General features: G+C 70.9%; 109 protein-coding genes, 2 tRNA genes and 1 other RNA gene (2 of these 112 only partly in view). 62 read left to right on the top strand and 50 right to left on the bottom strand.

Features of this window, described 5'->3' with window-relative positions; translation table 11 throughout:
- From ACQPXB_RS47275 to ACQPXB_RS47255, 5 genes are all read right to left on the bottom strand, one after another.
- Positions 1-1,667 carry the 5' portion of an FtsK/SpoIIIE domain-containing protein gene (locus ACQPXB_RS47275; protein ID WP_366584074.1) on the bottom strand. The gene continues 1,075 nt to the left of window position 1, outside the view, so 1,667 of the gene's 2,742 nt are visible here — the first part of the coding sequence; its start codon is at positions 1,665-1,667; its stop codon lies off the left edge, out of view.
- Positions 1,668-1,693: 26 nt separating this feature from the next.
- Positions 1,694-1,942: a hypothetical protein gene (locus ACQPXB_RS47270; protein ID WP_285971769.1), complete on the bottom strand. Its 249-nt coding sequence runs from the start codon at positions 1,940-1,942 to the stop codon at positions 1,694-1,696.
- Between the two features lie 4 nt (positions 1,943-1,946).
- Positions 1,947-2,207: a hypothetical protein gene (locus tag ACQPXB_RS47265; protein WP_220244957.1), complete on the bottom strand. Its 261-nt coding sequence runs from the start codon at positions 2,205-2,207 to the stop codon at positions 1,947-1,949.
- Between the two features lie 818 nt (positions 2,208-3,025).
- Positions 3,026-3,110 (bottom strand) — tRNA-Ser (locus ACQPXB_RS47260).
- A gap of 57 nt (positions 3,111-3,167) precedes the next feature.
- Positions 3,168-3,917, bottom strand: coding sequence for a PP2C family protein-serine/threonine phosphatase (locus ACQPXB_RS47255; protein WP_366584073.1), 750 nt, complete (start codon positions 3,915-3,917; stop codon positions 3,168-3,170).
- 77 nt (positions 3,918-3,994) lie between these two features.
- On the opposite strand from ACQPXB_RS47255, the gene ACQPXB_RS47250 reads away from it, so the two are divergent.
- A complete protein-coding gene (locus ACQPXB_RS47250; RefSeq protein WP_432848569.1) occupies positions 3,995-5,737 on the top strand; it encodes an N-6 DNA methylase in 1,743 nt (580 codons plus the stop codon).
- 9 nt (positions 5,738-5,746) lie between these two features.
- Positions 5,747-6,631 (top strand): serine/threonine-protein kinase, encoded by an 885-nt coding sequence (locus ACQPXB_RS47245; RefSeq protein WP_432848567.1) that lies wholly within the window; start codon positions 5,747-5,749, stop codon positions 6,629-6,631.
- A gap of 48 nt (positions 6,632-6,679) precedes the next feature.
- Here ACQPXB_RS47245 and ACQPXB_RS47240 read toward each other — a convergent pair whose 3' ends face one another.
- Positions 6,680-7,186, bottom strand: a complete 507-nt coding sequence (locus ACQPXB_RS47240) for a hypothetical protein (protein WP_366584070.1) — start codon at positions 7,184-7,186, stop codon at positions 6,680-6,682.
- A 212-nt stretch (positions 7,187-7,398) separates the two neighbouring features.
- Here ACQPXB_RS47240 and ACQPXB_RS47235 point away from each other — a divergent pair, with 212 nt between their 5' ends.
- From ACQPXB_RS47235 to ACQPXB_RS47225, 3 genes are all read left to right on the top strand, one after another.
- The gene (locus ACQPXB_RS47235; RefSeq protein WP_366584069.1) at positions 7,399-8,070 is read left to right on the top strand and encodes a L,D-transpeptidase; all 672 of its coding nucleotides are present in this window, start codon (positions 7,399-7,401) and stop codon (positions 8,068-8,070) included.
- 304 nt (positions 8,071-8,374) lie between these two features.
- Positions 8,375-11,359, top strand: a complete 2,985-nt coding sequence (locus ACQPXB_RS47230) for a PQQ-dependent sugar dehydrogenase (RefSeq protein ID WP_432848564.1) — start codon at positions 8,375-8,377, stop codon at positions 11,357-11,359.
- A 156-nt stretch (positions 11,360-11,515) separates the two neighbouring features.
- A complete protein-coding gene (locus ACQPXB_RS47225) occupies positions 11,516-11,947 on the top strand; it encodes a cupin domain-containing protein (protein WP_366584067.1) in 432 nt (143 codons plus the stop codon).
- 57 nt (positions 11,948-12,004) lie between these two features.
- Here the strand turns inward: ACQPXB_RS47225 and ACQPXB_RS47220 are convergent, their stop codons facing one another.
- From ACQPXB_RS47220 to ACQPXB_RS47210, 3 genes are all read right to left on the bottom strand, one after another.
- Positions 12,005-13,525, bottom strand: coding sequence for a 3-hydroxyacyl-CoA dehydrogenase (locus tag ACQPXB_RS47220; RefSeq protein WP_386944582.1), 1,521 nt, complete (start codon positions 13,523-13,525; stop codon positions 12,005-12,007).
- 77 nt (positions 13,526-13,602) lie between these two features.
- Complete coding sequence (locus ACQPXB_RS47215) at positions 13,603-14,601, bottom strand: IS481 family transposase (protein ID WP_432848563.1); 999 nt, start codon at positions 14,599-14,601, stop codon at positions 13,603-13,605.
- Positions 14,602-14,727: 126 nt separating this feature from the next.
- Entirely contained in the window at positions 14,728-15,405 is a 678-nt protein-coding gene (locus ACQPXB_RS47210) for a TetR/AcrR family transcriptional regulator (protein ID WP_366584065.1), read from the bottom strand.
- Between the two features lie 127 nt (positions 15,406-15,532).
- Between ACQPXB_RS47210 and ACQPXB_RS47205 the strand changes: the two genes are divergently transcribed.
- Positions 15,533-15,982 carry a nitroreductase family deazaflavin-dependent oxidoreductase gene (locus ACQPXB_RS47205; RefSeq protein ID WP_432848561.1) on the top strand — a complete coding sequence of 150 codons (450 nt, stop codon included), beginning with the start codon at positions 15,533-15,535 and terminating at the stop codon, positions 15,980-15,982.
- Between the two features lies 1 nt (position 15,983).
- Here the strand turns inward: ACQPXB_RS47205 and ACQPXB_RS47200 are convergent, their stop codons facing one another.
- The 4 genes from ACQPXB_RS47200 to ACQPXB_RS47185 form a co-directional block, all read right to left on the bottom strand.
- Entirely contained in the window at positions 15,984-16,178 is a 195-nt protein-coding gene (locus ACQPXB_RS47200; RefSeq protein ID WP_432848560.1) for a hypothetical protein, read from the bottom strand.
- Positions 16,179-16,189: 11 nt separating this feature from the next.
- The gene (locus ACQPXB_RS47195; RefSeq protein WP_432848558.1) at positions 16,190-16,852 is read right to left on the bottom strand and encodes a response regulator; all 663 of its coding nucleotides are present in this window, start codon (positions 16,850-16,852) and stop codon (positions 16,190-16,192) included.
- 64 nt (positions 16,853-16,916) lie between these two features.
- Positions 16,917-18,068: a sensor histidine kinase gene (locus ACQPXB_RS47190; protein WP_432848556.1), complete on the bottom strand. Its 1,152-nt coding sequence runs from the start codon at positions 18,066-18,068 to the stop codon at positions 16,917-16,919.
- A 928-nt stretch (positions 18,069-18,996) separates the two neighbouring features.
- Complete coding sequence (locus tag ACQPXB_RS47185) at positions 18,997-19,614, bottom strand: hypothetical protein (protein ID WP_432848554.1); 618 nt, start codon at positions 19,612-19,614, stop codon at positions 18,997-18,999.
- A 175-nt stretch (positions 19,615-19,789) separates the two neighbouring features.
- Between ACQPXB_RS47185 and ACQPXB_RS47180 the strand changes: the two genes are divergently transcribed.
- From ACQPXB_RS47180 to ACQPXB_RS47170, 3 genes are all read left to right on the top strand, one after another.
- On the top strand, positions 19,790-20,539 hold the full coding sequence (locus ACQPXB_RS47180) for a response regulator transcription factor (protein ID WP_285971785.1): 750 nt from the start codon (positions 19,790-19,792) through the stop codon (positions 20,537-20,539).
- The gene (locus ACQPXB_RS47175) at positions 20,517-22,031 is read left to right on the top strand and encodes a sensor histidine kinase (RefSeq protein ID WP_386944595.1); all 1,515 of its coding nucleotides are present in this window, start codon (positions 20,517-20,519) and stop codon (positions 22,029-22,031) included. The genes ACQPXB_RS47180 and ACQPXB_RS47175 overlap by 23 nt, the downstream gene beginning before the upstream one ends.
- A gap of 66 nt (positions 22,032-22,097) precedes the next feature.
- The gene (locus tag ACQPXB_RS47170) at positions 22,098-24,011 is read left to right on the top strand and encodes an ArnT family glycosyltransferase (RefSeq protein WP_432848552.1); all 1,914 of its coding nucleotides are present in this window, start codon (positions 22,098-22,100) and stop codon (positions 24,009-24,011) included.
- Here ACQPXB_RS47170 and ACQPXB_RS47165 read toward each other — a convergent pair.
- A complete protein-coding gene (locus tag ACQPXB_RS47165) occupies positions 23,998-24,921 on the bottom strand; it encodes a serine/threonine dehydratase (protein ID WP_432848550.1) in 924 nt (307 codons plus the stop codon). The two genes, ACQPXB_RS47170 and ACQPXB_RS47165, sit on opposite strands and share 14 nt — an antisense overlap.
- A 236-nt stretch (positions 24,922-25,157) precedes the next feature.
- On the opposite strand from ACQPXB_RS47165, the gene ACQPXB_RS47160 reads away from it, so the two are divergent.
- The 3 genes from ACQPXB_RS47160 to ffs all read left to right on the top strand — a co-directional run bounded on the left by ACQPXB_RS47160 (position 25,158) and on the right by ffs (position 28,198).
- Positions 25,158-27,650, top strand: coding sequence for a sensor histidine kinase (locus ACQPXB_RS47160; protein ID WP_432848548.1), 2,493 nt, complete (start codon positions 25,158-25,160; stop codon positions 27,648-27,650).
- Complete coding sequence (locus ACQPXB_RS47155; RefSeq protein WP_364051435.1) at positions 27,647-28,075, top strand: roadblock/LC7 domain-containing protein; 429 nt, start codon at positions 27,647-27,649, stop codon at positions 28,073-28,075. The genes ACQPXB_RS47160 and ACQPXB_RS47155 overlap by 4 nt, the downstream gene beginning before the upstream one ends.
- Before the next feature lie 28 nt (positions 28,076-28,103).
- Positions 28,104-28,198: signal recognition particle sRNA small type (gene ffs, locus ACQPXB_RS47150), an RNA gene on the top strand.
- Between the two features lie 26 nt (positions 28,199-28,224).
- On the opposite strand, the gene ACQPXB_RS47145 is transcribed toward ffs, so the two are convergent.
- Positions 28,225-29,091 (bottom strand): spermidine synthase, encoded by an 867-nt coding sequence (locus ACQPXB_RS47145; RefSeq protein WP_432848546.1) that lies wholly within the window; start codon positions 29,089-29,091, stop codon positions 28,225-28,227.
- A 124-nt stretch (positions 29,092-29,215) separates the two neighbouring features.
- Between ACQPXB_RS47145 and ACQPXB_RS47140 the strand changes: the two genes are divergently transcribed.
- Entirely contained in the window at positions 29,216-30,808 is a 1,593-nt protein-coding gene (locus ACQPXB_RS47140) for an ALF repeat-containing protein (RefSeq protein WP_432848544.1), read from the top strand.
- Between the two features lie 45 nt (positions 30,809-30,853).
- Positions 30,854-32,986, top strand: coding sequence for a DNA polymerase III subunit gamma and tau (locus ACQPXB_RS47135; RefSeq protein ID WP_432848542.1), 2,133 nt, complete (start codon positions 30,854-30,856; stop codon positions 32,984-32,986).
- A gap of 14 nt (positions 32,987-33,000) precedes the next feature.
- Here the strand turns inward: ACQPXB_RS47135 and ACQPXB_RS47130 are convergent, their stop codons facing one another.
- The gene (locus tag ACQPXB_RS47130; protein ID WP_432857143.1) at positions 33,001-33,858 is read right to left on the bottom strand and encodes an N-acetylmuramoyl-L-alanine amidase; all 858 of its coding nucleotides are present in this window, start codon (positions 33,856-33,858) and stop codon (positions 33,001-33,003) included.
- A gap of 96 nt (positions 33,859-33,954) precedes the next feature.
- On the opposite strand from ACQPXB_RS47130, the gene ACQPXB_RS47125 reads away from it, so the two are divergent.
- Together ACQPXB_RS47125 and recR are read left to right on the top strand one after the other, a co-directional pair.
- Entirely contained in the window at positions 33,955-34,314 is a 360-nt protein-coding gene (locus tag ACQPXB_RS47125) for a YbaB/EbfC family nucleoid-associated protein (protein ID WP_366584052.1), read from the top strand.
- Between the two features lie 3 nt (positions 34,315-34,317).
- Entirely contained in the window at positions 34,318-34,914 is a 597-nt protein-coding gene (recR, locus tag ACQPXB_RS47120; RefSeq protein ID WP_360601243.1) for a recombination mediator RecR, read from the top strand.
- Positions 34,915-34,984: 70 nt separating this feature from the next.
- Here recR and ACQPXB_RS47115 read toward each other — a convergent pair whose 3' ends face one another.
- Complete coding sequence (locus tag ACQPXB_RS47115; RefSeq protein ID WP_366584051.1) at positions 34,985-36,082, bottom strand: UDP-N-acetylglucosamine 2-epimerase; 1,098 nt, start codon at positions 36,080-36,082, stop codon at positions 34,985-34,987.
- Between the two features lie 83 nt (positions 36,083-36,165).
- On the opposite strand from ACQPXB_RS47115, the gene ACQPXB_RS47110 reads away from it, so the two are divergent.
- The 11 genes from ACQPXB_RS47110 (at position 36,166) to ACQPXB_RS47060 (ending at position 48,360) form a co-directional block, all read left to right on the top strand.
- Positions 36,166-37,188: a glycosyltransferase family 2 protein gene (locus ACQPXB_RS47110; RefSeq protein WP_432848537.1), complete on the top strand. Its 1,023-nt coding sequence runs from the start codon at positions 36,166-36,168 to the stop codon at positions 37,186-37,188.
- The gene (locus ACQPXB_RS47105) at positions 37,185-38,492 is read left to right on the top strand and encodes a hypothetical protein (protein WP_432848535.1); all 1,308 of its coding nucleotides are present in this window, start codon (positions 37,185-37,187) and stop codon (positions 38,490-38,492) included. The genes ACQPXB_RS47110 and ACQPXB_RS47105 overlap by 4 nt, the downstream gene beginning before the upstream one ends.
- Before the next feature lie 73 nt (positions 38,493-38,565).
- Positions 38,566-40,530, top strand: coding sequence for a DUF6541 family protein (locus ACQPXB_RS47100; protein ID WP_432848533.1), 1,965 nt, complete (start codon positions 38,566-38,568; stop codon positions 40,528-40,530).
- A gap of 60 nt (positions 40,531-40,590) precedes the next feature.
- Entirely contained in the window at positions 40,591-41,295 is a 705-nt protein-coding gene (locus tag ACQPXB_RS47095; RefSeq protein WP_386944858.1) for a glycosyltransferase family 2 protein, read from the top strand.
- A 9-nt stretch (positions 41,296-41,304) separates the two neighbouring features.
- Entirely contained in the window at positions 41,305-41,742 is a 438-nt protein-coding gene (locus ACQPXB_RS47090) for a DUF2304 domain-containing protein (protein ID WP_366584046.1), read from the top strand.
- Positions 41,743-41,786: 44 nt separating this feature from the next.
- Positions 41,787-42,266: a uridine kinase family protein gene (locus ACQPXB_RS47085; RefSeq protein WP_432848531.1), complete on the top strand. Its 480-nt coding sequence runs from the start codon at positions 41,787-41,789 to the stop codon at positions 42,264-42,266.
- A 281-nt stretch (positions 42,267-42,547) separates the two neighbouring features.
- The gene (locus ACQPXB_RS47080) at positions 42,548-44,218 is read left to right on the top strand and encodes an ABC transporter substrate-binding protein (protein ID WP_366584044.1); all 1,671 of its coding nucleotides are present in this window, start codon (positions 42,548-42,550) and stop codon (positions 44,216-44,218) included.
- Between the two features lie 91 nt (positions 44,219-44,309).
- Entirely contained in the window at positions 44,310-45,311 is a 1,002-nt protein-coding gene (locus ACQPXB_RS47075; protein ID WP_366584043.1) for an ABC transporter permease, read from the top strand.
- A complete protein-coding gene (locus tag ACQPXB_RS47070) occupies positions 45,308-46,243 on the top strand; it encodes an ABC transporter permease (protein ID WP_366584042.1) in 936 nt (311 codons plus the stop codon). Before ACQPXB_RS47075 ends, ACQPXB_RS47070 begins: the two co-directional genes overlap by 4 nt.
- A 3-nt stretch (positions 46,244-46,246) precedes the next feature.
- Positions 46,247-47,242, top strand: a complete 996-nt coding sequence (locus tag ACQPXB_RS47065) for an ABC transporter ATP-binding protein (protein ID WP_432848528.1) — start codon at positions 46,247-46,249, stop codon at positions 47,240-47,242.
- Positions 47,239-48,360, top strand: a complete 1,122-nt coding sequence (locus ACQPXB_RS47060; RefSeq protein ID WP_366584040.1) for an ABC transporter ATP-binding protein — start codon at positions 47,239-47,241, stop codon at positions 48,358-48,360. The genes ACQPXB_RS47065 and ACQPXB_RS47060 overlap by 4 nt, the downstream gene beginning before the upstream one ends.
- A gap of 51 nt (positions 48,361-48,411) precedes the next feature.
- On the opposite strand, the gene ACQPXB_RS47055 is transcribed toward ACQPXB_RS47060, so the two are convergent.
- Complete coding sequence (locus ACQPXB_RS47055; RefSeq protein ID WP_432848526.1) at positions 48,412-48,834, bottom strand: YybH family protein; 423 nt, start codon at positions 48,832-48,834, stop codon at positions 48,412-48,414.
- A gap of 98 nt (positions 48,835-48,932) precedes the next feature.
- Between ACQPXB_RS47055 and ACQPXB_RS47050 the strand changes: the two genes are divergently transcribed.
- The 3 genes from ACQPXB_RS47050 to ACQPXB_RS47040 all read left to right on the top strand — a co-directional run bounded on the left by ACQPXB_RS47050 (position 48,933) and on the right by ACQPXB_RS47040 (position 51,264).
- Positions 48,933-49,322: a YciI family protein gene (locus ACQPXB_RS47050; RefSeq protein ID WP_432848524.1), complete on the top strand. Its 390-nt coding sequence runs from the start codon at positions 48,933-48,935 to the stop codon at positions 49,320-49,322.
- Positions 49,319-50,515: an RNA polymerase sigma factor gene (locus ACQPXB_RS47045; protein ID WP_386944614.1), complete on the top strand. Its 1,197-nt coding sequence runs from the start codon at positions 49,319-49,321 to the stop codon at positions 50,513-50,515. Before ACQPXB_RS47050 ends, ACQPXB_RS47045 begins: the two co-directional genes overlap by 4 nt.
- Before the next feature lie 107 nt (positions 50,516-50,622).
- Complete coding sequence (locus ACQPXB_RS47040) at positions 50,623-51,264, top strand: DedA family protein (RefSeq protein WP_366584036.1); 642 nt, start codon at positions 50,623-50,625, stop codon at positions 51,262-51,264.
- On the opposite strand, the gene ACQPXB_RS47035 is transcribed toward ACQPXB_RS47040, so the two are convergent.
- A complete protein-coding gene (locus ACQPXB_RS47035) occupies positions 51,261-51,833 on the bottom strand; it encodes a TetR/AcrR family transcriptional regulator (RefSeq protein ID WP_432848522.1) in 573 nt (190 codons plus the stop codon). The genes ACQPXB_RS47040 and ACQPXB_RS47035 overlap by 4 nt on opposite strands.
- 90 nt (positions 51,834-51,923) lie before the next feature.
- Here ACQPXB_RS47035 and ACQPXB_RS47030 point away from each other — a divergent pair, with 90 nt between their 5' ends.
- Complete coding sequence (locus tag ACQPXB_RS47030; protein ID WP_432848520.1) at positions 51,924-53,072, top strand: YbfB/YjiJ family MFS transporter; 1,149 nt, start codon at positions 51,924-51,926, stop codon at positions 53,070-53,072.
- Here the strand turns inward: ACQPXB_RS47030 and ACQPXB_RS47025 are convergent.
- A complete protein-coding gene (locus ACQPXB_RS47025) occupies positions 53,055-53,963 on the bottom strand; it encodes an EamA family transporter (RefSeq protein WP_432848518.1) in 909 nt (302 codons plus the stop codon). The genes ACQPXB_RS47030 and ACQPXB_RS47025 overlap by 18 nt on opposite strands.
- A gap of 86 nt (positions 53,964-54,049) precedes the next feature.
- Between ACQPXB_RS47025 and ACQPXB_RS47020 the strand changes: the two genes are divergently transcribed.
- A complete protein-coding gene (locus tag ACQPXB_RS47020; RefSeq protein WP_432857139.1) occupies positions 54,050-54,955 on the top strand; it encodes a LysR family transcriptional regulator in 906 nt (301 codons plus the stop codon).
- Between the two features lie 29 nt (positions 54,956-54,984).
- On the opposite strand, the gene ACQPXB_RS47015 is transcribed toward ACQPXB_RS47020, so the two are convergent.
- The gene (locus ACQPXB_RS47015) at positions 54,985-55,533 is read right to left on the bottom strand and encodes a DedA family protein (RefSeq protein WP_285971814.1); all 549 of its coding nucleotides are present in this window, start codon (positions 55,531-55,533) and stop codon (positions 54,985-54,987) included.
- 129 nt (positions 55,534-55,662) lie between these two features.
- Between ACQPXB_RS47015 and ACQPXB_RS47010 the strand changes: the two genes are divergently transcribed.
- Positions 55,663-56,562: an SDR family oxidoreductase gene (locus ACQPXB_RS47010; RefSeq protein WP_432848517.1), complete on the top strand. Its 900-nt coding sequence runs from the start codon at positions 55,663-55,665 to the stop codon at positions 56,560-56,562.
- Here the strand turns inward: ACQPXB_RS47010 and ACQPXB_RS47005 are convergent.
- A complete protein-coding gene (locus ACQPXB_RS47005; protein ID WP_432848515.1) occupies positions 56,553-57,524 on the bottom strand; it encodes a helix-turn-helix transcriptional regulator in 972 nt (323 codons plus the stop codon). The genes ACQPXB_RS47010 and ACQPXB_RS47005 overlap by 10 nt on opposite strands.
- 7 nt (positions 57,525-57,531) lie before the next feature.
- Positions 57,532-59,319: a 2-isopropylmalate synthase gene (leuA, locus tag ACQPXB_RS47000; protein WP_366584029.1), complete on the bottom strand. Its 1,788-nt coding sequence runs from the start codon at positions 59,317-59,319 to the stop codon at positions 57,532-57,534.
- Positions 59,320-59,563: 244 nt separating this feature from the next.
- Between leuA and ACQPXB_RS46995 the strand changes: the two genes are divergently transcribed.
- Positions 59,564-59,944, top strand: a complete 381-nt coding sequence (locus ACQPXB_RS46995; RefSeq protein WP_366584028.1) for a hypothetical protein — start codon at positions 59,564-59,566, stop codon at positions 59,942-59,944.
- Positions 59,945-59,996: 52 nt separating this feature from the next.
- Here the strand turns inward: ACQPXB_RS46995 and ACQPXB_RS46990 are convergent, their stop codons facing one another.
- Both ACQPXB_RS46990 and ACQPXB_RS46985 read right to left on the bottom strand, forming a co-directional pair.
- Positions 59,997-60,674, bottom strand: a complete 678-nt coding sequence (locus tag ACQPXB_RS46990) for a hypothetical protein (RefSeq protein WP_432848513.1) — start codon at positions 60,672-60,674, stop codon at positions 59,997-59,999.
- A 117-nt stretch (positions 60,675-60,791) separates the two neighbouring features.
- Positions 60,792-61,388 (bottom strand): nitroreductase family protein, encoded by a 597-nt coding sequence (locus ACQPXB_RS46985; protein WP_432848511.1) that lies wholly within the window; start codon positions 61,386-61,388, stop codon positions 60,792-60,794.
- A 234-nt stretch (positions 61,389-61,622) separates the two neighbouring features.
- Here ACQPXB_RS46985 and ACQPXB_RS46980 point away from each other — a divergent pair, with 234 nt between their 5' ends.
- Positions 61,623-62,888 carry an aspartate kinase gene (locus tag ACQPXB_RS46980; protein ID WP_366584025.1) on the top strand — a complete coding sequence of 422 codons (1,266 nt, stop codon included), beginning with the start codon at positions 61,623-61,625 and terminating at the stop codon, positions 62,886-62,888.
- Positions 62,888-63,928: an aspartate-semialdehyde dehydrogenase gene (locus ACQPXB_RS46975; RefSeq protein WP_366584024.1), complete on the top strand. Its 1,041-nt coding sequence runs from the start codon at positions 62,888-62,890 to the stop codon at positions 63,926-63,928. The genes ACQPXB_RS46980 and ACQPXB_RS46975 overlap by 1 nt, the downstream gene beginning before the upstream one ends.
- 51 nt (positions 63,929-63,979) lie before the next feature.
- On the opposite strand, the gene ACQPXB_RS46970 is transcribed toward ACQPXB_RS46975, so the two are convergent.
- The 4 genes from ACQPXB_RS46970 to ACQPXB_RS46955 form a co-directional block, all read right to left on the bottom strand.
- Positions 63,980-65,203 carry a hypothetical protein gene (locus ACQPXB_RS46970; RefSeq protein WP_432848509.1) on the bottom strand — a complete coding sequence of 408 codons (1,224 nt, stop codon included), beginning with the start codon at positions 65,201-65,203 and terminating at the stop codon, positions 63,980-63,982.
- 57 nt (positions 65,204-65,260) lie between these two features.
- Positions 65,261-66,397, bottom strand: coding sequence for a DUF4034 domain-containing protein (locus ACQPXB_RS46965; RefSeq protein ID WP_432848507.1), 1,137 nt, complete (start codon positions 66,395-66,397; stop codon positions 65,261-65,263).
- Between the two features lie 16 nt (positions 66,398-66,413).
- Positions 66,414-67,880: a M48 family metallopeptidase gene (locus tag ACQPXB_RS46960; protein ID WP_432848505.1), complete on the bottom strand. Its 1,467-nt coding sequence runs from the start codon at positions 67,878-67,880 to the stop codon at positions 66,414-66,416.
- A 189-nt stretch (positions 67,881-68,069) separates the two neighbouring features.
- On the bottom strand, positions 68,070-69,533 hold the full coding sequence (locus tag ACQPXB_RS46955) for a M48 family metalloprotease (protein ID WP_432848503.1): 1,464 nt from the start codon (positions 69,531-69,533) through the stop codon (positions 68,070-68,072).
- 174 nt (positions 69,534-69,707) lie between these two features.
- Here ACQPXB_RS46955 and ACQPXB_RS46950 point away from each other — a divergent pair, with 174 nt between their 5' ends.
- Both ACQPXB_RS46950 and ACQPXB_RS46945 read left to right on the top strand, forming a co-directional pair.
- Positions 69,708-70,898 carry an RtcB family protein gene (locus ACQPXB_RS46950; RefSeq protein WP_366584019.1) on the top strand — a complete coding sequence of 397 codons (1,191 nt, stop codon included), beginning with the start codon at positions 69,708-69,710 and terminating at the stop codon, positions 70,896-70,898.
- Between the two features lie 50 nt (positions 70,899-70,948).
- Entirely contained in the window at positions 70,949-71,326 is a 378-nt protein-coding gene (locus ACQPXB_RS46945) for a hypothetical protein (RefSeq protein WP_432848501.1), read from the top strand.
- 82 nt (positions 71,327-71,408) lie between these two features.
- Here the strand turns inward: ACQPXB_RS46945 and ACQPXB_RS46940 are convergent, their stop codons facing one another.
- Positions 71,409-72,566, bottom strand: a complete 1,158-nt coding sequence (locus ACQPXB_RS46940) for an MFS transporter (RefSeq protein ID WP_366584095.1) — start codon at positions 72,564-72,566, stop codon at positions 71,409-71,411.
- 154 nt (positions 72,567-72,720) lie between these two features.
- Between ACQPXB_RS46940 and ACQPXB_RS46935 the strand changes: the two genes are divergently transcribed.
- Together ACQPXB_RS46935 and ACQPXB_RS46930 are read left to right on the top strand one after the other, a co-directional pair.
- A complete protein-coding gene (locus ACQPXB_RS46935) occupies positions 72,721-73,314 on the top strand; it encodes a TetR family transcriptional regulator (RefSeq protein WP_386944632.1) in 594 nt (197 codons plus the stop codon).
- Between the two features lie 491 nt (positions 73,315-73,805).
- Complete coding sequence (locus ACQPXB_RS46930; RefSeq protein ID WP_366584016.1) at positions 73,806-74,330, top strand: hypothetical protein; 525 nt, start codon at positions 73,806-73,808, stop codon at positions 74,328-74,330.
- A gap of 582 nt (positions 74,331-74,912) precedes the next feature.
- Here the strand turns inward: ACQPXB_RS46930 and ACQPXB_RS46925 are convergent.
- On the bottom strand, positions 74,913-75,974 hold the full coding sequence (locus ACQPXB_RS46925) for an alpha/beta hydrolase (RefSeq protein ID WP_432848499.1): 1,062 nt from the start codon (positions 75,972-75,974) through the stop codon (positions 74,913-74,915).
- Positions 75,975-76,113: 139 nt separating this feature from the next.
- On the opposite strand from ACQPXB_RS46925, the gene ACQPXB_RS46920 reads away from it, so the two are divergent.
- From ACQPXB_RS46920 to ACQPXB_RS46910, 3 genes are all read left to right on the top strand, one after another.
- Positions 76,114-76,656 carry an NADPH-dependent FMN reductase gene (locus ACQPXB_RS46920; RefSeq protein WP_432857136.1) on the top strand — a complete coding sequence of 181 codons (543 nt, stop codon included), beginning with the start codon at positions 76,114-76,116 and terminating at the stop codon, positions 76,654-76,656.
- Positions 76,657-76,788: 132 nt separating this feature from the next.
- Positions 76,789-77,211, top strand: coding sequence for an organic hydroperoxide resistance protein (locus ACQPXB_RS46915; protein WP_366584013.1), 423 nt, complete (start codon positions 76,789-76,791; stop codon positions 77,209-77,211).
- 49 nt (positions 77,212-77,260) lie between these two features.
- On the top strand, positions 77,261-77,737 hold the full coding sequence (locus tag ACQPXB_RS46910) for a Dps family protein (protein ID WP_366584012.1): 477 nt from the start codon (positions 77,261-77,263) through the stop codon (positions 77,735-77,737).
- A 214-nt stretch (positions 77,738-77,951) separates the two neighbouring features.
- Here the strand turns inward: ACQPXB_RS46910 and ACQPXB_RS46905 are convergent, their stop codons facing one another.
- Positions 77,952-78,212, bottom strand: coding sequence for a hypothetical protein (locus ACQPXB_RS46905; protein WP_432848497.1), 261 nt, complete (start codon positions 78,210-78,212; stop codon positions 77,952-77,954).
- A 91-nt stretch (positions 78,213-78,303) separates the two neighbouring features.
- Here ACQPXB_RS46905 and ACQPXB_RS46900 point away from each other — a divergent pair, with 91 nt between their 5' ends.
- From ACQPXB_RS46900 to ACQPXB_RS46890, 3 genes are all read left to right on the top strand, one after another.
- Complete coding sequence (locus tag ACQPXB_RS46900) at positions 78,304-79,785, top strand: hypothetical protein (protein ID WP_432848495.1); 1,482 nt, start codon at positions 78,304-78,306, stop codon at positions 79,783-79,785.
- A 63-nt stretch (positions 79,786-79,848) separates the two neighbouring features.
- Positions 79,849-81,240, top strand: a complete 1,392-nt coding sequence (locus ACQPXB_RS46895; protein WP_366584009.1) for a glutamate decarboxylase — start codon at positions 79,849-79,851, stop codon at positions 81,238-81,240.
- A gap of 56 nt (positions 81,241-81,296) precedes the next feature.
- Positions 81,297-81,968, top strand: coding sequence for a hypothetical protein (locus tag ACQPXB_RS46890; RefSeq protein ID WP_432857133.1), 672 nt, complete (start codon positions 81,297-81,299; stop codon positions 81,966-81,968).
- A gap of 14 nt (positions 81,969-81,982) precedes the next feature.
- Here ACQPXB_RS46890 and ACQPXB_RS46885 read toward each other — a convergent pair whose 3' ends face one another.
- The gene (locus ACQPXB_RS46885; protein ID WP_432848493.1) at positions 81,983-83,050 is read right to left on the bottom strand and encodes an NADH:flavin oxidoreductase/NADH oxidase; all 1,068 of its coding nucleotides are present in this window, start codon (positions 83,048-83,050) and stop codon (positions 81,983-81,985) included.
- 73 nt (positions 83,051-83,123) lie between these two features.
- Between ACQPXB_RS46885 and ACQPXB_RS46880 the strand changes: the two genes are divergently transcribed.
- Entirely contained in the window at positions 83,124-83,750 is a 627-nt protein-coding gene (locus tag ACQPXB_RS46880; RefSeq protein WP_366584007.1) for a TIGR03085 family metal-binding protein, read from the top strand.
- A gap of 15 nt (positions 83,751-83,765) precedes the next feature.
- On the opposite strand, the gene ACQPXB_RS46875 is transcribed toward ACQPXB_RS46880, so the two are convergent.
- The 3 genes from ACQPXB_RS46875 to ACQPXB_RS46865 all read right to left on the bottom strand — a co-directional run bounded on the left by ACQPXB_RS46875 (position 83,766) and on the right by ACQPXB_RS46865 (position 87,495).
- Entirely contained in the window at positions 83,766-84,395 is a 630-nt protein-coding gene (locus tag ACQPXB_RS46875) for a histidine phosphatase family protein (RefSeq protein ID WP_432848491.1), read from the bottom strand.
- 662 nt (positions 84,396-85,057) lie between these two features.
- A complete protein-coding gene (locus tag ACQPXB_RS46870; RefSeq protein WP_432848490.1) occupies positions 85,058-85,570 on the bottom strand; it encodes a hypothetical protein in 513 nt (170 codons plus the stop codon).
- Positions 85,571-85,656: 86 nt separating this feature from the next.
- Positions 85,657-87,495, bottom strand: coding sequence for a prolyl oligopeptidase family serine peptidase (locus ACQPXB_RS46865; RefSeq protein ID WP_432848488.1), 1,839 nt, complete (start codon positions 87,493-87,495; stop codon positions 85,657-85,659).
- 40 nt (positions 87,496-87,535) lie between these two features.
- On the opposite strand from ACQPXB_RS46865, the gene ACQPXB_RS46860 reads away from it, so the two are divergent.
- Positions 87,536-88,222, top strand: coding sequence for a methyltransferase domain-containing protein (locus ACQPXB_RS46860; protein ID WP_432848486.1), 687 nt, complete (start codon positions 87,536-87,538; stop codon positions 88,220-88,222).
- A gap of 129 nt (positions 88,223-88,351) precedes the next feature.
- On the opposite strand, the gene ACQPXB_RS46855 is transcribed toward ACQPXB_RS46860, so the two are convergent.
- Together ACQPXB_RS46855 and ACQPXB_RS46850 are read right to left on the bottom strand one after the other, a co-directional pair.
- A tRNA-Pro gene (locus ACQPXB_RS46855) sits at positions 88,352-88,425 on the bottom strand.
- Between the two features lie 29 nt (positions 88,426-88,454).
- A complete protein-coding gene (locus ACQPXB_RS46850; protein ID WP_432857130.1) occupies positions 88,455-89,381 on the bottom strand; it encodes a metallophosphoesterase in 927 nt (308 codons plus the stop codon).
- A gap of 225 nt (positions 89,382-89,606) precedes the next feature.
- On the opposite strand from ACQPXB_RS46850, the gene ACQPXB_RS46845 reads away from it, so the two are divergent.
- Entirely contained in the window at positions 89,607-91,727 is a 2,121-nt protein-coding gene (locus ACQPXB_RS46845) for a protein kinase domain-containing protein (protein WP_432848484.1), read from the top strand.
- A 27-nt stretch (positions 91,728-91,754) separates the two neighbouring features.
- On the opposite strand, the gene ACQPXB_RS46840 is transcribed toward ACQPXB_RS46845, so the two are convergent.
- The 3 genes from ACQPXB_RS46840 to ACQPXB_RS46830 all read right to left on the bottom strand — a co-directional run bounded on the left by ACQPXB_RS46840 (position 91,755) and on the right by ACQPXB_RS46830 (position 94,974).
- Positions 91,755-91,940, bottom strand: coding sequence for a hypothetical protein (locus ACQPXB_RS46840; RefSeq protein ID WP_432848482.1), 186 nt, complete (start codon positions 91,938-91,940; stop codon positions 91,755-91,757).
- Between the two features lie 481 nt (positions 91,941-92,421).
- The gene (locus tag ACQPXB_RS46835; RefSeq protein WP_366583998.1) at positions 92,422-92,658 is read right to left on the bottom strand and encodes a hypothetical protein; all 237 of its coding nucleotides are present in this window, start codon (positions 92,656-92,658) and stop codon (positions 92,422-92,424) included.
- Positions 92,659-92,826: 168 nt separating this feature from the next.
- Entirely contained in the window at positions 92,827-94,974 is a 2,148-nt protein-coding gene (locus ACQPXB_RS46830; RefSeq protein ID WP_432848480.1) for a transglycosylase domain-containing protein, read from the bottom strand.
- Between the two features lie 341 nt (positions 94,975-95,315).
- On the opposite strand from ACQPXB_RS46830, the gene ACQPXB_RS46825 reads away from it, so the two are divergent.
- The gene (locus tag ACQPXB_RS46825; RefSeq protein ID WP_364051249.1) at positions 95,316-95,612 is read left to right on the top strand and encodes a WhiB family transcriptional regulator; all 297 of its coding nucleotides are present in this window, start codon (positions 95,316-95,318) and stop codon (positions 95,610-95,612) included.
- 27 nt (positions 95,613-95,639) lie between these two features.
- Here ACQPXB_RS46825 and ACQPXB_RS46820 read toward each other — a convergent pair whose 3' ends face one another.
- From ACQPXB_RS46820 to ACQPXB_RS46810, 3 genes are read right to left on the bottom strand one after another with little or no spacing between them, the layout of a single operon-like run.
- Positions 95,640-96,770, bottom strand: coding sequence for an ArsA family ATPase (locus tag ACQPXB_RS46820; RefSeq protein ID WP_386944665.1), 1,131 nt, complete (start codon positions 96,768-96,770; stop codon positions 95,640-95,642).
- Positions 96,770-97,774 (bottom strand): ArsA-related P-loop ATPase, encoded by a 1,005-nt coding sequence (locus tag ACQPXB_RS46815; protein WP_366583996.1) that lies wholly within the window; start codon positions 97,772-97,774, stop codon positions 96,770-96,772. Before ACQPXB_RS46815 ends, ACQPXB_RS46820 begins: the two co-directional genes overlap by 1 nt.
- A 22-nt stretch (positions 97,775-97,796) precedes the next feature.
- The gene (locus tag ACQPXB_RS46810; protein WP_432848477.1) at positions 97,797-98,045 is read right to left on the bottom strand and encodes a hypothetical protein; all 249 of its coding nucleotides are present in this window, start codon (positions 98,043-98,045) and stop codon (positions 97,797-97,799) included.
- Between the two features lie 162 nt (positions 98,046-98,207).
- Between ACQPXB_RS46810 and ACQPXB_RS46805 the strand changes: the two genes are divergently transcribed.
- The 7 genes from ACQPXB_RS46805 (at position 98,208) to ACQPXB_RS46775 (ending at position 102,606) form a co-directional block, all read left to right on the top strand.
- The gene (locus ACQPXB_RS46805; protein ID WP_006238837.1) at positions 98,208-98,369 is read left to right on the top strand and encodes a DUF4177 domain-containing protein; all 162 of its coding nucleotides are present in this window, start codon (positions 98,208-98,210) and stop codon (positions 98,367-98,369) included.
- Positions 98,370-98,380: 11 nt separating this feature from the next.
- A complete protein-coding gene (locus ACQPXB_RS46800; RefSeq protein ID WP_220244881.1) occupies positions 98,381-98,836 on the top strand; it encodes a RidA family protein in 456 nt (151 codons plus the stop codon).
- A complete protein-coding gene (locus ACQPXB_RS46795) occupies positions 98,836-99,465 on the top strand; it encodes a hypothetical protein (protein ID WP_432848474.1) in 630 nt (209 codons plus the stop codon). Before ACQPXB_RS46800 ends, ACQPXB_RS46795 begins: the two co-directional genes overlap by 1 nt.
- A gap of 37 nt (positions 99,466-99,502) precedes the next feature.
- Positions 99,503-100,639 (top strand): hypothetical protein, encoded by a 1,137-nt coding sequence (locus ACQPXB_RS46790; RefSeq protein ID WP_366583994.1) that lies wholly within the window; start codon positions 99,503-99,505, stop codon positions 100,637-100,639.
- A 114-nt stretch (positions 100,640-100,753) separates the two neighbouring features.
- Positions 100,754-101,578 (top strand): NUDIX hydrolase, encoded by an 825-nt coding sequence (locus ACQPXB_RS46785; RefSeq protein ID WP_386944671.1) that lies wholly within the window; start codon positions 100,754-100,756, stop codon positions 101,576-101,578.
- A 3-nt stretch (positions 101,579-101,581) separates the two neighbouring features.
- Positions 101,582-102,355: an MBL fold metallo-hydrolase gene (locus tag ACQPXB_RS46780; protein ID WP_432848472.1), complete on the top strand. Its 774-nt coding sequence runs from the start codon at positions 101,582-101,584 to the stop codon at positions 102,353-102,355.
- Positions 102,352-102,606 (top strand): glutaredoxin family protein, encoded by a 255-nt coding sequence (locus ACQPXB_RS46775; protein WP_366583991.1) that lies wholly within the window; start codon positions 102,352-102,354, stop codon positions 102,604-102,606. Before ACQPXB_RS46780 ends, ACQPXB_RS46775 begins: the two co-directional genes overlap by 4 nt.
- Before the next feature lie 51 nt (positions 102,607-102,657).
- On the opposite strand, the gene ACQPXB_RS46770 is transcribed toward ACQPXB_RS46775, so the two are convergent.
- Together ACQPXB_RS46770 and ACQPXB_RS46765 are read right to left on the bottom strand one after the other, a co-directional pair.
- A complete protein-coding gene (locus tag ACQPXB_RS46770) occupies positions 102,658-103,743 on the bottom strand; it encodes a carboxylesterase family protein (RefSeq protein WP_432848469.1) in 1,086 nt (361 codons plus the stop codon).
- A gap of 121 nt (positions 103,744-103,864) precedes the next feature.
- The gene (locus ACQPXB_RS46765; protein WP_432848467.1) at positions 103,865-104,716 is read right to left on the bottom strand and encodes a VOC family protein; all 852 of its coding nucleotides are present in this window, start codon (positions 104,714-104,716) and stop codon (positions 103,865-103,867) included.
- A gap of 101 nt (positions 104,717-104,817) precedes the next feature.
- Between ACQPXB_RS46765 and ACQPXB_RS46760 the strand changes: the two genes are divergently transcribed.
- Positions 104,818-105,789 (top strand): Lrp/AsnC family transcriptional regulator, encoded by a 972-nt coding sequence (locus ACQPXB_RS46760; protein ID WP_432848465.1) that lies wholly within the window; start codon positions 104,818-104,820, stop codon positions 105,787-105,789.
- 108 nt (positions 105,790-105,897) lie between these two features.
- On the opposite strand, the gene ACQPXB_RS46755 is transcribed toward ACQPXB_RS46760, so the two are convergent.
- The 4 genes from ACQPXB_RS46755 to ACQPXB_RS46740 form a co-directional block, all read right to left on the bottom strand.
- On the bottom strand, positions 105,898-106,965 hold the full coding sequence (locus ACQPXB_RS46755) for a DNA polymerase III subunit beta (protein ID WP_432848463.1): 1,068 nt from the start codon (positions 106,963-106,965) through the stop codon (positions 105,898-105,900).
- A 64-nt stretch (positions 106,966-107,029) separates the two neighbouring features.
- Positions 107,030-108,292: an MFS transporter gene (locus ACQPXB_RS46750; protein ID WP_432848461.1), complete on the bottom strand. Its 1,263-nt coding sequence runs from the start codon at positions 108,290-108,292 to the stop codon at positions 107,030-107,032.
- A 558-nt stretch (positions 108,293-108,850) separates the two neighbouring features.
- A complete protein-coding gene (locus ACQPXB_RS46745; protein ID WP_204092840.1) occupies positions 108,851-109,525 on the bottom strand; it encodes a Crp/Fnr family transcriptional regulator in 675 nt (224 codons plus the stop codon).
- Between the two features lie 159 nt (positions 109,526-109,684).
- On the bottom strand, positions 109,685-109,936 hold the full coding sequence (locus tag ACQPXB_RS46740; RefSeq protein ID WP_204092841.1) for a hypothetical protein: 252 nt from the start codon (positions 109,934-109,936) through the stop codon (positions 109,685-109,687).
- A gap of 226 nt (positions 109,937-110,162) precedes the next feature.
- Here ACQPXB_RS46740 and nth point away from each other — a divergent pair, with 226 nt between their 5' ends.
- The 4 genes in view from nth to ACQPXB_RS46720 are tightly spaced (at most 4 nt apart) and all read left to right on the top strand, a layout consistent with a single transcriptional unit that may run on beyond the window.
- Positions 110,163-110,846: an endonuclease III gene (gene nth / locus ACQPXB_RS46735; protein ID WP_366583987.1), complete on the top strand. Its 684-nt coding sequence runs from the start codon at positions 110,163-110,165 to the stop codon at positions 110,844-110,846.
- Entirely contained in the window at positions 110,843-111,442 is a 600-nt protein-coding gene (locus tag ACQPXB_RS46730) for a TlpA family protein disulfide reductase (RefSeq protein WP_366583986.1), read from the top strand. Before nth ends, ACQPXB_RS46730 begins: the two co-directional genes overlap by 4 nt.
- A complete protein-coding gene (locus ACQPXB_RS46725) occupies positions 111,439-112,143 on the top strand; it encodes an NUDIX hydrolase (protein ID WP_366583985.1) in 705 nt (234 codons plus the stop codon). Before ACQPXB_RS46730 ends, ACQPXB_RS46725 begins: the two co-directional genes overlap by 4 nt.
- Positions 112,144-112,147: 4 nt before the next feature.
- Positions 112,148-112,382 carry the 5' portion of a MarP family serine protease gene (locus tag ACQPXB_RS46720; RefSeq protein ID WP_366583984.1) on the top strand. It continues 950 nt past the right edge of the window, so the window shows 235 of its 1,185 coding nt (coding positions 1-235); it begins with the start codon at positions 112,148-112,150; its stop codon lies beyond the right edge, outside the window.

The following is a 112,382-nucleotide window of genomic DNA, read 5'->3' as shown; positions in this document are numbered from 1 at the left end:
TGCGAACGCCCGCGCCGCGCGATGTCCTCCAGCAGCTGCGTGGCCGTGGCCGTGACCTGGTCGCGCCCGGCGAACAGGTACTGGAACTCGTCGATCACGGCGACGATCCGCGGCCAGTGCCCGCCCGGGTCCTGCTCGCGCAGGTCGGCCAGGTTCGTGACCTCGTGTTCCTTGGCGGCGGCCGAACGCCGGCGCAGCTCGTCGGCGAGGAACCGCAGCAGCGCCAGGCCGAACTCGCGGTCGGTGTTCACGTTGACACCCACGAGCTTCGCGTGCGGCAGCCAGCTCGCGTCCTTGCGGCCGGGCGCCAGGCCCGCGAACGACACACCTTCCTTGAAGTCCAGGAGGTACAGCGCCAGCTCGTCCGGTGTGTAGCGCGCGGCGAGGCTGCCCAGCAGCGCGTACAGGAAGTTCGTCTTACCGGACCCGCTCGGCCCGCCGATCAGCGCGTGCGGGCTGGCGTCGCCGATCACGACCTCGACGGCCTCGCCCTCGTAGAACCCGACGGGCGCGCGCAGCTCCCGCGCCGAGCTCTCCTGACCGAACTCCGTGGGCAGCAGGTCGGCGAACGACCGCGGCCCACCCTGCTTGGCGATCAACGCTTCCGCGATCCGCCCGGCCGCGCGGATGACCTGCCCGGACGGCAGCGGCGGGTCGAGGTCGACGACGAGGTCGGTGCCCGTCATGCTGCTTATCGCACGCCGTTCGTCGAGCAGGCTCAGCGATTCGACCGACGCGCTCACGGCCGTGGGCACGTCGATCAGGATCAGGCAGATCCCCGCGGCGAGCGCGCCGCTGGCCACGCGCTTGAGGTCGCGCGCGAGCTCGGGTTCCAGCGTTTCGCCGTTGCCGTAGAGCACCGCGATCCGGTACGGCTCCACGCGCTGGTTGCCGGCGCGGCGCAGCTCCCGCAACGACGTGTGCCCGGCCTGCATGCCGGTGGCGTGGATGCGGCGGATGTGGCCGGCGAGCTCGTCGAGGAGGTCTTCCAGCCGCGTCGGGTCGTACAGCGACAGCGCGCTGGTGCGGCTGATCGGGTACAGGTCGGGCAGGATCGCGGTGAGCTGCCCGATGTCCCACAGGTGGATCTTCACGGCGCCGGGCTCGAACGTCGAGAGCACCCGCATCAGCAGGTTCTGCACGATCCCGTCGATCACCGGCCGCGTTTTGGGCGCCGAGGTGATCTGCAGGTGCGACTCGTCGAGCAGGGGCACGGCGACGTCGAACGTCCGCGAGATGTCGCGGCCGGCCGCCGTCGCCGAGCCCACGCGCCACAGCCCCGGCGCGATGATGCCGGGGTTGGTCCCGACCCGGCCGAGCCATTCGCTCGGCGGCCGCCCCGCGGGGCCCGGGGCGTTGGCCGCCACCAGGTCCCGCAGGGCGCCCGGGCCCGAGCTCCAGTCGGTGTAGAACGCGTTGCGCACGCCGCCGAGCGAAGCGAACACCTCGTGCGCGGCCGGGTGCCGCGCCCATTCGGTCTGCTGCTCGGCATCGGCGTGGTTCATGCCGACCCGCACGATTTCCTGTTCAAGAGCGAGCCGCGCCACGTCGGCCTCCGCGGCCTCGCGGGCGCCGGCGGCGGCACCGAGCACGAGCCCGATCTGGTGCCGGACCCGGTCCAGCGCCGTCTGAACGCGGTTGCGCTGCTCGGCGGATTTACTGGCCATCGGTGCTGCTCATAGCGCGGTCGTCCCTACAGACGTGACTGATATCCGCTCACCAGGTCGTCGGCGGCGGCTAGGCGGGTGAGGAGGTGGTCGAGTCCCTCGTCGGCCTGGTCCAGTTGCGTCGGCAGCCAAGGATCGGCTTTCGCCTGTGCGTCGACGAGCGCTCTGCGGGCGTCCCCGAGCAGGGACTTGGCCCGCTCGGCGTGGGCGCGCCCGTCGGTGAGGCCCGTCATCGCGGCGGTGAGCAACTGGTGGATCTCGGCGAGTCCCGACATGCGGTTACAACCGGGCCGAGTAGGAGTCGGCCGACGAAATACTGGCCTGGATGGTGCTTTGCATCCCGGTGATTCCGTTCAGCGCTTCGGCCAGCAGACCGTGGGCCTGGTTGACCTCGTGCTGACTGCTGCCCTGCGTCGCCTGGGAAAGCGACAACTGGGCTTCTTCGAGAGATTGCGCTGCCTGCTGCAGGGCGGCGATGCTCGCGGACGCCTTCTCGTTCGCGAGCGCGATGCCAGCGCGGATCTCTTCCACTCCGGGCATGGGGGCGGACTCCTCGGTGCGTCGGGGCTGGAACGACCACGTACAAACTTAGCGTGATCAGGTGTCTTCGGTAAGTGAGGAACTGGGGGAGAATCGACAAGGCCCCGGACGTGGGTGACGTCCGGGGCCTCGCGGGCAGCGGTCGGTAACGGGACCCCCGAACCGTGTTCCAGCCATGGTGACCTGCGGTTTTCGAGGCTCGCGCGCGAGTGGCCGCGCCCAGGTCAGGCCGGTATTCGTGACACCGATGAACCTCTCCGAACTTCTACGATCGAGTCTGCGGAGGAGACTAGCGCGTGGGTTCGGGGTGGGTTCCGGAGGTCCTCGGCTAGCCCCGTGGCCTGCACGGGTGTCGATCAGCAACGCTTCGGCAACGGCCCAACGGGCCGTAGGCCGACCAGCCGAGCGCGGCGCGAACCGGCGAAATCGGGGATGTGGAAGGAAATTCGGGTTTTCGGACGGGCGTGCCGCGGCGGGCCCGGGGTGACGCGATGGTGGACCGGTTCGGCACCTTCGACCCGGCCGCGTCGCTCCGGGCGCTCGACGCGCAGCGCGCGGCGCGCCGGCGCGGCCTGAGCCGGACCGCGGTGGCCGCGCACTTCTGGACCTCGACGCCGACCTCGACCATAGCCGCCCCGGCGACCACCTGTTCGCGGCAACCATCCGGATCGTCCGGTGGACGGGCGATCCGTCGTCGCAGTTCCTGCGTCTTGCGCGTGGTGAGTCTCGGGATGGCAATTGAGACGGGAATTGAGACTGCAACGACAAAACGCCGAGCTGCTCGTGAAAGCTGCCCGGCGTTTCGCCTGCTATTGCGGCGGAGGATACAGGATTCGAACCTGCGAGGGCGTGAACCCAACACGCTTTCCAAGCGTGCGCCTTAGGCCGCTCGGCCAATCCTCCGTGGAGAAGGGTACCGGATGGGGTGGTGCGGTCCCGCAGGTGGGCCGGGGGTGGGGATCAGGCCGGGACGACGTCGGCGACGACGATGGTGATGTTGTCGGGGCCGCCGCCGTCGTTGGCGAGGGTGATGAGGGCGGGGACGGCTTCGTCGGGGGTGCCGGCGGCCAGGGTTTCGGCGATGGCGGGTTCGCCGGCGCCGGCGGTGAGGCCGTCGGAGCAGAGCAGGAGGCGGTCGCCGGCCAGCGGGGTGAACTCCCAGACGTCGGGGTCGCCCGAGCCGGTGCTCTGGAGGGCCTTCATGAGCAGCGAGCGGCGCGGGTGGTCGATGGCGTCGGCCTGGGAGATGCGGCCGTCTTCGACCAGGGCCTGCACGAGGGTGTGGTCACGGGTGATGCGGTGCAGCTCGCCGTCGCGCAGGAGGTAGCCGCGGGAGTCGCCGATGTGGGCGGCGGCGAAGCGGACGCCGTCGAAGAGCAGGCTGGTGAGCGTGGTGCCCATGCCGTGGGTGGCGGGGTCCTGCTCGGCGACCTCGGCGAGGCGTTCGCCGATGCGCCGGACGCCGTCCGCGAGGGTGCTCTGGAGGTCGATCGAGGTGAGGTCGAGCGAGCGCAGCTCGGAGTCCAGGCTCGCGAGCACGCCGACCGCGGTGGCACTGGCCACTTCCCCGTGGGGCTGACCACCGATACCGTCGGCCACGGCGAGCAGGCGTCCGCTGGCGTAGACGGAGTCCTCGTTGATCGAGCGTCGTCGCCCGGTGTCGGAGCCCGCGGCGTAGCGCAGGGTGAACCGGGTCTGGTTGGTGGCCATGCCACCATGTAACCATTGGTTGACTGAGTTAACAAGCAAAACGATGGAAACTCCAGTCATCAGCTATCGTGCTGGCCATGGACGACACCGCGACGGTCACCGCCGCCGACATCGCCCGGCTCGCGGGGGTGCGCCGCGCCGCGGTGAGCAACTGGCGGCGGCGCCACGACGACTTCCCGCGCCCGGTGGGCGGCACCGCGTCCAGCCCGCTGTTCTCGCTGCCCGAGGTGCAGGCGTGGCTGGCCGGCCGCGGCCGGCCCGTGGAGCTCGCGCCGATCGACCTGGCGTGGCAACGGCTGCGCGCCCTCGGAGACGACCTGGAGCTGGGCACCCGCGTCGCCGACGCCGGTGAGTACCTCGCCCACGCCACCGAACGTCCGACGGACGACCCCGAGCTGCTCACCCTCCTCGCCCAGGCGGCCACGGTGAACGGGGCGACCTGGACCTTCGAGCAGCTCTGCGAACGCTACTTCGAAGCCCACGCGCGACGCGTCTCCCCGACGACGCCCGCGTACGCGAGCCTGATGGTCCGCCTCACCGGCGCGAAAGGGACCACCGTGCTCGACCCGGCGTGCGGCTTCGGCTCCCTGCTCCTCGTCGCCGAGGCCGCCCGCGCCCAGGGCCAGGACAGCGACCTCACCACTGCCCGCATCGCCGCCCTGCGCCTGCGTCTCCACGGCGCCGACACCGAGATCCACGCCGGAGACTCCCTGCGTGAAGACGCCTTCACCGGTCAGCAGGCCGACGTCGTCCTCTGCGACCCGCCGTTCAACGAACGCGCCTGGGGCCACGAAGAGCTGGTCGGCGACCCGCGCTGGGAGTACGGCCTGCCGCCGCGCGGCGAGTCGGAGCTGGCGTGGGTGCAGCACTGCCTGGCGCGCGTGAAGCCCGGCGGCACCGTCGCCGTCCTGATGCCCGGCGCCGCGGCCGGCAGGCGCAGCGGCAAACGCATCCGCGCCAACCTCCTGCGCGCGGGCGCGCTGCGCGCCGTGCTCACCCTCGCCCCGGGCACCGACCTCTGGCTGCTCACCAGACCCGAGCCCGGCACCCGCGCGCCCGCCACCGCGCTGATCGCCGAGACGACCGTCGACGACGCCGAAGCCCTCTGGCACGACCACCTCGACAACGGCACCGGCGAACGCATCATCGACCTCCTCGACGACGACGTCGACCTCACGCCCGCCCAGCGGCGCACCGCCCGGGAAGACCTCGGCGAGGCTTTCCTCGCCGCACAACGGCTTTTCAGCCGCGTCGGCCTCGATCTCCCGCCCCTGCAGCCGACGGGCGAGGAACCGGCGCACACCACCGTCGGCGAGCTGGTGAAGGCCGGCGCGCTGGAGATCCACCACGCGCCCACGCGGACGGGCGACGGCGACGAACCCGTGCTGACCCCCGACGACGTCCTGGCCGGCCGCGCCCCCACCGGCTACGCGGCCCCCGACGGCGCGGCCGTGATCGCGCACGAAGGCGACGTGATCGCGTCCGTCACCGGCGCCGTCAAGGTCCACAGTGGACCGCCCGTGCGACTCGGCCCCGCGCTTTCCCTCTACCGCGTCGATCCGGACCGCCTGGACGCCGAGTTCCTCGCCGGCTGCCTGCGCGCCGCCGATTTCCCCGTGCACAGCGCCTCGACCCGCATCGACGCGCGGCGGCTCAAAGTGCCGCGCTACCCGCTCGCCGAGCAACGCTCGTACGGCGCCGCCTTCCGTGCCCTCGCCGAGTTCGACCGGGCGCTGCGGGAGACGGCGGAAATCGGCCGTGACCTGGTCCGGCTAGGCTTTGCGGCGCTCGCCGAAGGACGGCTGCGGCCCGGCGCCTGAAGGGAAACCATGCTCATCGCCGATCGCTACGAGGTCGACGAGCTGCCGCTGGGCCGGGGCGGGATGGGCGCGGTGCACCGCGGGCACGACCGGCGGCTCGACCGGCGCGTCGCCATCAAGCTGCTGCGCCTGCCCGGCCGCGACGAAGAGCTCGAAGAACGCTTCGCCCGCGAAGCCCGCATCCTCGCGACGCTCGACCACGCCGGCGTACCCACGCTGTACGACTTCGGCACGCACGACGACCGGTTGTTCCAGGTCATGCAGTTCGTCGACGGCGTCACCGTCGCCGATCTCCTCGCCGAGCACGGTCCGCTGCCGGTCCCCTGGGCGGCGGCCATCGCGGCCCAGACCGCCGCCGTGCTCGCGGCGGCCCACGCCCGGTCCGTCTGCCACCGCGACCTCAAGCCCGCCAACCTCATGCTCTGCCCCGACGGCAGCGTGAAGGTGATGGACTTCGGCCTCGCCGTGCTGCGTGAAGCCGACGTCGCCCGCTTCACGCGGGCCGGCCAGCTGCTGGGTACGCCGTCGTACATGGCGCCGGAGCAGATCCAGCGCGGCCTCGCGGAGCCGCGGAGCGACCTGTACGCGCTGGGCTGCGCGTTGCACGAGATGCTCACCGGCCGTCAGCTCTTCACCGGCCCCACCGCGTACGCCGTGTTCGAGAAGCAGGTGAAGGACGCGCCCGCCGCCGTGCCGGGGGTCCCCGCCGCGCTCAACGCCCTGCTCGCCGCGACCCTCGCCAAGGATCCGGCAGACCGTCCTTCCGGCGCCGACGCGCTGTACGCGCGGCTGGGCCCGTTCGTCCGTGATCTGCCGCCGTTGCCGGGGTTCCTGCACGCGGTGCCGAGCCCCGCGCGGATGTACGCGCGCGTGGTGGCGCAGGTCCGGGGATGACGAAGTCCTCCCGACCGGGTGCGGTCGGGAGGACTTCGCGGTGGATCGTCAGGCGCGCACCGCCGGCCGGCTCTGCTCGGCCAGCGGGAGGCCGCGCTGCTGGATGCGGTAGTAGGTCAGCGCGTTCTGGACCCCGATGCTCAGGCCCAGCGTCAGCAGGATCGACGCCGAGGTCAGGCCGCTGCCGAAGCCCAGGTAGCCGCCGAGGAAACCGAAGCCGACGCGGGCGCCGATGGTCGCGAGCCACAGCACCAGCGTCAGCGCCGAGCCCTTCTGGAACGTCGTGGTGCCGCGCGCCGTGAGCGTGGTGCTCGCGCTGCGGGCGAGGCCGAGCACGATCAGCACCGCGATGTCCGCGCCGAGCAGCACCAGCTCGCCGGTGCTCGCCTTCGGCAGCGCCTGGGCCGTGGTGAACACGCCGATCGCGGTGAGCACGAGCGGCATCGTGACCAGCGACTTCCGGCTCAGCAGCGTGCCGCGCAGCTGCTTGTAGACGACTCGGTAGAGGACGAGGGCCGCGATGGCGAAGTAGGCGAGGAGGGTCAGCGGGTTCATCGGGGGCTCCTTGGTCGGTGGTGACACCCAGATTCGTCCTTTCGACCTGCCGTTTCGTCGGCTCACGGGCGGGTTCCGGGTGGATCCTCGCGTCCACCCGGGGGTGGAGCCGCGCCGAAATCGTGACCTTCGGGCCGCAACCACCACCGGGGGACGGTCGTCTATCCCCGTGACAAGTTCGACCTGATCGAGTTCCCTGGGGGTACCGGATCGTGAAGAGGCTTCTGGTGGGGATCGCGGCCGTGGCCAGCGCGTTCGTGCTCGCCGCGTGTTCCGGCGGTGGTGCGTCGCCCGCCAACGTGACCGGTGGTGGCGCGGTGGAGGCGGGTGCCGGCGGCGGTGCGCCGACGACCTCGGCGACGACCTCCGCGGCGACGTCGAGCAGCGCGCCCGCGACCACGAGCAGCGCCCCGGCCACCACCAGCTCGCCGGCCACGAGCACGTCGAAGCCCAAGCCGACAACCACCAAGCCGAAGCCCACCACGACCAAGCCGAAGCCGCCGGTGACCGCGGCCGCCGACGTGCCGTGCGCCAAGGCCGCCGCCGCGTCGGGCACGGCCGCGTGTGTGGACATCTCGGCGCACAAGGCGTGGCTGCTGCAGGACGGCAAGGTGATCTACGGCCCCGTCTCGATGCTGCCGGGCCGCAAGGGCAACGCCACGCCGACGGGCTCGTTCCACGTGCTGTCGAAGGAGAAGATGCACTACAGCCGCGAGTTCGACAACGCACCCATGCCGAACTCCGTGTTCTTCTACCCCGGCGACGCCTTCCACACCGGCAGCCTGAAGACGTACTCGCACGGCTGCGTGCACCTCTCGGCGACGTCGTCGCTGAAGTTCTTCAACACCCTCCACGTCGGCGACGTCGTGCAGGTCGTGCCCTGACGCCCTGACGGGTGGGTGAAACGCGAAGTGGGGGCGCCGGTCGGAACCGGCGCCCCCACTTCTTTTTCGTCCTTACGCAGGTTGATCTCGTGCCCCCGGTGCCCGGGATCGCGCCGAGGGAGAGCTTGTCGTAGCGGTTGATGAGCCCTCGCATCAACCATCCGGGGTGGGCTCAGGTGTTCGAATGTGCACAGCGTTCGCAGGTCCGGGTGACATCCGCCGGTGCTTAACGAAATTCACCCGGATGCGGTAACAACGTCCTCTTCGTGAGCGATAACCGATCACTCACGAAGGGGCACACCGCATGGCCTGGAACAAACTCCGCTCGCTGCTGACGGCCGCCGTGCTGGCCGTGGCGCTGGTCCCGATCACCGCGTCCGCCGCGGCGGCCGATGACGCGGCGCCGACGTTGCCCGCCGGCTTCGTGCTGCGGGACACGCCCACCGGGCTCTCGCCCTACGACTTCACCGACTTCGCGTGGCTGCCCGACGACAGCGTGCTGGCGCTGGGCAAGAGCGGTGCCGTCAACTGGGTCCCGGCCAACGGCTCGGGCGACCCCGTGCGGATCGCGAACTTCCCGGTCGAGACACAGGGCGACATGGGGCTCACGAGCGTCGCGCTCGCCCCGGACTACACGACCTCGCACCAGATCTACCTCAACCGCGCCGTGAGCACGGGCGGCGGCCAGTACGTGCTGCGCGCCGCGCGCTTCACCGTGACCCTCGACGGTTCGGGCCACCCCTCCGGCCTCGCCGACGAGAAGGTGATCTTCGAGCTGCCCGGAAGCCAGTACTACATCCACGGCCTCGACACCGTGATCCCCGCGCCCGACGGCACGCTGTGGTACTCGGTGGGCGACAACGGTGACGCGGGCAAGACCAACGAGGTCGCTTTCGTGGCGCTCGACCTCGACTCGCCCCACGGCAAGATCCTGCACATCACGCCGGACGGCAAGGGCGTGCCGAGCAATCCGTTCTACGACCCTTCGGCCCCGGACTCCACGCGCAGCAAGGTGTTCGCGAGCGGCTTCCGCAACCCGTTCCGCTTCACGCTCGATCCGAAGAGCGGCCTGCCGGTGGTGGGCGACGTCGGCTGGTACCTGTGGGAAGAGATCGACGTGGTGCAGCCCGGCGCGAACCTCGCGTGGCCGTGCTGGGAAGGCAACCACCCGACGCCCGGCTACAGCACCGACGCGCGCTGCGCCCACGTCGTGAACACCCCGCCGCTGTGGGAACACCAGCACGGCGACGGGCCGGCGAACGGCAACAGCGTCACCGGTGGCGTTGTCTACAGTGGAACGACCTACCCGGCCGCGTACCAGGGCGCGTACTTCTTCGGTGACTACGCGGGCCAGAAGATGTGGACGCTCAAGTACAACGCACAGGGCGCCCTCACTCAGGCTCCGGTGAACCCGCCGCCGTTCGCGAACATCGGCGGCGTCACGCGGATCTCCTCGGCGCCCAACGGCGACATCGTGTTCGCCGACCTCAACGGCAGCCGCCTGCGCCGCCTGAGCTACTCGACGAACAACGCGGCGCCGGTCGCGGTGGCGACATCGTCGACTGACCCCGGCACGCGCACGGTTTCCTTCGACGCCAGCGGTTCGTACGACTTCGACGGCGACGCGCTCACCTACACCTGGGACTTCGGCGACGGCACCACGGCGACGGGCGTGACGGCGAGTCACCAGTACGGCACCGGCGCGTCGTTCACGGCCACCCTCACCGCCCAGGACCCCTTGGGCGCCAAGGGGACCACGACTGTCGCGGTGGCTCCGGGCAACCACTCGCCCGACCTCGAACTGTCCACTCCGGACAAGACCTTCGCCGTCGGCGAGCCGGTTTCGCTGACCGCCACAGCCACCGACGAAGAGGACGGCACGCTGCCCGTCACGTGGACGTCGCTGATCCGGCACTGCCCCGACCTCGGCGCGTGCCACGTGCACCCCGACGACGGCGCGACCGGCCCGTCGCTGTCCGTGCCGTTCACCGACCACACCGACTCGCGCATGGAGTTCACCGCGACGGTCACCGACAGCGCCGGTGTGAAGGCGAGCAAGACCTACGTCGCCCTGCCGCGCCAGCACCGGCTCACGCTCGTGAGCACGCAGCCGGCCGCGTTGAGCATCCCCAGCGAGGGCGGCGTGAGCAGCGCGATGGTCACCGAGGGCGCGACGTTCGACGTGACGGCGTCGACGCTGGGCAGCGACGGCGCGTCGAAGTTCACCGGCTGGCAGGACGGGCCGGCCACCGCGTCGTGGTCGATCACCGTCGGCGCGAGCGACACGACGCTGACCGCGAACTACGCCACCGCGATCGACCAGCGCTACGCCGCCGAACCCGCGCTGCGCACGCTCGCCGGCGCGGCGAGCGGTCCCGAGGTGGTCGACGGCCCGGTGCACTACCGCCCGTACGCCAACGCGCGCCTGTATTGGACCGCGGCGACCGGCGTGCGCGAGATCGGCGGCCAGATCCTCGCCGAGTACCTCGCGATCGGCGGGCACCAGGCCTACGGGCCGCCGGTGACCGACGAGACGCCGACTCCGGACGGCGTCGGCCGCTACAACCACCTGCAGGGCACGCCGGGCACGCAGGCGGCGTCGATCTACTGGACGCCGTCGACGGGCGCGCATTCGATCCAGGGCCAGATCCGGGCGAAGTGGGCGGCGCTGGGCTGGGAAAAGACCATGGGCTACCCGATCAACGACGAGGCCGGCACCCCCGACGGCGTCGGCCGGTACAACCACTTCAGCGGCGGCGGCTCGATCTACTACACCGTGGCCACGGGCGCGCACCAGATCGGCGGGGCGATCAAGCAGAAGTGGGCCGCGTACGGCTGGGAACGCGGCCTCGGCTACCCGACCACCGACGAATCGGTGACCCCGGATGGCGTCGGCCGGTACAACCACTTCACCGGCGGCGCTTCGATCTACTGGACACCATCGACCGGTGCGCACGAGATCGGCGGGGCGATCAAGCAGAAGTGGGCGGCGTACGGCTGGGAACGCGGCCTCGGCTACCCGACCACGGACGAAACCGCCACGCCAAACGGGGCCGCGCGCTACAACCACTTCAGCGGCAACGCGTCGATCTACTGGAGCCCGGCGACGGGCGCGCACAACGTGAAGGGCGAGATCCGCAAGCGCTGGGCCGCGCTCGGGTGGGAGAAGTCTTACCTGGGGCTGCCGACGTCGGACGAGTACCGCTACGGCGCCAACGGGTTCCGCAGCGACTTCCAGGGCGGCTACATCGTGTGGACGCCGGCGGGGGCGGTCGACCATCGCTGGTGAGTGGCCAGGGTCACCCACGTCGGCTCCGGCGTGGGCGATCTGTCCATTGTGGGCGTTCCCGGCGGGTGAGAAGTGCCCGCGTGGACGGCAAGTCAGGAACTTTCAGACAACCGTTTGTGGGGTAACTTCACGGAAGATCATCGAGAAAGGTCTTCCATGCGCAAGCTCGCCACGGTCGCCGTCGCCGGCGTTGCCACTCTCGCCACCCTGCTCGTGCCGTCCGTCGCGTCGGCCACGCCCGGTCGTGGCGTCAGCGCGACCCTGATCTCCCAGTGGACGGCCGGCAACACCGACTTCGTCCTGCGCGAGATCACCCTCGCCCCGGGCGGCTCCACCGGCTGGCACACCCACGAGGGCAACCTCTACGGCTGGGTCCGCTCCGGCACGCTCACCCACTACGAATCCGACTGCGCCGTCGACGGCGTCTACCACCAGGGCGCCCCCATCATGGAACCGGCAGGCGCCGACCACGTCCACATCGGCCGCAACGAGGGCACCACGCCGATGGTCCTCGACGTCCTCTACGTCCTGCCCCACGGCGCGCCGCTGTCGGACGACGCGCCGAACCCGGGCTGCAGCTTCGACTGACGCTTTCGGAGCCGGGGGCGCCGCGGTCGGGGCGGCACCCCCGCGGTTCCGGTGGCGTCAGAGCAGATCGGCGGGCCGCGTGCCCTTCGCGGTGAGCGGCAGGCCGAGCGCGACGCGTTCCACGAGCCAGCTGCTCGGCCGGTAGCGCGGGTCCCCTGTGGACTGGTGCAGGCCCGTGAGGACGCGCAGCACCTTGTCCGCGCCGACGAGGTCGCCCCATTCCAGGGGGCCGCGCGGGTAGCCGAGGCCGAGTCGGACGGCGGTGTCGATGTCGGCCGGCTCGGCGAGGTTCTGGGCGGCGATGTAGCACGCCGTGTTGACGATCGAGGCCAGCAGGCGCTGCGCGACGGGCGCGGGGCCGTCCTGCACGATGGTCACCGGGCGGCCCGTGGCGGCCAGCGCGCCCCACGCGGCGCGGCCCGCGGCGGGGTCGAGTCCCGGGTGGACGGACAGGGTGAGGCGGCCTTCGTAGCCGCCCAGGGCGTCGACGCCGCAGACGCGCGAGGCGGGCAGGCCGGCGCGCGCGGCGGCGTCCAAAGTGGACTCACCGCGCAGTGACACCAGCAGCACGGCGTCGGGGTACGCGTCGGCGACGACCTGCACGCCGGCGGCGGTGAGCAGGCGGCCGAGGCGTTCCTCGGCGGTGAACACGGGCTTGTCGGGGGCCGGCGGCGCGGCCGGTTCGGGCGCGACCTCCTGCTTGCCGTCGACGTAGCGGTAGAAGCCCTCGCCGTTCTTGCGCCCGAACAGCCCCGCCGCCACTCGCGGGCGCGTCAGCCACGACGGGCGCAGCCGCGGCTCGGAGTGGAAGCCGCTCCAGATGCTTTCGAGCACGGCGTGGGAGACGTCGAGACCGGTGAGGTCGAGCAGCTCGAACGGTCCGAGCTTGAGCCCCAGCACGTCTCGCGCGATGCGGTCGACGTCCGCCGGCTCGGCGACCGACTCGGACAGGATCTGCAGCGCCTCGGTGTTCAGGCCGCGCCCGGCGTGGTTGACTAGGAAGCCCGGCGCGTCCTTCGCGAGCACGGGTTCGTGGCCCCAGCGGCGCACCAGTTTCAGCGCCTCTTCGGGCAGCCATTCGACCGTGCGGACGCCGGGGACGACCTCGACCAGCCGCATCAGCGGCACGGGGTTGAAGAAGTGCAGGCCGACCACACGCGTCGGGTCGGTCAGGCCCGCGGCGATCTCCGTGACCGACAGCGAGCTCGTGTTGGTTGCGAAAACCGTGTCGGGCCGGCAGACCTGCTCGAGCTTGCCGAACAGCACGCGCTTGGCCTCGAGGTCCTCGCGCACGGCCTCGATCACGAGGTCCACGTCCTGGGCCGGCGCGGACGGCGCGTCCACCATCACCAGGCGCTCCTTGGCGGCGCGTCCCTCGGCCTCGGACAGGCGACCCTTCGCGACCAGCTTGTCGAGCATGCCGTGCACGTAGTCGAGCGCGGAGCGCACCGCGTCGAGGTCGAGGTCGGCCAGCTCGACCGTGACCCCGCCGGTCGCGGCGAGCTGGGCGATGCCGCGCCCCATCACGCCGGTCCCGACCACCCGGACCCTGCTGACCCGCTCGGCCCATCCCGCCACGTCGAACCACCTTCCCCGCGAAGTCGTCACGCGCGAACGTACCGTCTCTCCGCCGTCGGCGAACCGTCCCGAGAGGGCTAGTTGTGATGTCCAGGGAGGTTGGTCAGCCGGGTGATCGGTGGGTGGCCTCCGATGGCGCTGTGGGGTCGGTGGTGATTGTAGAAGTGGAGCCAGGCTGGTAGGGCGGCTCGACGGTCGGCTTCTGACTTGTAGAAGTGGGCGTAGGCCCAGCCGTCGGCCAGGGTGCGGTGGAATCTTTCGATCTTCCCGTTGGTTTGCGGGCGGTAGGGCCGTGTCCGCTTGTGGGTGAGGCCAAGAGCGGTGCAGGTGTCGCGCCACGCGAACGAGCGGTAGGCCGAGCCGTTGTCGGAGAGCACTCGCTCGGTGGTGACGCCGCGGTCGGCGAACCAGGTAACGGCCCGGTGCAGGACGCTGATGGCGGTCGCGGCGGTCTCGTCCGCGCAGATCTCGGCGTAGGCGACCCGGGAATGGTCGTCGATGACGGTGTGCAGGTAGGCGGTGCCGAGTTTGGGTCCGTGGTGCCTGTCGCGTTCTCCGGTGCGGTAAGCGGTCTGCGTGCGGTTGCGCTTGCCCTGCCGTTTGCCGACGTAACGCCAGCCGCCGCCGTCGGGAATGTTGCCGAACTTGGTCACGTCGACGTGGATCAGTGAGCCGGGGCGGTCGTGCTCATAGCGACGCAACGGTTCTCCGGTGACCCGGTCGATGCGGGCAAGCCGGTTGATCCGGCACCGGGTCAGAACCGCATGCACGGTGGAAGCGGGCATACCCAGCCGGCCACCGATCTGCACGGGCCCCAACCGCTGCCGCCACCGCAACCCTACGATCCGGCGCACGAGCTGCTCAGGTGTTGCAGCCGGGCTGCGGTGTGGCCGGGAGCTGCGGTCGGCCATACCCGCCTGACCCTCGGCGCGATACCGCGCGGCCCACTTGCCGGCCGTGCGCGGCGCGACCATGAACATTCTCGCCGCAGTAGTCGCGGTCCAGCCCTCTTCGACAATCAACCGAGCAAGACGCAACCGGGCCCGCGGGGTCAACGCAGCATTAGGGTGGGACACGAAGGCCTCCCGTTGGTGAAGCGGTTCCTCAACAGCTCCACTTCACAACCGGAGGCCTTCGCCTGTCTGCACGACAGGCCGACCTCACCTCAACCGAGAACAACGTCCCCGGACATCACAGCTAGTTCACAGCCCCACGAAGTCGGCCATCTGTCCGGTCAGGTGCTCGAAGTAGGCGTCGGACGGGTCGACGCTGCCCACGTACTGCCCGAACAGCTCGAAGCTGATCGCGCCGAACAGCTGCGTCCACGCGCCGATCAGCCGCGTCACGACCTCGGCCGGCGCGTTCGCACCCAGGGCCCGGGCCAGCCCCTCGGCCTGTCCGCGCAGCTCGGCGGACATCGGGGCCGTGACGGCCGGCTCGTGCGGATCGGCCTCCAGCAGCACCTTCGCCATCGCCTGCGCCACGCGCGCGGCGGGCACGATCGTGTCCTGCGGCGCCTGGTAGCCGGGGATCGGCGAGCCGTAGATCAGCGCGTACTCGTGCGGGTGCGCCTTGGCCCACGCGCGGGTGGCCTGCCAGACGGCGTGCCAGCGCTCGCGCGGGTCGCCGGTGCCCGGGTCGGCCTTCTCCGCGGCCTCGCCGACGGCGTCATAGGCGTCGATGATCAGCTCGGTGAGCAGGCGGTCGCGGCTGGGGAAGTAGCGGTAGAGCGCCGAGGACACCATGCCCAGCTCGCGCGCGACCGCGCGCAGCGACAACCCGTGCGCGCCGACCTCGGCCAGCTGGCGGCGGGCTTCGTCCTTGATCTCCTGCGTCAGCTCGGCGCGGGCACGTTCGCGGGCGGTCCTGGTGGCGGTCATGGGGACCAGTGTGCCACTTCGAGAGCGTTGCACAAAATGGAGAGCACTGCTCTTGACTCTGAGCGCGGCGTGGTGTTCACTGATCTCAACGGAGAGCAGTGCTCTCGAAGAACCTGGAGGTCCTGAGATGAACACCGAGAAGCGCTACATCAAGCCCGCCAAGGCCACCAACTCGTTCAACAACTTCGTGCAGTGGCTGACCAAGCGGGGCGTGAGCGTGGTCGGCAGCCGCGTGCTGATGGTCCGCGGCCGCAAGACCGGCGAGATCCGCGAGGTGCCGGTGAACCTGCTGCCGTTCGAGGGCGGCCGCTACCTGGTCGCGCCGCGCGGCGAGACGCAGTGGGTGCGCAACCTGCGCGTGGCCGGCAAGGGGCAGCTGCGCGTCGGCAAGCGCGTGGAGGGTTTCACCTACCGCGAGCTGGCCGACGACGAGAAGCCCGTGCTGCTGCGCGCGTACCTCAAGCGCTGGAAGTTCGAGGTCGGCGTGTTCTTCGACGGCGTGGACGCCAAGGCGCCGGAGGAGAAGCTGCGCGAGATCGCGGCGGGCTACCCCATTTTCGAGCTGATGCCCGCCTGAGCTACTTCTTCGTGGACCGCCGAGCTGTGGCGGCGACGGCCACGACCCCGACGAGGATCGCGACCAGCCCGATCAGGAACCACAGCTTCTGACCGGTCATGAAACTGCCGGTGATGACGCCGGCGCCCTGCAGGACCCAGACGGCCCCCACCAGCACCAGCACCGCGCCGATGGCCAGCGTGATCCAGCGTTTCACGGGGGTTCCTCCTAGGTGGCCTCTTTCGCGACCAGGTCGTTGCGGTAGGCGTAGACGACGGCGTGCACGCGGTCGCGCAGGCCGAGCTTCGCGAGCACGCGCGAGACGTGCGTCTTTACAGTCTCCTCGCCGACGTGAAGCTGGCGTGCGATCTCCGCGTTGCTGCGCGCGTCGGCTATGAGAAGCAGCACCTCGCGCTCACGGGACGTGAGCCGCGCCAGCTCTGGCGGCTCGGTGGCGCGGGGCTCGAGGCTGGTGGCGAAGCTGGCCACGAGCCGGCGCGTGACCGACGGGTCGATCAACGCGTCACCCCGCGCCGCGACGCGCATGGCTGCCACGAGCTCTTCGGGGGCCAGGCTCTTGAGCAGGAAGCCGCTGGCGCCGGCGCGCAGGGCGCGGTAGACGTACTCGTCGGCGTCGTAGGTGGTCAGGACCAGTACGCGGGTGTCGTTGCCGGGGGTCGCGAGGATGGCCTCGGTCGCGGCGAGGCCGTCGAGGCGGGGCATGCGGACGTCGAGGACCGCGACGTCCGGCTTGAGGCGCCGGGTTTCCGCCACGGCTTCGCGCCCGTCGGCCGCTTCGCCGACGCACTCGAAGTCGGGCTGCGTGTCGAGGAGGGCGCGCATGCCGGAGCGGAACATGGCGTGGTCGTCGGCGAGCAGCACGCGGATCATGCGACCTCCTGTTTCTTGCGGGGCGATTGGCCGGCGGCGTGGCCGGGCCGGCGCGGTGGTGTGCTCACGCCACCTCCAGCGGGAAGCCGGCCTTGACCTGCCAGGTGTTGTCCTTTTGGCCGTACGTGACTTCGCCGCCGAAGAGCGTCACGCGCTGGCGGATCCCGGCGAGGCCGCGGTGGGCTCCGTCGCGCTGCGGGACGGGGCGGCCGGCCTCGTTGGTGACGGTCAGAACGATCTCCGTGCGCCGGTGGTCCAGCTCCAGCTCCACGGGTCCGGTGCCGTGGCGCAACGCGTTCGTGAGGGCTTCCTGCGCGATGCGGTAGAGGGCGACGTCGAGCGAGCCGGGGACTTCGCGGACGTCGCCGTGCACCGTGAGACGCACGGGCAGGCCCGCGGCGCGGACGGTGTCGAGCAGCTCGTCGAGGTTGTCCAGCCCGGGCTGGGCGGCTTCGTCGCCGCGCGCGTGCAGCAGATCCAGCAGGCGGCGCAGATCGGCCATCGCGGAGCGGCTCGCCGACTCGACCGCTCCGAGGGACTTGTGGACCTGGCTTTCCCCCTTGGGCAGCCCGAGCCGCGCGGCGCCGGCGTGCACGCCGATCGCGCTGACGTGGTGGGAGATCACGTCGTGCAGATCGCGCGCGATGGTCTCGCGCTCTTCGAGAACGGCCCGCCGCACTGCTTCGGCTTCGTGCCTTCGGCGCTCTTCGGCTTCCCGCTCGAGGTCGGCAATGTAGGCGCCCCGGGCCGTCGTGTACCGGCCGACGAGCCACGGCAGCACCGCCGACACGGCCATGCTGATCGCGACGAGCGCCGGGTTCGCGCCCCGGCCCCCGCCCAGCAGCTCGCCCGCCCCGACCCCCGCCAGCATCGCGACGAGCGCCACCACCGCCGGCCCCACCCGCAACCACGCCCCGGCCCGATACCCGGCGACGAGGATGCCCGCGTTGTTGCCGACTACGAAGCCGGTGCAGGTGCAGAGCAACAGCGGGGCCGCGACGAAGAGTGCGGCGTGTCCGGCCGCCACCCAGCCCGAATACCGGGCCGCCCCGGCCAGGGCTGCGTCCACGATGACCGCTCCGGCGAGCACCACCCAGCCCCGCCACCCGGCCTCGGGCAGCGGCCCGCGCAGGGTGAACAGGGCGACGTCGCACACCAGACAGACGAGCGCCACCAGCAGCGACTGACGCGCCAGCGACCCGTTGATGTCCCGCACCCGGCCAACCTACGCACCGACGGCGGCGTTTTGGTGCGCTTTGGGAAGGGGGCGCACGTTTGGTTGAGCGGGGCGGCGGTGAGCCGTTTCGGTGTGGGCCGGGGTTGGCCGCGCGAGGGGACCGATGGGTTCGGGTGGGTCGCGCGAGGGGACCGATGGGTTCGGGTGGGCTGCGCGAGGGGACCGATGGGTTCGGGTGGGCTGCGCGAGGGGACCGATGGGTTCGGGTGGGCTGCGCGAGGGGACCGGGCCGGACCTCGCGAGTGGACCGATGGTGCCTAGTTTGCTGCGCGAGTGGACCGGTCGTGCCGAGCTGGTTTCGTGAGAGGGCCGGTCGGGCTCGGAGGCTGGTGGGGCGTCACCTCGCGAGTGGACTGGTCGTGCCGTCGCAGTGGCGCGAGGGGACCGGTCGTGCCAATTCGCGCAGGCGAGTGGGCTGGCCGGGTCGGGTCGGCGACACGGCTGGACCGGTCGTCGTGTGCTGGCGCGTCGCGATGGGACGGCTCGTGCCGAGCCGTTCCTGCGATGGGACCGATCGTGCCGAGCCGGCTCCTGCGATGGGACCGATCGTGCTGCGCGGTGGTGCGACTGAACCTGTGATGCCGGGTTTGCCGCACGAGGTGTCATGGTGTGGTCGTCGCGCGAGTGAACCTTTCGCGCTGTGCGTCGCGAAGGGACCCGTCGCCCGGGGCGCGGTGATACGAGGGGTCCAGTCGCGCACAACTTCTGCGGAAGAGGACCCGTGGGTGGGGTTGTTCGCGTTGGAGTCGGAGGCGCGAGTGGACCGGTCGTGCGCGGTCGGCGGGGCGAACGGGCAAGAGGGGCGAAGCCCAGCACCGCGAGTGGACCGGTCGTGCCCGAAACGACGACGCCGGCGTCACCGCCCAATGGTGGTCGGGGCGGCAGCGCCGGCGTCGGGGGAGCCCGGTCAGTTGCCGTAGCGGCGGCGGCCCTGGCCGGGCTGGCCGGTGCCGCCGGGGGTGCGTTGGGTGGCGGTGGCGGACTGCAGGGAGGTGGCGGTGGCGGTGGTGCCGTTGAGTTTGGCGATGACGGTGACGTTGTCGCCGGTCTTGGGGGTCGTCGCGGATTTCTGGGTGGACGAGTCGAGGACGTAGGTCTGTTTGTAGCCGTCCTTGCTGGTCAGGGTGACGGAGGTCGCGCTGATCTCGGTGATGGCGCCGGTCTGGAGGCGTTCGGTGACGTAGCCGCCGTTGGGGTCGGTGACGACGAAGTCGCCGTGGAGGGCGTCGCGGAGGGCGGCGCCGCCGCCGCCGAAGCCGCCGAAACCACCGCGGCCGGCGAAACCGCCAGGGCCGCCCTGACCGCCAGGGCCGCCGAAGCCGCCGGGGCCGCCGGGGCCCTGCTGCGCCGAGGCGTCATTGGAGCTGGTCCCCGCCCAGATCGCGAGGCCGCCGCCCACGGCGATGACCACCGCGACGCCCGCGGCGATCGCCGTTTTGCGGCCCGACCACGACTTCTTCGGGGCCGCCGGTGGCTCGCCGCCAGGGGCGCCCCACGTGGCGCCCTGTGCTGGATCGGTCGTCATGGTGTTTTCCTCCGGGTCTTGACTGTCGAACCGAGAGTCGCGGCCGCCGCTGTGCGGGAGCTGTGTCCGGAGTGGGTTGAGGCTGTGCAAGAAGGCCACGAACGGCTGACCACCGCACAGGAAACGCACAGTCGCCGCACAGCTCGGCCTGAACACCGGCCCCGAGGATGGCACCATGAGCAGTATGAACGCGACGTCGCCCGGCCGGGGCAAGGACGAGTTGCGCCGCGCCGACGGCAGCCCGGTGCGGGTGCTGGTGGTGGACGACGAGTCGACGCTGGCCGAGCTCGTCGCCATGGCGCTGCGCATGGAGGGCTGGGAGGTGCGCAGCGCGGGCGACGGCACGGAAGCCGTCCGCGTGGCGCGCGACTTCCGGCCCGACGCCGTGGTGCTCGACGTGATGCTGCCCGACTTCGACGGCCTCGAGGTGCTGCGCCGCATGCGCGCCGAGGCGCCGTTCCTGCCGGTGCTGTTCCTCACCGCGAAGGACGCCGTCGAAGACCGCATCGCCGGACTCACCGCGGGCGGCGACGACTACGTCACCAAACCCTTCAGCCTCGAAGAAGTCGCGCTCCGTCTGCGCGCCCTCCTCCGGCGTGCCAACGGGGTGACGGGCGCCAGCGGTTCGCAGCTCGTGGTCGGCGACCTGACCCTCGACGAGGACAGCCGCGAGGTCCACCGCGGCGGCGACCTCGTGCCGCTCACCGCCACGGAGTTCGAGCTGCTGCGCTACCTCATGCGCAACCCCAAGCGCGTGCTGAGCAAGGCGCAGATCCTCGACCGCGTGTGGAGCTACGACTTCGGCGGCCAGGCCAACATCGTCGAGCTCTACATCTCCTACCTGCGCAAGAAGATCGACGCCGACCGCGAGCCCATGATCCACACGATGCGCGGCGCGGGGTATGTCCTCAAGCCCGCCGGCTGAGGTGCCCGCGCGCCGGCCGTGGTCGCTGCGGCGCCGGCTGATCGTGCAGCTGGCGGCGCTGCTGGCGCTCGTCTGCCTGGTCGTCGGCGTGGTCACGGAGTTCGCGCTGCAGGACTTCCTCGTCGGCCAGGTCGACAAGCGCCTCGCCGCGGCGACCGACCGCGGCTTCCGCAGCGGCGACCGGCCACCGTGGATCTACGGCGACAAACCGCCCCCCGACCCGCTGCGCGTGCTCGGCCAGGGCGACGGCACGCTCGCCGTCCAGGTCCACAACGGAGCCGTGCGCGCGGCCGTGCTCAACTTCGGCTCCGCGACGCCGTCGAAGGTCAAGCCGCCGCTGCAGTCGGTCTCCACCGCGCAGCAGAAGCTCCTGCTCGGCCTCCCGCCCGACGGCCACCGCCGCACCATCGACCTCGGCGGCGACCTCGGCGACTACCGGGTGATCGCGTCGTTCTCCCCGTCCGGCGACTTCTCCGTGGTCGGCCTGCCGCTCTCGGACGTCACGGACACGTTGTGGCGCTTGGGATTCATCTTCGGCGGGGTCGCGCTCGGCGGCATCATCGTGGCCGGCGTCGCGGGCGCGGTGACGATCCGGCGCACCATGGCGCCGCTCGACCGGCTGGCCGCCACCGCGTCGCGCGTGTCGGAACTGCAGCTCGACCGCGGCGAGGTGGCGCTGTCGGAGCGGGTGCCCGAAGTGGACACCGACCCGCGCACCGAGGTCGGCAAGGTCGGCTTCGCGCTCAACCGCATGCTCGGCCACATCGCCAACGCGCTGAAAGCCCGCCAGGCCAGCGAAAGCCGCGTGCGCCAGTTCGTCGCCGACGCGAGCCACGAGCTGCGCACGCCGCTGGCCGCCATCCGCGGCTACGCGGAGCTCACGCGGCGCAGCAAAGAGCAGGTGCCGCCCGACGTCGCGTTCGCCATGAACCGCGTCGAGTCCGAGTCGGCACGCATGACGACGCTGGTGGAGGACCTGCTGCTGCTCGCCCGGCTCGACTCCGGCCGCCCCGTCGTGCCCGAGCCGGTGGACCTCTCACGCCTGGTGGCCGACGCCGTCGCCGACTCCCACGTGGCAGGCCCCGACCACAAGTGGCGGCTCGAGGCTCCCGGCGAGCCGATCAGCGTGCTCGGCGACGCCGGCCAGCTGCACCAGGTCGTGCTCAATCTCCTGGGCAACGCCCGTACCCACACCCCGCCCGGCACCACCGTGACCACGGCGCTGTCCACACAGGACGGCTGGGTGCGGCTCTCGGTGCTCGACGACGGCCCCGGCATCCCGCCGGAAATCCTGCCGGACGTGTTCGAACGCTTCGCCCGCGGCGACAACTCGCGCTCCCGCGCGGCCGGCAGCACGGGCCTCGGTCTGGCCATCGTCGCCGCCGTCGTGGCCGCGCACAGCGGCCGCGTCTCGGTGTTCAGCGAGCCCGGACGAACCGAGTTCGTCGCCATGTTCCCGGAATACCGTGACCCGGCTATCACCCGGTCGTGAATGTCTCACAGGACGCGCACAGGAAGCGCACAAGGAGCCCACAAACCGCGTCGTGAGCATGGCCGCATGACGAGTGCCCTCACCGCGCCCGGACCGACCACAGTGGACCCGACACCCGCGGCCCCGCCGACGGAGCGGCCCAGATGGGTACGGCCGGCGGTCGCGGTGCTCCTGATCGCGACGGCTGCGCTGTATGTCACCGATGTCGCGATTTCGGGCTGGGGCAACGACTTCTACGCCATGGCCGTGCAGGCCGGCACCGAGAGCTGGAAGGCGTGGTTCTTCGGCTCGCTCGATCCGGGCAACGTGGTCACGGTCGACAAACCGCCGTTCTCGCTGTGGGTCATGGGGCTCTCCGGCCGGATCTTCGGCTTCTCCAGCTGGAGCATGCTGGTGCCCGACGCGCTGGCGGGCGTCGCGTCCGTCGGCCTGCTCTACCTCGCGGTGCGGCGCCTCTCCGGGCCGGGCGCCGGATTGCTCGCGGGCTCCGCGCTCGCGTTGACGCCGGTGGCGGCCCTGATGTTCCGTTTCAACAACCCCGACGCGTTCCTCGTGCTGCTCCTGGTCGCCGCAGGCTACTGCGTGGTGCGCGCGCTGGAGCACGCGAGCACGAAGTGGCTGCTGCTCGCGGGCGTCGCGATCGGGTTCGGGTTCCTCGACAAGATGCTGCAGGCCTTCCTGGTGCTGCCGGCGTTCGTGCTCGCCTACGCGGTGGCGGCGCCGACGTCGCTCGGCCGGCGCGTGTGGCAGCTGCTCGCCGCGGCCGGTGCGGTGCTCGTGTCGGCGGGGTGGTGGGTGCTGGCCGTCGCGCTGTGGCCCGCGGCTGACCGCCCGTACATCAGCGGTTCCACGAACAACAGCGTGCAGGAGCTGGCCTTCGGCTACAACGGGCTGGGCCGGATCTTCGGCCAGGGCCACGGCGGGGGCGGTGGCGCCCGGCCCGAGCTGCCCGCCGGCTTCGAGCTGCCGGACCGGGCCGCCGCCGGCGGCGGTGGCGGTTTCCGCGGCTTCGGCGGCGGAACGGGCCTCACGCGGCTGTTCACCGAGCAGTTCGGCGGCGAGGCGTCTTGGCTGCTGCCCGCCGCATTGATCGGGCTCGTCGCCGGGCTGTGGTTCACCCGCCGCGCCCCGCGCACCGACCGCACGCGCGCCGCGCTGCTGCTGTGGGGCGGCTGGATGGTCGTCTCGGTTGTGGTCTTCAGCTACATGAGCGGGATCATCCACCCGTACTACACGGTCGCGCTCGCGCCCGGCATCGCGGCGACGATCGCCATCGCGGCCCGCGAGCTGTGGCGCGGCCGCGCGCACTTCGCCCCGCGCGCGGTGCTCGCCCTGATGCTCGCGGCCACGGCCGTGTGGGCCTTCATCCTGCTCGCCCGCACGCCGGAGTGGCAGCCGTGGCTGCGCTACACCGTGCTGGTGCTGGGCGCGCTCGGCACGGCGGCCGTGCTCTTCGGCGCCGGCTCGCTCCGACGTGCGGCCCCGGCGGTCGCCGTGCTCGGGCTCGTGGCGGCGCTGCTCGGCACGGCGTCCTTCACCGTCGTCACGGCCGCGACCGCGCACACCGGCGGCCAGCCGTCGTCGGGGCCGGCGAACCAGCGTGGCGGGGGATTCCGCGGCGGCTTCGGCGGGACGACCGCGTCCACAGTGGATCTTGATCGACTTCTCCAGGCGACCACCACGAAGTGGGCTGCCGCGCAGACCGGCGCCATGCAGTCGGCCGGCCTCGCGCTCAGCAGCGGCAAGCCCGTGATGGCCATCGGCGGCTTCAGCGGCAGCGACCCGGCGCCGACGCTCGCGCAGTTCCAGCAGTACGTCGGCGCCGGCGAGGTGCACTACTTCGTGGCCGGCCGAGCCGGCGGTCGCGGCGGCTTCGGCGGCAGCCGCGGCACGGCCGGGCAGATCACCACCTGGGTCGAGCAGAACTTCCCCGCGACGACCGTCGACGGCACGACCGTCTACGACCTCACACGAAAGTAACGCTCGTGTTCGCTCCACAGAGGACGAAACAGGGCCGCGCGGCGGGCACGCGACCGGCGAGCCACGCCGCGAGCGGGACCGCCGCGGCCGGCTCCACGGCCAGGCGGAAATCGGCCCAGAGCCGGTCGCGCGCGGAGAGCAGCTCGGCGTCGCTGACCAGCACGGACGTGACGTTCGGGGCGTTCAGGATCCGGAAGGGCACTTCGCCCACGCGGGTCGCGCCGAGTGCAGACGCGGCCACGGAGTCGAGCGTGACGTCCACCGGCTGACCGGCTTCGAGCGCGGCGTGCAGCGCCTGGCAGCGCTCCGGCTCGACCGCGAACACGCGCCGCCGGTCGGCCGCCAGCGCCGTGCCCGCGGCGAGCCCGCCCCCGCCGACGGCGACCACCACGGCGTCGACGTCCGGGTCGTCCGCGACGATCTCGGCGGTCACGGTGCCCTGGCCGGCGACCACGTCGGGGTCGTCGTAGGCCGGCAGGTAACGCGTGCCGGGTTCGTCGCCGACGGCCAGCGCGGCGGCCGCCGCCTCCGCGTACGTGGCGCCGTGGCGGATCAGCTTCGCGCCGGCGGCCTCGATCCCGGCGGCCTTCGCGGGCGGCACGGACTCGGGCACGTACACGACGGCAGGCAGGCCGAGCGCCTGCGCGGCCGTCGCGACACCGAGGCCGTGGTTGCCGCCCGAAGCCGTGACGACACGGCGTGGAGCGGGGCCCGCGAGCAGTGCGTTGACGGCGCCGCGCAGCTTGAACGAACCACTGCGCTGCAGGTGCTCCAGCTTGAACACCACGGGCCGACCGTCGATTTCGGTCCGTAGCTGCGGCGTCCTCCGAACGTGTGGCCGGATGCGGTTCGCGGCTGCGGCCACGTCGGCGGGCGTCGGTGTACGCGGTGGTGTGCTCATACCGTCCATCTTTGTCGTGGGACACGCGGTCTTGAAGCGTTGTCGGGATCTTGTGCCAGTCGCTAAGCTCTCGCGCGGAAGAGCCAGGGGCCGGCCACCCTTGTCCGTTACGGTACGGGTCTCACTGTGCGTGTCGGGTTCTCTGTATGGGTCCCCCTTCGTGGTGTCATCCGTTCGGTCTTGCTCCTTTGTGTACAGATGTCCGCCCGCGGTGCCGTGAGCGGAGGAACGGGAAGGTGACGCTGATGCGCCACGGCAGGACCCGGCCCCGGTGGGCCGGTGCGCGGGTGCTGTCGAGACTCGGCATCCGCGGCAAGCTCAACCTGTTGCTCCTGCCGCCGCTGGCCGCCGTGCTGCTGGTCTCCGTGCCCTTCGTGGTCAAGCAGACCGGCAGCGTCGCCTCGGCCGACGACACCGTCCGCGCCGCGTGGAACACCCAGGAGCTCAGCGGGCTCGTCTGGCAGGTGCAGCGCGAGGGCGTGCTCGCCGCCGCGTTCGTGGCCGCGCCCTCGACGCCCGACTCCGACCTCGTGCACCAGCAGCAGACCGTCGACGCGACCGTCGGCCAGCTCCGCACCACGCTCGGCGCCGGGGCGCCGGCCGAGCTGAAGACGGCGCTGACGCGCGTCGCCTCCCTCGGTGACGAGCGGCAGAACACCTTGCACCGCAGCATTTCCGCCGAACGCATCGCCCGCACGTACGACACCGTGGTGAGCGCCCTGATCGACGGGCTGCAGCTCGTGCCGCGCACGGCCGCCGACGCCGAGGGCGCTCGTCAGCTCTCCGCGCTCGAAGCGCTCCTGCGCGCCGACGAAGAGGAGTCGCTGCGCGTCACCGCGCTGGTCGTGGCGGCCCAGTCGCAGTCGGCCGGACAGTCCCTCCTGGACGAAGCGACCCAGCGGGCGCAGGTGCACGCCGACCGCTTCACGCAGCTCGCCGGCCACGACCAGGCCGCGATCCTGGCGGACGTCGACTCCGGCGAGGCCGCCCACCGCGTCGACCAGCTCGCCACGCAGCTGCCCGAGCCGGACGCTGCGCCCGAGCCCTACGTCCACGACGTCGTGGCGGCCGGTCAGCAGCAGGCCGCCGAACGCCGCACCGCGCAGGACCGCGTGACGGCCGAGATCAACGCCGCGGCCGGCGACCGCGCGGCCGCCGCGACGCGGCTGGCCTGGCTGGTCGGCGGCGGCGCGGCCGTCCTCTTCGGACTCGTCGCGTTCCTCGCGATCGCCGTGAGCCGCTCGATCGCCGAGCCGCTGCGCCGCCTCACGTCGGCCGCCACCTCTGTCGCCGACCTGGCCGACGCCGAGCTCGTCCGCGTCGGCGACACCGAGACCGACGACGACCAGACACCCCGCCTGGCGACCATCGACGTCGCCTCCGACGACGAGCTGGGCGAGCTCGCCACCGCGTTCAACCGGGTCCAGACCACCGCCGCCGCCCTGGTCGAGCGGCAGACGCTGACGCGGCGCAACACGAGCCTGATGTTCGCGAACGTCGCGAAGCGCACGCAGAACCTCGTCGGCCGCCAGCTCGCGCTCGTCGACGAGCTCGAACGCCACGAGCAGGATTCGCGCGCGCTCGCGGGGCTGTTCCGGCTCGACCACCTGTCCGCGCGCCTGCGCCGCACCGCCGACAACCTCCTCGTCATCTCCGGCACCCACGACGAGAACCCGATCGCCGGCCCGATCCAGCTGTCCACCGCCGTGCGCGCGGCGCTGGCCGAGATCGAGGACTTCCCCCGCGTGCGGCTGGGGGAGCTGCCCGACGTGCAGCTGACGTCCTCGCTCGGCGCCGACCTCGTCCGGCTTTTCGCGGAGCTGCTGGAGAACGCGACGTCGTTCTCCGCACCGACCACGAGCGTCGAGGTCGAGACGGAGTTCCTGGAGTCCGGCGACCTCGTCGTCGCGATCGTCGACCACGGCATCGGCATGGCCGCGGAAACACTGGCGCAGGAGAACCGCCGCCTGCTGGAACGCGAACGCCTCGAGCTCGCGCCGACGAGCGTGCTCGGCCTGTTCGTGGCCGGCCGGCTCGCGCGGCGGCATTCGCTGGGAGTCGAACTCACCTCCACTCCGGACACGGGCGGGGTCACCGCGCGCGTCACCGTGCCGGCCGCGCAGTTCGACCGCATGGACGCGCCGGTCGAGGACAAGCCGGTGGAATCGGCGCCGGCGGCCGAAGCCGCGGGCCTGTTCGACGCGGGCCGCGCGCCCGAACCCCTGCCGGCGCCCGCGATCGCGGTCCTGGAAACGGCGTCGCTCGGCTTCACGTGGTTCCGCGACCCGGAACCCGAGCCCGAGCCGGAACCCGGACCCGAGTGGCCCGACGCCGAACCCGACGAGCCGCCCGCGTCCGGCTTCATCCTCGACGGCGACGACCTCGCCACCTCGCTGTCCGCCGACCCGCCGGTGCCGGCCCAGCAGACGGTGGAGACCGCCGTCGCCCGCGCGAAGGAGCTGGCGGCGAAGCTGGAACGCACGAAGTCCGCCGTGCACGGCCTCACCACGCAGCGGTTCGCGCCGCTGGACCAGGAGCTGACCCGCCGCGTCCCCGGCGCTCAGCTGGCCCCGGGCCTCAAGGCGCAGCAGACCATCCGCACCCCGCTGCGCGCCGTCCGCCGCGGTTTGCGTGATCCGGCCGCGGAACGGGCAGTCTTCGATTCGTACTCCGACGGCGTGGCCAAGGCAGACGCGTCGCGAGCCACCGCCACCGCCAACGCAGGAGGAGAGACATGACGATCCCGGAAGTCAGCGCCGAAGCCCAGAACTTCAACTGGCTGGTCAACCGCTTCGCGCTCCACACCGCCGGCGCGATCGCCGCCCTCGCGGTGTCGTCCGACGGCCTGCTCATCGCCATGTCCCAGGAGCTCGAACGCGCCAACGCCGACCGTCTCGCCGCCATCTCGTCCGCGATGCTGGGCCTCGCCCAGGGCGTCGCCGACAGCCACCCGCTGGGCTCGCCGGACAAGGTGATCGTCGAGCTCGAGCGCGGCTACCTGCTGGTCTGCACCATCAGCGTCGGTTGCTCGCTCGGCGTGCTGGCCAACAAACAGGCCAGCCTGGGCACCATCGCGTACGAGATGGCGATGTTCGCCAACCGTGCCACCGAGGTCCTGACGCCGGCGCTCATCGAGGAGCTCAAACAAGCGGTCGGCAGCTAGGCGCGGGGTCGCCTCCGCTACACTGGACAACGGACCCCGCGCGGCGTCCACCCTGTGAACCTCCCCAGGGCCGGAAGGCAGCAAGGATAAGCAGGCTCTGACGGGTGCGCGGGGTCCCCTTTGTTTCCGGGGCTGTTTTCGGGGCCGGTTCAGAACAGCCCGAGCACGTCCTCCGGCGGCACCGGCGACGCGACCGGCTCGGCGTCTCGCACCGGCAGCGCCTTCCCGCGAAGCTTCCCCAGCTCGTCGCCGGACACGCAGCGCGCCGGGTACGCCGACGAAGCCGCCCTGCGCGTCAGGACGTCCACCGGCAGCTCGGCGCGCGAAGCCGCCACCACGACGTTGCCGAACCGCCGCCCGCGCAGCACCCCGGGCTCGGCCAGCAGCACGACGTGCGGGAACGCCTCGCCGACCGTCGCCAGGAACCGGCGCACGAACGCCAGCCCGGGCCCGTCGGTGATGTTCGCCAGCATCACGCCGCCGCCGCGCAGCACGCGCGCCACGTCGGTCACGAACTCCACCGTCGCCAGGCCGCCCGCGAACGACGCCCGCTCGAACGCGTCCACCACCACGAGGTCCGCCGACGCGTCGTAGCGGGACGCCACGCCCTCGCGCCCGCCCTCGATCCGCACCTTCAACCGCGGCACGCTGCGCAGGTCGAGCTGCTCGCGCACCAGCTCGATCAACGGCCCGTCGGCGTCGAACACCAGCTGGCGCGACCCCGCCCGCGTCGCCGCCACGTAGCGGGCGAGGGTGCACCCGGCGCCGCCCACGTGCAGCGCGTCGAGCGGCCCTTCGGGCAGGCAGTCGACGACATCGCCGAGCCGCCGCACGTAGTCGAACTCCAGGTTCGTCGGATCGTCGAGGTCGACGTACGACTGCGCCACCCCGTCGACCGAGATGAGCCACGCGCCTGCCCGATCGGCGTCGGCGAGCAGCTCGGCCGTGCCGAACCGCACCGGGTACTTCCCCGGCCGCGGCCCACCCTTGTCACGGCTGCGGGCAGAACGGCTCACGGGGTTCCTCTCTTCGGACGAGTCTGTCCGAGCGTACTTGTGGCGGTTTCGGGTGAACCTGAAACGCCTTCGTGTCCCCGGCGATAAGGGTTCGGAAGATCCTTTACCGATGTGGGGGAAACCGTTGAACGGGACAAGACTGCTCGTCGCCGGCGCTGTGCTGGCGCTCGGGCTGGGGATCGCCACGCCGGCGAGCGCCGACGTGCTGAGCGACCGCGCGCAGGCCGTGGCGCTGTACGAGACCGGCGGCCCGACGATGACGAGCGAGGCCCGCAAGGCCCTGCTCGGCACCGCCGACGAGTTGCGTGAGTTCCTCGCCACCGGCCGGCAGAACGCGCAGGACAACGACGAGCGCCTGCTCGTCGACCAGGCGATGGCCGCGGGTGGGCCGATCGTGAAGCGGGACGCGCAGAAGGCGCTCGACGGCACGCCCGACGACATCCGGGCGTTCCTGGCCACCGGGCTGCAGGTTTCGCGTGAGATCGACGAGGACCTGCTGGTCAACCAGGCCATGTCCGCGGGCGGCCCCGGCGTGAAGCGGGCGGCGCAGATCGCGCTCGACGGCACCCCGGCCGACCGGCACGAGTTCCTGCAGACCGGCCTCGCCCAGGCCCAGGCCGACGACGACCGCGTGCGCGCCACGCAGGTCATGTCCGCCGGCGGGCCCGAGGTCCACGCGGCCGGCCAGCAGGCCCTGAACGGCACGATCGAGGACGTCCGCTACTACCTGTCCCTGTGGAGCGGGGTCGCCGCGGCGGGCGACACCGAGATCGCGGCCGTGACGCACCAGCGCGACCTCGCGCGCAAGGCCGCGGACTTCCATTTCAAGGCCCAGGCGCAGGCGGCGGCCGACTCGGCGGCGAAGCTCGCGAGCGACGCCCGCAAGGCGAACGCCGACCGGCTGGCCAAGCAGCTCGCCGCGGGACAGGCGGCCGGGCAGAAGGCGGCCGCTGACGCCGCGAAGGCCGAGGCCGACGCCCAAGCGAAGGCCGACGAAGCGGCGCAGCTCGCGGCAGAGAAGGACCGGCAGCTCGCCGAGGCCGTCGCGCCGGGCACCGACCCGGCGCTCGCGCTGACCGACGGCCGCTCGGCTGCGCTGTACCTGCTGCGCAACGCCGGCACCGCCGTCCGCACCGCGGCCCGCGCGGCGCTGAGCGGCACGGACGAGAACCTCACCGCGTTCGTCCGCACCGGCCTCGACACCGCGCAGGAGGCCGACGACCGCGCGGCCGTCACGGCGATCGCCAACGGCGACGGGAAGCCCGCGCTGAAGCAGGCCGCGGCCGACGCGCTGGCCGGCACCTGGGCTCAGGTCAAGGAGTTCCTGCGCACCAAGAACTACCCGGGCAAGGACGTGGACGAACGCGTGGCCGTGGACCAGATCATGGCCGCCGGTGGTCCCGCGACGAAGGCACGGGCGCAGGAAGCGCTCGACGGCACGCCGGCGGACATCACCGCGTTCCTCGAGAAGGGGCAGTACCAGGCGAAGGAGATCGACGCCCGCATCTTCGTCGGCCGGGCCATGTCCGCCCCCGGGGCCGACGAGGTCAACGCGGTCGCGCAGGGTGCGCTCGACGGCCCGGACTCGGCGCTCGAGGCGTTCTTCGCCAATGAGGTGCCGCGCGCCCAGCAGCGTGACGCCACGACCGCCGCACACGTCGCCGCGGTGAACGCGCTGGTCGCGGACGCGGCGAAGGCGGCCGCCTCGGTGCGCTGACCTGGCCAGGCGAAGGTTGTCGGTCGGTGCCGGTACTCTCGCGGAGTGGCTCTCGCGCTGTACCGCAAGTACCGTCCGGCGACCTTCGCCGAGGTCGTCGGCCAGGAGCATGTGACCGAACCGCTGCGGACCGCTCTCGCGGCGGGCCGCATCAACCACGCGTACCTCTTCTCCGGGCCGCGCGGCTGCGGGAAGACGTCGAGCGCGCGCATCATGGCGCGCTCGCTCAACTGCGTCGAAGGACCGACGCCGGACCCGTGCGGCAAGTGCAACTCGTGCCGCGCGCTGGCGCCCGAGGGCCCCGGCAGCGTCGACGTCACGGAGCTCGACGCGGCCAGCCACGGTGGTGTCGACGACGCCCGCGAGCTGCGCGACAAGGCCTTCTACGCGCCCGCCGAGTCGCGCTACCGCGTGTTCATCATCGACGAGGCGCACATGGTCACCACGCAGGGCTTCAACGCCCTGCTGAAGATCGTGGAAGAGCCGCCCGAGCACCTGATCTTCATCTTCGCGACGACCGAGCCGGACAAGGTGCTCACCACCATCCGCTCGCGCACGCACCACTACCCGTTCCGCCTGATCCCGCCGAGTTCGATGCGCGCGCTGCTGGAGCGCAACGTCGCGGCCGAGGGCGCGCAGGTCGAGCCCGCCGTGTACCCGCTGGTGATCCGCGCGGGCGGCGGCTCGGCGCGTGACACGCAGTCGGTGCTCGACCAGCTGCTGGCCGGTGCGGGGCCCGAGGGCGTCACGTACTCGCGCGCGGTGTCGCTGCTGGGCGTCACCGACGTCGCGCTGATCGACGACATGGTCGACGCGCTGTCGGCCGAAGACGCGGCCACGGTGTTCAGCACGGTCGAGAAGCTCGCCGACGCCGGCCACGACCCGCGCCGCTTCGCGACCGACCTGCTCGACCGCCTGCGTGACCTCGTGCTGATGCGCTCGGTGCCCGAGGCCGGCGAGCGCGGTCTGGTGTCCGCGCCCGCCGAGGAGCTGGGCCGGATGAGCGCGCAGTCCGAACGCATCGGTCTCGGCACGCTGTCGCGCTACGCCGACATCGTCCACAATGGACTTCTCGAGATGCGCGGCGCAACTTCGCCGCGGCTCGTGCTCGAACTGCTGTGCGCGCGGATGCTGCTGCCTTCGGTCACGGAGTCGGAAAAGGCTTTGCTGGCAAGGATCGAGCGGCTCGAACGCCGTGCCGTCGTCGCCGGTGGTGGCGGTGAGGCGGGGGTCGAGCCGCAGCTGCGGTCGGCTCCCGCGCCGGAGCGGGAGTTCCAGCGCCCTTCGCAGCGCCCGGCTTCCGCGGCGCCTGCTGCTCCGGCCGCCGAGCCGCCGGTGCGGGCTCAAGCGCCCGCGGCGGCACCGTCGCGGCCTGCGGCTCAGCCGCCGGCTCCGGCGCGTCCGGCGGAAGAGCCTGTCGCATCCGCGGCCCCGGCCCCGTCCGACGACGGCTGGGGCACCCCGCGGACGCCGGGCGGCACCGCGGCGCCCGCGCCCGCCGCCGCCCCCGAACCGGCTCCCGAACCGTCGGCCCCCGCCGCCGCGTCCGAAGGCGGCCTCGACGCCGCCGCGATCCGCAACGTCTGGCCGCAGCTGCTGGCCGCGCTGCGCAAGCTGGCCGGCGGCCGCAGCCTCGAAGCGATGCTCACGCAGGCGACTGTCGTCGACGTCGAGGGCACGAGCGTCACCCTCACGCACAAGTCCGAGCCCCTCGCCCGGCGCCTGTCCGACCAGGACAACGCGCGCAAGATCGCCGGCGCGCTGTCTGACGTGCTGGGTGGCGAGTGGCAGGTTCGCTGCGTCCACGGCGCCGCCGCGGCCGCCGCTCCGTCCCGCGCCGCCGCGCCCCAGCGTCAGCAGGCCGCGCCCGCGCCGGAGCGCTCGTTCACGCGCCCATCAGCCGCTCCGTCCGCCCCCGCCGCCGCGGCCCCCGCGCCGCAGCAGCAACAGGCCGCACCCGAGCCCCCGCGCGCCCCGGAACCGCCGGCGCGCCCGAAGGTCACCACCGCCGAGCCGGACATCCCGCTCCCGCCCGAACCCTCGGACGAGGACGACGACATCTACTCGGAGGACTCGAGCCCCGTCCCGCCGCCGCCTCCGCCGGCTCCGGACGAGGACCCGGACGAGATCGCCCGCAAGCTCATCTCCGACCACCTGGGCGCGCGTCCGCTCGACTAGCGCCACCCCGCGCGTCACGCGAGATAGGCCTCGATCGCTTCGGCGATGGCGGCCGCGTACTTCGCGCGCCCGGCAGCCGACGACATCAGCGCCGCCTCCGCGGCGTTGCGCATGTTGCCGCACTCCACCAGCACCGTCGGGCGGGTCGAGAGGTTCAGCCCGCCGAGGTCGGAGCGCGCGGACAGGCCCGCGCTGCCGATGTAGGTGGACGTGGTGAACCCGTCGGCGCGCAGCCCGTCGCGCAGGGCGCGGGCCAGCCGCGTCGACGGGGCGCCCTGGGCCGCGTTCAGCGGCGGCGACGAGTACGCGACGTGGAACCCGTGCGCGCCGGCGGAGGTGGAGCCGTCGGCGTGGATGGAGACGACCGCGTCGGCCTCGGCTTCGTTGCCGATTTCCGCCCGGCGGTCGACGCACGGGCCCACGCCGGTGTCGTTCGTGCGGGTGTAGACGACCTTGATCCCCTTGGCCGCCAACGCGTTCCCGACTTCCTGCGCCACCGCGAAGTTGAACGCGTGCTCGGAGTACCCCGCGTTGGTGGCCGTGCCGGTCGTGTTGCACGGCTTCATCTCGCCGCGTCCGGCCGGGACGCTGCGGTTGATGTCCTTCGGGTGCGACGCGTTGCCGCCGTTGTGCCCGGGGTCGAGCACCACGACCTTGCCCGTCACCGCGGGCCCGGCGGACTTGGCCGAGGACGTCGACGGCACCGGTGGGGGCGAAGTCGCCGAGGAGGAAGCCGCCGAAGACGTCGTGGTCACGGGCGCCGACGTACTCGGCGCCGGAGCCGCGGCCGGCGTCCCGCCGCCACCGGAACACGCCGTGAGCAGCACCAGGCCGGCCAGCAGCGGGAGAGGGTTCACGCGCACGGCGACCACCGTGCCACAGGCGTGCGCGTGGCGCCTGGGCAGGCAGCGCGGCGACGCGGCTACGCTGGGGAGGAACACCCAGTGGCGGAAGGATCGAGAGCGATCATGGTGCAACCCGGCGGCGGCTTCGACCTGTCGCAGATCATGCAGCAGGCGCAGCAGATGCAGCAGAAGCTGGTCGAGGCGCAGGAGGAGCTCGCGAACACCGAGGTCACGGGCACCGCGGGCGGCGGCCTGGTCACCGCGACGGTGTCCGGCGACAGCCAGCTCAAGAACCTCGTGATCGACCCCAAGGTGGTCGACCCGGACGACGTCGAGACCCTGGCCGACCTCGTGGTCGCCGCGGTGCGCGACGCGTCGGCGAACGCGCAAAAGCTCACCGAGCAGAAGCTCGGCCCCCTGGCCGGCGGCCTCGGCGGTGGCGGTGGGATGCCGGACCTCGGCGCCCTCGGGTTCGGCGGCTGACCCTTGTACGAGGGTGTGGTCCAGGACCTGATCGACGAGCTCGGGCGGCTGCCCGGGGTCGGGCCGAAGAGCGCCCAGCGCATCGCTTTCCACCTCCTGGCAACGGATCCCGCCGACATCGGGCGGCTGCAGGACGTGCTCGGCAAGGTCAAGGAAGGCGTGCAGTTCTGCGAGATCTGCGGCAACGTCTCCGAGCAGCAGACCTGCCGCATCTGCCGGGACGAGCGCCGCGACCTCACGGTGATCTGCGTGGTCGAGGAGCCGAAAGACGTCCTGGCCGTGGAGCGCACGCGCGAGTTCAAGGGCCGCTACCACGTCCTGGGCGGGGCGCTCGACCCGTTGTCGGGCATCGGGCCGGAGCAGCTGCGCATGCGTGAGCTGCTCAAGCGCATCGGTGAGGCGGACGTCAAGGAGATCATCATCGCGACGGACCCGAACACCGAGGGCGAGGCCACGGCCACCTACCTGGTCCGCATGCTGCGCGACTTCCCCGGCCTGTCCGTCACGCGGCTGGCCTCGGGCCTGCCCATGGGCGGCGACCTGGAGTTCGCCGACGAGCTGACCCTCGGCCGCGCGCTGTCCGGCCGGCGAGCGCTGTAGCCGACAAACGCTGTAGCGACACAAACGGCCCCCTCACCGCGGTGAGGGGGCCGTTTCGCGTTGCCGTGGTTCAGCAGTAGCCGAGCTGCGCCAGCGTGTCGACGATGATGTCGGACGGGTGGTATTTGTCCATCCAGGACTCACCGCGGCGGTTCTGGTACGTGTCCAGGAAGTTCTGCAGCTTGTCACCGCGCATTTCGGTGAGCACGACCGTTTCGCCGAGGTGCTGGGGCGTTTCGGTGCGCTCGCGGTGGACCGCGCAGGGGAGGCCGAGGTAGTAGCACTCGGCGGACAGGCCGCCGGAGTCCGTGACGACGTACTCGGCCTTCGCGACCAGCGGCAGGAACTTCAGGTACCGCATCTTGGGCTGCGCGATGAACTTGTCGTCGAACAGGTTGTCCAGGCCCAGCGACCGGATCTTCTCCCGCTCCGGCGCGCCCGCCATGTACAGGATCGGCATCTTGCGGCTCTGCTCGCGCAGGATCTCCAGCGCCTCGCGGTACTTGTCCGCGCGCGAGACGAGCTCGAAGCGGTGCAGCGTGGCGAGGCCGAACTTCTCCGGCAGGTTCGGCACGTCCAGCGGTTGGTTGATCGCCAGGCGCATCGCGTCGATCGCGGTGTTCGCCTCGGTGTCGACGACGACGCCGCGCGCGTGGCGCAGGTTGTTGACCTCACGCGAAGTGGGCGCGAAGTGAATGTCGACGATCTTCGCGGCGATCTTGCGGTTCAGCTCCTCGGGCAGCGGCGACAGGATGCTGCCCGACCGCGCGCCCGCCTCGACGTGCCCGACGCGCGACTTCAGGATGCGCTTGCCGATCAGCGACCCGTACGGCGTGGTGAACGTGTCTCCGTGCACCAGCACCAGCGGCGGCCGCCCGTCCTCGACGAGCGCGGCGCGCAACTCGGCCCGCCGGCCCCACGCGGTGCGCAGCACCTGCGCCGCCCAGCCCGGCACCTGCGCCGGCGACTCCAGGTTGTGGGCCTTGTCCCGCGGCATGAGCCAGACGTCGGGCTCCGGCAGCTTCAGGTCGGACAGCGCGTCCGCGACCTCGTCCACGTGCTGCGCGGTGAACCAGATCTTCGGCCGCACCCCGCGCTCCGCGATCCCGTGGTAGACCGGTGCGATCTTGATCAGTTCCGCGGTGGTGCCGAGAATAAAGGAAATCACCGGAAGGCCCGTTTCTGGTCGGTATGCGGTGTCCGAAGGATACTGGGCACGTCCGGCCCCGGGGCACAGGGTAGCCTCGCCCCGTGAGTGCGAACCCGCTCCTCCCCTCGCTCAGCGTCGTGATTCCGGTCTACAACGAGCAGGACTGGATCGAACGCAGCGTCGGCGCACTGGTCGCGGCCGCGGAGGCCGCGGGCTGGCCGGCGGAGATCGTCGTGGTCGACGACGGCAGCACCGACGGAACGCCCGAGAAGCTGGCCGCACTCCAGCGGCGCCACGGCATCACCGTGCTGGCCCAGCCCAACAGCGGGCGCTTCGAGGCCCGTCGCGCGGGGCTCGCCAAGGCCTCCGGGCAGCAGGTCGTGCTGGTCGACAGCCGGGTGATCGTCGACGAGACCGCACTCGTGTTCCTGCGCGACCAGCTCGTGGCGCATCCCGAGCGCACGGTGTGGAACGGCCATATCAACGTCGACTCCGAGCGCAATCCCTACGCCGGCTTCCTCGCCGGCATGGTGAAGATTCCGTGGCGGCGCTACTGCGCGAATCCGCGACTGATGTCGTTCGGGATCGACGAATTCGACGTGTTCCCCAAGGGCACGGGATTCTTTTCCGCGCCGCGCGAAGTTCTGGAGAACGCGAGCGCCGCATTCGAATCGTTGTTCGACGATTCCCGCTTCGCGAGCGACGACACCGGCGTGCTGCGCTGGATCGCCGAGCGCCACCGCATCTTCCTCGCGCCGGACTTCTCCGCGACCTACCACGGGCGCGACTCCTTCAAGAAGTTCACGGCGCAGTCGTACTTCCGCGGCACCACGTTCGTGGACTCCTACCTCGCCTCGCCCGGCCCCGCGCGCAACGGCCTCTTCGCCGCTTTCGCCGTCGGCCTCGTCGGTGTCGGGTTGGCCGCGCGCCGCCCGAAGACGGCCGTGGCGCTCGCCGCCGCCGGTTCGGTTGCCGCGGGCGCCGCCGTGACGCGCTTCGGCGCCACGAAGTCCGAAGCACGCGCAGTCGCCCTGCTCGCACCGGTGTTCGGCGCCGGGTTCGGTGCCGGCGCCATCCGTGGTCTGGTCATGGCCCTGCGCTCCCGCCGCCGGTCCGCCCGATGAGCACACCGAGCACACCGGTGACCGACGAGGGACAGCGCGAGCTGGCCAAGGAAACCGGCAAGTCGGCGGGCAAGATCGGCGTCTCCCTGCTGGTCGCCATCGCCCTGGGCTACGTCTTCTCCTTCCTCACCCCGCGCCTGCTGGGTCCGGTCGACAACGCGGTGTTCGCCTCGTTCTGGGGCATCCTCATGGGACTCGGCAGCGCGCTTTCACCGCTGGAGCAGGAACTTTCCCGTCAGTCCGCGGTTGCGTCGATGGACGGCGGACGGGTCGGCAAGCCGGCGCTGCGCGCGCTCGCCGTCGGCGCCGCGGCGATCGCGGTGGTGGCCGCGGTGACGATCGCCGTTCCGGTGCTCAACCAGCGGCTGTACTCCGGGCACCTCGAGCTCGGGGTGATCGCGCTGTGCGGCGGCATCGCCTTCGCCTGCCAGTTCGCCATGCGCGGCCTGCTGGTCGGGCACAACCGCATCCGGCCCTATTCCTGGCTGGTCGTCGCCGAAGCGGCCGTGCGCGCGGTGCTGCTGGGTCTCGTCGTCATCGCGGGGCTTACCGGTGTGGTGTCGTTCGCGATCGCGGCGGCGGTCGGGTCGTTCGCCTGGCTGCTGTTCGTGCGTTCGGCGCGCGGGATGATCGACACCAGTGTGGAAGGCGACGGCTGGCGGCCGATCACCTCTCGCATCCTCTTGCTGCTGCTCAGCGCGGGTCTCACGGCCAGCGTGATCACGGGTTACCCGGCGCTGGTCAACGTGCTCGCGCCCGGCGGCGACGCCACCCGGGTGGGCGTGCTGTTCGCAACGCTGCAGGTTTCGCGGGTCCCGCTGCTGCTGCTCTCGCCGTTGCAGGCGCTCGCGGTGCCGACGGTCGTGCGGCTCTCCGGCTCTGCCGACGGCATGCACCGCCTGCGGCGGCTGCTGGTGCTGGGCACGCTCGGCACGCTCGTGCTCGGCGTCGTCGGCGCCCTGGTCGGCCTGGTGATCGGGCCCTGGGTGGTGCAGCTGCTCTTCGGCTCGAACTACGCGCTGGCCCAGGGCTGGTGGGTCGCCGGCATGGTGTGGGGTGCCGTGCTGCTCACCGCAATGCAGTTGATGACCGCGGTCCTCGTCGCCAGGACGCAGGCGAACAAGGTGCTCGTCACCTGGGCCGTGGTCGCCGTTTCGACGGCGTTGGTGCTGTTGTTGCTGCCGGGTGACACGATCCTGCGGGCCGTGGTCGGGCTGGCCGTCGGGCCGACCGTGGGTCTCGTGGTCGCGGCGGCGTTCGTTTTGCGACGGCCGGGCAACGTGCAGGGCACCCCGGGCGTCTGAGTACTGTGCAGGCGAGCTCAGGCCGGCGACGAAGTCGGTGTGAAGAGCCGGTAAGGGTTGGACAGCGAATCCGATGAACGTAGTACTGATCTTGCTCGCCTTCTGGGTGCCTGGGCTGGTGTTCGGCACCGCCATCGGGCTGCGCGGGTGGACGCTCGCCGCGGCGGGGCCGCTGCTGACGTTCGGCATCGTCGCGCTCGGTGTCCCGGTGCTGGGTGACCTCGGCATCCGCTGGAACCTGCTCGACGTGGCACTGTGGACGGTGGTGCTGGCCCTCGTCGGCTTCGCGATCGGCTTCGGCGTCCGCCGCTTCGCCGCGCGCCGCCACCCGGAGCGCGAGCCCGAGGAGAAGCCGGCGCGCTCGGTGCGCGACCACGTGCTGATCGGCCTGGGCGTGGTCGTCGGCATGGCCGTGGGCACGGTCACGTTCTTCCGCGGGACCAACGGCATCGACCGCGTGCAGCAGGGCTGGGACGCGCCGTTCCACGCGAACCTGGTGCGCTGGATCGCCGAGCACGGCGACGCGCGGCCGTCCACTGTGGGCACGATCGCGAACCTGCCCAACCAGACCGACTACTTCTACCCCGACACCTACCACGCGCTGCTCGCCCTCGTGTTCGACAAGGCCGGGCTCACGATGATGCCCACGCTGAACCTCGCGGTGCTCGCCGTGATCCTCAGCGTGCCGCTCGGCGTCGCCGCGATGTGCCGGGCCTGGAACATGCCGCCGCTGGGCATCGCGGCCGCCGCGGCCGTGACGACGTGGTTCACCGCTTTCCCGTACGACTCGCTGTGGCGTGGTCCGTTGTGGCCGTACGTGGCGGGCGTCGCGATGATCCCCGCGATGCTGGCCATCGCCAAGCTGCTGCTCAAGCCGATGGGCATCGCCGGTCCCGTGGCGATCGGTGTCGGTGTGGCCGGGCTCACGGGCCTGCACACGAGCATCGTGTTCGTGATCGCCGTCTACTTCATCCTCATCCTGCTCGCGGTGCTGTTCCGCTGGGAGAAGATCGACTGGCGCCGCTCCGGCCCGTCGCTCATCGCGACCGTGGTGCTCGCCGCCGTGCTGGGCGTGCCGCTCGTGCTGCCGTCGCTCTACAACGTCGGCGGCGTGACCAGCGCCACGTGGTCTTCGGAAGCCACGGTCAGCGGCGGCCTGGGCGAGACCATCACGTTCTCCCCGATGGCCGACTTCCCGCAGTGGTGGATCGGCATCCCGGCCCTCATCGGCATCTTCCTGATGGTGCGCCACCGCCGCATGATGTGGATGGTCGGCGCGTACATCGTGTTCGGTGGCCTGTTCGCGGCCACCGTCTCGCTCGAGACGCCGCTGATCCACACGATCACCGGCATCTTCTACAACGACCACTGGCGCATCGCGGCCCTCGTGCCGCTGGCGGGCAGCGTCGCGTTCGGCGAGTTCACCCACACGGTTTCGGGCTGGTTCGCGCGCAAGGTCGGCTCGCGCGTGAAGCTGCAGCCCGCCACGCTCGGCCTGATCGGGGCGGTCCTGATCGCCATCGTCGTGGGCGGGCTGAGCCGCGGTGGCTACATCGGACGCAACACCGCGCGCCTCGAGATCAACTACGGCGACGGCCCCACCGTCTCGAAGGCCGAGGAAGCCGCCTACCAGTGGCTGGGCCAGCACACCGCGCCCGGCGAGCGCGTGATGAACGACAAGGCCGACGGTTCCGTGTGGATGTACGCCCTGGCCGGGGTCACCCCGGTGGAGTGGACCTTCTACGGCGCCGACCCGGACACCGAGGCCGGCTACCTGTCCGTGTGGCTGGACGACATCGAGCAGTACCCGCAGGTGCGCAAGGACCTCACCGACCTGCACGTGCGCTACGTCATCGTGGGCAAGGGCAAGGCGACGCCCACGGCCGAGCAGTCCGTCGGAGTCGCGGACATCGTCGCTGGTCCGGACTTCCACGAGGTCTTCCACAACGACGGGGCCACGATCTACCAGATCGAAGGCCAGCAGGGCGTCGTCGCGGCGGGTGCCTCTCCCGGGTCCGCCGCTCCTCACGGTCAGTGAGAAGTTAGAGTGATCTCCGTGTCCACCACCTCCGTGAGCACCCGACGCGTTCTGATCGTGATGCCCGCCCTCAACGAGCAGGCCAGCGTCGGCTCCGTCATCAGCCAGGTCAAGACCTCCCTGCCGGGGATGGACATCCTCGTCGTCGACGACGGTTCGGTGGACGCCACGGCGCAGCTCGCGCGGGCCGCGGGTGCCGAAGTCGCCCGGCTCGCCGTGAATCTCGGCGTCGGCGGCGCGATGCGCACCGGCTTCCGGTACGCCGCCGCTCGCGGCTACGACGTCGTGGTGCAGGTGGACGCCGACGGTCAGCACGACCCCGAAGAGGTCGGCGCGCTCCTCGCGGCCCTCGACGAAGGTGCCGACATCGCGATCGGCTCCCGCTTCGCCGGCAAGGGCGCCTACCGCGCCGTCGGCCCGCGCAAGTACGCGATGGTGGCTCTCTCACTCGTCTTCTCGCGCCTGGCGAGGCGGAAGATCACCGACGTCACGTCGGGCTTCAAAGCCATGGGACCGCGGGCGATCCGCATGTTCGCGAACTACTACCCGGCCGAGTACCTCGGCGACACCGTGGAATCGCTCGTGATGGCGATCCGGGGCAAGCTCACGATCGCCGAGGTGCCGGTCGTGATGCGCGAGCGTGTCGCCGGCACGCCCAGCCACTCGCCGGTGAAATCGGCTGTGTACCTCTCCCGCGCCGGGCTCGCGCTGCTGCTGGCGCTCGTCCGCCGCCGTCCGTCCGTCGACTCGTCCGACGCAGCGTAAGGGGAATTCATGGCCGGCTGGCGCGTACTGAGCATCGTGGTCGCGTGCCTGGTGCTGTTCGTCGTCCTCGAGATGATGCGGCGCAGGAAGCTTCGGGAGAAGTACGCGGGCGTGTGGCTCGTGGTCGCCGTGGGTGTCGTGGTGCTCGCGGTGATCCCGCAGGCCGCGGAGTTCCTGGCGAAGATCACCGGGGTCCAGACCCCGTCGAACTTCGTGTTCCTCCTGGCCGGCGTCGTCCTCGCACTCGTCGCGCTGCATCTGTCCACCGAGGTCGGGCACCTGGAGGAAGAGGTCCGGACCTCTGTCGAGGAGACGGCGCTGCTGCGCTGCGAGCTCGAGGACGCCAAGCGGGAGCTGCAGGCCCGCATCGAGGCGCTGGAGGCCAAGACGGCCACGCCCGACGACGTGAAGGGCCTGCCCGAAGTGAGTCCCGCACGCGTTCGCTGATCTCCGCACTGCTCGCCGCCCCGCCTCGGCTGGGCGGCGTTCGTGTGCTCGCGGTCGATGGGCCCAGCGGGGCCGGCAAGTCGACGCTCGCCGAGGCCGTGGTGGCCGAGCTGGGAGCACGGGCCGCATTGGTCAGTACCGATGCGTTCGCGACCTGGGACAACCCCGTGGCGTGGTGGCCGCAGCTCGAGCGTGGCGTGCTGGAACCGCTTTCAGCCGGGCGCGCCGGCGAGTACCGGCGGGTGGACTGGACCTCTGGGGAACCACGACCGGGTGAGCTCGTGACCGTTGAGGTGCCTGGGGTTCTGGTGCTGGAGGGCGTGTCGAGCGGCCGCCGTTCGATGCGGTCGCGGTTGTCGCACCTGTGCTGGATCCAGGGCGGCACGCAGGCCGAACGGCTGGAGCGCGCCGTGGCCCGGGACGGTGAGGCTTCGCGCGCGGATCTGCGTCGCTGGCAGTTGTTCGAACAAGGTTGGTTCGCCGTCGACGGCACACCCGAATCGGCACAAACCAGACTGCCTTGATCGTCACCCCGCGTCCGAAACGACCCGAAAACCTGCTTCGGTACTAGGCCATTAGAGTGGCCCTAGCGCCACTCTCCGTACCAATGCGACAAAATTCGTCACGTTGCGTACACAATTCTCGACACATTGCGGTGACTTTGGCCCTTACGTAGCGCGATCGTAACCTCACGTGCTTAAGTGCAAGCCGAGTTCCCGCTAGTGTCGGCGAGCACACCGACCGTCCGAGAGTTCCTGACCGACCGGACGGTTCTTGACACCGAACATCTCCCAAGGGGTGCCAGATGCAGCAATTGCGCCTGACCCGAACACGTCGAGCGGCCCTGATCGGGCTTGCCGGGGTGCTCGCGGTCTCGCTCACCGCGTGCGCCGAGTCGAAGCGCGACGAGGCCGGAGGCGGTGGCACCGGAGGCACGATGGTCTTCGGCGACACCGGCAACCCGAAGATGTTCGACCCGGTGTTCAACGACGACGGCGAGACCTTCCGGATCACGCGGCAGATGCTCGACACGCTGATCCAGAACAAGCAGGGCACCGCGGAGCTGGAGCCCTCGCTCGCCACGAAGTGGGAGTCGAGCAACGACGGCAAGACCTGGACCTTCACCCTCAAGCAGGGCGTGAAGTTCAGTGACGGCACGGACTTCAACGCCGACGCGGTCTGCTACAACTTCAACCGCTGGTACAACATGAAGGGCGCCGCGGCCCAGAGCCAGATGATCTACTACGGCGACGTCTTCGAGGGCTTCGCCCACAACGAGGGCGACGCCGCCGGCGACCCCGTCTTCAAGAGCTGCGAGGCGAAGGACCCGTCGACCGCGGTCATCAACCTGAACAAGGCCAAGGGCGCGTTCCCCGCCGCCTTCACGCTGCCGTCGTTCGCGATGCAGAGCCCGACCGCGATGAAGCAGCACGACGCGGACAAGGTCACGCAGTCCGGTGACTCCTTCACCTACAGCGACTACGCGTACAAGTTCGTGACCGGCACCGGCCCGTTCAAGTTCGACAGCTGGGACCAGGGCAAGGGCGAGATCACGCTGGTGCGCAACGACTCCAGCTACGCGCCGGCGAAGCTCGACAAGCTCGTCTTCAAGGTCATCCCCGACGAGAACGCCCGCAAGCAGGCCCTGAAGGCCGGCGACATCCAGGGTTACGACTTCCCGGCGCCGGCTGACTACGGGCTGCTGCGCAACGAGGGTGAGCAGGTCCTCATCCGCCCCTCGTTCAACGTCCTGTACCTGGGCATCAACCAGTCGGGCAACCCGAAGCTCAAGGACGTGCGCGTCCGCCAGGCCCTGGCCTACGGCATCAACCGCGAGCAGTTCGTGAAGTCGAAGCTGGCCGAGGGTTCCGAGGTCGCCACCGAGTTCGTGCCGAAGGCCATCTCGGGTTACACCGACGACGTCACCAAGTACCCGTACGACCCGGCGAAGGCCAAGCAGCTGCTCGCCGAGGCCGGCGCCAGCAACCTGACGCTGAAGTTCTACTACCCGACCGAGGTCACCCGGCCCTACATGCCGAACCCGGCCGACACGTTCACCTCGATCTCCGAGGACCTGAAGAACATCGGCATCACCATCCAGCCCGTGGCCGAGCCGTGGAACGGCGGTTACAAGGACGACGTGCAGAAGTTCGGCAAGCAGGACCTGCACCTGCTCGGCTGGACCGGTGACTACAACGACGCCGGCAACTTCGTCGGCACGTTCTTCGGCCGCGAGAAGAAGGAGTTCGGGTTCAACAACCCCGAGCTGTTCAACGCGCTCGCCGCGGCGGACGCCTCGCCGGCCGGCGACGCGCACGCCCAGGCCTACCAGGGCGTGAACAAGCAGATCATGGACTACCTGCCCGCGATCCCGATCGCCTACCCGACGCCGGCGATCGTGGTCGGACCGAAGATCAAGGGTGTGGTGGCGAGCCCGCTCACCGACGAACGCTTCAACAACGTCACGATCGGCTGACGTGCTCCGCTGAGCAGCCGGGCTGGGGGGCAGGCGCTACCGCGCCTGCCCCCTTTGCCCACGTTCCCGGGCTGTACACAAAGGACTACAAGTGCTCCGTTTCCTAGTGCGTCGGGTGCTACAAGCGATTCCGACGCTCCTCATCCTGTCCATCCTGGTCTTCGCCTGGTTGCGCTCCCTGCCCGGCGGCCCCGCGGCCGCGCTCCTGGGTGACAAGGCGACGCCGGAGAAGATCGCCAGCCTCAACCACGTGCTCGGTCTGGACCAGCCGATCATCCTGCAGTACTTCAAGTTCCTCGGCCGCGCCGTCACCGGCGACTTCGGCAACTCGCTCGTTTCGGCCCAGCCGGTGATGGGCGAGATCGGCACGTTCCTCCCCGCCACCATCGAACTCGGGCTTTCCGCGATGCTCATCGCGATCGTCCTCGGGGTGCCCTTCGGTTACCTGGCCGCGCGCTACCGCGGCGGTATCCCGGACAACATCATCATCGTGCTGACGCTGGTCGGCGTCGCGGTGCCGGTGTTCTTCCTCGGCTACACGATGCAGGACCTGCTGGCCGCTCCGCTCGGCCTGCCGTCGCAGGGCCGCCAGGCCCCGGGCATCGACGCCACGAGCATCACCAACTTCGCCATCCTCGACGGCATCATGACGAGCGAGTGGGACGCCGTCTGGGACGCGATCAAGCACCTGATCCTGCCGGCGTTCGCGCTGGCGACCATCCCGCTCGCGGTGATCACCCGCATCACCCGCGCGTCGGTGCTCGACGTGTTCAACGAAGACTTCCTCCGCACGGCCAACTCCAAGGGCCTGACGCAGTCGGTGATCCGGCGCCGGCACGTGCTGCGCAACGCGTTGCTGCCGGTGGTCACCACCATTGGCCTGCAGACCGGCGCGCTGCTCGGCGGCGCGGTGCTGACCGAGCGGGTCTTCAACTTCCGCGGCCTCGGCTTCCTGCTGGCCGAAGGCATCGAACGGCGTGACTACCCCCGCCTGCAGGCTCTGCTGCTGTTCGGGGCTCTGGTGTACGTGCTGGTGAACATGCTGGTCGACATCTCGTACGGGATCATCGACCCGAGGGTGCGTGTGCGATGAACACTCTGCTTGCCAAGAAGAAAGAACCGATCGACAAGCTCGCCGCCGCGTCGGCGGGCGGGCGCAGCCTCGGGGCCGAAGCGTTCCGGCGCATGCTCCGCAGCCCGGTCGCCATCACGGGTGGCGTGATCACGCTGCTGTTCCTGCTGCTGGCCATCTTCGCGCCGCTGATCGCGCCGAAGGACCCGCAGATCCGCTACCTGCAGGACCAGGTCGAACTCGGCAAGGGCATCATCCCCGGCCCGAGCCCGGGCTTCCCGCTCGGCGTCGACGACTTCGGGCGCGACTTCCTGTCGCGGCTCATCGTCGGTGCCCAGCAGACGCTGCTGGTCGGCGTGCTCGCGACCGTGATCGGGGTGCTGATCGGGGTCATCATCGGCGGCCTCGCCGGTGCGTTCGGCGGCTGGGTCGACACCGTCCTCATGCGACTGGTCGACGTGCTGCTGTCGTTCCCCTCGCTGCTGCTGGCGATCTCGATCGCGGCGCTGTTCGCGAAGCCGAGCCAGTGGACGGTGATCCTGGCCGTGTCGATCATCGGCGTGCCGATCTTCGCGCGGCTGCTGCGCGGTTCCATGCTGGCGCAACGGGAAGCCGACCACGTGCTGGCCGCGACGTCGCTCGGCGTCAAACGCGGCACGATCGTCTTTCGCCACATGCTGCCCAACTCGCTGGGCCCCGTGATCGTGCAGGCCACGCTCACGCTCGCCACCGCGATCCTGGAGGCCGCGGCGCTGTCGTTCCTCGGCCTGGGCGACCCGGACCCGACGCGTGCGGAGTGGGGGCTGATGCTGGGCAACGCCTCGCGCCAGTTCCTCGACATCCGCCCGGAGCTCGCGTACTACCCGGCCATCGCGATCATCGTGGTGGCGCTCGGGTTCACGCTGCTCGGCGAGTCCCTGCGTGAAGCCCTCGACCCGAAGAACCGGCGGTAACCCATGGCACTCCTCGAAGTCCGCGACCTCACGGTCGTGTTCCAGCGCCGCGGTGAGAAGCCGTTCACCGCGGTCGACGGCGTCAGCTTCGACGTCGAACCCGGCCAGACGGTGGGGCTCGTGGGCGAGTCCGGCTGCGGCAAGTCCGTGACGTCGCTGGCGATCATGCGGCTGCTGGCCAAGCGCGGCAACAAGGTCAGCGGTTCGGTGTCGTTCGAGGGCACCGACCTGCTGAAGATCTCCGACCGCGATATGCGCGACCGGCGCGGGCGCGATCTGGGCATGGTGTTCCAGGACCCGCTGTCCTCGCTCAACCCCGTGATCCCGATCGGGCTGCAGATCACCGAGGTGCTCGAACGCCACCGCGGGATGTCGCGCAGCAAAGCCAAAGTCGAGGCCGCGGACCTGCTCGACAAGGTCGGCATCCCCGACCCGACGCGGCGGCTTTCCGAGTACCCGCACCAGCTTTCGGGCGGGATGCGCCAGCGCGCGCTCATCGCGATCGCGCTCGCATGCCGGCCGCGGCTGCTCATCGCCGACGAGCCGACGACCGCGCTCGACGTGACCATCCAGGCGCAGATCCTCGCGCTGCTGCGGGAACTGGTGCAGGACACCGGCACCGCGCTGATCATGATCACGCACGACCTCGGTGTCGTGGCCGGTCTGTGCGACGAGGTCAACGTGCTCTACGGCGGCAAGATCGTGGAGCGCGCCGAGCGCCACGCGCTGTTCGCCGAGCCGAGGCACCCGTACACCCACGGGCTGCTGGCCTCGATCCCGCGCCTCGACGTGGGCCGGGGCGAGAAGCTCGTGCCGATCCCCGGCTCCGTGTCCGACAACATCCCGTGGGACGGCGGGTGCGCCTTCGCGCCGCGCTGCCCCAACGCGCTGGACGTCTGCCAGGAGCGTTCGCCGCAGCTCGTGTCCGACCGCAACGGCCTGCTGCGCTGCCACAACCCGGTGAAGCCCGCCGTGGCCACCGCAGGAGGAGCCCGATGACCGAGGTGATCAACGAGCCGCAGGACGAGGTCCTGCTGGAGGTCACCGACCTCAAGGTGCACTTCCCGATCAAGCGCGGTGTCGTGGTCGACCGCACCGTCGGCCACGTGTACGCGGTGGACGGCGTCGACCTGTCGATCCGCCGCGGCGAGACCTACGGCCTGGTCGGCGAGTCCGGCTGCGGCAAGTCCACGCTGGGCCGCGCGATCCTGCGGCTCAACGAGCCGACGGCCGGCAAGGTCGTGTTCGACGGCACCGACGTCGCCCAGCTCAAGGGCGAGAAGCTGCGCAAGGCCCGCCGCCGCATGCAGATGATCTTCCAGGACCCGATGTCCAGTTTGGACCCTCGGCAGCCGGTGGAGTCGATCCTGCTCGAAGGCATGCGCGCGCACGGGCTGGCCAAGGACAAGGCCGCCACGGACCAGCGGCTGCGTGAGCTGCTGGGCGCGGTCGGCCTGCCCGAGACGGCGCTGCGCAAGTACCCGCACGAGTTCTCGGGCGGGCAGCGCCAGCGCATCGGCATCGCGCGGGCGCTGGCCGTGGAGCCGGACCTGATCGTGGCCGACGAGCCGGTGTCCGCGCTCGACGTGTCGGTGCAGGCGCAGGTGGTGAACCTGCTGGAGGACCTGCAGAACGAGCTGGGCCTCACGTACGTGGTGATCGCCCACGACCTCGCCGTCGTCCGGCACATCTCCGACCGCATCGGCGTGATGTACCTGGGCGCGCTGGTGGAGGAGACGACGTCGGCCGAGCTGTACGAGAACCCGCTGCACCCGTACACCCGGGCGCTGCTCTCCGCGATTCCCGTGCCGGACCCGCTCGTGGAGGACACCCGGGAGCAGATCCTGCTCGCGGGCGACCTGCCTTCGCCGGCCAACCCGCCGTCGGGCTGCCGGTTCCACACCCGCTGCCCGTGGCGGCAGGCGAGCCTGTGCGACACCGACCGCCCCGAGCTGCGCGAGATCGGCGCCGGCCACCGCGTCGCCTGCCACTACGCCGAAGACATCCGCGACGGCCGCATCCAGCCGCACGACGTCGAGCCGGAACTGGTGGAGCTCACCGGCGTCCTGAACCCGGACGCGGCGCCGGACATCGGTTCGGTGACGGAGATCTTGTAACCGCTGGGCATGAAGGGCACCTCGATCTCCTCGAGGTGCCCTTCATCGCGTTTACGGCTGCAGGTCGATGGCGGCCCGGAACGAGCCGTCCATGTGGAACGGCGTCGAGCTGTGCTCGTGCACGATCCGCCACGCACCGTCGACGCGGCGGAAGGCCAGCGTCGAGCGGAACCACAGCGTGAACGGTTCGCTCATGCCCACCGGCACGGCCGACATCTTCGCCAGCGCCGTGGTGAAGGCCAGGTCGCCGGACTCGGTCACCTCGACGTCGGTGTACTCGTAGGTCACCGGGCCGTCGAACGTGCCGAACCACTTCGTGAGGAACTCCTCCGACGCGCCGGTGGTGCGCAGGGGCGGCGCGAGGTCGAACTTCACCGCGCCTTCCGTGTAGCCCGCGACCAGGCGCCCGGGGTCCTTGGCGTACATCGCGGCGGTGCGCTCGGCCAGCAGGTCGCGGATCTCGTTTTCGAACATTTTGTGCTCTCCTTGCCTGGTCGGGTTTCACGGGGGACGTCGAAGCCGTCCGTGTGGCTTCGACATCCCGGGTGACGACGATTTCGAGGAGGCACCCGATGAAGTACCTGGTCCTGATCTACGGCAACCCGGCGTCCCGCTCGGCGTGGGCGGGGATGAGCGATGCGCAGAAGGCCGCGGGCCTGCGGGCGTATGTCGACTTCAACGACGGCCTGGACGGCTCCGGCGAGCGCATCGTGTCCGAGCGGCTCGCCGCGCCGGAGCTCACGAAGCAGGTCATCGTGCGGGACGACCAGGTGAGCACCACCGACGGGCCGTTCGCGGAGATCAAGGAGCAGCTCGCGGGCTTCTACCTGCTGGATTGCGACTCCGAGGACCGCGCGCTGGAGATCGCGGCGCGGATCCCGGAGGCGCCATACGCGACGATCGAGGTGCGGCCCGTGATGGGCCTGACCGGCGACGTGGACTTCGACCTGGGCGACCTGTGATCGAGGGCCTCCTGCGCGAGCTGGCGCCGCAGGTCCTCACCGCGCTCGTGCGCCGCTACGGCGGGTTCGACACGTGTGAGGACGCCGTGCAGGAGGCCTTGCTCGCCGCGGCTGTGCAGTGGCCGCGCGACGGCGTGCCGGACAACCCCAAGGCGTGGCTCATCACCACGGCTTCGCGGCGGCGGATCGAGCTGTGGCGCAGCGACTCCGCCCGGCACCGGCGTGAGGAGACCGTGGCCGCGCTGGCGCCACCCGACCCGGACCCGGCGCCGGCCGTGGACGACACGCTCACCTTGCTCCTGCTCTGCTGCCACCCGGCGCTGACGCGGCCCTCGCAGGTCGCGCTGACGTTGCGCGCGGTCGGCGGCCTGACGACGGCCGAGATCGCGCGGGCGTTCCTCGTGCCGGAGCCGACGATCGGCCAGCGCATCAGCCGCGCGAAGCAGAAGGTTAAGGGCACGTCGTTCAGCCTGCCGCCGGAGCACGAACGGCCCGCTCGCGTCGCCGCGGTGCTGCAGGTGCTGTACCTGATCTTCACGGAGGGCCACACGGCCAGCGCCGGCTCGGCCGTCGACCGCGTGGAGCTCACCGCCGAGGCCATCCGGCTCACGCGGCAGCTGCACGCCGAGCTCCCGGACGATGGCGAGGTCACCGGCCTGCTGGCGTTGATGCTGCTCACCGGCGCACGCCGGGCCGCGCGGCTCGGCGAGAACGGCACGATGGTCCCCCTCGCGGAGCAGGACCGGTCGCGGTGGGACGCCGACGCCATCGCCGAGGGCACCGCGCTGATCACCCACGCGCTCGCGACCGCGCCCGTCGGTCCGTACCAGCTGCAGGCCGCGATCGCCGCCGTCCACGACGAGGCGCCTTCGGCCGAGGACACCGACTGGCCGCAGATCCTGCTGCTCTACGACCTGCTGTGCCAGGTCGCGCCCGGACCGATGGTGACGCTCAACCGGCTCGTGGCGCTCGCGATGGTCGAGGGCCCGGCCGTCGCGCTGGCCGAGCTCGACGCGTCGGAGCCGCCGGATCACTACCGCGTCGACGTCGTCCGCGCGCACCTGCTGGAGCTCGCGGGTGATCTCGACGCCGCCCGGGAGTACTACGCCGCGGCGGCACGGCGGACGTTGAGCTTGCCTGAGCGCCGGCACCTCGAAGCGCGCGCTTCGTCCGATATGTACGGAAAACCCTGACTCAAGTCGGACCCCACCCCCGACTGAAGGGTGACGCCCGCGCACGAGGGCCCCGGTAGTCTGCGAAGTGCAGGCACAAAACCGGCAAGCCGCAGGGGGTAGGGGCAGTGAACATCGACCACGTGCTGGAGGCGATCCCTCCGCTGTCGGTCTACCTCCTGGTGGGGCTCGTCGTGATGGTCGAGAGCCTCGGCATCCCGCTGCCCGGCGAGATCGTGCTCGTGAGTGCCGCGCTGCTCGCGTCTTCGCACAGCGGTCTCAACCCGCTGTGGATCGGCGTCCTGGCCAGCGCGGGCGCCATCATCGGCGACAGCATCGGGTACCTGATCGGCCGCAAGGGCGGGAAACGCCTCTTCGACTGGGCCGGCCGGAAGTTCCCCAAACACTTCGGTCCACAGCACATCGCGAACGCGGAACGGATGTTCCACAAACGCGGCATGTGGGCCGTGTTCTTCGGCCGCTTCGTCGCCGTGCTGCGCATCCTCGCCGGCCCGCTCGCGGGGTCGCTGAACATGCACTACCCGCGTTTCCTCATCGCCAACGCGCTCGGCGGCATCGTCTGGGCCGGCGGCACCACCGCGTTGATCTACTACCTCGGTGTGGTCGCGGACAAGTGGCTCAAGGGCTTCCAGTGGGCGGGCCTCGGCGCGGCGGTGGTGATCGGCGTGGTCGTGACGCTGGTCCTGAAGCGGCGCATGTCGCGCAACCACGAGGCCCAGGCCGAGCAGAAGGACGACGCGGTCGCCTAGTTCTCCGGCGGTGAGATCAGCGTCGCCGCGAGCCGCTTCGCCGTGTGGAACGGCCGGGAGGCCTGGGTGACCACGGACGTGACGGCGGCACCCTCCAGCAACAGCATCAGCTCGTCGGCCAGGGTTTCGGCGTGCTCCGCCCTGATGCGGTGGAGCTGCGTCAGCAGGTAGCCGTGCAGCGCCGTCTTGTGGTGACGGACGACTTCGCGCACCGGGTCGGCCGGGTCGGGGAACTCCGAGGTGGCGTTGAGGAAGCCGCAGCCGCGGTAGCCGTCGCGGGAGAGCCAGGCTTCGTAGGCGTCGAACACCGCCGGCACCCGCTGCGCCGGATCCGTGTGCGCGGCCGTGATGCGGTCGATCTCCTCCTGCCACTGCCGGTCCCGTTCCCGCAGGTAGGCGACCACGAGCCGGCTCTTCGACCCGAAGTTGCCGTAGAGCGCGGCCTTCGTCACGCCGGCCTCGGCCGCCACGGTGTCGACGCCCACGGCGTGGATGCCGTCGCGGTAGAACAACGTCGACGCCGCCTTGAGCACTTTGGCTCCCGCGTCGCCGGGCCGGGTCCGGCTCACGTCTCCTCCAGACTGTTCAGTCTCTGCTTTGACCAGTCCAGACTCTAGCATCGGTTGACAACAGACAGACCTGTCTGTTTGGTTGCGCTGATGGTCAGTGAGCAGACAACCGCACGGTGGTGGTCCACCGCCGCGGTCGGCGCCGGCGTGATCGCGCTCTGCTACGGCTTCGCGCGTTATGCCTACGGGCTGTTCGTGCCCCGGTTCGGCGAGACGTTCGGGCTCACGACCGTCGGCGTCGGCGTGCTGGGCGGACTGTCCACCGCGGGTTACGGCGTCGGGCTCCTGTTGTCCCTGCGCACGGCCACGCGATCCGCGCGCGGCACCGTGCTGCTGGCCGGGGCGTTGGCGGCGGTGGGGCTCGGACTGATGGCGGCCGCGCCGAACGTGGGCGTGTTCGGCGCCGGGATCGTGCTCGCGGGCGCCAGCGCGGGTCTGGTCTCGCCCGGTGTCGCGCAGCTGATCGGGGAAACGGTCGGGGCGCGCCACCGGGTCCGGGCCCAGACCTGGGCCAACACCGGGACCGGGCTCGGGCTGGCCGCGTCGGCGTTCACGCCGTTGCTGGCCTTCGGCTGGCCCTCGATCTGGGCCGGCTTCGCCGTGCTCGCCGCGGCGATGACGGTGCTGGCCTGGCGGACGTTGCCGCGAACGCCCGCAGCCGCCGCCGAGATTCCCGTGCCGGTCCACGGCCTGGTCCCGCTCGTGGTCAACTCCGTCCTCATCGGGGTGACGAGCGCGCCGTACTGGACGTTCTCCAGCTCCCGCCTCACCGCGTCGGGATTGAGCCCGACGGCGGCGACCTGGTGCTGGTTCACCATCGGCGTGGCCGGGCTGCTCGGCGGCCTGGCCGGGCGGGCCGCCGAACGCGTCGGGCTGCGGACCGCCAACCTGGTCACGTGGACGCTGGCGGCGGCCGGCCTCGCCCTCCTGGCCCTGCCTACGCCGGGTCTCGCCGGCGCACTCGTCTCCAGTGCGTTGTTCGGCAGCACCTACATGGCGCTGACCGGGCTGTGCATCCTGTGGGCCGCCCGGCTGTTCCCCACGCGCCCGGCGCGGGGCGTGACCTGGTCGTTCGTCGGCCTCGGCGTCGGCCAGACCGCCGCGTCGCCGCTGGCCGGTGCGGCGGCGTCCGGGATCGGCCTGGCGGCGGTGTTCGGGCTGGCCGGGCTGGTGGCGCTCGTCGCGTGGAGCCAGCTCGACGCGCGCCTCGCCCCGCCGGGCTCAGGTCCCCGCGGGTAGCAGGTCTTCGTCGGGCAGCCCGACGGGTTTGCGCCGCAGGCTTCCCAGCAGCACCCCGCCGATCACCACGGCCGCTGCGACGATCTCGAGCACGGTGGGCACCTCGTCGAGCACGAAGTACGACGCCGTGAGCCCGACCACCGGCACGAGCAGCGAGAACGGCGCGACGACGCCGGCGGGATGGTGCTTCATCAGCGTCGTCCAGATGCCGGAGCCGACGACGGTGCCGAACACGATCACGTACGCCATGCCCGCGACGCCGATCAGGCCGGTGGTGGTGCCGAGTGTCGTGAGCGAGTGCCAGCCGGCCGCCGGGCCCTCGAAGACGAACGACAGTGCCAGCATCGGCAGCGGCGGCACCACGGACATCCACAGCATGAGGTGCAGCGGGTTGTCGGGCGTCGCGCGGCGCACCGCGAGGTTGCCGAACGCCCAGCTCAGCGCGGCCAGCAGCGTCAGGATCACCGGCAGCAGCGCGGCGTGGGACGACTGCTGCCACGCGATCGCCGTCATGCCGGCGACGGCCAGCAGGATGCCGGTGAGCTGGCGCCCGGACACGCGTTCGCGCAGGAGCACGGCGCCGAGCAGCACGGTGAACGGCGCGGACGCCTGCAGCACCAGCGAAGCCAGGCCCGTCGGCATGCCGAGATCCATGGCGACGAACAGGAACGCGAACTGGCCCGTGCCGAACCCGAGGCCGTAGCCGAGCAGGTAGCGCAGCTTCACCTTGGGCCACGGCACGAACAGGATCGTCGGGATCGCGATCAGCGCGAACCGCAGCGCGCCGGCGAACATCGGCGGGAACTGGCCCAGCGCGGCGTGGATGGCGAGGAAGTTGCAGCCCCACAGCACGGCGACGAGCACGGCGAGGAGACGGTCACGTGCGGGCATGACCTCCACTGTGCAGCCGCGGACCGTGAAGGACCAGCGAGAAAAACTGCACTGACCCTGTAGCCGTGCTTCACATCGTGGACATCGTGGACCTCGGAAGACTCCGGACATTGCGGGAGTTCGCGGACCGCGGCAGCGTGACGGCCGCGGCGAGGGCGCTGCACTGCACCCCTTCGGCGGTGTCGCAGCAGCTGCGTGCGCTTCAGTCGGAGGTCGGCCTGCCGCTGACCGAGCCGGACGGCCGCGGCCTGCGGCTCACCGACGCCGGCCGGGCGCTCGTCGCGCGTGCGGACGAGGTGCTGGCAGCGCTGGATCGCGCGGAATCCGAGCTCGACACGTACCGAAGTGCGCCGCGCGGGCGGGTGCGGATCGCGATCTTCCAGTCGGCGGGGCTGATGCTGCTGCCGGGGCTCCTCGCGCGCGTCGCGGAGTTCGACGGTCTGGAGGTGGACGTGCGTGATGTCGACATGACGCCTTCGGATGTTCCGGCGCTGGTCGCGGACTACGACGTGGTCGTGACGCACCGGGACGAGCACGCCGGCGAGTTCACCTCCGACCGGCTCGAGGTGGTGCCGCTGCTGCGGGAGCCGTTGGACGTCGCGTTGCCGGCGGGGCACGCGCTGGCGCGGCGGCGCCGGGTGGACCTCGCGGATCTCGCCGACGAACGCTGGATCTCCGTGGACCACGGGTGCCCGGTCGACGACGTGCTGCGGTCGCTGACGGTGCGCACGGGGGTGCGGCCGCAGATCGTCCAGCGCATCAACGATTTCCGCATCACCGAACGGCTCGTCGCGGCGGGGCACGGCATCGCGTTGCTGCCGCGCTACACGATGGACACGCGGCGGGGCAGTGGTCTGGTCGGCCGTCCGCTGGCCGGGATCCGCGCCGCGCGGCTGGTCGAGGTGGTGTGCCGGCGGGGTGCGTTGTCGCGGCCCGCGGTGGCGACGGTGATCGCCCAGCTGCGCGCGGAAGTGGCGGCGTTGACGGGTTAGCTCCGGGCGGAAGTGGCAGCGTTGACGGGTTAGCTCCGGGCTCCGCGGCGGACGCCGAACGTGATCGCCACGCCCAGCAGTGTCGCGACGCCGAAGGAGAGCAGCATGCTGACCACCGGTTCGTCGATGAGCTCGCCGCCGGCGTAGCCGAGGAAGGCGACGTACGACGTCCACAGCGTGATGCCGATCGCCGAGGCGCTGAAGAACTCGCCCATGGGCCAGCGCAGCGAGCCGGCCAGCAGTGCGCCGACCGTGCCGCCCGAGGGCAGCCAGCGGGCCAGCACCAGGATCGGGCGCGGGTGGCGCTGGAGGCGGCCGTCGAGCCAGGCCAGGCCGGCGGCCATCTTGCGGCGCCGGCTGAGCCGTTCCAGCACGCGGGCGCCGCCGAAGCGGCCCAGCGCGTAGAGGGCCTGGTCGCCCACCAGGCACCCGGCGGTGGCGACGGCGATCACCACGGCCAGCGACGTCCCGCCTTGCGCGGCCGCGATGCCCATGCCGAGGATCGTCACCTCGGTGGGCAGCAGGGGCACCAGCGAGACGACGAACAGCACCACGAGCCCTGCCGTCGTTGCGTCCACACTCCCATTAACCGTCGTGCGCGGGCGGATGAGTCCCGTTCACCGAGTACTCACAGCAAGGCACAGGCGGCACACAGCTTGGGTTAACCATGACAGCGGGTGTCATGGTTAACCGCGACGGTGGTCCGCATGAACCTTTCGGGAAAGATCGCCCTCGTCGCGGGCGGCACGCGCGGTGCGAGCCGCGCGATCGCCGTTGAGCTGGGACGGGCGGGGGCCTTCGTTTACGTGACCGGCCGGACGTCGGGCTCCGCTCGGTCCGAAGTGGACCGTCCGGAGACGATCGAGGACACGGTGGCTCTGGTCGCGGCGGCGGGCGGCCAGGCCGAGGCCGTTCGCGTCGACCACCTGGTGCCCGCCGAGGTCGCGGCCCTGGCCTCTCGTCTGGACCACCTCGACATCCTCGTCAACGGCCTTTGGGGCGGCGACCGCCACCTGGAATGGGGCAAACCCGTCTGGGAACACTCCCTGGACGCGGGCCTGCGCATGATCCGCCTGGCGATCGACGCGCACCTCATCACGAGCCACCACCTGCTGCCGTTGATGATCGACCGCCCGGGCGGCCTGGTGGTGGAGCTGACGGACGGCACCGCGTCGTACAACGCGCGGTATCGGGAGGGGACGTCGCTGCCGTTCTACCTGGCGAAGTCCTCGGCCCACCCGCTGGCCATCGGCGAGGCGGCCGAGCTGGCCCCGTTCGGCTGCACGGCCGTCGCGTTCACCCCGGGCTGGCTCCGCTCGGAAGCGATGCTGGAGGCGTACGGCGTCACGGAGTCCAACTGGCACCACGCGGAGGCCAAGGTGCCGCACTTCGCCATCTCGGAATCCCCGACGTTCTGCGGCCGCACCATCGCGGCCCTCGCCGCCGACCCGGACCGCGCTCGGTGGTCCGGCCAGACGGTGAGCAGCGGCCAGCTCGCCCAGGCCTACTCGATCGACGACGTGGACGGCAGCCGCCCGGACGCGTGGCGCTACCTGGTGGAAGTGGCGGACGCCGGCAAACCGGCGGATGTGACTGGCTACCGCTGAGCGTTGCGAGCGGCGAGTTCGGTGCCGATGTCGGCCAGGGCCGCCCTCAATTCCGGTGGGTCGAGGACTTCGATGCCGGGGCTGAGAGCCACCAGTTGGCCGAGCGCCATTTCGCCGCCCTCCAGCGCGAGTTCCGCCAGCGCCCAGCCGTCGGAGTCCGGGTCGGTCAGGGAGAGGACGGTATCGGCGAGGTGTTCGCCGCCGAAGACGCGGCGGAGTTCGCGGACGGCGAGGCGGTTCAGGCGGGCCCGTACGCGCACGGGGCGGGAGACCTGTTCGAAGGTTGCGGAGGAAGTGCGCCACCAGGTCGGGAGGTCGAAATCGGCTGGACGGTCGAAGGTCTCGGCGAGTTCCTCGGCGGTGAGGATCCGGGAGACGCGATACGTGCGGTAGGTGTTCTCGATCCGCGCCACCAGGTACCAGACGCCCGCCTTCAACACGAGCCCCAACGGCTCCAGCGCTCGCTCCGCCACGCCGTCGCGCCGCTGGTAGGAAATCGCGAGCCGGCGTTGGGTCCAGACCGCGCGCGAGACGGTCGCAAGACAAGCAGGCTGGTCAGCGCCGCCGAACCACCCCGGTGCGTCGAGGTGAAACCGCCCGGCCACCAACGCCGCGTGGTCGCGCAGTTCCGTCGGCATCCCCGCCGAGATCTTCGCCCGGGCGGCGCTGCCGGCGGTGTCCAGCCCCAGCCCCGCCAAGGCTTCCGGTGCCCCCAAAGCGAACAGCGCCACGGCTTCCCGCGCGGTCAGTCCGTCGAGCCCGGCCCGCCAGCCGTCGACCAGGCGGTAGCCGCCGTGCCGCCCCCGTTCTGTCCACAGTGGAACGCCGGAGTCGCGTAAAGCCGCCAGATCGCGGTGCATCGTCCGCTCGGACACGCCCAGTTCGGCGGCGAGCTCGGAGGCGGTCGCGCTGCGGCGGCGCTGCAGGGTGAACAGCAGCGCGACCAGCCTCTCAGCTTTCAAGACAACGTCAGCGGTTCGCCCGGTTGACCGCGCTCACCACTGCGCGCAGCGACGACGTCACGATCGACGGGTCGATGCCCACGCCCCAGAACACGCGGTCGGAGATCGCGCACTCGATGTACGACGCGGCGCGCGAGTCGTCGCCCGGGGTCAGGGTGTGTTCGCTGTAGTCCAGGAGCCGCAGGTCGAAGCCGACGGTGGACAAGGCGTCGAAGAAGGCCGCGATGGGGCCGTTGCCGCGGCCGGTGATGTCGTGCTCGTCGCCGTCGACGGTCACCGTGGCTTCGATGTCGTACTCGCCGCCGCCGTTGTCGGTCACGCGCTGGCGCACCAGCTCCAGCGGGGTGCGCGGCTCGAGGTACTCCTTCGAGAACGCGTTCCACATCGTGGCCGGGTCGACCTCGCCGCCCTCGGTGTCGGTGTAGGCCTGGACCACCTTGGAGAACTCGATCTGCAGGCGCCGCGGCAGGTCGAGCTGGTGCTCGGCCTTCATGATGTAGGCGACGCCGCCCTTGCCCGACTGCGAGTTCACGCGGATCACGGCCTCGTACGTGCGGCCGACGTCCTTCGGGTCGATCGGCAGGTACGGGACCTCCCACGGGTAGTCGTCCACGGGCACGCCGGCCTTGTCGGCCGCGTCCTTCAGCGCGTCGAGACCCTTGTTGATCGCGTCCTGGTGGCTGCCGGAGAACGCGGTGAACACCAGGTCGCCGCCCCACGGCGTGCGCTCGCCCACGGGCAGCTGGTTGCAGTACTCGACGGTGCGCTTGATCTCGTCGATGTCCGAGAAGTCGATCTGCGGGTCGATGCCCTGGCTGAACAGGTTCATGCCCAGCGCGACGAGGTCGACGTTGCCGGTGCGCTCACCGTTGCCGAACAGGCAGCCCTCGATGCGGTCCGCGCCGGCCTGGTAACCCAGCTCGGCGGCGGCGATGCCGGTGCCGCGGTCGTTGTGCGGGTGCAGCGACAGGATCACCGAGTCGCGGCGCTCCAGGTTGCGGCTCATCCACTCGATCGAGTCGGCGTAGACGTTCGGCGTCGCCATCTCGACGGTCGCCGGCAGGTTCAGGATCACCGGCTTCTCCGGCGTCGGCTGCCAGATCTCGGTGACGGCGTTGCAGACCTCGAGCGCGTACGACAGCTCGGTTCCGGTGTAGGACTCGGGCGAGTACTGGAAGCGGAAGTCCGTGTCCGGCTGCTTCGCGGCCAGCTCGAGGACCATTTCCGCGCCCTGCGTCGCGATCTTCTTGATGCCCTCGCGCTCCTCGCGGAACACCACGCGGCGCTGCAGGATCGAGGTCGAGTTGTAGATGTGCACGATCGCGCGCGGCGCGCCCTCGAGCGACTTGAACGTGCGCTCGATCAGCTCCGGACGGCACTGCGTCAGCACCTGGATGCTCACGTCGTCCGGGATCGCGCCCTCGTCGATGATCTCGCGGACGAAGTCGAAGTCGGTCTGCGACGCGGCGGGGAACCCGACCTCGATCTCCTTGTAGCCCATGCGTACGAGCAGGTCGAAGAACTTGCGCTTGCGCGCCGGCGACATCGGGTCGATCAGGGCCTGGTTGCCGTCACGCAGGTCCACCGCGCACCACAGCGGCGCCCGCTCGATGCGCTTCGAGGGCCAGGTGCGGTCGGGCAGGTCGATGTTCTCGATCAGCTCGTACCAGGGCTTGTAGCGGTGGACGGGCATCGAAGTGCCGCGTTGGGGGTTCCACCGGGGCTGGTCCGCGGGCGCCGGGCGCGAGGGCGTGCGGACGCGGGAGGTATTCGTACGGGGGTCGTTCGTGGCCATGGGTGAAGACGTCTCCTGACGAGGTGGGTGCATACGACCGGCACCACAAAGCCCCGCGACGAGGAGCCGGTCTGGTCAGGCCCCGTCGCGGCAGCGAAGCAGGAGAGCACGCGCCACGAGGTCACCTTAACCACGGAACGCGGCCGTTGTGAAGTCACCTCCGCGATCGAACTGTTACGTCCGGTGCCCGTCGGGTGTTACCAGCGGGTAGCGGGCGGGGGTGTGACGTGTCAGACTGCCGGGCATGGGCGAGCACGCCGAACAGACACCTGAGGCGGAGACCGAGCCGCGGCCGAAGCGTGCCGAGATCGACTGGCGACGCACCCGTGAGCAGGCGTTTTCCTTCCTCGCCACGCTCGTGCGGTGGGTCGGGCTGATCTTCGCCGCGATCCTCGTGCTGCACGTGATCTTCACCGTCGGCGAGGCCAATCCGGACAACGGAATCGTCTCGTTCGTCCGGAGCTGGGCCGACGGCCTCTCGATCGGCTTCAAGGACCTCTTCACCCCGAGTGACGCGAAACTCAGGGTGCTGGTCAACTACGGCATCGCGGCGATCTTCTGGCTCGTGGTGTCCGGGATCGTCGCGAAGATCCTCCGCCGCATCGGCGGCGGGCTCTCTTCCTGACCGCGGTCACGGGCCGTTCCCGCCGTGGCGCGAACGGCCCGTTCGCGCCGGGTCAGCTCTGCCAGGTGATCGGCTTGCTGCCGTAGTCCGTCCCGGGCGCCTGGTCGTTGTAGTCGCCCTCGTCGTACGACGCGCCGGTCACCGTCGTGCCGGCCTGCGCCACCGCGAGCACGCAGCTTTCGTACGTGGCGCCCTTCGTGGTGAAGTCCTTGCCCGCGTCGCCGCTGTCGCACTTGTCGAACGTGCCGATGACCGACACCCCCTGCGCTTCGGAGCCGTCCGGGAGCAGGGCGTTCATCAGCCCGAGCGAGCTGTAGGAGAAGTCCGTGCCGCTCTCGTTCGAGACGGTGACGCGCACGTAGTACGGCGTCATGCCCTTCGCCTTGTCGCCCAGGTCGAGGGGCGCGAGGTCGGCCTCGGCGCCCTTGTCGATGGACTTCACCGTGACGCCGATCGAGCCCGTCTTGCCCTCCGACTTGAACGGCACGATCGCCTTCTCGCCGAGCTTCAGCTTGGTGCCCTGCTGCGTGAAACCGCCGGCCGACGACGAGTTCTGCTGCGCGCTCGGCGGCGCTTCCGTGCTCGCCTCGGTCGCGCTGGTGCTCTGGCTCTGCTGCTGCGCCGGGGCACCGCCCGCGGCCGAAGGCGTGCCGTTCGTCTGACCCGCACAGCCGGCCAGCGCCAGTACCGCCGCGGAGACCCCCAGGACCGCCAGCACACGACTACGCATGATCGTTCTCTCCTCGTGTCCACCCAGTGTGTTGCCGGCTTCGATGCGGTGCCCCGATCAGCGGTTCCCCGATCGAGCGGCATTACTTAGCGGTGCGAAGCGAATGCGATCAGTGCGTCAGTCACCCAACGCCGGCGTGCCCCATTCCCCGCTGAACGCGAACTCGCTCAGCGGAATGCGCTGGCGCGGCTTGAGCTCCCGCTCGATGCGCCGCTCGTCCTCCAGCACCTCGGCCTCGGCGGCGTGGCCCACGGCGATGGCCACGCGCGGCACGGCGCCGTCGGGCAGGCCGAACGACGAGCGGACCGCGTCGGCGGAGAAGCCCGCCATCTGGTGCGCGATCAGGCCGAGCTCCACGGCCTGGAGCACCAGGTTCTCGGTCGCCAGGCCGAGCCCGTACTCCGCGTACGGGACGTCGCCCTTCTCGTTGGTGGTCATCATCACGCCGACGAGCAGCACGCCCGCGCGGAAGGCCCACGCCTGGTTGCCGCTGTTCAACGCGGCCAGGATCCGGGCGAACGTGGGGTCGCCGCGCCGTCCCACGAGGTAGCGCGCGGGCTGGGTGTTGCCGAAGGACGGCGCCCAGCGCGCGGCCTCCAGCAAGGTGGTCAGTTCCTGCGGGGACACCTCGGCGGTCGCGTCGAAGGCGCGGGGGCTCCAGCGCTCGGCGACGGCCGGGATCACGGGGACGCTCGTCTCGGCGGGTTTGCGCACGTCCCGCACCGTAGTACGGCGGGAGTGCTCTCCATCACTCCGGAGGAAGGGCTTCGAACATTTCGGTGGTGTTAAGGAAGATTTACTTCCGACACACCCTCGATCGGTGTGCGCCGCCACTCGATTGAGTGGCGAGCGCGGTCGGCCCCGGTAGAGTTTCGCCCAAGTGAAGGGACGCGGGGGCTCCTCGGTGCCCACCAGGAGCAGACCCGGCCCGTCAAGGAGGTTCGGGCTGTGGCCCTCGTGGTCCAGAAGTACGGCGGATCGTCGCTGGAAAGTGCCGACCGGATCAAGCGCGTCGCCGAACGCATCGTCGCCACCAAGAAGGCGGGCAACGACGTCGTGGTGGTGTGCTCGGCGATGGGTGACACCACCGACGAGCTGCTCGACCTGGCGCAGCAGGTGAACCCCGCGCCGCCGGAGCGGGAGATGGACATGCTGCTCACGGCCGGTGAGCGCATCTCGAACGCACTGGTCGCCATGGCGATTTCCGCGCACGGCGCCGAGGCGTGGTCGTTCACCGGTTCGCAGGCGGGTGTCGTCACGACGTCGGTGCACGGCAACGCGCGCATCATCGACGTGACGCCGAGCCGCGTCACGGAGGCGCTCGAGCAGGGCTACATCGCGCTCGTGGCCGGGTTCCAGGGCGTTTCCCAGGACACCAAGGACATCACGACGCTCGGCCGCGGTGGTTCGGACACCACCGCCGTCGCGCTCGCCGCGGCGCTGGGCGCCGACGTGTGCGAGATCTATTCCGATGTGGACGGTGTGTACTCCGCCGACCCGCGGATCGTGCCGGACGCGCGGAAACTCGACACGATCCCGTACGAGGAGATGCTGGAGCTCGCCGCGAGCGGTTCGAAGATCCTGCACCTGCGTTCGGTCGAGTACGCGCGCCGCTACGGCGTGCCGATCCGAGTCCGCTCTTCCTACAGCGACAAGCCGGGCACCACCGTGACCGGGTCAATCGAGGAGATCCCCGTGGAACAAGCGCTGATCACCGGTGTGGCACACGACCGTTCGGAGGCCAAGATCACGGTCACCGGCGTGCCGGACCACGCCGGCGCGGCCGCCCGGATCTTCCGCGTGATCGCCGACGCGGAGATCGACATCGACATGGTGCTACAGAACGTGTCCAGCACCGTTTCGGGTCGCACCGACATCACGTTCACGCTGTCGAAGGCCAACGGCGCGAAGGCTGTGCAGGAGCTCGAGAAGGTCAAGGGCGAGATCGGCTTCGAGACCGTGCTCTACGACGACCACGTCGGCAAGGTCTCGCTCGTCGGCGCGGGGATGCGCTCGCACCCCGGTGTCACGGCGACGTTCTGCGAGGCGCTCGCGCAGTCGGGCGTCAACATCGAAATCATCAACACCTCGGAGATCCGCATCTCGGTGCTGATCCGCGACGCGCAGCTCGACGACGCCGTGCGCGCGATCCACGAGGCGTTCGAGCTCGGCGGCGACGAGGAAGCCGTCGTCTACGCGGGGAGTGGTCGCTGATGGGCAACGGTCTGCGCGTCGGGGTGGTCGGGGCGACCGGCCAGGTCGGCGGTGTGATGCGGAAGCTGCTGGCGGAGCGTGGTTTCCCGGTGGACGAGATGCGGTACTTCGCGTCGTCCCGGTCAGCGGGAACGAAACTTCCGTGGCAGGGCGAGGAGATCACGGTCGAGGACACCGCCACGGCGGATCCGTCCGGTTTGGACATCGCCCTGTTCTCGGCGGGCGGCGCGACTTCGCGTGAGCAGTCGCCGCGCTTCTCCGCCGCGGGCGTGACGGTGATCGACAACTCGTCGGCCTTCCGCCGCGACCCGGACGTGCCGCTGGTCGTCAGCGAGGTCAACCCAGAGGCCATCAAGGAGGCGCGCAAGGGGATCATCGCGAACCCCAACTGCACCACCATGGCGGCCATGCCGGTGCTCAAGCCGCTGCACGACGAGGCCGGCCTGCTGCGCCTGATCACGAGCACATACCAGGCCGTGTCCGGCAGTGGCCTTGCCGGCGTCGACGAGCTGGCCGCCCAGGTCAACGCCGTCGCCTCCCGCGCCGCTGCCCTGACCCACGACGGTTCCGCCGTGGACTTCCCGGCTCCGGCCAAGTACGTGGCGCCCATCGCGTTCAACGTGCTGCCGATGGCCGGCTCCGTCGTCGACGACGGCTCGTTCGAGACGGACGAGGAACAGAAGCTGCGCAACGAAAGCCGCAAGATTTTGGGCCTGCCGGAGCTGCTCGTGTCCGGCACGTGCGTCCGCGTCCCGGTGTTCTCCGGCCACGCGCTGTCGATCAACGTGGAGTTCGCGCAGCCCATCTCGGTGGAGCGGGCCACGGAGCTGCTCTCGGTGGCGCCCGGCGTGCAGCTCTCGGACGTCCCCACGCCGCTGCAGGCCGCGGGCAAGGACCCGAGCTTCGTCGGCCGCATCCGCTCCGACCCGGGTGTGCCGGACGGCCGTGGGCTGGCCCTGTTCGTGGCGACCGACAACCTGCGCAAGGGCGCGGCGTTGAACGCGGTGCAGATCGCGGAGCTGGTGGCCGGCAACCGCTGATCTTCTTACATCGAGCACAGGGCCGTCTTCCTCCGGGAAGGCGGCCCTGTCTCATCCGGCCGAGATCGGCTGCCGGACCGGCCGGAAGTCCGGCGACACTCCCGAAACCACGAGCAGTGTCCGCAGCGGCAAGACCTGCGGCTTCAGCGCTGCCGCTTCGTCGAGCGCGCTCGTGATCGCTTCCGCACCGGGATCGTCCATCACCAGCTCGGGCGGGCCGGGCCACGCCATGCGCCAGCGCACGACACCCACGTCCGCCAGGGCCGCCGTGACCACGAGGGCCAGGCGATGGCGGACCGAGGCCACGACGTCCGAAGCGCCGGGCTCGGCGAGGAACGCGAGCTCACCCGCGGCCAGCCGGTCGAGCGCGGCCCCGAGGGTGAGGCCGCCGAGGACTTCGAGGGCCGAGCTCGTCACCTCGTGCCGCTGGGACAGGTCGGCGAGCGTGTCCCAGTCGGCGCGCGGCATGGCGCGCTGCTCCTCGGAGAGCAGCTGCGCGAAGGCGTGGTCGAGCGTCTCGTCGCGGGCGAGCAGGGCGCTGGCCCGGGGCTCGTCGCCGAGGGGGAGCTGGGCGTCGAGCAACTGCCGGAAGCCGGCCATCGGCCGCGCCGGCAGGAACCCCGCGCGCAGGCCGAGCGCGGCGTAGCGGACGAGGAACAGCTCCCAGAGCTCTTCGATCACCTCGCGTTCCCACCGCACGTCCGCCGGATCCGGCGTGGCCAGGGCTCGTTCGGCGACCCGCAGGTAGTACGCGGTGAAGGCCCTTACCGCGGGCCGGGCCGGTGCGATCCAGCGCGGTGTGTGGGCCAGGGTGTCGCGCACCCGCGGGAGGAACCGCGCACCCCACGCGATCGCCGGCCGGAAGCGCACGTCCTGGCCGAGCGCGCGCCGCACCAACGCGCTGAGCTGCTCCGGGTTCACCGCGGCGAGCAACGGGACCCCGACGACCAGCCGGCGGCGCGACACGAGCCGCACCGCGACGCCGGCGTCGAGCCGGACGGACGTCGGCGCCTCGACGCCGACGTCGTCCGCCGCGGAGTGCACCAGCTCCCACAACCGGGTCGATGCGGGCGTGAGCCGGATGGCCGGTGTGGGTTCGGGGCGGGAGCACAGCGCGGCCACGAGCGTCGCGAGCCCGGGCGCCACGACGAGCAGGGCCAGTGCCGCGGGCGACATCGCCACGCACAGCACGACCTCGCCCACGACGAACCCGCCGACGAGGAGGACCACCGCCAGCCAGAACGCGACCAGCAGCCCCACGGCACGCAGCGCCATCCGGACCTCCTCGCTCGGTCGTGTCGGATATCGCTCGCCGCGAGGACAACGTTTCCGTCAGTCCACTGTGGACTTCGCTTTTTCCGCGAGGTGGCACGCGAGGTACCGGATCTTGCGGAACTCGACGACCGGTCCCTTCCTGCTGTACGCCCACAAGTTGGCGTCCGCGTGCACGCCGAGCTCCCGGAACTGTTCCACGGCCTCCTCGCCGCGCCCGAGCTCCACCAGCGCCCGCGCAGCGTACGCCCGGCTCGTCGCCGTGCCCGGCGCGTCGCGGCCCTCGCCGTCGAGCCAGGGCAGCAGCCGGTCGACGGCCGGCGCGACCAGCGGGTTCCGCCACGCGCCCTCGACCCCGCGGTACTCCGCTTCGTGCGCCGCGACCAGCGGCAGCCACGCCAGCTTCGGGTGCTTCGCCGCGCCTTCCTCGGCGAACGCCCACATCAGCTCGTGCGACCCGAACCACTTCTCGCACCAGTACTGCAGCGCGGACCCGTACGCGGGCAGGTTCAGCGGGTCGCGGGTGACCACTTCCTGCCACACCTCGCGGAACGCGTCGTTGTCGTACTGCCGGCCGCGGGCGACCGCCAGCATCGTCACCCACGGCGTGGGGTCTTCGGGCGCCAGCGCCGCCGCTTCGTCGACCGCGGGCACGGCGGACTCGAGGATGGCGAAGAACTTCTGGAACTGCTCGCGGCTCACATGCTCGGCCCCCAGCCCGCTGCGGACCTGCCAGGCCAGCTGCACGAGACTCTCGGCGTTGACGGCGGCGGCGCCTGCGTCGTCCGGCTGCTCGCTCCGCCAGTGTTCGAGCCCGATCTCGTCGTTCGCCACGACCTCACCGAGGTGGCGGACGAGGACCGTCCGCCGGTCCCAGTCGGTGCCGATCTCGGAGAGCAGCCGCGCCGCCGGCTGCCAGCCGCCGGTCACCAACGCCTGCTGGGCCTCGTCGATCTCGCGGTCGCGGATGAAGTCGGCGCGCGTGACCTCGCTGTCCGGCGGCAGGCCGAACTTCGTCACGTCCGGCATCTCGACCTTCGGCGCCTTCTTGTCCGGCGCGACATACCGCGCCAGGTCTTCGCGGCTGAGCGAGGCGGTGAACTCCGCGACGCTCATCCCGCGTTCCCGGGCGGCCTTGGCCAGCGCGAACGCCGTCTTCCGGCGTCTCGAGTTGAACAGCAGGCCTACGAGTCCCATGGTGGAAGGCTTCCTCTCAGGAAAGAACGGGTTCGGTTACGGCGAGCAGCGTCCGCAGCGCGCCGGTGTCCCCGGCGACGGCGGCGTCGAGCGCCGGGGTGAGCGATTCGGCGTACGGCTCGGTGAGCACCAGCTTCGCCGGCCCGGACCACGACAGCTCCCAGCGCGCGGCCTTCGCGGCGGCGAGCGCCGAGGTGACCACAATGGACAGATTGGCGCGTGCGGAGGCGCCGAGCAGCTCGCGCCGCGCCCGCGGTCCGGCGTTGGGCGGGACCTTGACGTCGGAGTCTGCGACGTCTTCGAGCTTCCCGGCGTCGAGGGCGTCGAGCAGGTCGGTCACCGAGCGGCTGCGGAGGATCTTGTCCGTGGCTTTGCGAAGCTGGTGCCGCATGGAGATGTCGACGAGCGTCTGCCAGTCCGTGCGTTGCTTCGATCGGGCTTCGGCGGACAAGCCTGTGAGCATCGCGGCGTCGAGGACAGTATCGGCGTCGCGGAGGATCCTGGTTGCCGGACGTTCGCCGCCCGGGAGCACCGGCACCTCGGGAGCGGCTTCGAGCACGGCGATGCGTGCGGGCGTCGCGGGGTGGCGGTCGAACGGCGAAACCTTCTGCGGGGGCGGGTTTCGCCGCACCTCGGCGAGCTCCTCGACGCGGTGCTCGTCGGCCAGCAGCTGCCGGAAGCCGTCTGCCAGCCGGTCCGGCAGGTATCCGGCCCGCCAGCCCATCCCCACGTAGGTGTCCAGGTAGAACTGCCAGAGAACCTCGAGCGCTTCGCTCTCGCGCAGCGCGCTCGTCGCCGCGGCGGTGCCCGCGACCCGCGCGGCCGCGGCGTCGGCGGCCAGTTCGTGGTCGCGGCTGACCCGCATGGACACCGTGAAATACAGCTTGGTGTAGCCGTTGAACAGGGGGCGCAGCAACCAGCCGAGCCCATTCGCGTCGGCCAGTCCGTCCACGACCCGGCCGATCGCCTGCCGGCCGCGGTAGGTCACGTCCGCGAAGCGAGTGTCGCGGTTGCTGTAGTGCGCCAGCTCGTGGCCGAGCACGGAGCGCAGCTGATCAATCCGCAGCCCGGCGAACAGCTGCGCGCCGATGAACATCCGTCGGCGCGTGACCCGCAGTCCGAGCCAGCGCGTCTGTTCGTAGACCGACGCGTTGACCTGCGGGATCAGGTAGATCTCGTCGGGCGGCCGGGTGTCGACTGCCTCGGCCAGCTCACGGACCAGCGCCCACAGTTCAGGCTGCGCTTCACGGGTGAGCGGCAGGCCGGAGACTTCGTCGTCGCGGCCGCGCTCGATGGTGAACAGCGCCTGCAGCAGCACGTAGATCGCGGGCACGGCGAAGAAAGCGAGACGAACCCCGATGGACGGCGAGTCGGAAAACGCGTAGATCTCCAGCGCGACGAGGGCGGCAACGATCACCAGCACGAGCACCGGAAATCCGGCCAGCAGGACGACAGCGAGCAACGCTCGCGAAGAGTTCTTCATGGAAAAGCGGAATCCTCCCCCAGTGGCGCTACGAGCGCCGGGCTCGATCATCGTGCCCGATATCGCCGGGAACCTCGATTTCGTTTCGCTCACGAAACGAAGTTCTCCGGGTTACTCCGGCAAATCGTGCTATTCGGACGGTTCGCCGGTTGATCCATTGTGGAGCGGGCGCCGGGTTCGCCGCGGGAATCAAGCCGACGGAACGCGGTTGGGTTCGCTCAGGAGCGCGCGCAGGGCGGCAGAGTCTCCGGCTACGGCGGCATCGATCGCGGGCAAGAGCGTTCCGTTGTACCTCGGGGTCAGCAGGAGCGCGTCCACCTTCGACCACGAGATGGTCCACTGCGCCCCGCCCGCGCCGGCGGCCTGCGACAGGGCCACGAACGACAGCCGGATGCGAGCGGACTCGGTCACGAGCTGCCGGCGAGTCTGTTCGTCCGCGTCGGCCGGAATCGGCAGGTCGGGATCGGCCAGGTCCGCCAACCGCCCGGCATCCAGCGCGTCGAGCACGTCGCTCACCGAACGGTCCCGCAGGACTTTCGCGGCCAGCTCACCGAACTTGTGCCGTGAAGAGACGTCGGCGAGTGTGTCCCAGTCGGTGCGCTGCTTCGTGCGGCCTTCGTCCGACAGATCGGCGAACCACGCCGTGTCGAGGACCGCCTCGGCGTTGCGGAGGAGTTCGCTCGCCGGCCGGTTCTCAGGCCCGGGCCCCGGGATGACACCGGCCGCTTCGAGCACCCTGATGCGCTCGGCCGTGGGCGGGTGGCTGTCGAACGGCGACGGCTTTTCCTCCGGTGGGTTCTGGCTCGGCCGCGCTGTTTCGCTGGCGCGGGTTTCGTCGGTCAGCAGCCGCCGGTACCCCTCGGCGGGCCGGTCGGGCAGGTAACCGGCGTCCCAGCCCATCAGCAGGTACTCGCGGGCGAAAACCAGCCACACGGCGCCGAGTGCCTTGATCTCGCGCAGGGCACTGGTCGCCGCGGCTGTGCCCGCGACCTGCGCGGCCGCGACGTCGGCGGCCAGCTCCTGATCGCGGCTCACCCGCGCCGACACGGCGAAGTACACCCAGCCGTACACGTGGAACATCGGACGCAGCAGCAGGCTGAACCACGACGCCCCGTCGAGTCCACTCAGGACTCGCAGGATCGCCACGCCACCGCGGTAGGTCGCGCCGGCGAACCGGGTGTCGCGGTTGCTGTAGTGCGCGAACTCGTGGCCGAGCACAGCCCGCAGCTCGGTCACGCGCAGGCCCGCGAACAGAGGGGCACCGATCAAGAGCGTGCGCCCCGTGACGCGCAGCCCGAACCAGTGCGTCCGCTCGGACACCGCCGCGTTGGCCCGGTTCATGATCCGGATCTCGTCAGGCGGCGCGGTTCCGACGGCTTCGGCCACTTCGCGGACCAGGGCCCACAATTCGGGTTGGGCCTCTCCGGTGATCGGAAGACCCGGGGCGTCGCCTGCGCGGTCGAAGGTGAACAGTGCCCGCAGCAGCACGTATGTCGCGGGCGCGGCGAAGACGGCGAACTCCAGCCCGTGGGAAAGCCGGTTGCGGAACGCGAACACCTCCACCACGACGATCGCGGCGACGAGCGCCAGCACCAGCAGCGGAAACCCGGCCAGCAAGACGACCGCGAGCAGCGCGCGAAAAGAGTTCTTCATGGACGGACGTTCCTCCCGCGGGGCGCGTCGGGCGCCAGGCCCGTCATCGTGCCCGATATCGCCGGGAGCCACGATTTCGTTTCGCCGGTGAATCCGCCGCGGCGAAAACCCGTGGCGCCGACTCGTCGTCCCGGGGGATGCTCTTCGAAGAATCCCAGCCAGGAAAGGAAAGTCATGTACACGGCGGTAGACGGTGCTCGCGTCCCGATCCGGATGTGGGCCGACCCCACGTCGGTCGAGGAACAGGCCATGCGCCAGCTGCGCAACGTCGCCAATCTGCCCTGGGTGCACGGCGTCGCGGTGATGCCGGACGTCCACTACGGCAAGGGCGCCACCGTGGGCAGCGTGATCGCCATGCGTGACGCGGTGTCGCCGGCGGCGGTGGGCGTCGACATCGGGTGCGGGATGAGCGCGGTGCGCACGTCGCTGACCGCGGCCGACCTGCCCGACGACCTCGGCCGGCTGCGGCGGCGCATCGAGTCGGCGGTGCCGGTGGGCTTCGGGCTGCACAAGACGCCCGTGAACCCCGCGAAGGTCCACGGCGTGGGCGGCTGGGACGCGTTCTGGAAGTCGTTCGGCGACCTCCACGAGGGCGTGCAGGGCCTGCACGACCGCGCGGCGCGCCAGGTCGGGAGCCTCGGCGGCGGGAACCACTTCATCGAGGTCTGCCTGGAACAGGGCGGCGCCGACGAGGGCCGCGTGTGGCTGATGCTGCACTCGGGTTCGCGCAACATCGGCAAGGAGCTCGCGGAGCGGCACATGGCCGTGGCGCGCAAGCTGCCGCACAACGCGGACCTGCCCGACCGCGACCTGGCCGTGTTCGTCGCGGGCACGCCGGAGATGGCGGCCTACCGGCGGGACCTGTTCTGGGCGCAGGACTACGCGGCGCGCAACCGCGCGACGATGGTCGCCCTGATCAAGCTCGCCGTCGCCGAGGTGATCCCGGGGACGACGTTCGACGACGCCATCAGCTGCCACCACAACTACGTCGCCGAGGAGACCTACGACGGCGTCGACCTGCTCGTCACCCGCAAGGGCGCGATCCGGGCCGGCGCGGGTGACCTCGGGATCATCCCGGGCAGCATGGGCACCGGCTCGTACATCGTGCGCGGGCTCGGCAACACGGCGTCGTTCGAGTCGGCTTCGCACGGCGCGGGGCGGCGGATGTCGCGGACGAAGGCGCGCAAGACCTTCACCGCGGCCGACCTCGCGGCCCAGACCGACGGTGTCGAGTGCCGCAAGGACACCGGCGTGGTCGACGAGATCCCGGCGGCCTACAAGGACATCGACGCGGTGATCGAGGCGCAGACCGACCTCGTGGAGGTCGTGGCGCACCTCAAGCAGGTCGTCTGCGTGAAGGGGTGAAGGTGCTCGCGGGGCCGTTCCGGGCCCCGCGATCCCGCTACGCTGGATCCATGACGAGGTGGGGAGCGGTGGTCGCGCTGGCGGCCGCCGGAGCGTTGCTGGCCGGGTGCGACCAGGTCGACTCGGCGGTGGACACGGCCAGCTCGACGGCCGACAAGGTCAGCACCTGCACGCAGGCGCTGGGCCTGGCGGACCTCAACCCGCTGGTCGACCCCGACAAGCTGAAGGCCCGCGCGCAGGACAAGGAACAACGCCTGCGCGCGCTGGCAGCCGACGTGCAGGAGCAGGACGTGAAGAACGCGCTGCTCGGCATGGCCGACTCCTACGTCGAGGTGCAGAAGGAACACATCCAGGACGCCGGCGTGGTCGCCGCGTGGGCCAAGCGGAACGTCGCGAAGCTCGACGCGTTGCGCAAAGCCTGCAGCTGACCCAAGCACCCCAATGTGGCGTTGGGTGCGCTGAACGCACCGAACGCCGCGTTGGGTGCAACGCCGCATTGGGGCGGGTTGGTCAGCGGCGAGCCTGGACAGCCGCGGCCATCGCCGGCGCAGCTGCGGCCCGGCGCCGGTGCGTCCACAGCAGGCCCGCGGCGGCCAGGACCAGACCACCGGCACCCGCGGCGACGAAGCCCCACGCCGGGCTCGAGTGGTCGATCGCGAAGCCCACCACGGGGCTGCCCGCGGCCAGCCCGAGCCGCGTCGACGCGTCCTGCAGCCCCATCGCCTCGCCGCGCACGGCCGGGGGCGCGATGGCGCTCACCGTCTCCGTGGTCGCGGCCAGCGTCGGGGCGCAGAGCAGGTTCGTCGGGATCAGCACGAGCATCAGCAGCCACCACGGCTGGTCCGCCAGCCCCACCGGCAAGACCAGCGCCGCGAGCAGCAGCATCAGCACGCCCTGCGGCAGCGACTTCTTCACGGCGCCGTGCACGATTCCGCCGAGCATCGACGCCGCGCACATCACCGCGATGACCAGGCCGGTCCAGCCGACGTCACCGTGGGAGCGCAGGGCCGCCAGCGTCGCCACCTCCGTGCCGACCAGGCAGAACAGCGCGCCCGCGGCCACCAGCAGCGTCGCGAGCAGGCGGCCGGTGAGCCATGACCGCAGCGGCGGCCGGACCGAGCCGACGGGGGCGAGCTCGTCCTCGTTCCGGATCGGCGGGTTGAGCAGGAAGATGAGCAAGGCCGTGCTGCCGAAGAGCACGCCGATGCCGCTGAGCGTGAACGTGGCCGACAGCGACGTAATCGCCGCGATGCCGGCCGCCGGGCCGATCATGAACGACGCCTCGACCAGGATCGTGTCGAGCGAGTAGGCCGCGCGCCGGTGCTCGGCGGGCACCAGCGCCGCCAGGATCTGGCGCGCCAGCGAGCCCGCGGGCACGGACAGGAACCCGGCGGGCAGCGCGCACGCCACCAGCACCGCGTAGGAGAGGTGGGGTGCCGCGACCCAGAACGCCGTGGACGCGATGCCGCAGACGGCGACCACCGGACGCAGGCCGTAGCGGTCGATCGTGCGCCCGAGCAGCGGCGCGCCCAGCGCCATGCCGAGCGTGGTGGCGGCGCCGACGATGCCGGCCGCGCCGTAGCCGTGGCCCAGGTTGGTGACCACGTACAGGGTGAGCGTGACACCGGTCATCGTCATCGGCAGGCGCGCGAAGAACATCAGCGCCATCGACGGACGGACTCGGGACAGGGTCAGCACCTGGCGGTACGGCTCGAAGGGCACGTACCTCATGAGAGCAAATCCTGGTACGCGCGTGCAACTTCTTTTGGGGCGATCTTCGTGACAGTTGCTGTCAAACGAGAGCGACAGCGACAATCGCCGCATGACCCCGGCTGAACCGACAGGCCTGCGCGAACGCAAGAAGGCCCGCACGCGCGAAGCGATCCAGCGGCACGCGCTGCGGCTGTTCCAGGAGCAGGGCTACTCGACCACCACCGTCGAGCAGATCGCCGCGGCCGCGGACATCTCGCCGAGCACGTTCTTCCGCTACTTCCCGACGAAGGAGGCGACGGTCCTCTACGACCGCATCGACCCGCTGCTCGTCGAGGCCGCTCGGAGGCAGCCGGCGGACCTGACGCTGCTCGGGGTCGTGCGCGCGACGCTGCGCGAGGTGTACGACAGCCTGCCGCCCGAGGCGTGGGCCGAGGAGCGGCGCCGGCAGCTGCTCGTGTTCTCCGTGCCGGAGCTGCGCGCGAAGGTGATGGACAACTACGTCTCGGGCATCACGATGCTCGTCGAGCTGGCGGCCGAACGGACCGGTCGCGCCCGCGGTGACTTCGAGGTGCGCAACTGGGCGGGCGCGGTCGTCGGCGTCGTCCTTTCCACGGCGCTGGCGGCCGCGGCGGACCAGAGCGTCGATTTCGTCGCGCTGCTGGAACGCGCGTTCACGCATCTGGAAGAAGGCCTGCCGCTCTGAATCGGCGCAACTTCTGTTCCTGACGCGAAACAATTCGCGAATATTTTTGCGCATTCGTTTGCTGACCTCGGCGTGCTTCGCCGGGTGCGCATTCGTGCGCTGTTTCCGCTGGTCTCCGTGGCGGAGATCTGCCCGTGACCCGGCTACTCCACCTGTGGCGGTGCGTGCGTGGGGGACACCCCGACCGGAGCAGTGGCGACACGCGGTCCGACGGAGTGATCAGGGTAAACGATCACGTAATACACCTGTGTGGGTGAGCGGCAGGGCCATTCGTGGCGGACGGCTACTCCGAGTCCGATTCATGATCGGTCATGATGATCTTCAGGGGGATGGGCAAGCCGTCCACGTTAATCAATTGCGGGCATGTTCCCGAAAGACGGATTCGGCACGTAAGGGTTAGAAAACGTCCCTATCCGGTGATCGGCTGGTGCTGGGTCGACACGGCGGGTATCGATTTACCCGTCAGGTCTCCAGAGGCCAGGAGGTAAGGAATGAAAGGCAAGATTGGGCGGATCATCGCCTTGGTAGCCGCCGGCAGTCTGCTGGCCGTCGGCACCTCGGGGATGGCCTCGGCGAGCCCTGCGGGTGGCAAGGGCTCGTCGTCCACCGAGGCGGTCGGCGCGCAGGTGCTCCAGATGCGAGACGACCTGACGAAGGCCGCGTACGCCGGCAACGTCGGTCTGACACGTGCCGACCTGGACAAGCTCAGCCCTGTCCTCGGCGACCTCGCCGCGGGCAAGCGCTACACGATCCAGTCGGAGACGCAGCAGCTCTCGTCGGCGGCCAAGGGCCGTGCGGACGAGTCCAGCCGCCTGCTGGCCGACCCGTCGGCGTCGCCGCGTCAGCTCCCGCCGCTGCCGCTCCCGCCGATCCCGGACCTGCCCGGTCCGCTGAAGATCGTGAGCGACCTGCTGAAGGCCCTGCTGGGTGCCGTCACCGGCATCCTGGGCGGACTGCTCGGCTCCCTGCCGGTGCCTCCGCTGCCGGTGCCACCGTTGCCCGTCCCGGGCGCGTAGTCACCACCCCCGGAACCCGGGGTTTTCGGAGCCTGGTGCGGTTCGCCGCACCAGGCTCCGGTGGTTTCCGGGGCTGTTCCTTCTTTCGTAGCCGCCGCCGGTGCTGCCGCCGACCGGCGCACGGTGACTGTGCTGCGGTGCGACCGTCTTCGGCGCCGCGTTGTCGAGCGAGGGCCGGCGAAGCTCGTTGCGCTCGCCGTGGCGAGTGCCCTGCGCCAGCCTCCTCTCCTTCTGCTTTCGACAACTGGTGCTGCTGACCGTCGCACGGTGACTGTGCTGCGGTGCGACCCTCGTCAGCCCCCGCGCTGTCGAGCGAGGGCCATTGCGCTCGCCGTGAAGAGTGCCGTCCTTCACCAGTCTCGCGAGGCCGTCGCCCGGGGCTATTTCTCTCTCGGCGGCCGACGCTCGTCCTGTGCCCGGCCGGCGCCTGGCTGCCCCGCGCGCGGAACTGTGTCCGCGCGATCGACAATCCGCTCCGGTGCGACCATCGGCCGCGCGCGCTGTCGCGCGAGGGCCGGCGAAGCTCGTTGCGCTCGCCGTGGAGAGTGCCCTGCACCAGCACCGCGAGACCGTCGCCCGGGACTATTTCTCCTTCTGCTGCCGCGCCAATCCCAGCCGCAGCGCGCCGGCCAGCTCGGCCGTTGCCTCGCGGAATCGGGAGCCGACGCCGGTGAAGTTCAGGAACCCGTGGATCAGGTCCGGCTGCCGGCTCACCGCGACGGACACGCCTGCTTCGCGCAGCTTCTCCGCGTAGGCCTCGCCCTCGTCGCGCAGCGGGTCGAAGCCCGCGGTCATGATGAACGCCGGCGGCAGTCCACTGTGGTCGGTCGCGACGAGGGGCGACAGGCGCGGGTCGGCCTTGTCGGTGTCGGCGGGGACGTAGTGGCCTTCGAACCAGGTCATCGACTCGTCGGTGAGGAACAGCTTCTCGCCGAAGATCTCGCGCGAGCGGCGGCGCGTCGTGAAGTCCACGGCGGGGTAGATCAGCAGCTGGAACGCCGGTGCCGGGCCGCCGCGCCGCACCGCCGCCAGGGTCAAGGCTGCGGAGAGGTTGCCGCCCGCGCTGTCGCCGCCCACGGCGATGCGGTCGGCGTCGGCGCCGAGCTCGGCGGCATTCGCGTGGGCGTAGTCGAACGCCGCCAGCGCGTCTTCGAACGGAGTCGGGAACGGGTGTTCCGGCGCCATCCGGTACTCCACTGACAGCACGCGCACGCCGGCGTGCTTCGCGAGGTAGCGCGCGGCGTTGTCGTGCGTGGCGCGGGAGCCGACCACCCAGCCGCCGCCGTGGAAGAACACGAGCAGCCCGGACGGCTCCGGCAGTCCCGCGGGTGTGTAGAGAGTCGCGTCGAGCGACGCGTCGCCGGACGGGATCACCACGTCGCGCACGGCCACGGGCTCGATCGTCTTGCCGCTCACCAGGTGGCGGCCGAGCTCGAGCCCGAGGCGCGAGCCCTCGACCGAGTCGCCGACGAGCGCGGTGCCGGTGAGCTGCTGCAACCGCAGCAGAAGCTGGGCGTCGAGGGCGAGCTCCTGCCCGTCGCGCCGCAGCGGCGGGCCGGCGATGAGCCGCCGGACGGGCCGGGGCAGCCAGAAGACCAGCTGCGCGGCGGCGGCCTGGGCGCGGACCTGGAGCGGGATCGCCATCGTTCCTCCTCGGCTGTGGACCCCGACGTTACTTGTCAGTAGGTAGTGGGTCCAGTTGTGATCGAGAACTCCGTCCCAAATCCTGGTCCTCCACTTAAGTCGAGGGGTTAGCCTCGGGGACGTGACTTCAGCCAAGACGGTGCTCGGGATCGGCGGTTCACTGCGCGACGGCTCGCAGTCCGAGCGCGCCCTGCGGATCGCCCTCGACTCGGCGGCCGAGCTGGGGGTGAACACCGAGCTGATCCCCGGGCCGGAGCTCGTGCTGCCGTTCTACGACACGGCCGCGGGCGAGCGCGACGACCGCGCGAGGCGGCTGATCGAGAGCATCCGCCGCGCCGACGGCCTGATCGTGGTCTCCCCGGGTTACCACGGCGCGCTGTCCGGGCTGGTCAAGAACGCCCTGGACTACGTCGAGGACCTGCGCGAAGACACCCGTCCGTACCTCGACGGCCGCCCCGTCGGCCTCGCCGCCGTCGCCTTCGGCTGGCAGGCCGCCGTCACCACGCTCGACCAGCTGCGCACGATCACGCACGCGCTGCGCGGCTGGCCCACCCCGCTGGGTGGTTCGATCAACTCCGCCGAGACCAAGTTCGACGAGTCCGGCGGCGCCTCCGACGACAAGAGCGTGCGCACGCTGCGCCTCATCGGCCGCCAGGTGGCCGAGTTCACCCTGTCGCGCTGAGGTTTCATCCGCTGGACGCCGGGTATTCCCCGGCGTGATGCCTGCCATGCGGCGGCAAGGTTCCGCTGATGCGGAACGTTGTTACCGATGAGACGCTGAGCCGGGCGTCCCAACGAGGAGGTAGGCGAAAGAATGGCTGACGCGATCTACACCGCGGCCGCGACCGCGCGAGGCGAGGGCCGCAACGGCGAGGTGACCTCGTCCGACGGGGTCATCGACGAGTCGCTGGCGATCCCGAAGGAAATGGGTGGCCCTGGCGGTGACAAGACCAACCCCGAGCAGCTGTTCGCCGCCGGCTATTCCGCCTGCTTCCACAGCGCTCTGCAGGCCGTGGCGCGTGCGGGGAAGGTGCAGCTGCCGGAGTCGACGGTGACCGCCGAGGTCAGCCTGTACAAGCAGGAAGTGGGCTTCAAGCTGGGCGTCGCGCTGAACGTCTCGCTGCCCGGCATGGACAAGGCCCAGGCCGACGAGCTCGTCGCGCAGGCGCACCAGGTGTGCCCGTACTCGAACGCGACGCGGGGCAACATCGAGGTCGCGCTCATCACCACGGTCTGACCCCGTTCCCGGCCGGCTTCCACCACCACGACACAGAAAGGACAACCCGATGGTCAACTCTCCCATCAAGAGCCCCCTGAGCGACGCCGACAAGGAGATCACGGGCAACGCCCTGCAGGCGACGCTCGTCGACCTCGTGGACCTTTCGCTGATCGCGAAGCAGGCCCACTGGAACGTCGTGGGCAAGAACTTCCGCAGCGCCCACCTGCAGCTCGACGAGCTCGTCGCCACGGCCCGCCAGTACGTCGACGAGGTCGCCGAGCGCGCCAACGCCATCGGCATCTCGCCCAACGGCAAGGCGAAGACCGTCGTCGAAAGCTCGGGCGTCCCGGACTACCCCGACAACTGGCAGTCGGTGGAATCCACGGTCGCCGCCATCGTCGACATCCTGGCGTCGCTCATCGAGCGCCTCCGCAAGCGCATCGACGAGACCGACAAGAGCGACCTGGTCACGCAGGACCTGCTGATCGAAATCACGCGCGCCTTGGAAGAGGCGCACTGGATGTGGCAGGCGCAGCAGGCCTGACGGTTCTTGCTGACGGGCCGCTCACCCCTCGGGGTGGGCGGCCTTTGTCGTGCCTTGTCGTGCTTTGTCGTGTCGGGCGGCGCGCGTTGCGTGCTTCGCGGCGTACGCACCACGTTGTCACGGTGCACGACCGGCCCGTTCGCTTCGCTATCGCTTTGGCCGCAGCCGTGTGCGTGGCACATCGGTTCGCCGGGGCGCACCCATGGGCCGGGCGTCAGAGGGCGGCACCGGGTGGGCACCAGCCAACCAACCTGTCCATGATGTCGAGTAAATGGTCTTCAGCCGGGTCGTCTTCGCCGCCCGCGCTTTGTTGGATCTCGTCCTGGGCTGCGTAGCCGGCGTTCAGAATGTCTTCGCGGTCGGTGCCGGCCGCGAGCGCCGCCGTGACGATCTCCAGGAGCTGCGAGTCGTCGCGGCGGCGAGCCGCCGTTCGCGCACGGCTTCGCGGCGTACACGCCACGTTGTCACGGCCCACGAACGGCCCGTTCGTGCCATTTCGGCGCGAGGGGACCGTTCGTGCCATCCGACACGGGCTTTTCCGCCCGCTTCCGTGTTCACTTGAGGGCATGCCCGCTCTCCACCCGCCGCTGGATCGGCAGCAGCTCGGTCACCTCAGGCACTTCGACAACCTCTCCCGCCAGTTCCGCAACGACTGGTCCTTCATGCAGGGCAAGGGAACCGGCCAAGACGACTTCGGCGGCTACCGGTTCCAGCTCGCGTACATGGCGTACGCGCTGGCCCTGACGCACCGGCACCGGCTGCCCGCCGCGCCCGGGTTGTTCCGGCCGACGATGCGGCGGCTCGTGGAGAAGATCCTGCTGCCCGAGGTGTGGCTGTACTGGCGCGACGTGAGCCGCGGCGGGGCGGTGGTCAACGCGCACCTCGGGGATCTCAAGGAGGAGTGGGATCCCGTGGTGCGCGACAACATCATGTACAGCGCGTACGTGCAGTCGATGGCACTGCTGCACGACTACCTCTTCGCCGCCGACGAGTTCGCGGCGCCGGGATCGTTGACGTTCCAGCACTGGTCGTACTTCTGGGGCGGCGAGGAGAAGCGGTTCGCCTACGACCGCGAGTCGCTCAACGACCACATCTACTGGCAGATGGTCGAAAACGGCTACCTGGGCGTGGCGTGCGAGCCCAACTGCGTGTTCCAGATCTGCAACCAGCCGGCCATCCTCGGCTTCCGCCTCCACGACCTGATCACCGGCGGCAGCCGCGCCGAGGAGGTCGTGGCCGGCTACGAACGCGCGTGGGCCGACTTCGGCCGGCTCGACGAATCGGGCCACTACAACATGATGATCACCGCCGACTCGAAGCGCGTGCGGCCGAACGAAGCACCGTCGCCGTGGGTGGACGCGTGGTGCGGCGCGCTGATGAACATGTGGAACCGCGACTTCGTCCACGACGGTTACCCGGAGCAGGTCAAGCGGTTCCTCGTCGACGGCCCGGACGGCACGCGGTCCGTCCGCTCGGCGCCGGCGCGGGAAGTGATGGGCCAGCCCGTCATCACCGACACGTGCGACTTCGGCTGGGTGGCGGCGTGGGCGTCGGAGATGGGCGACGCCGCCACGCTCGACAGCCTGCTCGCCCACGCCGACCGCTTCATGAACCCGACCTGGCGCGAAGGCGGCCTGTACTACCCGCGCAACGACACCCCGGCCGACGCCGACGGCAACCGCACCGACATCGAGCCGATGAGCGGCAACGTCCTGCTCGGCTACGCCCGCCTCAACACCCCGGACGGCCTCTGGGGCCTCTACACCAACCGGTGGCCGGCGAGCCATTTCGAGGAGCCGGCGCTGACCGTCGTCGATCGGGACGTCGAGGTCAGCCAGGCGGAGGTCGTCGACGGCGTGCTGCGCGCCCGGCTGCGGCGCACGCCCGACGTGCCGGGTGAGGGCACCGTGACGATCGGCCGCATCCCCGGGGCGTGGAGGGCCCGGCTCGACGGGGTTGAACTTTCAACGCCGGACCGCACCGAAGCCGGCCTGGTCTTCCGGTGTGGTCCCGAAGCGCAGGTGCTGGAGGTGGAGCCGCTGGGCTGACGGGCCGCCCGGCCGGGTGTCACGAGCTGTCGCGGGCGGGGGTGCGGCAGTACGGTCGCAAGCATGGTGCTGCACAGCGGGGAACAGAACGGATCCAACCGTCAATCGGGCACGAACCCCATGTACGCAGGGGCGAATCCCGCCCTGGCGGCCGACTTCGTGATGCCGCACAACAAGCTTCGCGACACCTCGCTGCCGCCGGACGCCGCGTTGCAGCTCGTGCGCGACGAGCTGATGCTCGACGGCAACGCGCGGCTCAACATGGCCACGTTCGTCACCACGTGGATGGAGCCGCAGGCGCGTGACCTGATGGCCGAGTGCGTCGACAAGAACATGATCGACAAGGACGAGTACCCGCAGACGGCCGAGCTCGAGCGCCGCTGCGTGAACATCCTCGCCGACCTGTGGCACGCCCCCGACCCCGCGGACATCATGGGCTGCTCGACCACGGGCTCCTCCGAGGCGTGCATGCTCGCCGGCATGGCGCTGAAGCGGCGCTGGACGAAGCTCGGCCGCACCGGGAAGCCGAACCTGGTGATGGGCGTGAACGTGCAGGTGTGCTGGGACAAGTTCTGCGAGTACTGGGAGGTCGAGCCGCGCCTGGTGCCCATGGACGGCGACCGGTTGCACCTTTCCGCCGAGGAGGCGGTGAAGCACTGCGACGAGAACACCATCGGCGTCGTCGCGATCCTCGGGTCCACTTTCGACGGCAGCTACGAGCCCGTCGCGGAGATCGCCGCCGCGCTGGATGACCTGCAGGCCCGCACCGGCTGGGACATCCCCGTCCACGTCGACGGCGCGTCGGGCGCGATGATCGCGCCGTTCCTCGACGAGGACCTGGCGTGGGACTTCCGCCTGCCGCGTGTCGCGTCGATCAACACCTCGGGCCACAAGTACGGCCTCGTGTACCCCGGCGTCGGCTGGGTCGTCTGGCGCAACCGCGAGGCGCTGCCCTCGGAGCTGGTCTTCAACGTCAACTACCTCGGCGGCGACATGCCCACGTTCGCGCTGAACTTCTCCCGACCCGGCGCCGAAGTGGCCGCGCAGTACTACACCTTCGTCCGCCTCGGCCGCGAAGGCTTCCGCGCCGTGCAGCAAGCCTCGCGCGACGTGGCCCTCCACCTGTCCGCCGCCATCGCCGACCTGGGCCCGTTCCAGCTCCTGACCCGCGGCGACCAGCTCCCGGTCTTCGCCTTCACCACCAAGCCCGAGATCACCGCCTACGACGTCTTCGACGTCTCCCGCCGCCTCCGCGAACGCGGCTGGCTCGTCCCGGCCTACACCTTCCCGGAACACCGCACCGACCTGGCGGTGCTGCGCATCGTCGTCCGCAACGGCTTCACCCACGACCTGGCCGACCTCCTGATGGACGACCTCCGCCGCGCCCTGCCCGAGCTGGAACGCCAAACCAAGCCCCAGCACGACCCGGCGACGTCGACGGCGTTCCACCACTGACGAAAAGCGGAGGCAGGCCGAGGTACTGACGCGCCACACTTCGCGGGGTGATCACGATGCAGCCCGTTGTCGAGGTGCACGCGCGAGACGGTTTCGCGCTCTGGCCTGTCTCCGAGGCCCGAACGGACGGTTACCTCGCGCTGAGCGGCGAGCTCACGCCCCTCGAAGTCGGGACAGCGCTGATGTGCGTGGTCGGCTGCAACGACGTCGACCCCGGCGACGACGGCCGACCGCCGCGCCCCGCCAACGCGCTGGAGTCCTTCCTGCACGGCCTGCTCACGTTCGACAGCCTCTTCGCGGCGGGTGGTCTCAAGGTGACCGACGCCGCCACGGGGGTGGTGTCGTGGCCGAGCTGCTGCAGTGGTCTGGAGGAATGGCGCGACTGGAACCAGGTCTTCGCGTTCGGCGGCTCAGTCTGCCTCGGGCACGGTCCGTTGGCTGAACGCGACGGCGAGATCGTCCGGATCACCGCCGACGCGACGCCGACCGGCAGCCCGGTGATCGAGGTGCCGGCCGGCGAACTCCGGCACCTTCTGGCCGGTGTCGAGCGCGACCTCGCGGCCTTTCTCGCGCTCGCTGCCGACTGGGTCTACCGGCACCTGCCCCGCCACGCCCTCCCGGTCATCGCCGCCCTCATCCGAGTTCTTGATCTCCCGCGGCCTCGCGACATCCACGGCGGACAACCGACCAGGCTTCGACTCGAGCGCGGAAGCGCCTCGGCTTCGTGAGGTAGCGCCCCACGTCAGCGCCGCGGCTTCGCCCGCAAATACTGATCCGCCCACCGCACCTCGGCGCCCAGCGCGTGCGCCGCGCGTTGTGGCCAGTGCGGGTCGCGCAGGAGGGCGCGGGCGAGGAACACCGCGTCGGCCGAGCCGGTGGCGACGATTTGTTCCGCTTGTTCCGGTTCGGTGATCATGCCGACGGCGCCGGTGGGCACCGCGGTCTCGCGGCGGATGCGTTCGGCGAACGGCACCTGGTAGCCCGGGCCGATGGGGATGCGGGGGTGGGGCACGTTGCCGCCGGAGGAGACGTCGACGAGGTCGGTGCCGCGGTCGGCGAGCAGCTTCACGAGGTGCACGGAGTCGTCGGGGGACCAGCCGCCGTCGGCCCAGTCGCTGGCGGAGATGCGCGTGAGCAGGGGGACGTCGGGGCCGATCTCCGCACGCACGGCTCCGGTGAGCTCCAGCGCGAGCCGGGTGCGGCCCTCGAAGTCGCCTCCGTAGCGGTCGGTGCGGGAGTTGGACAGCGGCGACAGGAACTGGTGGCCGAGGTAGCCGTGTGCGAGGTGCAGCTCCACCAGGTCGAACCCGGCCTCGAGCGCGCGGCGGGCGCCGGCGGCGAAGTCGGCCGGGAGGTGGGCGACCTCGTCGGTGGTCAGCGGACGGGCGGGGGCGTAGTCGCCGAAGGGCTGGTCGTCCGCGCCGACGCTCTGCCAGCCGCCCTCGGACGCGGGCACGGTGCCGGTGCCCTCCCACGGCCGGCGAGTGGACGCCTTGCGCCCCGCGTGCGCGAGCTGCATGCCGATCACCGCGCCCTGCGCGTGCACGAAGTCGGTGACACGGCGCCAGGCGGCGACCTGCTCGTCGTTCCAGATGCCGGTGTCCTGCGGGCTGATCCGGCCTTCCGGGGTGACGGCGCTGGCTTCGGTCAGGACGAGCCCGGCACCGCCGACGGCGAACTGGCCCAGGTGGACGAGGTGCCAGTCGTTGGGCACGCCGTCGGTGGCGGAGTACTGGCACATGGGCGAGACCCACGCTCGGTTCGGCAGCGTCAGGCCTCGCAGGGAGAGGGGTTCGAAGAGTCGGCTCACGATTCGATGAAACACCCAGTGGTGGTCGTCTCGTCCCGGCGCGGGGGGTGTACTCGCGAGTAATGTCGTTGACATGGGTCTTGCCGCAGACGAACGCCAGGCGTTGAGCACTCTCTTCGACGAGGTCGGCCCCGACGCCCCGACCTTGTGCGAAGGCTGGGCGACGCGCGATCTCGCGGCCCACCTCATCGTGCGCGAACACCGCCTCGACGCGTCGCCGGGCATCATGGTGCCCGCGCTCGCCGGCTACACGAAGCGCGTGCAGGACGGCTACGCCGCCAAGCCGTGGCCCGCCCTCGTCGACCAGGTCCGCCGCGGCCCGGCGTGGTACTGGCCCATGGCCATCGGCCCCCTCAACGAGCTCACCAACGGCGCCGAGTTCCTCGTCCACCACGAAGACGTCCGCCGCGCCCAGCCCGGCTGGGAACCCCGCCCCGCCGACCCGTCTCGCGACGAAGCCGCGTGGCGCCTCGCCCGCCAGTCCGCGAAACTCAACCTGCGCAAGGCCCCCGTCGGCGTCGTCCTGCGCCATACCGACGGCCGCTCCGCCCAGGTCAAATCCGGCACCCCCGTCGTGACCGTCACGGGCGACCCCGTGGACCTCCTCCTCTTCGTCTTCGGCCGCGACGCCGTCCACGTCACTTTCGACGGCGACCCCACGGCAGTCGACCGCTTGCAGGCGCTGAGCCGCGGCATGTGAGCCGGGTTCGGCCGCTCATCCGTCGAGATGACGGGTATCGCCGAGGCTGGCGAGCTGGTGGTTGCGGAAGTAGTCGTCTTCCCGCAACGTGGTGATGCTTCCGGAGGGCGCCCGGAAGTCCACGCGGCCCAGCGACTCGACCGGCATCCCGATCCAACACGCCACGACGAACGTCAGGGTCCCGCCGTGCGTCACAATGACCTGGTGCTCACACCGGCGTAGGAGGATCTCCTCCATGGCCGCGTAAACGCGCCGCGCGAACGTCCTCGTGGTCTCGGCACCCCGCACACCCACGTCGTGCCCCATCCGGTCCCCACTCGCCGGCGGCGGAACGAACCGCTGGTCCAGCCACTCCTGCGACCGCCCCTCGGCCTCGCCGTACGACCTCTCCCGCAACCGGCGCTCCTCGATGGGCTTCACACCGAACGCCCCCGCCACCTCGTCGGCCGTACGGCGCGCGCGCCGCAGATCCGACGAAACCACCTCGACCTCGGCGTCGTCGGGAACCCGCGCTCGCAACGCCGCCGCGATCGAAACTGCCGCCCGAACGCCGGCCGGCGTCAGCTGCGAGTCGTACCACCCACCCACCACTCTCTCGACGTGATGCGTGGCCTCCGGATGGGTGACGACGTAGATGCTCCGCACCGGCGAGCGCCCTTTCGTTGTTCGAACCTTTGTGCCCCAGCGCCTTTCCACTCCTGGCGCCGTCGCCCCAGCGCCTTACCTCCCCCCCAGCGCCTTACGCCCCCCGGTGCATTACGGCCCCCAGCGGCTCGGGTCCCAGCGCTTTTACGCCCCCCCAGAGCCTTTCCGCCCCGGCGCCGCCCCGCCAAGAGCCTTACCGCCCCAGCGCCGTTCCCCAAAGCGCCTTATCGCCGCCGCCCCAAGCGGCTTTCCGCCTCCCAGCGCCTTTGTGCCCCAGCGTCTTGCCCCCAGCGCCTTTGCGTCCGCAGCGTCTTGCTGCCCCCAGTGTCGTTTCGCCCCACGGCAGCCCGATTTCAGCCCCACCGCGCCTTTTCATCCCCACGGCGGCTTGACGCCGTGCCCCACCCGCGCAACGGCCGTAAACCCACCCTCCCGGGGGCCGCCCATGATCCATTCTACCGGGGCACCCCGGCAAAACCCGCTGCTCAGGCAGGTTGTCCACAGGACGCCACAGTTGTGGACAACTGGCCCAGCCATGCATGCAGAGCGCGAGAACCGAACGCGCGCGACACCTCGCCCCGACGTCCATCCGCCCAGCTCAGCGGAGTTCTCCAACCGCCGACCGCAAAGCCGACCAACCGAGTCAACCCCCAAAAAAACACCTACCCAGCCCGAAGCCGCGACGGCCACGCAAACTCCAACGGCTCAGCCTGGTGACTCCACACCTCAACCAGCCCCGCCAGCGACTCCACCGCCCCACGGATATCGGCGTCACCAAAGGGATACGGCTCCGCCCGGATCACACCCCAGGCCTCCCGCGCGGCGGCAAACGGCGGGCGCCGGCGATGTTCCACCGCGCGATGCAGCACGCCAACCAGACTTTCCGCCACGGCGATGGACCCCGAAGCCGCCTTCAGGACCCGGCGGCTGCGGTCCCGGGCGTCGTGGCGGGGTTTCCCGTGCAGCACAGTCATGTTGTCGAACACGCCGCCCGCCGCGATGCAGCCGAAGATGCCGCCGGACAGACCCAGCGAGCGTTCCACCGCGGCGTGCGCGAGGTCGTGCGGGACGCGGAACTTGCGCGAGTACGAAGGCAACCCGAGTACCACCCCGTCGCCACGGGTGATGCGCGTGAAGGTCTCGCCGCGGGGGTCGTGCTCGAACACCAGGTCCACAGCGCGAAGCATCGACCTCGGAAAGCCAGAAACCCAAGCGAATTTCCCCGGCCGGGGTCTACAAAGGGACCCCGGCCAGGGAGAAATCACCGCAAAGCGCGCAAAGCGAAGTCCACCTCGATCGACGTCTGCTTGATCGTCTCGGCGATCACCAGGGAGCCGTGGCCGGCGTCGTAGCGGTAGAACTCGTGGGGCGCGTCGCGGGCGCCCAGGCGGTCGAGGTAGTTCTCGATCTGCCGGATGGGGCAGCGCGGGTCGTTGTCGCCCGCCAGGATGAGCACGGGCGCGGCGACGGCGTCCACGTAGGTAATCGGCGAACATTCCTTGTACACCGCGGGCACATCCGAGGGTGCGCCGCCGAACAAAGCGCGGTCGAAAGAGCGCAGCTGCTCCATCTCGTCCTCGTACGCGGCGACGTAGTCGGCCACCGGCACGCCCGCGACGCCCGCCGCCCAGCGCGTGGGCTGGGTGCCGAGCGCGAGCAGCGACAGGTAGCCGCCCCAGGAGGCGCCGTTGACGACGCACTTGTCCTTGTCGGACAGTCCACTTTCGACAGCCCAGTCGTGCACCGCCGCGACGTCTTCGAGTTCTGTCAGGCCCGGCCGGCCCTCGATGGCGTCGCGCCACGCGGAGCCGTAGCCCGTGGAGCCGCGGTAGTTGACCTCGACCACGGCGAAGCCGGCGTCGAGCCACGTGGCGCGGTAGGCGGAGAAGCGGTCCTCGTCGGCGGCGTGCGGGCCGCCGTGCAGGGAGAACACCGTGGGCAACGGGCCGTCGGGCGCATCTGCCGGACGCGATACCAGCGCGTGGATCTGCCCGCCGACGCCCTCCACGAACGCGTCGGTGACCGGCGACGAACCCGGCGCCTGTTCACCCGGCGGCGCCAGCAGCACGGCGTCGGTGCCGTCGGCCGCGCGGCGGCGCACCGCCGTCGGCTCCGCGGCGCTGGACCACGAGTACTCGATGCTGCCGTCCGGACGGACGCCCGCGCCGCCGATCCTGCCGGCCGGGGTGTCCACAGAGGACAGCGACTTGTCGTCGAGGTCGAACCGGTACAGCGAGCTGCGGCCCTGGTGGAAGTGCACCACCAGCAGCGCGCGGGCGTCGGGGTACCAGCCGGCCACGACCTCGCCGGGCAGGTCGATCTCGAGCTCCGTCTCGGTGTCCGCGCGGACATCCCAGATCAGCAGCTCCTCCCGGCCGCGCCGCTCGTGCAGCACGAGCAGCCGCTGGTCGCCGGGCAGCGGCGAGAACTCCAGCGCCGAAAGGCCCTTGCCCTCGCCGTCGTACTTCTCCGCGACGGTCGTGAAGCCGTCGGTCGCCAGCACGCGCAGCGCGGGATGGCGTGAGTCGCCGTGTTCGGAATGTGAGATAACCACCAAACTCTCGTCACGCGAGAGCGACGAGATGCCGGCGTCGTCCGGGTGGCTGTAGAAGCGCTCGGTCTTGCCGCCGATCTTCGCGAACAGCTCGCTGCCGTCGTCGGTCGAAACGCCGACGGCGATCACCCGCGAGCCGAGCTCAAGGCCGGCCGGGTAGCCGTCGTGGACCTCGGGCAGCGGTTTGGCGGCCGAGCTGTCACCGTCGAACGGCTGGCTCACCCAAGAGCCGAACTCGTCGCCGTCGGTGTCGTCGAACCACCAGACGGCCGAGCCGTCGGGGGCGGGGGTGGCGTGCAGGGTGCCATTGGGCCGGTCGGTGACGCGGCGGTGACTGTCGGTGGCGCGATCCCAGGTGTAGACCTCCCAAACGCCGCTGGCGTTGGAGACGTACACGTTGGCGTCGGGGGCGTCGCGGGCCCATTCGGGCACGGAGATGCGGGCCGCGTGGAAGCGGGCTCGCCAGCGGGACTCGGCGTCGGCGTCGGCGAACAGGCGGTCGGGGACCACCGCGGGCGGATATTTGTTGCCTGACTGCGTGCTCACCCCTCGATCCTGCCACCCTGGTGGCCGTACTGTGTGCCGGGTGCTGGAGGGATACACGCGGGACGCGGCGTCGAGGCGAGCGGCACGCACGGCGGTGGAGCGGGCGGCCTTCGCCCAGACGCTCTTCACGCCGGGCATGCGGGTGGTCGACCTGGGCTGCGGGCGCGGCGCGATCACGCTGGGTTTCGGCAGCGGCGAGTCCACAGTGGACTACATCGTGACCGACCCGCTCGACCTGCCGTTCCCCACGTCGTCGGCCGACGTCGCCTTCTCCCACGCCCTGCTGGAACGCCTGCCTGACCCCGCGGGAGTGCTCGCCGAGCTGCATCGCGTGCTCCGGCCGGGTGGCCGGCTGGCGCTGTCCACTTCGGACTGGGGCCGCGCGCGGCTGCGCCCGAAATCGGCCAACGTCGACGCGGCCCTGCGCGGCTACTACCTGCTGCTGCGGCGTTCCGGCGCCAACCCGTTCGCGGGCCGGACCATTGCCGACCTAGTGTCCGACAGTGGTTTCACCGAGGTCGTCGCGCGGACCCGGCACCGCTCCGACCTGGCCTACCGGGATCTGGCGACGTTCGTCGAGCAGGCACTGGCCACGGCGCTCGCGGATCTGGACCACCCGGACCGCGACCAGCTGACGTCGGCCGCGCGCTCGGCCTACTCCTGGACGCGCACCGCCGGCCCCGGCGACTTCCTCCAGTGCTGGACGGAACTCACCGCCACCCGGTGACCCACCGCCTTCGGGGTCCAGGGGGCGAAGCCGCCCTGGCGGGGGTCTGGGGGTTCGACCCCCAGAGGACACACAAGAGAGGCCCTATGTCCGCGCCTTCTGCGGACATAGGACCTCCGGACTATCTTGTCGGGGTGGCGGGATTCGAACCCACGACCTCCTCGACCCGAACGAGGCACGCTACCAAGCTGCGCCACACCCCGAGGTACTGCTTAACGGGTCGTGGAGAAGTTTAGCCGACGGTCTTGGCGGGTTTCCTCGGGGTTGCCTTACGGCTTTCGGCGGCCCCGGATCCGCGCGGAACCAGCGTCAACAGGCTGGCCTCCGGCGGGCAGGCGAAGCGCGCGGGCGCGTACGGCGACGTGCCCAAGCCGGCCGAGACGTGCAGCCACATATGCGCGCCCCAGCGGGAGGCGCCGCGGGCGCGGGTGCGGTCGAGCTCGCAGTTGGTCACGAGGGCGCCGTAGCCGGGCACGCGGAGCTGGCCGCCGTGAGTGTGGCCGGCGAGGACGAGGTCGTAACCGTCCGTGGCGAACGGGTCGAGCACGCGCGGCTCGGGCGAGTGCGTGACGCCGAGGCGCACGACGGCGCCCGCGTCTGCCGGCCCGGCGATCTCGCGGTAACGGTCGCGGTGCAGGTGGGGGTCGTCGAGGCCGGCGGCGAACACGGCCTGGCCCGCGAGGTCGAGCGTGTGGCGCGAGTGGGTGAGGTCGGTCCAGCCGTGCTCGAGGAAGGCCGCGCGCAGGTCGCGCCACGGGAGCTTGGTGCCGTGGATGCGCTTCTTCTTGCCCTTCGGCATGAGGTAGCGAGCGGGGTTCTTCGGCTTGGGCGCGTAGTAGTCGTTGCTGCCGAAGACGAACACGCCCGGCCGGTCGAGCAGCGGGCCGAGCGCGCGCAGCACCGACGGCACGGCCGTGCGATGCGAGAGGTTGTCGCCGGTGTTCACGACGAGGTCGGGTTCGAGCCGGTCGAGCGCGGCCACCCACCGTTGCTTCGCGCGGTGCCCGGGAAGCATGTGCAGGTCGGAGACGTGCAGGATCGTGAACGGCTTCGAGCCGGGGGCCAGCACGGGCAGCTCGGCCGTGCGGAGGGTGAACCGCCGCCGTTCGACGCCCACGGCGTAACCGAGTGTCGCGGTCCCGAGCGCGAGGGTCCCCATGGCGAGCTTCTTGGCGGTGCTGGTGTTACTGAGCGTGCTCACAAGGCGAGGATACGTGGTCGGCGTGTTCCAGGGCTTGCGGGCAGCGATGATCACTGAGCGTGCGTTTGGTATCCGATTGTGTGCTCAACAGTTGGGTGACGTCGGCCGGTTCGGGGGAACGGGCTGGTTAGCATCTGCGTCGGCCCGAGTACGGGTGACAAGCCGGGGGGCTTGGGGAGAACGATGGAACAGTTCGGGCCGTACCGGATCGAGGCGTTGCTGGGCCGCGGCGGGATGGGCGAGGTGCACCGCGCCTACGACACCGCGCACGACCGCGTTGTCGCGCTGAAGCGGCTTTCTGAGGCGTACGTGGCCGACGAGGCGTTCCGCGCGCGCTTCCGCCGCGAGTCGCAGGTGGTGGCGCGGCTGCGCGAGCCGCACGTCATCCCGATCCACGCGTACGGCGAGATCGACGGCCGGCTCTACCTCGACATGCGCCTGGTCGAGGGGCAGGACCTCAAGGACCTGATCGCCGTGGGACCGTTGACCGCCACCCGCGCGGCCGGCCTGATCACGCAGGTCGCCAGCGCGCTCGACGCCGCCCACGCCGACGGCCTCGTCCACCGCGACGTGAAGCCCTCGAACATCCTCGTCACCGACGGTGACTTCGTGTACTTGGTCGACTTCGGCATCGCGCGCTCGATGTCGGGCGCCGTGACGTCGATCACGGGCACGGGCAACGTGATCGGCACCCTGGACTACATGGCGCCGGAGCGATTCGGCGACAAGCCGCTTGATGGATCTGTCGACGTGTACGCGCTGGCTTGCGTGTTCTACGAGTGCCTGACGGGGCATCGGCCGTTTCCCGTGGACGGTGCCGTGGCCCAGATGGGCGCTCACCTGACCGCTCCGCCGCCGGCTTTGTCCGCCGCGCGACGGGACCTGCCGCGCACCCTCGACGACGTGGTGTCCCGGGGCATGGCCAAGGACCCGGCCGCCCGCTACCCGACGGCGGGCGCCTTCGCGGCGGCGGTGAACGCGGCCCTGGCCGGCACGCCGGGTCCCACGGCGACGAGTGCCGAGACGAGTGCACCGGTGTGGCAGCGGGGGGAGCTCGGCGGGGCGGGGCATGGGTCCGCTGGGGTGCCCGGCTCAGGACGGGACGGCGCGGAATCGGGTCCTGGCTTCGCCGCAGGCCCGGCCGAGCCAGGCTTTGGCGTGGCTGCCGCGGATGGGATGCCCTGGGCGGGTGTTGGGTCAGGCTCGGCGGCGGGGTCCGAATCAGCTGGCGGTCCAGGCGGGCCTGGATCGGGTTCCGGCTCGGCCTCTGGGCAGGATTCAGGGTCGGCGGCTGGATTGGCCGGCGTGGCGCCCAACACGACGCCGCCGGGCGTGGTCCTGCCGGGCACACTGGCCGGGCCGCCGAGCACTCCGCCGCCCGGGTTTCCGGCCGGGCTGGGCACGTGGGCCGGACCACCATCGGGGGTGTTCACCGGTGGGCACGTCTACCCGAACGGTCCCGCGACGTCCGGCGGCGGCCCGGCGACGTCGTTGAACACGCCGATCCCGCTGGCTTCCGGGGCGCCGTCGTGGCAGGGCACTCCGCCGCCGCAGACGCGGCCGGCTCCGGTGCCGCCGGGTAAGTCGCGCAAAGGGGCGGTGATCACGGCGGTGGTGGCGGTCGTCGTGGTGATCGCGGTCGTCGCGACGGTGCTGATCATCCGCGCCCAGGGCCAAGCCGAGGCAGGCGGCGGCACGTCGACCCCGCCGTCGACGCCGAGCGCTTCGAGCCCGTCCAGCACGGACAACGAGACCACCACCCCGAATAGCCCATCCAGTCCTCCGCCGTCGTCGAGTGGCGCGCCGAAGTCCGCGAGCGCCCCCAGCGGGAATGTGCCGGTGCCGGCCACCTACCAGGGCAGCGGTTGCACGTCGGCTCAGCCGGTGCAGGGCGCCACCGGCGCGGCGTACTGCACGAAGTCGCTCGCCGGCGATTTCCGGTCCGGAAACGTCACGCTCCACCAGCCGACTCAGGCGCACTTCAACCAGTTCCCCGACGAAGCCACGATGGCGGCCTTCTTCGAAGGCATGGTCCAAGCCCACGACCTCATCCGCGACGACGACCACGGCGGCTGCGACCCCGTGAAACACCCCGGGATCTGGGGCTCCTACAACCGGTCCGGCGCTGGCGTCCCCCACGCCGGCGATTTCATCACCTGCTACGACGACACGTTCGTCTACACGGACGCTCGCACCCACACCCTCGGCGTCCTCGTTTTCGACGGCGTGTCGACGCCCCAGGAGCGCGACCAGATGTACCTCTGGTGGAACGAGGTCATCCTGCAAGACCTGCCGAAGTTCTGACGCCGCGTCAGCCGTTGAGCACGGACTTCATTTCGGCCGCACATTCCCGGGAGAACGCCCGAGCGCGATCAGGAAAAGGCGCACGACGGCGATCAGCGAGCCCGGTCCGAACGTGACGAGCCAGAGCAGCGGCGGCCAGTCGCGGGTCGCCCAGTCGGACAGCAGGAAAAAAGCCACCAGGCCGGCCGAACCGAGTGGGATCGCGATCAGCACCCAGACGTCGACGGGCCGGTGTCAAGGAAGCACCGAAAGGGACAACGTCGTGCCGAACAAGAGGAGCAGAAAAGCGAACACGATAGGCATTTCACTCTCCGATCAGCCGCTCCGAGTTGCGAGCGACGGAGGGACCCGCCACCGCGCCGCGTGAAACCGCCGGCCTGCGACGACCATCGACGGCGCGACCAAGAACACGACCAGCCCCAGAACCAACTCCACGGCGGCCCCTTCCCCCGGAGACCTTCATTCTCCGGGGGAAACGGACGATTCGTCTACGTGATGACGCGGACACCACCTCAGCCGTCGAGCGTGACGACTTCCTTGCTCACGGCTCCACCGGCCTCCGGCGGGCCGGCGCGCCCCTCGAGCCGAAGCGGCGCCCCGCATACGTCATCACTTGCTGCGACGCGGACAAGACGACCGTGCAGGCGAGAATCACCGCCACAACGGCCAGAATGATCGCTGATTTCATTTCGCCTCAGGCGTGATTTGTCTTCGCGTTCCGGCCGAGGCGAAGGTTCTTGGCCCAGCGAACGATGTCGACGATCAGGCGGCTCAGCGCGATGAGCATGCCCCACATCAGGAGCACGAACCACATTTGCCAGGGGCTTTCGAGTGTGGTGATCAGTACCCACGACGCGGCGACGTGGGCGGCCATGCCGGCCGCGCGCAGGAGAGGAGGCCGCAGAGGCAGGCATGCTGTGCCGATGGACACGACGAGTATTCCCAGCAATAGAGGCCAAACTGCTGCCGCTCCACCCACGTGACGATCTTAGTGCCGGAATTGCCGGGCGGGGCAGCGGCCATTCGGGGCAAGAACTGCGTCAGCGCGCGCACAAAAAAGCGTCGGCCGGGAGACCAAGCTCCCGGCCGACGTCAACGCTCAGCGACCTGTGTACTTCGGATCCTCTGGTGGCAGCTGCGCGATCGGCTGGTCGGCCATGATGTTCTTCATCGCGCCGAACCACGTCTGGGCGGGGGTCTTGCCGCCGAACATGTTGCCGGTGCCGCAGGTGGTGACGGTGCCGACGGAGCGGAAGCACAGGCCTCCGGTGCCGCCTTCGGGGCGGAAGACCATGGCGGCGCCGGCCATTTGCGGGGTGCCGGCGACGAAGGTCGCGGAGCCGTTGTTCTGGGTGGTGCCCGTCTTGCCGAGGATGGGGCGGTTCCAGCCCACGGCCGCGGCCGCCGCGGCTGAGGTGCCGCCCGGCTGGTCGTCCTTGCTCATGCCGACGACCATGGTGTTCGCGAGGCCCTCGGGGACGGCCTGCGCACAAGCCTCTTCCTTGTACGGTACGGCTTTCCCGTTGCGGTCGCTGATGCCGGACAACGGCGTGGGCGGGCACCAGACGCCGCCGCTCAGGAGGGTCGCGGCGACGTTCGCCATCTCCAGCCCGCTCGTCGGGCTGAAGCCGAGCGTGAACGCGCCGAAGCCGGGAGTGCGGTCGGTCGGGCCGTATGCCTTGGCCTGGCTTTGGGCCCTGGCCGGGTCGTTCGGGTCCACGGGACCACCGCCGGTGTTGCTGGCCATCGTGTTCTTCATGCCGAGCCGCACGGCCATGTCGATACCCGGTGCGGTGCTGCCGAGCTTGTCCTCCAGCGCCACGAACGCGGTGTTGGGCGAGGTCGCCAAGGCGCCCTGAAGGGTGTTCGACGCGCCGTAGTGCCCGGCGTTTCCGACGCAGTACCAACGGGAACGCAGCGGCGGCCCGGTCGGAGGGCATTGGTCGCCACCACCCGAGAATACGTGCGACACGTAGCCGTCACCCACCGGGATATTGCTGTAGATCCCCGCAATCCCGCGGTCCAGCACAGCCGCCGTGGTGAAGATCTTGTAGCTCGACCCCGCCCCGCCCGTGTTGTACACACCGGACGGCAGCGCGAAAGTGGTCTGGCCCTGATCCGCGTCGATCCCGTAATCGCGGTTCGCCGCCAGTGCCACCACTTCGTGGCGCGTCTTTCCCGGACGCACCAACGAAAGTGTGTTCGCCACGTTCTTCTGCGTCTTCTTGACCTGTGTCTCCGCCGAGACCTTCGCCTCGTGGTTGGCCTTTTCGTCCAGGGTGGTCTTGATCGTGTAGCCGCCCGTGTACAGGTCGTCCTTCGAGAAGCCGGCCTTCAGCAGGTAGTCCTCGACGTACTGGCAGAAGAAGCCGTTCTCCGGGCCGGCGCCGGTGCAGTTGGAGGCGGGCTTGGCGGGGGCGTCGGGGACCACGCCAAGCGGCGAGGCCTTGAAGCGTTCGGCGTCGGCCTTCGCCAGCTTTCGGTTGTCCACCATGCGGTCGAGCACGAGGTTGCGGCGCGTGGTGGCCTTGTCCGGGTGCTTCCACGGGTCGTTGTTGATCGGGTTGTTCACCAGGCCCGCGAGCAGCGCCGCCTGGGGCACCGTCAGGTTCTCGGGCGTGGTGTTGAAGTACGCGTGCGCGGCGGCGCCGATGCCGAAGATCTGGCGGGAGAACTCGACGATGTTGAGGTACCCGGCCAGGATCTGCTGCTTCGACAGCTTCGTCTCGAGCTGGATGGCAATGCGCGCTTCCTTGAGCTTGCGCGCGAGGGTCTGCTCCTGCGCCTTCTCCTGGCCGACCTTGTCGCCCCGATAGACGACGTTGATCAAGTAGTTCTTCACGTACTGCTGCGTGAGCGTCGAAGCACCCTGCGTGTCACCGCCGGTGCTGTTGGACACGGCCGCGCGCAGCGTGCCCTGCCAGTCGACGCCGTGGTGCTCGTAGAAGCGCTTGTCCTCCACCGACACCAGGGCCCACTGCATGGCCTCGTTGATCTGGTCGGCCGCCACCGGGATGCGGTACTGGTCGTACAGCGTCGCGATGGGCTTGCCGCCCGAGTCGGTGATCGTCGTCACCAGGGGCGGCGGGATGTCGGCGAGATCGGACGAGGTCTTCTCCACCGTCTCGCTCGCCTGGTTGGACGCCACGCCGGCGGCCCCCACCACGGGGAACAGGATTCCGGCGACGAGCACCCCCGCGAGCAGACAGAGGCCGATGAGCTTGAAGAGACCGTCCGTTTTGCGCACGAAGGCCAGGGTACTGAAGGCCTGTTGTGCTCCCGTTACCTCACACCCGTCAGGGACCGACAGCAGTGACAAAACGGACCCCATGAGGTGACTTCCGGTAACGGAATGCATGCTAGGTCTTGGCGGGGGGAACCGAGGGCCCCTACAGTCCGTCAACGTCTCACGAAAGATTTGCCGACCGACGGCCCAGTGCGAGTGGGAGCTCCTCTGGACCGAACGGCGGCAGCGGCACCGGGGAGGTGCCGTCACCGACGTGAGAGCAGAGGGAGACACGCTCGCGGGGGTGGGAGCGGGAGCTTCACCTTCGCTGGTGTCGAACACCAGGGTAGGGAGCTGGGGGTATGGAGACCAACCAGTCGAGCTGGCGCATGAGCGCGTCGTGCCGGGATGCGGATCCCGACGGGCTCTTCGTGCGCGGCGCCGAGCAGAACCGGGCGAAAGCCGTGTGCATGGGGTGCCCGGTTCGCACGGAATGCCTCGCCGAGGCGCTCGACGGCCGGATCAACTTCGGTGTCTGGGGTGGCATGACCGAACGCGAGCGCCGCGCATTGCTGCGCCGTCGTTCCGACGTCACCAGCTGGACCGAGCTGCTCGAGGCAGCCAAGCGCGACGCGCTGGAAGGCGCGCAAGTCAGCTGACGCCTTCGTGAGTGGCCGGGCCCGAGATCAGGCCTGGCCACTCGCGAGCTTGGTCCCGATGTCGCGCAGACCTTCGAGGTCGTGCACGTCACCGGCCAACGCCGGAACTCGCACCAGCGGCACTTCCGGATGTGCTTTCGTGAACCGCGCCAGCAGCCGGTTCTCGCGCTCGGCCAGCGCCACGCGGTCGGCGTGCAGCCGCAGCACGGCCTCGGCCAGCGGTGCGTTCGTGCCGCCCTTCTGCAGCGACTCCGCGGCCGCGATGGCCTCCGACGCCGAAAGCGACGCGAGCACCGGGTGCGTCCGGTTCGCGACGAGCCCGCCGAGCGGCATCGACTCACCCGCGAGCCGCTCCACGAAGTACGAAGCCTCGCGCAGCGCGTCGGGCTCCGGCGCGGCGATCACGAGGAACGACGTGCCGCTGGAGCGCAGCAGCTCCGCCGTCTTGCGAGCGCGCTCGCGGAACCCGCCGAACATGCTGTCGAAGGCCTGCATGAACGCCGACGCGTCGGCCAGCAGCTGCCCGCCGATGATCGTCGACACGGCCTTGGCGAACATCGAGAACCCCGCGCTGACCACCTTGCGCAGCCCCCAGCCGCCCGCCTTCGCGGGGCCAGTCAGCAGCCGGATCATGCGGCCGTCGAGCGCGCTGGACAGGCGCGTCGGCGCGTCCAGGAAGTCGAGTGCCGAGCGGCTCGGCGGCGTGTCGACCACGATCAGGTCCCACTCGTCCGTGGCGGCGAGCTGGCCCAGCTTCTCCATCGCCATGTACTCCTGCGTGCCGGAGAACGACGTGGAAATGGTCTGGTAGAAGGGGTTCTGCAGCAGCTGCTCGGCGCGCTCGGGGCCGGCGTGCACGCGCACCATGTCGTCGAACGTGCGGCGCATGTCGAGCATCATCGCCCACAGCTCGCCCTTGGGCTCGAACCCCGCCACCTGCACCTGACGCGGGTGGTTGCCCAGTTCGCGCAGGCCCAGCGCCTGAGCCAGCCGGCGCGCCGGGTCGATGGTCAGCACCACCGTCTGCCGGCCGCGCTCGGCCGCGCGCAACGCGAGCGCCGCCGCGGTGGTCGTCTTGCCGACGCCGCCGGAGCCGCAGCACACGATCACGCGGCTCTCCGGGTCGTCGAGCAGGGCGTCGACGTCAATGGCGGTCATCAGCGCACCCCCTGGTCCAGCAACGCTTCCGCGAGGTCGTAGAGCGACGCGACGTCCACGCCGTCGGTGACCTCCGGCAGCTCCAGCGTCGGCAGATCGGCCTCGGCGAGCTGCTCGCGCGCCCGCTGCTCCGCGGCCACGCGCACGGCGTGCTCCACGGTCTCCTCCACCAATGCCTCGAGCGTGTCGTCCGGCAGCTTCAGCCCGGCCGACGCGAGGCCGGAGCGCACGCGGCCGGCGTCGACGCGACCGTCGGCCGCCGCCGTGACGGAACGCGCGGGGAGGCGCGGCGGGCGGACGCGGTTGACCAGCACGGCGCCCGGGCGCAGGTCGGCGCCGTCGAGCTCCGCCACGGCCTCCACGGTCTCGCGCACCGGCATCTCCTCCAGCAGTGTGGTGAGGTGGATGGCGGTCTCGCCCGAGTGCAGCAGCCGCACGACGCCGTCGGCCTGGCCGCGGATCGGGCCGGTCTTGGCGAGGTCGGTCAGGGCCTTGGTGACGTCGAGGAACTTGACCACGCGGCCGGTGGGCGGCGAGTCGACCACCACGGCGTCGTAGGTGTGGCGGCCGTCGGACTCCGTGCGGCCCACGCACTCCTTGATCTTCCCGGTGAGCAGGACGTCGCGCAGGCCCGGCGCGAGCGTGGTCGCGAACTCGATCGCGCCCATCCGCCGCAGCGTCCGGCCGGCGAAGCCCAGGTTGTAGAACATCTCGAAGTACTCGAGCAGCGCGGCCTCGACGTCGATGTGCAGCGCGCGCAGCTCGCCCCCGCCGGGGACGGACGCGATGCGCTGCTCCGCGTACGGCAGCGGCTCGGTGTCGAAGAGCTGGGCGATGCCCTGGCGGCCCTCGACCTCGATCAGCAGCACCCGGCGGCCCTCGCGCGCGAGGGCCAGGCCCAGCGCCGCGGCGAGGGTGGTCTTGCCGGTGCCGCCCTTGCCGGTGACGAAATGCAGCCGGGCCCGGGTGAGCTCGTCGGGCCAGCCGGCGGGGGGTGTGGTCACGCCGTCAACACTAAACCGGCGCTCAGCTGGCGAGCACCATGACGCCGACCGCAGCCGCGACCGCGGCGACGAGGATCCAGGTGAGGACGCCGGGCAGGACCGTGAGCGTGAGCACGGCCACCACGACCAGCGCCGTGAACGTGATCACGCCGCCGATCGCGACCCGGGCCGAGCTGTTCACGTGGTCGCGCACCTTGGCCATCACCACGAGCACGAGCGGTAGCCCGGCCGCGGCGAGCAAGGCGGTCGCGACGATCCGCCACGTCTCCACACCTCCACGCTAGCGAGTGCCGGAGGTGTGAAGTGGACCACATTCGCAGACGGTCGGTGAGTCGTTCACCTGGACGGGTGCGCCTGTGTTCCCCTGAACGGCCCGGCCGTTGGACGGCGGTGGCCATGACCGCCCTTGCCCGCTTGGCTACGCTCCCCGGTCATGAGCGCCACCAAATGGGAGTACGCGACCGTCCCCCTGCTGATCCACGCGACGAAGCAGATCCTCGACCAGTGGGGCGAGGACGGCTGGGAGCTGGTCACCGTGCTCCCGAACCCGAGCGGCGAGCAGCACGTCGCGTACCTCAAGCGCCCGAAGAACTGAGGGGACCCGTCGTGACCTGGACTTCCCGGCTCGCCGAGCTCGGCATCGAACTGCCCGGCGTCGCCGCGCCGCTGGCCGCCTACGTGCCGGCCGTGCAGAGCGGCTCGCACGTCTACACCTCCGGCCAGCTGCCCTTCGTCGACGGCACGCTCGCCGCGACCGGCAAGGTCGGCGCGGAGGTCAGTCCGGAAGAGGCCAAGGGCCACGCCCGCACCTCCGTGCTCAACGCGCTGGCCGCCGTGCACGCGCTCGTGGGCATCGACTCGGTGACGCGGATCGTCAAGGTGGTCGGCTTCGTCGCGTCCGCGGAGGGCTTCACCGGCCAGCCCGCGGTGATCAACGGCGCGTCCGAGCTGCTCGGCGAGATCTTCGGCGACGCGGGCAAGCACGCCCGCTCGGCCGTCGGCGTCGCGGAGCTGCCGATCGGGGCGCCCGTGGAGGTCGAACTGATCGTGGAGGTGAAGTGATGGACCCCGACATCGAACAGTCCCTGCACGAGCTGCTGATCCGGCTCGCAGGCCGCACGCCCGACCAGCTCCTGTGGCGGTTCCGCGACTGGCTGGGCGAGGGCGCGATGGGCACGCTCGCGCGCACGCTGCCCAGGTCTTTGCTTAAGCACAGGATCGATCTGGACCAAACCGAGTACCGCCTGCTCGTCGCGGGTCTCATCCCGCACGGCGCCGACTGGCACCAGGTCAGTTCCACCCTGGGGGTAGACGACGTCACCGAGACCAGGTACACATTCACACCGAGTGCGCCCGAATGGGTGAACTCAGTCGACTCTGTGTCCGTCTTGCTCCACGCAACGTTGCGGGGACGCGCGGATGTGGGGGAAGTGCGGCAAAGCTGGCGACACCTCGGTGTGGTCGGTGAGGGTGGGGCCAAGCGAGTCCTGCTGGTGACGGCGACGGCCGGGCTGCCGAGGCTCACCGGCGAACTGCAGCGCGTGCTGCGGGTGCTGGGGGACGAGGAACCGAGCGTCGAGGTCATCCCACCGCGCTTCGACCTTCCCGGGTACCACCGGGCCGCGCTCGCCAATTCCGAGCTGGTCTGCGTCGGCGCCGCGGGTTCCGGTAATCGACTCGTCGCCGCTTAACGCTCGAGCCGCCAGGCGAGCTGGGAGGAGCAGAGCAATGGTGGAGGTTCACGAAGGCCCGCCCATGGACGGGTTCTCGGTGCCCCTGCGCCTGCACAACTTGTTGCTGGCCCTGGCGGGCCGCATCGACGACAGCGCGCTCACCGAAGCGCGTGAGCTGATCGCCCGCGCGCACATCGACGAAGCGGTCGAACTGACGACCGGCACGCTCATCGCGGGCCGCATCTCCGTCAGCTCGGCCGAGCAGCGCGAGCTGGCGCTGGTGCTCGAGATGAGCCGGTCGGACGCGACACTCGCCAACGACCTGCTGGTCGACGAGGCCGAGCAGGTCCACAGCCACCGCTTCACCGGCGACAACCAGCCGGAGTTCGGGCTGGCGGAGGCGCTCGACCGCACCCTGCAGGTGCTGCCGGACGTCCGCTCGGTGCACGCGGTGTGGCGCAACACCCCGGCGGGTTCCGTGCCGGGTGCGCTGCCGCAGCGCGTGGTGCTGGTGGAGCTGGGCCCGGAGGGCAACCCGCCCGCGGTCGCGTTCCGCGTCGACACGGCCCTGCGCCGCGCCGGCATCCGCTCCGTCGTCGAGGTCAGCGGCCCGGGTGTCGCGCGGTCCGCGTACCACCAGTCGGCCGCGTCCGTCGCCACGCCGGTGTGGGTCACCGGGGCCACGCACACGACGACGTCGGACTACCGGCCCGAGCCGGTCGTCACGCCGCCGGCTCCGGCACCCACGCCGGTGCCGGCGCCCGTCGTGGAGCCGGTCGTGATGGAGGCCCCGAGCCGACACAGCATCCGGCAGGCGCCCGAAGCCGTCGCCCCCGTGGTGCCGATCGTGCAGAACGCGCCCACTCCGCAGGCGGACAACTCGCGCAAGTCGCGGTCGGAGACGCGCGCCGAGCGCACCGCCGACCTGACGCCGGCCGAGGTCGCCCAGCTGCGCCAGGCGCTCGCGGAGGACCCGGAGAAGGGCCGCGAAATCGCCGCGGGCAAGCCGAGCATGCACGAGGTCGTGGAGCTGCCCGCGCTGGACCTGGACGACCCGAGCCTGTCGGAGCGCGACCGCGCGCTGCTGCGGGAGCTGCACGAGGAGCTGGCCGAGCGCGAACGCGCCGAGGCGGCCCGGCTGCGGCTCAACGGTGCGTCCCGTTCGGGTGGCGACCGCTGGTCGTCGTCCTGAGGTTCTGACGTTTCGATCGCAGCCCCGGGCCCGTGTGGGTCCGGGGCTGCGGTGCGTCGGTGACATGTCACAACTTGTGGGCGTGAGGTCACGGGTGCGAGGTATGTTGCCTCGGTGGATCGGCCGCGTGAGTTCCTTTTCGACATCCCCGTGGGGGCCGGAGTCAGTACGAGGGCGAACGCCGACGGCCCGCCCGTGAAGCCCAAAGACGCCGCCACGGTGATCCTCACCCGCGACGGCGCGGACGGTCTCGAAGTCTTCCTGCAGCACCGCGTGAAGGGCATGCCCTTCGCCGGCGGCATGACCGTCTTCCCCGGCGGCGGGGTCGATCCGCGCGACGCCGACGCGTCCGTCGCGTGGGCCGGACCACCGCCGAGCTGGTGGGCCGGGCAGTTCACGTGCGACGAGAGCCTCGCCCGCGCGCTCGTGTGCGCCGCGGTGCGCGAGACGTTCGAGGAGTCCGGCGTGCTGCTGGCGGGCACGGAAGACGCGGTGGTCGCCGACGTCGCGCCATATGCAGAAGCCCGGAAAGCCTTGGAGAGCCGGGAAATCTCGCTCGCCGCGTTCCTGGCCGACGCCGGGCTCACGTTGCGCGCGGACCTGCTGCGGCCGTTCGCCCACTGGGTCACGCCACCGCAGGAGCCGCGCCGCTACGACACCCGCTTCTTCTCCGCGAAGCTGCCCGAGGGCCAGCGCGCGGACGGCGCGACGTCCGAGGCTCTCGCCACGGGTTGGCAGCGCCCGTCGGCCGCGGTCGGCGACGCGCGCGAAGGCCGCCGCATGCTGATGCCCCCGACGTGGCTCACGCTCGTCGAGATCGACGAGTTCGCCACGGCCGACGCGCTGCTGGCCGCGCCGCGCGAGATCGTGCGGACCATGCCGACGCTCATCAAGGAAGGCGACCGCTTCCGCGTCGTCCTCGACCCGACGGAGGTCTGACCGGTGACTGCTCCCGCGTACGGCGTGCTTCGCCGCGTCTCCGAGACCGTGCAGGTGCTGCTGGAGAACAACCCGTCGACGATGACGCTCGAGGGCACGAACAGCTGGGTCCTGCGTGGTCCGGACGCGCCGGCCGGCGTGGTCGTCGACCCCGGCTACCAGGACCTGGAGCACCTGGAGAAGCTCGCGGCCGTCGGCGCCGTGGAGCTCGTGGTGCTGACCCACCACCACGCCGACCACGCCGAGGGCGCGCCGTGGTTCGCCGAGCGCGTGGGCGCGCCGATCCGCGCGTTCGACGCTTCGCTGTGCGTCGGCGCGCCGGCCTTGGCCGACGGTGAGGTGTTCACCGCGGGTGGGCTCGAGTTCCGCGTGCTGCACACGCCCGGGCACACCGACGATTCCGTGTCCCTGCACGTCGCGGGGCAGATCCTGACCGGCGACACGATCCTCGGGCGCGGCACGACCGTGCTCAAGGACCTCGGCGACTACCTGCGGTCGCTGCGCAAGCTCATCGAGCTGCCCGAAGGCACCCCCGGCCTGCCCGGCCACGGCCCGGAGCTGGCCGATCTGCCCGCGACCGCGCGCGAATACCTGGCCCACCGGGAACAGCGGCTGGACCAGGTGCGTTCCGCTTTGAAGGTGCTCGGGGCCGACGCGTCGCCGCGACAGGTGGTCGAGGTGGTCTACGCGGACGTCGACCGGGCGCTGTGGGCGCCTGCCGAACAGAGCGTGCGGGCGCAGCTGGACTACCTACGTGCTTCGGAGGACGGGCGATGAGTGACGTCGAGGTCGAGTTCTACTGGCGGCCGGGCTGCGGCTTCTGCGCGGCGCTGCGGCGGCCGCTGATGGCGAGCGGCCTGAACGTCAAGGAGATCAACATCTGGGAGGAGCCGGGCGCGGCCGAGCGCGTGCGCGAGGTGGCCGACGGCAACGAGACCGTGCCGACGGTGATCGTCGGGTCGACCGCGATGGTGAACCCGTCGTTCGCCGAGGTCGAGGCGGCGGTGAAGGCGGCTTCGGCGGCCTGACGATTTGGGGAAGGGCCGCTCACCGGGCTGGTGAGCGGCCCTTTTTCGTCGTCAGAACGCGGTGAGCAGCGGGGTGTCGATGACCGGGCGTTCGCCGTGGAGGAACTGCGCCCAGATCTGGCGCAGGTCGGTGATCTCGGGCAGGCCTTCGGGTGCGCCGGCGAGGCAGGCGGCACCTGGGGCGGCGTCGTGCGTGCCGAAGAGGAACGGGACGTCGATGCAGTGGCAGGCGCCGTACGGGTTGCCGGGAGCGCCCCAGTCGAAGCGCATGAGGGTCGCGTCTTCGCCGAGCTGTTTGGTCAGCCGGGGCAGATCGCCGCTGAAGATGGCGGCCGTCTGCTGGTCGATTTGTTCCTGGGGCGCTTCGGGACCGTAGGCGCGGACCTCGTCGCGGGTCCAGCTCACGAGCGCGCGGGCCGGTTTCGCGGCGGCGATGAGGTCGTCGGCGACGAGGTCGTGGTCGGCGACGAGCTGGAACGGCAGCGAGATCCCCGCCTTGGCCCGGGCGGCGAGGGCTTTGAGGCCGTCGAGCAGCCGGTCGGTGGGCATCGTGGTGAGCTCGGCCGCGCTGCGCACGCCCAGGGCGTGGAGGTACCGGTCCGCCGAGTCCGCCGCTTCGTCCGGCGTCTGCGGCAGCACGCCGACGGGCGCGCTCTGCAGCCCGATCTGGTGCACCAGGCCCTGCGCGCGAGGGGCGGACCAGAGGGTGAGCGTCGACTGGGCGCCCGCCGACTGGCCGGCGAGCGTGACGCGCCCGGGGTCGCCGCCGGAGGCCGCCACGTTGTCGCGCACCCACTCCAGCGCGGCGAGCTGGTCGGCGATGCCGAGGTTCGGCGGCGCGATGCCGTCGAGGGGCAGGAAACCGAGCACGCCGAGGCGGTAGTTGACGGTGACCACCACGACGTCGGCCTCGTTCGCGAGGCGCGTGCCGTCGTACCAGCCCTGGCCGCCGGAGCCGGTGAGGAACGCGCCGCCGTGGATCCACACCAGGACCGGGCGCGAGCCGGTGGTCGAGGGCGTGAAGACGTTGACCGACAGGCAATCCTCCGACTGGGCCAAGGACATCGGCCCGATCACGCGCTCGAGCCGCGACGGCAGCTGGATCGGCGCCGGGCCGGGCTCCAGTGCGTCGCGCACGCCCGTCCAGGTGGGGGCTTGAGTGGGCGGCTGGAACGTTCCTGGTGGGCGTAGGGAATGCCGCGGAACGCGCCGCCGGCGCCGCGGACCTTGCCGGTGGTCGTCTCGATGATCATCACGTTCACCTTTCCACGAAACCGAGGGCCGCACCGCCGGCGTGGGCGGCGGGGACGAAGAAGCCGCCGCCGCGCAGGTCGACGGTGGGGAGGCCGGCGTCGGCGGCCAGTTTCCTTGCGGGAGTGAGGGTTTCGACGGCGACGGTCTGCGCCGCGAAGTACGGCAGACGGGGGGCCTGCTCGCCGGGGAGGACGTCGTCGAGCCTCGTCACGGGGACGAGGTCGAGGCGGCCGGTGCCCAGCGCGAACGAGGTGCCCGTGGGCTTCTGGTCGAGGATTCGTTCGTAGCGCTCGGTGTAGGCGGGGAGATCGGCGTCGGCGACGACGAGCTGGACGCTGTCGAGACCGTTCGCCGTGTTGGCGTGGCTGAGGAACTGCCGCTGGAACACGTGCTCCGGCGTGAGGTGCTCGGCGGTGTGCAGGATGCCCTCCGGCGTGCGGTCGCGGAGCAGGTGGACGCTGCGGAACCGCGCGGTGCGGGGGCCTTCGGCGGTGTCGACGTCGCGTTGCAGGGAAAGCACACCGGACTTCGACAGGCCGGCTTCGCGCAGCCGACGCTCGGCGGCCTCGGTGTCGGGGACGCCGAAGGACACCCCGTGCAGGCCGTCACCGCGCGCGGCGATGGGCAGCACGTGCCACGGATCGCCCGCCGTCGCGTCGACGATGCCGATCAGCTCGACGAACGAGTCGCCGAAGTAGACGCAGCGGTTGGCCGTGCAGCTCAGCGTCGGCTCGCTGCCGCTGGTGCCCGCGGCGAAGTGGCGCGACGGCGGGCTGAGGGTGAAGCCGAGCTGCTCGTAGAGCTGCCAGACGCGCTCGTAGCGCTGGGCCAGGAACACGGTGTGGTCGAGGTTCATTCGCGGCTCCTTCCGGTGCTCCCGACTCTCGTCCAGGCCGGTGGTTCCGGCTGCTCATTCGCTCCAAGTGCTCGAAATCCGACAGGGAATACGCTGATCCGGTGGATTCACCTCAGCTCGACGACCTCGACCGCCGGCTGACGCACGCGTTCCAGCTCGACGGGCGCGTGCCGTTCAGCCGCTTGGCCGAGGTGCTGGGCGTGTCGGACCAGACCGTGGCGCGGCGCTACCACCGGCTGCGGTCGACGGGGGTGGTGCGGGTCGTGGGCGTGCCGGAGGTGACCAAACTCGGTCGCGTTGTGTGGCTGCTGCGCGTGCGCTGCATGCCCGACGCGGCCGGCGCCATCGCCACGGCCCTGGCGCGGCGCGACGACACGTCGTGGGTCAGCCTCACCTCCGGCGGCACGGAGATCGCCTGCTACACCTCGGCGCCCCTCCAGGAGGCCGACGAGGGCCTGCTGCTGGGACAACTGCCGCGTACGCCGCGCGCGGTGTCCGTGACGGCGCACCGGTTGCTGCGCCGCTTCGCCGGTGGTCCGGCGGGCTGGCCGGGGCGGGCGAGTGCGTTGGACGCCGCTCAGGTCGCCGCGCTGACCCCCGTCTGGGAGCACAGCGGCGCGGCGCCGCGCCTGGAGCCCGGTGACGACGCCCTCTTCACCGCCCTGGCCCACGACGGCCGCGCCTCGCTGGCCTCGCTCGCCGCCGCGTCGCGACGCTCCGAAACGACCGTCCGGCGCCGCCTCGGGCACCTGCGCTCCTCGGGCGCGCTCTACTTCGACGTCGAGGTGGATGCCGCCCTGCTCGGTGCGTCGCTGTCGGCCTTGTTGTGGCTCGGCGTCACTCCGTCCCGCCTCGACGCGGTCGCCCGCGAGGTCGCGACCTATCCGGAAGTCGCGCAGGTCGCGGCCACCACCGGCCCGACCAACCTGGCCCTCAGCGTCGGCTGCCGCGACGACGACGCCCTCTACGACTTCCTCGCCACCCGCCTCGGCGCCCTCCCCGGCATCCGCCAGGTCGAGACGGCGCCGATGATCCGGACCATCAAACGCTCGGGCAGCTGGGTCGCGCCCTGATCTCGCGCGTCGCTGCGGAGTACCTACGCAGCAGGGTCGACGGCGCCCTCAGAGACGGATGAGGGGCATTCGTGCGCCCCGCTGCACGGCGGCCGCGTCCCGTCAATCTCAGCGGGGCAGCATCGGCATCAGGTAGTACGTGAGGCTCACCTCCTGGGGCTCCGCCGCCGTCAGGACACACGCGCGCAGCCCCGGCTGGATCGACAACCGCACGGTGGAGTCGGCGAAGGGCGCGAGGGCGTCGAGCAGGTAGCGCGCCTGGAACGACGGCGAGGTGCGGCCGCCGCAAACGTTTGCCTTCAGGGTTTCCTCGGCTTCGCCCGTGTCGGCGCGGGTGCTGGCGAGGCGGACGTGCGCGTCGCCCACTTCGAGGGTCAGGACGCGGCGGTCTTCGGCGTAGACGCCGACGCGACGGATGGCCGCGGCGAGGGCGTCGGCGGGCAGCTCGACCTCCGTGTCGACGCCGCCGCTCGGAATCGCGTCGGCCGACAGGAACCCCGCGTCGAGGACGGCGGTGGTGACGGTGCCGCCGGCCCAGGCCAGGCCGAAGTGGCCGGAGTCGGCGTGGAGGGTCAGAGTGCCCGTGGCGTGGCGCGTGGCCTCGGTCAGCAGGCGCGCGGGCACGAGCACGTCGAGCGGCCCCCACACCGCTCGCAACGGCACGCGCGCCACGGCCATGCGGTAGCGGTCGGAGGCGGTGAGCACGAGCGTGTCACCGGAGCTCTGCACGCGCACGCCTGTGAAGACCGGCAGCGGATCGTCCTTCGCCGCCGTGCCCGCGACCGTGCGGACCGCGGCCGCCAGCAGCTCCCCGTCCACTTCGGACAACCGCGGCGGTTGCGCGGGCTCCACGCGCGCACCCCGGTCCAGCAGCGGCAAGGCGAAGCGCGCCCCTTCCACGCGCACCGCCAGCCGGCTGCCTTCGACGACCAGGCGCACCTGGTCGACGTCCAGCATCTTCAGCGTCTCGGCCAGCGGCGCCGCCGGCACGAGCACCTCCCCGTCGGTGTGCGACGTCGCCGGGCACGCCAACCGCACGGACAGGTCACGGTCGCTGCCAGCGACCTCGAGCCCGTCCGCGTCGGCCCGCAGCCGCAGCGCGGCCTGCCTCGGCAGCAGGCGCGCGGCGGCGTTCACGGCTGTGGACAGCGGCCGTGCCGGTGACGTCAGATCCATGCCCGCGAAGCTAGCGCGGACCACCGACAGAAACCGGCCACGGCCCTTCTGAACTGCGGAAACGTCAGTTTCCGGCGCCGACGAGCTCACCCGAGCCGGTCGGCTCCGACGCCGGCGCGCGCACGGTGCCGCGCATCAGCCACACCACGATCGCCAGCGCCACCCCGGCCCCGCCGGCGGCCAGGAACGACGCGCTCGGGCCCGAGTGCTCGACCAGGTAACCGCTCACCGACTGGCCCGCGGCCAGCCCCAGCGTCACCGCCGTGAGGACCCAGCCGAAGGCCTCCGCGGCCGTACCGCGCGGCGCGACGGTCTCGATCGCCGTCGAGTGCGTGGTCGACTGCGGGGTGATCAGCGCGCCCGCCAGCAGCATCAGCAGCGCCAGCGCCCACAGCGACGACGGCAGCGCCAGCAGCGCCACCAGTGCGCCGAACCCGCCCAGCAACGCGGGCAGGCGCAGGCCCAGCCGGCGCGGCCACGGGTGCAGGCTGTAGGCCACGCCGAACGCCACCGACGTCAGCGACCACGCCGAAAGCAGCAGCCCGCTCAACGCCGCGTGCCCGGACTCCGTCGCGGCGGCCGGCACGGCCACCTCGACGAACCCGATCACCACACCGAAGCCCAACGCGGCCACGGCGAGCGTCCGCATGCCCGGGCTCGCCAGCGCACCCAGCAGCTTCGACTTCGCGCGCGGAGCAGGGCCCCAGGCGCGCACGGCGGGGCTCAGCGCGAACACCGTCGCGCCGGTGACCATCGCCGCGGCGCCCGCGACCATGCCCGTGCCGGCCCACGGCGCCGTGATCAGCAGACCCGCGATGCCCGGGCCGAGGATGAAGAACACTTCCATGCTGATCGCTTCGTACGAGAAGGCCGCGTTGCGCGCGGGGCCTTCCGGAAGCAGCTTCGTCCACAACGCACGCGAGGCCGACCCGATCATCGGCTCCGACAGACCCGTGGCGGCGGCCAGCGCAACCAAGACGACCGTCGGCGCGTGCGCCTCGATCGCCAGGGCCAGCGCGACCATCGACAGCGCGAACAGTCCCACCGTGGCCAGCAGCGGCCGCGTGGGCCCGTAGCGGTCGATGAGGCGCCCCTGCACCACCGCGCCCACGGACACGCCGGCGAGCGAGCTGGCGGAAACCAGCCCGGCTGCGGCGAACGAACCGGTCTCGCGCTGCACGTAGAGCAGCGCCGAGATGCCGATCATCGCGATCGGCAAGCGGGCGAGCACCGACGCGACGACCGGGCGGCGAGAGCCAGGGGCCCTCAGCGCGGCACGGTAGTCGGCGAGTGTGGTGCGGCCTTCGGAGCGAGCAGAGTGGGACACGCGTACCAGTATGCCTGAGAGTGGTACGGAAGTACCAGTTGTTTTGCGGTCAGGTGCGTCACCGCCATCGAACGGCGTCGGTTACGCCGCAGAGGTCTCGATCCCGTAACGCTCTATGGATTCTCGGTGAACTCGTGCAACGAAACGGCCGAAGCGGCGTCCTTGAGAGTGAATGGCCTTGAATTCGTGGGTAGTGGCCATGATGGTTGAGAAACAGCACATCCCAACTCCCTCCGGCATACGGGTCGGGGCCTGAACCGGAGGGCGGGGAGCGCGGGTCGTCGGGGGATGGTCCGCGCGAGGCAAGGAGCCGGTGCGCCACGTCGGGGGTGGCGCCCGGCTCTTTGTCGTTTGTGGCGGCTTCGCTCCCGCCGGGTGGTCCACTTAGTTTCCCTGCGGTGGAGGAAAAACGCGCCGCGACACGGCATGGTCGGCTGGATGCCGCTCGTGTGGGGGACGCCCACAAAGGCTGAATCCCCGCTCCAGTCCCAAAAGCCCCAAAAACGACGAAGGCCACCCGACGCCGTGTGGCGAGGGGTGGCCTTCAGTCCAAAGCAGTTACCGCGCGCGGCGGGCCAGGCGTTCGGGGTCCAGGATCAGGACGCTCTTGCCTTCCAGCCGCAGCCAGCCGCGGTGGGCGAAGTCGGCGAGGGCCTTGTTGACGGTCTCGCGGGAGGCGCCGACGTACTGGGCGATCTCCTCCTGCGTGAGGTCGTGGGTCACGCGCAGGAGGCCGGCCTCCTGGCTGCCGAAGCGCTGCGCGAGCTGTAGGAGCGCGCGGGCCACGCGGCCGGGCACGTCGGTGAAGATCAGCTCGGCGACCATGTTGTTCGTCCGGCGCAGCCTGCGGGCCACGACGCGCAGCAGCTGCTCCGCGATCTCCGGGCGCGTCGAGATCCACTGGCGCAGGGCCGGGCGGTCCATGGTGACGGCGCGGACCTCGGTGACCGTCGTCGCACTCGACGTGCGCGGGCCCGGGTCGAAGATGGACAGCTCGCCGAACATGTCCGACGGGCCGAAGATCCCCAGCAGGTTCTCGCGGCCGTCGGGCGACTTGCGGCCGATCTTCACCTTGCCGGACTGGATGATGTACAGCTTGTCGCCCGGCTCACCCTCGCTGAAGATGACATGGCCGCGGGGGAACTCCACGGATTCCAAGGTCTGGGCCAGAGCCTCAGCGGCTGCCGGCTCAACACCCTGGAAAATGCCCGCACGGGCCAGGGTTTCGTCCACCTCGGGTGCCTCCTCGTCGAGAAACGATCACTTCCTTCGCAGGTCGAAGGCCGTGTCGCCGATCACTTTCGCGTCAGTCTAGGGCGTGTCGGCGAGATCGCCCGTCGGCTCGCCGCGCGGGGCGCGGCAGCCGGAGACGATCTCGCACGAACAGGGAGCCTAACTCCGCACGCGTCGCGCGCGTAGCCTGGCTGCCCGTCCGCCCAGCCTGCGCAGCCGGAACAGCTCCAGAGCGCGGCCGATCCCGTGGCCGTACAGGGCCCTGACCTCGTTGGGTTGGGCCTGCTCCAGGAACTCCTCGACCTCGTTCTCCTGCACCGCGACGTGCTTGAGGCGGCTTTCCACCCGCTCCATGAAGAGAGCGAAGAACATGATCACCAGTGGGACCAGAATCACGAACCACGCGGTCATGACGCACATCCACTACGGAAAGTAAGCATCGACTCCAGATCCTCGCTCCTCGCGGCACACGGTGCGCCGAGGTGGTGCTCTGGCGTGTCGGCCGTCCACCGGCGGGTGCTCCCGCCCGGCTCGTCCGACGCGCCCGTAGGCTATCGGGGTGCCACCTGCCGTCACGAACGCCCCCCGCGAGGGCGCCGGTGAAAGCCGGCTCGCCTTGGTGAGACGCGCCCGGCGTATGAAGCGTTGCCTCGACGAGGTGTATCCCGACGCGAAAGCCGAGCTGGACTTCACGAATCCGCTGGAACTCCTGGTCGCGGTGGTGCTTTCCGCCCAGACCACCGACGTGCGGGTGAACCTGGTCACGCCCGCGTTGTTCAAGCGCTATCCCACGGCGGCCGCCTACGCGGGCGCCGATCGCACCGAACTCGAGGAGTTCCTGAGGCCCACCGGGTTTTTCAGGGCCAAGGCCAACTCGGTGATGGGCCTCGGCGCGGCGCTCGTGGAGCGCTTCGACGGCGAGGTCCCCAAGAAGCTCGACGACCTCGTCACACTCCCCGGTGTGGGGCGCAAAACGGCCAACGTCGTGCTCGGCAACGCGTTCGGCGTGCCGGGAATCACTGTGGACACCCACTTCGGCCGCCTCGTGCGCCGCTGGGGCTGGACCGCCGAGGAAGACCCGGTGAAGGTCGAGCACGCGGTGGGGGAGCTGATCCCCCGCAAGGAGTGGACGATGCTCTCGCACCGCGTGATCTTCCACGGCCGCCGCGTGTGCCACGCGCGCAAGCCGGCGTGCGGCGCGTGCCCGCTGAAGAAGGACTGCCCGTCCTACGGACTGGGACCCACGGAGTTCGAGGTCGCCGCGAAGCTCGTCAAGGGCGAGGAGCGTGAGCACATCCTCGAGCTGGCGGCGCGAGGGTGACAACGGTCACCAAGTGGGCACTCGGCGTCGCGGTCCTGGTGGTCGCGGTGCTGGTCGCCGTGCTCACCACGCGGGGTGGCTCGAAGGACGCGCCCGCCGCGACGGGTGATCTCACCGCCGCCCGCGCGCAGGCCGCGTTGAACGCGTGCCCGCCACCGGCCGCCACGGAGGTCGCGCAGCTGTCCGGCATCCAGGCCGACTGCCTCGGCGACGGCTCGCGCGTCGACGTCGGCAAGGTCCTCGCCGGCGGCCCGACGCTGGTGAACGTGTGGGCGTCGTGGTGCACACCGTGCCGCACCGAGCTGCCGGTGCTGCAGAAGTACGCCACCGAACCCGGCGCCGTGCGCGTGGTCGGGGTGCAGGTGGCCAGCCCCGCGGCCGACGGGCTCGGCCTGCTGCGGACCCTCGGCGTGCACCTGCCCTCGGTCTACGACGGCGGCGGCTCGACCGGACCGATCCGCACCGCCCTCAAGGTGCCCTCGAACTTGCCCGCGTCCTACCTCGTGACCCCCGACGGTCAGGTGCGCTTCATCTCCAATCCCCGCTTGTTCGACAGCACCGACCAGGTGCGCGCAGCCGTGAAGGACTTCTCATGACCGGTCCCCTCGTCGAGCCCGAAGCCGTGCCGGAGTGGCTGCGGCCGCTGGTGAAGGTGTCCGGGGAGGTCGACAGCCGCGCGTTCAGCCGCTTCACCGTCGACGACTCGCTCACGCGCTCGGCCGCCGTCCTGATCCTCTTCGGTGAACGCGCCGACGGTCCCGACGTGCTGCTGCAGCGCCGCGCCGACACGCTCGGCTCCCACGCGGGCCAGGTCGCGTTCCCGGGCGGCGGCGCGGAGGACGGCGACGGCGGGCCCGTCGGCACGGCCCTGCGCGAGGCCGAGGAGGAGACGGGCGTGGACCCGTCGGGGATCCTGCCCGTCGCGATCCTGCCGGAGCTGCCCGTGCCGGTGTCGCGCTTCGCCGTGACGCCCGTGCTCGCGTACTGGCACACGCCCTCGCCCGTGCACGCCGTGGATCCCGGCGAGACGGCCGCCGTCGCGCGCGTCGCGCTCGCGGACCTCGCAGATCCGGCCAACCGCTTCCGCGTGCGGATGCGCGGCCGCTCGTGGACGGGCCCGGCGTTCGACGTCGAGGGTCTGTTCGTGTGGGGCTTCACCGCGGGGCTGCTGTCGGCGCTGCTTTCACTCGGTGGCTGGGAGCGCGAGTGGGACACCGGCGACGTGCGCGACCTTGACGTAGCGTTGGCCGAACACCGGGCCCGGAACGCGGCGCGGGGAGAGGCGAACGAGGAGTGACGGCGTGAACTGGGTCGATGTCCTCGTGCTGGTGCTGGCGGTGCTGGCGGCTGTCTCGGGGGCGTTCCAGGGCGTGATCGTCGCGCTGCCCGCGCTGATCGGCGTCGCCATCGGGGCGGTGCTCGGCGTGAAGCTGGCGCCGTTCGTGATCGAGCTGTTCGACAGTCCCGTCGCGAAGGTGGCCTTCGCGCTCGCCGTGGTCGTGTTCCTCGTGGTGCTCGGCGAGACGCTCGGGGTGT

The sequence above is a fragment of the Amycolatopsis sp. CA-161197 genome, from assembly GCF_050942255.1.
Taxonomy (GTDB): Bacteria; Actinomycetota; Actinomycetes; order Mycobacteriales; family Pseudonocardiaceae; genus Amycolatopsis.
The sequence above is the reverse complement of the archived record's forward strand: the minus strand, read 5'-3'. Positions and strand labels throughout refer to the sequence as shown.

Coding starts and splice junctions, on each gene's coding strand:
- ACQPXB_RS46755 (WP_432848463.1), bottom strand. CDS start 106,965: ATGGATCTGACGTCACCGGCACGGCCGCTGTCCACAGCCGTGAACGCC.
- ACQPXB_RS46795 (WP_432848474.1), top strand. CDS start 98,836: ATGGACCCCGACATCGAACAGTCCCTGCACGAGCTGCTGATCCGGCTC.
- ACQPXB_RS47025 (WP_432848518.1), bottom strand. CDS start 53,963: ATGCCCGCACGTGACCGTCTCCTCGCCGTGCTCGTCGCCGTGCTGTGG.
- ACQPXB_RS46725 (WP_366583985.1), top strand. CDS start 111,439: ATGACCGGTCCCCTCGTCGAGCCCGAAGCCGTGCCGGAGTGGCTGCGG.
- ACQPXB_RS47245 (WP_432848567.1), top strand. CDS start 5,747: ATGCTCATCGCCGATCGCTACGAGGTCGACGAGCTGCCGCTGGGCCGG.
- ACQPXB_RS46955 (WP_432848503.1), bottom strand. CDS start 69,533: ATGAAGAACTCTTTTCGCGCGCTGCTCGCGGTCGTCTTGCTGGCCGGG.
- ACQPXB_RS47095 (WP_386944858.1), top strand. CDS start 40,591: ATGCCCGCCCTCAACGAGCAGGCCAGCGTCGGCTCCGTCATCAGCCAG.
- ACQPXB_RS46925 (WP_432848499.1), bottom strand. CDS start 75,974: ATGGCGATCCCGCTCCAGGTCCGCGCCCAGGCCGCCGCCGCGCAGCTG.
- ACQPXB_RS47250 (WP_432848569.1), top strand. CDS start 3,995: ATGGACGACACCGCGACGGTCACCGCCGCCGACATCGCCCGGCTCGCG.
- ACQPXB_RS46950 (WP_366584019.1), top strand. CDS start 69,708: ATGTACACGGCGGTAGACGGTGCTCGCGTCCCGATCCGGATGTGGGCC.
- ACQPXB_RS46940 (WP_366584095.1), bottom strand. CDS start 72,566: ATGGCGCTGATGTTCTTCGCGCGCCTGCCGATGACGATGACCGGTGTC.
- ACQPXB_RS47050 (WP_432848524.1), top strand. CDS start 48,933: ATGAAGTACCTGGTCCTGATCTACGGCAACCCGGCGTCCCGCTCGGCG.
- ACQPXB_RS47180 (WP_285971785.1), top strand. CDS start 19,790: ATGAGCAGTATGAACGCGACGTCGCCCGGCCGGGGCAAGGACGAGTTG.
- ACQPXB_RS47065 (WP_432848528.1), top strand. CDS start 46,247: ATGGCACTCCTCGAAGTCCGCGACCTCACGGTCGTGTTCCAGCGCCGC.
- ACQPXB_RS46945 (WP_432848501.1), top strand. CDS start 70,949: ATGACGAGGTGGGGAGCGGTGGTCGCGCTGGCGGCCGCCGGAGCGTTG.
- ACQPXB_RS47090 (WP_366584046.1), top strand. CDS start 41,305: ATGGCCGGCTGGCGCGTACTGAGCATCGTGGTCGCGTGCCTGGTGCTG.
- ACQPXB_RS46990 (WP_432848513.1), bottom strand. CDS start 60,674: ATGCGTAGTCGTGTGCTGGCGGTCCTGGGGGTCTCCGCGGCGGTACTG.
- ACQPXB_RS46970 (WP_432848509.1), bottom strand. CDS start 65,203: ATGGCGCTGCGTGCCGTGGGGCTGCTGGTCGCGTTCTGGCTGGCGGTG.
- ACQPXB_RS47060 (WP_366584040.1), top strand. CDS start 47,239: ATGACCGAGGTGATCAACGAGCCGCAGGACGAGGTCCTGCTGGAGGTC.
- ACQPXB_RS46820 (WP_386944665.1), bottom strand. CDS start 96,770: ATGACCGCCATTGACGTCGACGCCCTGCTCGACGACCCGGAGAGCCGC.
- ACQPXB_RS46805 (WP_006238837.1), top strand. CDS start 98,208: ATGAGCGCCACCAAATGGGAGTACGCGACCGTCCCCCTGCTGATCCAC.
- ACQPXB_RS47170 (WP_432848552.1), top strand. CDS start 22,098: ATGACGAGTGCCCTCACCGCGCCCGGACCGACCACAGTGGACCCGACA.
- ACQPXB_RS47105 (WP_432848535.1), top strand. CDS start 37,185: ATGAGCACACCGAGCACACCGGTGACCGACGAGGGACAGCGCGAGCTG.
- ACQPXB_RS46960 (WP_432848505.1), bottom strand. CDS start 67,880: ATGAAGAACTCTTCGCGAGCGTTGCTCGCTGTCGTCCTGCTGGCCGGA.
- ACQPXB_RS47080 (WP_366584044.1), top strand. CDS start 42,548: ATGCAGCAATTGCGCCTGACCCGAACACGTCGAGCGGCCCTGATCGGG.
- ACQPXB_RS46935 (WP_386944632.1), top strand. CDS start 72,721: ATGACCCCGGCTGAACCGACAGGCCTGCGCGAACGCAAGAAGGCCCGC.
- ACQPXB_RS46765 (WP_432848467.1), bottom strand. CDS start 104,716: ATGAACCTCGACCACACCGTGTTCCTGGCCCAGCGCTACGAGCGCGTC.
- ACQPXB_RS46910 (WP_366584012.1), top strand. CDS start 77,261: ATGGTCAACTCTCCCATCAAGAGCCCCCTGAGCGACGCCGACAAGGAG.
- ACQPXB_RS46740 (WP_204092841.1), bottom strand. CDS start 109,936: ATGACCGCGTGGTTCGTGATTCTGGTCCCACTGGTGATCATGTTCTTC.
- ACQPXB_RS46845 (WP_432848484.1), top strand. CDS start 89,607: ATGGAACAGTTCGGGCCGTACCGGATCGAGGCGTTGCTGGGCCGCGGC.
- ACQPXB_RS47240 (WP_366584070.1), bottom strand. CDS start 7,186: ATGAACCCGCTGACCCTCCTCGCCTACTTCGCCATCGCGGCCCTCGTC.
- ACQPXB_RS47070 (WP_366584042.1), top strand. CDS start 45,308: ATGAACACTCTGCTTGCCAAGAAGAAAGAACCGATCGACAAGCTCGCC.
- ACQPXB_RS47125 (WP_366584052.1), top strand. CDS start 33,955: ATGGTGCAACCCGGCGGCGGCTTCGACCTGTCGCAGATCATGCAGCAG.
- ACQPXB_RS47270 (WP_285971769.1), bottom strand. CDS start 1,942: ATGTCGGGACTCGCCGAGATCCACCAGTTGCTCACCGCCGCGATGACG.
- ACQPXB_RS47185 (WP_432848554.1), bottom strand. CDS start 19,614: ATGACGACCGATCCAGCACAGGGCGCCACGTGGGGCGCCCCTGGCGGC.
- ACQPXB_RS47055 (WP_432848526.1), bottom strand. CDS start 48,834: ATGTTCGAAAACGAGATCCGCGACCTGCTGGCCGAGCGCACCGCCGCG.
- ACQPXB_RS46975 (WP_366584024.1), top strand. CDS start 62,888: ATGGGCAACGGTCTGCGCGTCGGGGTGGTCGGGGCGACCGGCCAGGTC.
- ACQPXB_RS47255 (WP_366584073.1), bottom strand. CDS start 3,917: ATGGCCACCAACCAGACCCGGTTCACCCTGCGCTACGCCGCGGGCTCC.
- ACQPXB_RS47165 (WP_432848550.1), bottom strand. CDS start 24,921: ATGGACGGTATGAGCACACCACCGCGTACACCGACGCCCGCCGACGTG.
- ACQPXB_RS47030 (WP_432848520.1), top strand. CDS start 51,924: ATGGTCAGTGAGCAGACAACCGCACGGTGGTGGTCCACCGCCGCGGTC.
- ACQPXB_RS46775 (WP_366583991.1), top strand. CDS start 102,352: ATGAGTGACGTCGAGGTCGAGTTCTACTGGCGGCCGGGCTGCGGCTTC.
- ACQPXB_RS46995 (WP_366584028.1), top strand. CDS start 59,564: ATGGGCGAGCACGCCGAACAGACACCTGAGGCGGAGACCGAGCCGCGG.
- leuA (WP_366584029.1), bottom strand. CDS start 59,319: ATGGCCACGAACGACCCCCGTACGAATACCTCCCGCGTCCGCACGCCC.
- ACQPXB_RS47205 (WP_432848561.1), top strand. CDS start 15,533: ATGAACACCGAGAAGCGCTACATCAAGCCCGCCAAGGCCACCAACTCG.
- ACQPXB_RS46965 (WP_432848507.1), bottom strand. CDS start 66,397: ATGGGACTCGTAGGCCTGCTGTTCAACTCGAGACGCCGGAAGACGGCG.
- ACQPXB_RS46880 (WP_366584007.1), top strand. CDS start 83,124: ATGGGTCTTGCCGCAGACGAACGCCAGGCGTTGAGCACTCTCTTCGAC.
- nth (WP_366583987.1), top strand. CDS start 110,163: ATGAAGCGTTGCCTCGACGAGGTGTATCCCGACGCGAAAGCCGAGCTG.
- ACQPXB_RS46850 (WP_432857130.1), bottom strand. CDS start 89,381: ATGGGGACCCTCGCGCTCGGGACCGCGACACTCGGTTACGCCGTGGGC.
- ACQPXB_RS47195 (WP_432848558.1), bottom strand. CDS start 16,852: ATGATCCGCGTGCTGCTCGCCGACGACCACGCCATGTTCCGCTCCGGC.
- ACQPXB_RS47010 (WP_432848517.1), top strand. CDS start 55,663: ATGAACCTTTCGGGAAAGATCGCCCTCGTCGCGGGCGGCACGCGCGGT.
- ACQPXB_RS46930 (WP_366584016.1), top strand. CDS start 73,806: ATGAAAGGCAAGATTGGGCGGATCATCGCCTTGGTAGCCGCCGGCAGT.
- ACQPXB_RS47160 (WP_432848548.1), top strand. CDS start 25,158: ATGCGCCACGGCAGGACCCGGCCCCGGTGGGCCGGTGCGCGGGTGCTG.
- ACQPXB_RS46895 (WP_366584009.1), top strand. CDS start 79,849: ATGGTGCTGCACAGCGGGGAACAGAACGGATCCAACCGTCAATCGGGC.
- ACQPXB_RS46790 (WP_366583994.1), top strand. CDS start 99,503: ATGGTGGAGGTTCACGAAGGCCCGCCCATGGACGGGTTCTCGGTGCCC.
- ACQPXB_RS46890 (WP_432857133.1), top strand. CDS start 81,297: ATGCAGCCCGTTGTCGAGGTGCACGCGCGAGACGGTTTCGCGCTCTGG.
- ACQPXB_RS47265 (WP_220244957.1), bottom strand. CDS start 2,207: ATGCCCGGAGTGGAAGAGATCCGCGCTGGCATCGCGCTCGCGAACGAG.
- ACQPXB_RS47210 (WP_366584065.1), bottom strand. CDS start 15,405: ATGACCGCCACCAGGACCGCCCGCGAACGTGCCCGCGCCGAGCTGACG.
- ACQPXB_RS47100 (WP_432848533.1), top strand. CDS start 38,566: ATGAACGTAGTACTGATCTTGCTCGCCTTCTGGGTGCCTGGGCTGGTG.
- ACQPXB_RS46915 (WP_366584013.1), top strand. CDS start 76,789: ATGGCTGACGCGATCTACACCGCGGCCGCGACCGCGCGAGGCGAGGGC.
- ACQPXB_RS47225 (WP_366584067.1), top strand. CDS start 11,516: ATGCGCAAGCTCGCCACGGTCGCCGTCGCCGGCGTTGCCACTCTCGCC.
- ACQPXB_RS46825 (WP_364051249.1), top strand. CDS start 95,316: ATGGAGACCAACCAGTCGAGCTGGCGCATGAGCGCGTCGTGCCGGGAT.
- ACQPXB_RS46900 (WP_432848495.1), top strand. CDS start 78,304: ATGCCCGCTCTCCACCCGCCGCTGGATCGGCAGCAGCTCGGTCACCTC.
- ACQPXB_RS47175 (WP_386944595.1), top strand. CDS start 20,517: ATGTCCTCAAGCCCGCCGGCTGAGGTGCCCGCGCGCCGGCCGTGGTCG.
- ACQPXB_RS47155 (WP_364051435.1), top strand. CDS start 27,647: ATGACGATCCCGGAAGTCAGCGCCGAAGCCCAGAACTTCAACTGGCTG.
- ACQPXB_RS47230 (WP_432848564.1), top strand. CDS start 8,375: ATGGCCTGGAACAAACTCCGCTCGCTGCTGACGGCCGCCGTGCTGGCC.